The 108,221-nt window shown below is 65.0% G+C and carries 118 protein-coding genes and 2 pseudogenes (2 of these 120 cut by a window edge); 60 read left to right on the top strand and 60 right to left on the bottom strand.

Annotation, left to right across the window (positions count from 1 at the left end):
• The 5 genes in view from ACP97_RS17550 to ACP97_RS17530 are tightly spaced (at most 49 nt apart) and all read right to left on the bottom strand, a layout consistent with a single transcriptional unit that may run on beyond the window.
• Positions 1 to 547, bottom strand: partial view of a DUF655 domain-containing protein gene (locus ACP97_RS17550; RefSeq protein WP_049999133.1) — the 5' portion only. Its footprint begins 26 nt before the window's first position; 547 of the gene's 573 nt are visible here — the first part of the coding sequence; its start codon is at positions 545 to 547; its stop codon lies beyond the left edge, outside the window.
• Between the two features lie 41 nt (positions 548 to 588).
• The gene (locus ACP97_RS17545; protein ID WP_049999132.1) at positions 589 to 945 is read right to left on the bottom strand and encodes an RNA polymerase Rpb4 family protein; all 357 of its coding nucleotides are present in this window, start codon (positions 943 to 945) and stop codon (positions 589 to 591) included.
• Positions 942 to 1,232 carry a 50S ribosomal protein L21e gene (locus ACP97_RS17540; protein WP_049999131.1) on the bottom strand — a complete coding sequence of 97 codons (291 nt, stop codon included), beginning with the start codon at positions 1,230 to 1,232 and terminating at the stop codon, positions 942 to 944. The genes ACP97_RS17545 and ACP97_RS17540 overlap by 4 nt, the downstream gene beginning before the upstream one ends.
• A gap of 49 nt (positions 1,233 to 1,281) precedes the next feature.
• On the bottom strand, positions 1,282 to 1,548 hold the full coding sequence (locus ACP97_RS17535) for an elongation factor 1-beta (protein ID WP_049999130.1): 267 nt from the start codon (positions 1,546 to 1,548) through the stop codon (positions 1,282 to 1,284).
• 2 nt (positions 1,549 to 1,550) lie between these two features.
• On the bottom strand, positions 1,551 to 1,736 hold the full coding sequence (locus ACP97_RS17530; RefSeq protein ID WP_049999129.1) for an HVO_2753 family zinc finger protein: 186 nt from the start codon (positions 1,734 to 1,736) through the stop codon (positions 1,551 to 1,553).
• Between the two features lie 446 nt (positions 1,737 to 2,182).
• Here ACP97_RS17530 and ACP97_RS17525 point away from each other — a divergent pair, with 446 nt between their 5' ends.
• The 3 genes from ACP97_RS17525 (at position 2,183) to ACP97_RS17515 (ending at position 6,103) form a co-directional block, all read left to right on the top strand.
• Positions 2,183 to 3,388 (top strand): glycosyltransferase family 4 protein, encoded by a 1,206-nt coding sequence (locus ACP97_RS17525; RefSeq protein WP_049999128.1) that lies wholly within the window; start codon positions 2,183 to 2,185, stop codon positions 3,386 to 3,388.
• Positions 3,389 to 3,725: 337 nt separating this feature from the next.
• The gene (locus ACP97_RS17520) at positions 3,726 to 4,931 is read left to right on the top strand and encodes a right-handed parallel beta-helix repeat-containing protein (RefSeq protein ID WP_237561230.1); all 1,206 of its coding nucleotides are present in this window, start codon (positions 3,726 to 3,728) and stop codon (positions 4,929 to 4,931) included.
• A 212-nt stretch (positions 4,932 to 5,143) separates the two neighbouring features.
• Positions 5,144 to 6,103, top strand: coding sequence for a hypothetical protein (locus ACP97_RS17515; protein WP_154020064.1), 960 nt, complete (start codon positions 5,144 to 5,146; stop codon positions 6,101 to 6,103).
• 228 nt (positions 6,104 to 6,331) lie between these two features.
• Here the strand turns inward: ACP97_RS17515 and ACP97_RS17510 are convergent, their stop codons facing one another.
• Positions 6,332 to 7,735, bottom strand: coding sequence for a sulfatase-like hydrolase/transferase (locus ACP97_RS17510; protein WP_079977712.1), 1,404 nt, complete (start codon positions 7,733 to 7,735; stop codon positions 6,332 to 6,334).
• A gap of 53 nt (positions 7,736 to 7,788) precedes the next feature.
• A pseudogene (locus tag ACP97_RS19395) lies at positions 7,789 to 8,143 on the bottom strand (IS701 family transposase); the annotation flags it as partial.
• 99 nt (positions 8,144 to 8,242) lie between these two features.
• Between ACP97_RS19395 and ACP97_RS17500 the strand changes: the two are divergent.
• Positions 8,243 to 9,520, top strand: a complete 1,278-nt coding sequence (locus ACP97_RS17500) for a sulfatase-like hydrolase/transferase (RefSeq protein ID WP_049999123.1) — start codon at positions 8,243 to 8,245, stop codon at positions 9,518 to 9,520.
• 193 nt (positions 9,521 to 9,713) lie between these two features.
• Here the strand turns inward: ACP97_RS17500 and ACP97_RS17495 are convergent, their stop codons facing one another.
• Positions 9,714 to 11,867 (bottom strand): DUF2206 domain-containing protein, encoded by a 2,154-nt coding sequence (locus ACP97_RS17495; protein ID WP_049999122.1) that lies wholly within the window; start codon positions 11,865 to 11,867, stop codon positions 9,714 to 9,716.
• Positions 11,868 to 12,015: 148 nt separating this feature from the next.
• Positions 12,016 to 12,567, bottom strand: a complete 552-nt coding sequence (locus ACP97_RS17490) for a DUF1616 domain-containing protein (protein WP_049999121.1) — start codon at positions 12,565 to 12,567, stop codon at positions 12,016 to 12,018.
• Positions 12,568 to 12,861: 294 nt separating this feature from the next.
• On the opposite strand from ACP97_RS17490, the gene ACP97_RS17485 reads away from it, so the two are divergent.
• On the top strand, positions 12,862 to 14,280 hold the full coding sequence (locus ACP97_RS17485) for a lipopolysaccharide biosynthesis protein (RefSeq protein ID WP_049999120.1): 1,419 nt from the start codon (positions 12,862 to 12,864) through the stop codon (positions 14,278 to 14,280).
• A gap of 127 nt (positions 14,281 to 14,407) precedes the next feature.
• A complete protein-coding gene (locus ACP97_RS17480) occupies positions 14,408 to 15,595 on the top strand; it encodes a carboxylate--amine ligase (protein ID WP_202593657.1) in 1,188 nt (395 codons plus the stop codon).
• A 176-nt stretch (positions 15,596 to 15,771) separates the two neighbouring features.
• Here ACP97_RS17480 and ACP97_RS17475 read toward each other — a convergent pair whose 3' ends face one another.
• The 7 genes from ACP97_RS17475 to ACP97_RS17450 form a co-directional block, all read right to left on the bottom strand.
• Positions 15,772 to 17,019: a carboxylate--amine ligase gene (locus tag ACP97_RS17475; RefSeq protein WP_049999119.1), complete on the bottom strand. Its 1,248-nt coding sequence runs from the start codon at positions 17,017 to 17,019 to the stop codon at positions 15,772 to 15,774.
• A gap of 131 nt (positions 17,020 to 17,150) precedes the next feature.
• On the bottom strand, positions 17,151 to 17,993 hold the full coding sequence (locus ACP97_RS17470) for an FkbM family methyltransferase (protein ID WP_237561229.1): 843 nt from the start codon (positions 17,991 to 17,993) through the stop codon (positions 17,151 to 17,153).
• A gap of 46 nt (positions 17,994 to 18,039) precedes the next feature.
• Positions 18,040 to 18,705 carry a DHHA1 domain-containing protein gene (locus tag ACP97_RS17465; protein ID WP_049999118.1) on the bottom strand — a complete coding sequence of 222 codons (666 nt, stop codon included), beginning with the start codon at positions 18,703 to 18,705 and terminating at the stop codon, positions 18,040 to 18,042.
• Positions 18,698 to 19,729, bottom strand: a complete 1,032-nt coding sequence (locus ACP97_RS17460; protein ID WP_049999117.1) for a lipid II:glycine glycyltransferase FemX — start codon at positions 19,727 to 19,729, stop codon at positions 18,698 to 18,700. Before ACP97_RS17460 ends, ACP97_RS17465 begins: the two co-directional genes overlap by 8 nt.
• Positions 19,726 to 19,929, bottom strand: a complete 204-nt coding sequence (locus ACP97_RS20100) for a hypothetical protein (RefSeq protein ID WP_154020063.1) — start codon at positions 19,927 to 19,929, stop codon at positions 19,726 to 19,728. Before ACP97_RS20100 ends, ACP97_RS17460 begins: the two co-directional genes overlap by 4 nt.
• Positions 19,926 to 20,834: a polysaccharide deacetylase family protein gene (locus ACP97_RS17455; RefSeq protein WP_049999116.1), complete on the bottom strand. Its 909-nt coding sequence runs from the start codon at positions 20,832 to 20,834 to the stop codon at positions 19,926 to 19,928. The genes ACP97_RS20100 and ACP97_RS17455 overlap by 4 nt, the downstream gene beginning before the upstream one ends.
• Positions 20,831 to 21,955, bottom strand: a complete 1,125-nt coding sequence (locus ACP97_RS17450; RefSeq protein ID WP_079977699.1) for a glycosyltransferase family 2 protein — start codon at positions 21,953 to 21,955, stop codon at positions 20,831 to 20,833. The genes ACP97_RS17455 and ACP97_RS17450 overlap by 4 nt, the downstream gene beginning before the upstream one ends.
• 292 nt (positions 21,956 to 22,247) lie before the next feature.
• On the opposite strand from ACP97_RS17450, the gene ACP97_RS17445 reads away from it, so the two are divergent.
• The 7 genes from ACP97_RS17445 to ACP97_RS17415 all read left to right on the top strand — a co-directional run bounded on the left by ACP97_RS17445 (position 22,248) and on the right by ACP97_RS17415 (position 29,442).
• The gene (locus ACP97_RS17445; protein ID WP_049999114.1) at positions 22,248 to 22,775 is read left to right on the top strand and encodes a DUF7344 domain-containing protein; all 528 of its coding nucleotides are present in this window, start codon (positions 22,248 to 22,250) and stop codon (positions 22,773 to 22,775) included.
• A 74-nt stretch (positions 22,776 to 22,849) separates the two neighbouring features.
• A complete protein-coding gene (locus ACP97_RS17440; RefSeq protein ID WP_049999113.1) occupies positions 22,850 to 23,956 on the top strand; it encodes a CNNM domain-containing protein in 1,107 nt (368 codons plus the stop codon).
• The gene (locus ACP97_RS17435; protein ID WP_049999112.1) at positions 23,953 to 25,056 is read left to right on the top strand and encodes a CNNM domain-containing protein; all 1,104 of its coding nucleotides are present in this window, start codon (positions 23,953 to 23,955) and stop codon (positions 25,054 to 25,056) included. The genes ACP97_RS17440 and ACP97_RS17435 overlap by 4 nt, the downstream gene beginning before the upstream one ends.
• Positions 25,057 to 25,103: 47 nt before the next feature.
• Positions 25,104 to 26,066 (top strand): sugar phosphate isomerase/epimerase family protein, encoded by a 963-nt coding sequence (locus ACP97_RS17430; protein WP_049999111.1) that lies wholly within the window; start codon positions 25,104 to 25,106, stop codon positions 26,064 to 26,066.
• 39 nt (positions 26,067 to 26,105) lie between these two features.
• Positions 26,106 to 27,218 carry a Gfo/Idh/MocA family protein gene (locus ACP97_RS17425; RefSeq protein ID WP_049999110.1) on the top strand — a complete coding sequence of 371 codons (1,113 nt, stop codon included), beginning with the start codon at positions 26,106 to 26,108 and terminating at the stop codon, positions 27,216 to 27,218.
• A gap of 147 nt (positions 27,219 to 27,365) precedes the next feature.
• Positions 27,366 to 28,370, top strand: a complete 1,005-nt coding sequence (locus ACP97_RS17420; RefSeq protein ID WP_049999260.1) for a Gfo/Idh/MocA family protein — start codon at positions 27,366 to 27,368, stop codon at positions 28,368 to 28,370.
• A 127-nt stretch (positions 28,371 to 28,497) separates the two neighbouring features.
• Entirely contained in the window at positions 28,498 to 29,442 is a 945-nt protein-coding gene (locus tag ACP97_RS17415) for a carbohydrate kinase family protein (RefSeq protein WP_049999109.1), read from the top strand.
• A gap of 236 nt (positions 29,443 to 29,678) precedes the next feature.
• On the opposite strand, the gene ACP97_RS17410 is transcribed toward ACP97_RS17415, so the two are convergent.
• From ACP97_RS17410 to ACP97_RS17390, 5 genes are all read right to left on the bottom strand, one after another.
• Positions 29,679 to 30,152: a hypothetical protein gene (locus ACP97_RS17410; protein WP_049999108.1), complete on the bottom strand. Its 474-nt coding sequence runs from the start codon at positions 30,150 to 30,152 to the stop codon at positions 29,679 to 29,681.
• Positions 30,153 to 30,159: 7 nt separating this feature from the next.
• Positions 30,160 to 30,789: a transcriptional regulator GfcR gene (gene gfcR / locus ACP97_RS17405; protein WP_049999107.1), complete on the bottom strand. Its 630-nt coding sequence runs from the start codon at positions 30,787 to 30,789 to the stop codon at positions 30,160 to 30,162.
• 51 nt (positions 30,790 to 30,840) lie between these two features.
• A complete protein-coding gene (locus ACP97_RS17400; protein ID WP_049999259.1) occupies positions 30,841 to 31,254 on the bottom strand; it encodes a hypothetical protein in 414 nt (137 codons plus the stop codon).
• Between the two features lie 85 nt (positions 31,255 to 31,339).
• Positions 31,340 to 32,281, bottom strand: coding sequence for a DUF368 domain-containing protein (locus ACP97_RS17395; RefSeq protein WP_049999106.1), 942 nt, complete (start codon positions 32,279 to 32,281; stop codon positions 31,340 to 31,342).
• Positions 32,278 to 35,280 (bottom strand): oligosaccharyl transferase, archaeosortase A system-associated, encoded by a 3,003-nt coding sequence (locus tag ACP97_RS17390; protein ID WP_049999105.1) that lies wholly within the window; start codon positions 35,278 to 35,280, stop codon positions 32,278 to 32,280. The genes ACP97_RS17395 and ACP97_RS17390 overlap by 4 nt, the downstream gene beginning before the upstream one ends.
• A 105-nt stretch (positions 35,281 to 35,385) precedes the next feature.
• On the opposite strand from ACP97_RS17390, the gene aglG reads away from it, so the two are divergent.
• The 3 genes from aglG to ACP97_RS17375 are packed head-to-tail and all read left to right on the top strand — an operon-like array spanning position 35,386 to position 38,381.
• Positions 35,386 to 36,333, top strand: coding sequence for a glucosyl-dolichyl phosphate glucuronosyltransferase (aglG, locus tag ACP97_RS17385; protein ID WP_049999104.1), 948 nt, complete (start codon positions 35,386 to 35,388; stop codon positions 36,331 to 36,333).
• Positions 36,330 to 37,355, top strand: a complete 1,026-nt coding sequence (locus tag ACP97_RS17380; RefSeq protein WP_049999103.1) for a rhamnosyltransferase WsaF family glycosyltransferase — start codon at positions 36,330 to 36,332, stop codon at positions 37,353 to 37,355. The genes aglG and ACP97_RS17380 overlap by 4 nt, the downstream gene beginning before the upstream one ends.
• A gap of 57 nt (positions 37,356 to 37,412) precedes the next feature.
• Positions 37,413 to 38,381, top strand: a complete 969-nt coding sequence (locus tag ACP97_RS17375) for a deoxyhypusine synthase (RefSeq protein ID WP_049999102.1) — start codon at positions 37,413 to 37,415, stop codon at positions 38,379 to 38,381.
• 24 nt (positions 38,382 to 38,405) lie between these two features.
• On the opposite strand, the gene ACP97_RS17370 is transcribed toward ACP97_RS17375, so the two are convergent.
• The 3 genes and pseudogenes from ACP97_RS17370 to ACP97_RS17360 form a co-directional block, all read right to left on the bottom strand.
• On the bottom strand, positions 38,406 to 39,458 hold the full coding sequence (locus tag ACP97_RS17370; protein ID WP_049999101.1) for a S66 family peptidase: 1,053 nt from the start codon (positions 39,456 to 39,458) through the stop codon (positions 38,406 to 38,408).
• A 103-nt stretch (positions 39,459 to 39,561) separates the two neighbouring features.
• Positions 39,562 to 40,173: a superoxide dismutase gene (sod, locus tag ACP97_RS17365; protein WP_049999100.1), complete on the bottom strand. Its 612-nt coding sequence runs from the start codon at positions 40,171 to 40,173 to the stop codon at positions 39,562 to 39,564.
• A 99-nt stretch (positions 40,174 to 40,272) separates the two neighbouring features.
• Positions 40,273 to 41,671 (bottom strand): annotated as a pseudogene (locus tag ACP97_RS17360) (cryptochrome/photolyase family protein).
• A gap of 197 nt (positions 41,672 to 41,868) precedes the next feature.
• Here ACP97_RS17360 and ACP97_RS17355 point away from each other — a divergent pair.
• From ACP97_RS17355 to ACP97_RS17325, 7 genes are all read left to right on the top strand, one after another.
• On the top strand, positions 41,869 to 43,317 hold the full coding sequence (locus tag ACP97_RS17355; protein WP_049999099.1) for an ABC transporter substrate-binding protein: 1,449 nt from the start codon (positions 41,869 to 41,871) through the stop codon (positions 43,315 to 43,317).
• Between the two features lie 3 nt (positions 43,318 to 43,320).
• The gene (locus ACP97_RS17350; RefSeq protein WP_049999098.1) at positions 43,321 to 44,181 is read left to right on the top strand and encodes a branched-chain amino acid ABC transporter permease; all 861 of its coding nucleotides are present in this window, start codon (positions 43,321 to 43,323) and stop codon (positions 44,179 to 44,181) included.
• Positions 44,182 to 45,363: a branched-chain amino acid ABC transporter permease gene (locus ACP97_RS17345; protein WP_049999097.1), complete on the top strand. Its 1,182-nt coding sequence runs from the start codon at positions 44,182 to 44,184 to the stop codon at positions 45,361 to 45,363.
• Complete coding sequence (locus ACP97_RS17340) at positions 45,360 to 46,166, top strand: ABC transporter ATP-binding protein (RefSeq protein WP_049999096.1); 807 nt, start codon at positions 45,360 to 45,362, stop codon at positions 46,164 to 46,166. Before ACP97_RS17345 ends, ACP97_RS17340 begins: the two co-directional genes overlap by 4 nt.
• Complete coding sequence (locus ACP97_RS17335) at positions 46,163 to 46,915, top strand: ABC transporter ATP-binding protein (protein WP_049999095.1); 753 nt, start codon at positions 46,163 to 46,165, stop codon at positions 46,913 to 46,915. The genes ACP97_RS17340 and ACP97_RS17335 overlap by 4 nt, the downstream gene beginning before the upstream one ends.
• A 102-nt stretch (positions 46,916 to 47,017) precedes the next feature.
• Positions 47,018 to 48,595 (top strand): long-chain-fatty-acid--CoA ligase, encoded by a 1,578-nt coding sequence (locus tag ACP97_RS17330; protein WP_049999094.1) that lies wholly within the window; start codon positions 47,018 to 47,020, stop codon positions 48,593 to 48,595.
• Complete coding sequence (locus ACP97_RS17325; protein ID WP_049999093.1) at positions 48,592 to 49,389, top strand: enoyl-CoA hydratase/isomerase family protein; 798 nt, start codon at positions 48,592 to 48,594, stop codon at positions 49,387 to 49,389. Before ACP97_RS17330 ends, ACP97_RS17325 begins: the two co-directional genes overlap by 4 nt.
• Positions 49,390 to 49,661: 272 nt before the next feature.
• Here ACP97_RS17325 and ACP97_RS17320 read toward each other — a convergent pair whose 3' ends face one another.
• Together ACP97_RS17320 and ACP97_RS17315 are read right to left on the bottom strand one after the other, a co-directional pair.
• Positions 49,662 to 49,982 (bottom strand): transcription factor S, encoded by a 321-nt coding sequence (locus tag ACP97_RS17320; protein WP_049999092.1) that lies wholly within the window; start codon positions 49,980 to 49,982, stop codon positions 49,662 to 49,664.
• Between the two features lie 65 nt (positions 49,983 to 50,047).
• Positions 50,048 to 50,815 (bottom strand): enoyl-CoA hydratase/isomerase family protein, encoded by a 768-nt coding sequence (locus ACP97_RS17315; RefSeq protein WP_049999258.1) that lies wholly within the window; start codon positions 50,813 to 50,815, stop codon positions 50,048 to 50,050.
• Between the two features lie 90 nt (positions 50,816 to 50,905).
• On the opposite strand from ACP97_RS17315, the gene ACP97_RS17310 reads away from it, so the two are divergent.
• The gene (locus tag ACP97_RS17310; protein ID WP_049999091.1) at positions 50,906 to 51,298 is read left to right on the top strand and encodes a MaoC/PaaZ C-terminal domain-containing protein; all 393 of its coding nucleotides are present in this window, start codon (positions 50,906 to 50,908) and stop codon (positions 51,296 to 51,298) included.
• 30 nt (positions 51,299 to 51,328) lie between these two features.
• On the top strand, positions 51,329 to 51,550 hold the full coding sequence (locus ACP97_RS17305) for a hypothetical protein (protein ID WP_049999090.1): 222 nt from the start codon (positions 51,329 to 51,331) through the stop codon (positions 51,548 to 51,550).
• Here ACP97_RS17305 and ACP97_RS17300 read toward each other — a convergent pair.
• On the bottom strand, positions 51,504 to 52,484 hold the full coding sequence (locus ACP97_RS17300) for a 5,10-methylenetetrahydromethanopterin reductase (RefSeq protein ID WP_049999089.1): 981 nt from the start codon (positions 52,482 to 52,484) through the stop codon (positions 51,504 to 51,506). The genes ACP97_RS17305 and ACP97_RS17300 overlap by 47 nt on opposite strands.
• Positions 52,471 to 53,223: a coenzyme F420-0:L-glutamate ligase gene (locus ACP97_RS17295; protein ID WP_049999088.1), complete on the bottom strand. Its 753-nt coding sequence runs from the start codon at positions 53,221 to 53,223 to the stop codon at positions 52,471 to 52,473. The genes ACP97_RS17300 and ACP97_RS17295 overlap by 14 nt, the downstream gene beginning before the upstream one ends.
• 125 nt (positions 53,224 to 53,348) lie before the next feature.
• Between ACP97_RS17295 and ACP97_RS17290 the strand changes: the two genes are divergently transcribed.
• Positions 53,349 to 54,575 carry an initiation factor 2B gene (locus ACP97_RS17290; protein WP_049999087.1) on the top strand — a complete coding sequence of 409 codons (1,227 nt, stop codon included), beginning with the start codon at positions 53,349 to 53,351 and terminating at the stop codon, positions 54,573 to 54,575.
• Positions 54,576 to 54,596: 21 nt separating this feature from the next.
• Here the strand turns inward: ACP97_RS17290 and ACP97_RS17285 are convergent, their stop codons facing one another.
• From ACP97_RS17285 to ACP97_RS17275, 3 genes are all read right to left on the bottom strand, one after another.
• Positions 54,597 to 55,796, bottom strand: coding sequence for a methionine adenosyltransferase (locus ACP97_RS17285; protein WP_049999086.1), 1,200 nt, complete (start codon positions 55,794 to 55,796; stop codon positions 54,597 to 54,599).
• Positions 55,797 to 55,864: 68 nt separating this feature from the next.
• Entirely contained in the window at positions 55,865 to 56,401 is a 537-nt protein-coding gene (gene cyaB, locus ACP97_RS17280) for a class IV adenylate cyclase (protein ID WP_049999085.1), read from the bottom strand.
• A gap of 29 nt (positions 56,402 to 56,430) precedes the next feature.
• Positions 56,431 to 56,673, bottom strand: a complete 243-nt coding sequence (locus ACP97_RS17275; RefSeq protein ID WP_049999084.1) for an amphi-Trp domain-containing protein — start codon at positions 56,671 to 56,673, stop codon at positions 56,431 to 56,433.
• 94 nt (positions 56,674 to 56,767) lie between these two features.
• Here ACP97_RS17275 and ACP97_RS17270 point away from each other — a divergent pair, with 94 nt between their 5' ends.
• The gene (locus tag ACP97_RS17270) at positions 56,768 to 58,072 is read left to right on the top strand and encodes a DolP-mannose mannosyltransferase (RefSeq protein ID WP_049999083.1); all 1,305 of its coding nucleotides are present in this window, start codon (positions 56,768 to 56,770) and stop codon (positions 58,070 to 58,072) included.
• A gap of 68 nt (positions 58,073 to 58,140) precedes the next feature.
• The gene (locus ACP97_RS17265) at positions 58,141 to 59,100 is read left to right on the top strand and encodes an FKBP-type peptidyl-prolyl cis-trans isomerase (RefSeq protein ID WP_049999082.1); all 960 of its coding nucleotides are present in this window, start codon (positions 58,141 to 58,143) and stop codon (positions 59,098 to 59,100) included.
• Here ACP97_RS17265 and ACP97_RS17260 read toward each other — a convergent pair whose 3' ends face one another.
• Positions 59,101 to 59,451, bottom strand: a complete 351-nt coding sequence (locus tag ACP97_RS17260) for a hypothetical protein (RefSeq protein WP_049999081.1) — start codon at positions 59,449 to 59,451, stop codon at positions 59,101 to 59,103. It lies immediately after the preceding gene.
• Positions 59,452 to 59,510: 59 nt separating this feature from the next.
• Entirely contained in the window at positions 59,511 to 60,137 is a 627-nt protein-coding gene (locus ACP97_RS17255) for an RAD55 family ATPase (protein ID WP_049999080.1), read from the bottom strand.
• 92 nt (positions 60,138 to 60,229) lie between these two features.
• On the opposite strand from ACP97_RS17255, the gene pyrB reads away from it, so the two are divergent.
• Both pyrB and pyrI read left to right on the top strand, forming a co-directional pair.
• Complete coding sequence (gene pyrB / locus ACP97_RS17250) at positions 60,230 to 61,147, top strand: aspartate carbamoyltransferase (RefSeq protein ID WP_049999079.1); 918 nt, start codon at positions 60,230 to 60,232, stop codon at positions 61,145 to 61,147.
• Entirely contained in the window at positions 61,144 to 61,632 is a 489-nt protein-coding gene (pyrI, locus tag ACP97_RS17245; RefSeq protein WP_049999078.1) for an aspartate carbamoyltransferase regulatory subunit, read from the top strand. Before pyrB ends, pyrI begins: the two co-directional genes overlap by 4 nt.
• A gap of 35 nt (positions 61,633 to 61,667) precedes the next feature.
• Here the strand turns inward: pyrI and ACP97_RS17240 are convergent, their stop codons facing one another.
• Positions 61,668 to 62,465 carry an alpha/beta fold hydrolase gene (locus ACP97_RS17240; protein ID WP_049999077.1) on the bottom strand — a complete coding sequence of 266 codons (798 nt, stop codon included), beginning with the start codon at positions 62,463 to 62,465 and terminating at the stop codon, positions 61,668 to 61,670.
• Positions 62,466 to 62,605: 140 nt separating this feature from the next.
• Between ACP97_RS17240 and ACP97_RS17235 the strand changes: the two genes are divergently transcribed.
• The 13 genes from ACP97_RS17235 to hflX all read left to right on the top strand — a co-directional run bounded on the left by ACP97_RS17235 (position 62,606) and on the right by hflX (position 71,166).
• Positions 62,606 to 62,812, top strand: a complete 207-nt coding sequence (locus ACP97_RS17235; protein WP_049999076.1) for a hypothetical protein — start codon at positions 62,606 to 62,608, stop codon at positions 62,810 to 62,812.
• A 57-nt stretch (positions 62,813 to 62,869) separates the two neighbouring features.
• Entirely contained in the window at positions 62,870 to 63,691 is an 822-nt protein-coding gene (locus tag ACP97_RS17230; RefSeq protein WP_049999075.1) for a hypothetical protein, read from the top strand.
• Between the two features lie 48 nt (positions 63,692 to 63,739).
• Entirely contained in the window at positions 63,740 to 64,282 is a 543-nt protein-coding gene (locus ACP97_RS17225; RefSeq protein WP_049999074.1) for a DUF6789 family protein, read from the top strand.
• A 54-nt stretch (positions 64,283 to 64,336) separates the two neighbouring features.
• Complete coding sequence (locus tag ACP97_RS17220) at positions 64,337 to 64,519, top strand: hypothetical protein (RefSeq protein WP_049999073.1); 183 nt, start codon at positions 64,337 to 64,339, stop codon at positions 64,517 to 64,519.
• A gap of 31 nt (positions 64,520 to 64,550) precedes the next feature.
• On the top strand, positions 64,551 to 64,976 hold the full coding sequence (locus ACP97_RS17215; protein ID WP_049999072.1) for an RNA-binding protein: 426 nt from the start codon (positions 64,551 to 64,553) through the stop codon (positions 64,974 to 64,976).
• Between the two features lies 1 nt (position 64,977).
• Positions 64,978 to 65,685: an RNase P subunit p30 family protein gene (locus ACP97_RS17210; protein WP_049999071.1), complete on the top strand. Its 708-nt coding sequence runs from the start codon at positions 64,978 to 64,980 to the stop codon at positions 65,683 to 65,685.
• Complete coding sequence (locus ACP97_RS17205) at positions 65,669 to 66,301, top strand: class I SAM-dependent methyltransferase (protein ID WP_049999070.1); 633 nt, start codon at positions 65,669 to 65,671, stop codon at positions 66,299 to 66,301. Before ACP97_RS17210 ends, ACP97_RS17205 begins: the two co-directional genes overlap by 17 nt.
• The gene (locus tag ACP97_RS17200) at positions 66,298 to 66,774 is read left to right on the top strand and encodes an Rpp14/Pop5 family protein (protein ID WP_049999069.1); all 477 of its coding nucleotides are present in this window, start codon (positions 66,298 to 66,300) and stop codon (positions 66,772 to 66,774) included. The genes ACP97_RS17205 and ACP97_RS17200 overlap by 4 nt, the downstream gene beginning before the upstream one ends.
• A gap of 4 nt (positions 66,775 to 66,778) precedes the next feature.
• A complete protein-coding gene (gene psmA / locus ACP97_RS17195; RefSeq protein WP_049999068.1) occupies positions 66,779 to 67,537 on the top strand; it encodes an archaeal proteasome endopeptidase complex subunit alpha in 759 nt (252 codons plus the stop codon).
• Between the two features lie 66 nt (positions 67,538 to 67,603).
• Positions 67,604 to 68,329 (top strand): ribosome assembly factor SBDS, encoded by a 726-nt coding sequence (locus ACP97_RS17190; RefSeq protein ID WP_049999067.1) that lies wholly within the window; start codon positions 67,604 to 67,606, stop codon positions 68,327 to 68,329.
• A gap of 46 nt (positions 68,330 to 68,375) precedes the next feature.
• The gene (locus ACP97_RS17185; protein WP_237561228.1) at positions 68,376 to 68,840 is read left to right on the top strand and encodes a hypothetical protein; all 465 of its coding nucleotides are present in this window, start codon (positions 68,376 to 68,378) and stop codon (positions 68,838 to 68,840) included.
• A gap of 15 nt (positions 68,841 to 68,855) precedes the next feature.
• Positions 68,856 to 69,773, top strand: a complete 918-nt coding sequence (locus ACP97_RS17180) for a hypothetical protein (RefSeq protein ID WP_049999066.1) — start codon at positions 68,856 to 68,858, stop codon at positions 69,771 to 69,773.
• Between the two features lie 94 nt (positions 69,774 to 69,867).
• Positions 69,868 to 71,166 (top strand): GTPase HflX, encoded by a 1,299-nt coding sequence (hflX, locus tag ACP97_RS17175; protein ID WP_049999065.1) that lies wholly within the window; start codon positions 69,868 to 69,870, stop codon positions 71,164 to 71,166.
• On the opposite strand, the gene moaC is transcribed toward hflX, so the two are convergent.
• From moaC to ACP97_RS17155, 4 genes are read right to left on the bottom strand one after another with little or no spacing between them, the layout of a single operon-like run.
• Positions 71,161 to 71,652, bottom strand: coding sequence for a cyclic pyranopterin monophosphate synthase MoaC (gene moaC / locus ACP97_RS17170; protein ID WP_049999064.1), 492 nt, complete (start codon positions 71,650 to 71,652; stop codon positions 71,161 to 71,163). The two genes, hflX and moaC, sit on opposite strands and share 6 nt — an antisense overlap.
• Positions 71,649 to 73,073: a bifunctional ADP-dependent NAD(P)H-hydrate dehydratase/NAD(P)H-hydrate epimerase gene (locus tag ACP97_RS17165; RefSeq protein ID WP_049999063.1), complete on the bottom strand. Its 1,425-nt coding sequence runs from the start codon at positions 73,071 to 73,073 to the stop codon at positions 71,649 to 71,651. Before ACP97_RS17165 ends, moaC begins: the two co-directional genes overlap by 4 nt.
• A gap of 37 nt (positions 73,074 to 73,110) precedes the next feature.
• Positions 73,111 to 73,386 (bottom strand): acylphosphatase, encoded by a 276-nt coding sequence (locus ACP97_RS17160; protein ID WP_049999062.1) that lies wholly within the window; start codon positions 73,384 to 73,386, stop codon positions 73,111 to 73,113.
• A 58-nt stretch (positions 73,387 to 73,444) separates the two neighbouring features.
• On the bottom strand, positions 73,445 to 74,353 hold the full coding sequence (locus tag ACP97_RS17155; protein ID WP_049999061.1) for a DNA-3-methyladenine glycosylase family protein: 909 nt from the start codon (positions 74,351 to 74,353) through the stop codon (positions 73,445 to 73,447).
• Positions 74,354 to 74,438: 85 nt separating this feature from the next.
• Between ACP97_RS17155 and ACP97_RS17150 the strand changes: the two genes are divergently transcribed.
• Positions 74,439 to 74,876 (top strand): DUF555 domain-containing protein, encoded by a 438-nt coding sequence (locus ACP97_RS17150; RefSeq protein ID WP_049999060.1) that lies wholly within the window; start codon positions 74,439 to 74,441, stop codon positions 74,874 to 74,876.
• A 67-nt stretch (positions 74,877 to 74,943) separates the two neighbouring features.
• Here the strand turns inward: ACP97_RS17150 and ACP97_RS17145 are convergent, their stop codons facing one another.
• The 6 genes from ACP97_RS17145 to ACP97_RS17120 form a co-directional block, all read right to left on the bottom strand.
• On the bottom strand, positions 74,944 to 75,180 hold the full coding sequence (locus ACP97_RS17145; protein WP_049999059.1) for a UPF0058 family protein: 237 nt from the start codon (positions 75,178 to 75,180) through the stop codon (positions 74,944 to 74,946).
• Between the two features lie 134 nt (positions 75,181 to 75,314).
• Entirely contained in the window at positions 75,315 to 75,494 is a 180-nt protein-coding gene (locus ACP97_RS17140; protein ID WP_049999058.1) for a DUF7836 family putative zinc-binding protein, read from the bottom strand.
• 39 nt (positions 75,495 to 75,533) lie between these two features.
• Positions 75,534 to 76,511: a transcription initiation factor IIB gene (locus tag ACP97_RS17135; protein ID WP_049999057.1), complete on the bottom strand. Its 978-nt coding sequence runs from the start codon at positions 76,509 to 76,511 to the stop codon at positions 75,534 to 75,536.
• Positions 76,512 to 76,857: 346 nt separating this feature from the next.
• The gene (locus ACP97_RS17130) at positions 76,858 to 77,169 is read right to left on the bottom strand and encodes a hypothetical protein (protein WP_049999056.1); all 312 of its coding nucleotides are present in this window, start codon (positions 77,167 to 77,169) and stop codon (positions 76,858 to 76,860) included.
• A 55-nt stretch (positions 77,170 to 77,224) separates the two neighbouring features.
• The gene (locus ACP97_RS17125; protein ID WP_049999055.1) at positions 77,225 to 77,500 is read right to left on the bottom strand and encodes an ArsR/SmtB family transcription factor; all 276 of its coding nucleotides are present in this window, start codon (positions 77,498 to 77,500) and stop codon (positions 77,225 to 77,227) included.
• Positions 77,501 to 77,548: 48 nt separating this feature from the next.
• Complete coding sequence (locus ACP97_RS17120; protein ID WP_049999054.1) at positions 77,549 to 77,833, bottom strand: DUF357 domain-containing protein; 285 nt, start codon at positions 77,831 to 77,833, stop codon at positions 77,549 to 77,551.
• A 79-nt stretch (positions 77,834 to 77,912) separates the two neighbouring features.
• Here ACP97_RS17120 and ACP97_RS17115 point away from each other — a divergent pair, with 79 nt between their 5' ends.
• Positions 77,913 to 78,959, top strand: a complete 1,047-nt coding sequence (locus ACP97_RS17115) for an NAD(P)/FAD-dependent oxidoreductase (RefSeq protein WP_049999053.1) — start codon at positions 77,913 to 77,915, stop codon at positions 78,957 to 78,959.
• Between the two features lie 12 nt (positions 78,960 to 78,971).
• Here the strand turns inward: ACP97_RS17115 and ACP97_RS17110 are convergent, their stop codons facing one another.
• Positions 78,972 to 79,634, bottom strand: a complete 663-nt coding sequence (locus ACP97_RS17110) for a 2,5-diamino-6-(ribosylamino)-4(3H)-pyrimidinone 5'-phosphate reductase (RefSeq protein ID WP_049999052.1) — start codon at positions 79,632 to 79,634, stop codon at positions 78,972 to 78,974.
• Between the two features lie 138 nt (positions 79,635 to 79,772).
• Here ACP97_RS17110 and ACP97_RS17105 point away from each other — a divergent pair, with 138 nt between their 5' ends.
• The 8 genes from ACP97_RS17105 (at position 79,773) to ACP97_RS17070 (ending at position 90,511) form a co-directional block, all read left to right on the top strand.
• Positions 79,773 to 81,197, top strand: coding sequence for an LVIVD repeat-containing protein (locus ACP97_RS17105; protein ID WP_049999051.1), 1,425 nt, complete (start codon positions 79,773 to 79,775; stop codon positions 81,195 to 81,197).
• A gap of 45 nt (positions 81,198 to 81,242) precedes the next feature.
• Entirely contained in the window at positions 81,243 to 82,535 is a 1,293-nt protein-coding gene (locus ACP97_RS17100) for a Single-stranded DNA binding protein (RefSeq protein WP_049999050.1), read from the top strand.
• Entirely contained in the window at positions 82,532 to 84,094 is a 1,563-nt protein-coding gene (locus ACP97_RS17095; RefSeq protein WP_049999049.1) for a hypothetical protein, read from the top strand. The genes ACP97_RS17100 and ACP97_RS17095 overlap by 4 nt, the downstream gene beginning before the upstream one ends.
• The gene (locus tag ACP97_RS17090; protein ID WP_049999048.1) at positions 84,094 to 84,849 is read left to right on the top strand and encodes a metallophosphoesterase; all 756 of its coding nucleotides are present in this window, start codon (positions 84,094 to 84,096) and stop codon (positions 84,847 to 84,849) included. Before ACP97_RS17095 ends, ACP97_RS17090 begins: the two co-directional genes overlap by 1 nt.
• 39 nt (positions 84,850 to 84,888) lie before the next feature.
• Positions 84,889 to 87,726, top strand: coding sequence for a DEAD/DEAH box helicase (locus tag ACP97_RS17085; protein WP_049999047.1), 2,838 nt, complete (start codon positions 84,889 to 84,891; stop codon positions 87,724 to 87,726).
• A gap of 90 nt (positions 87,727 to 87,816) precedes the next feature.
• Positions 87,817 to 89,223 (top strand): aryl-sulfate sulfotransferase, encoded by a 1,407-nt coding sequence (locus tag ACP97_RS17080; protein ID WP_049999046.1) that lies wholly within the window; start codon positions 87,817 to 87,819, stop codon positions 89,221 to 89,223.
• Positions 89,224 to 89,291: 68 nt separating this feature from the next.
• Positions 89,292 to 90,173: a winged helix-turn-helix domain-containing protein gene (locus ACP97_RS17075; RefSeq protein ID WP_049999045.1), complete on the top strand. Its 882-nt coding sequence runs from the start codon at positions 89,292 to 89,294 to the stop codon at positions 90,171 to 90,173.
• Positions 90,174 to 90,271: 98 nt separating this feature from the next.
• Positions 90,272 to 90,511 carry a hypothetical protein gene (locus ACP97_RS17070; RefSeq protein ID WP_049999044.1) on the top strand — a complete coding sequence of 80 codons (240 nt, stop codon included), beginning with the start codon at positions 90,272 to 90,274 and terminating at the stop codon, positions 90,509 to 90,511.
• Between the two features lie 12 nt (positions 90,512 to 90,523).
• On the opposite strand, the gene ACP97_RS17065 is transcribed toward ACP97_RS17070, so the two are convergent.
• Complete coding sequence (locus tag ACP97_RS17065) at positions 90,524 to 92,668, bottom strand: CDC48 family AAA ATPase (RefSeq protein WP_049999043.1); 2,145 nt, start codon at positions 92,666 to 92,668, stop codon at positions 90,524 to 90,526.
• Between the two features lie 77 nt (positions 92,669 to 92,745).
• Here ACP97_RS17065 and ACP97_RS21100 point away from each other — a divergent pair, with 77 nt between their 5' ends.
• Entirely contained in the window at positions 92,746 to 92,880 is a 135-nt protein-coding gene (locus ACP97_RS21100) for a DUF7128 family protein (protein ID WP_049999042.1), read from the top strand.
• A 69-nt stretch (positions 92,881 to 92,949) separates the two neighbouring features.
• Here ACP97_RS21100 and ACP97_RS17055 read toward each other — a convergent pair whose 3' ends face one another.
• The 3 genes from ACP97_RS17055 to ACP97_RS17045 all read right to left on the bottom strand — a co-directional run bounded on the left by ACP97_RS17055 (position 92,950) and on the right by ACP97_RS17045 (position 95,858).
• A complete protein-coding gene (locus tag ACP97_RS17055; protein WP_049999041.1) occupies positions 92,950 to 93,636 on the bottom strand; it encodes an SOUL family heme-binding protein in 687 nt (228 codons plus the stop codon).
• 73 nt (positions 93,637 to 93,709) lie between these two features.
• On the bottom strand, positions 93,710 to 94,945 hold the full coding sequence (locus ACP97_RS17050) for an acyl-CoA dehydrogenase family protein (protein ID WP_049999040.1): 1,236 nt from the start codon (positions 94,943 to 94,945) through the stop codon (positions 93,710 to 93,712).
• A 64-nt stretch (positions 94,946 to 95,009) separates the two neighbouring features.
• Positions 95,010 to 95,858 (bottom strand): SDR family oxidoreductase, encoded by an 849-nt coding sequence (locus tag ACP97_RS17045; RefSeq protein ID WP_049999039.1) that lies wholly within the window; start codon positions 95,856 to 95,858, stop codon positions 95,010 to 95,012.
• A gap of 107 nt (positions 95,859 to 95,965) precedes the next feature.
• Between ACP97_RS17045 and ACP97_RS17040 the strand changes: the two genes are divergently transcribed.
• Genes ACP97_RS17040 through ACP97_RS17030 form a run of 3 tightly spaced genes read left to right on the top strand, consistent with a single transcriptional unit; the run spans position 95,966 to position 98,296 of the window.
• Positions 95,966 to 96,733, top strand: a complete 768-nt coding sequence (locus ACP97_RS17040) for an SDR family NAD(P)-dependent oxidoreductase (protein ID WP_049999038.1) — start codon at positions 95,966 to 95,968, stop codon at positions 96,731 to 96,733.
• Positions 96,734 to 96,782: 49 nt separating this feature from the next.
• Positions 96,783 to 97,949: a thiolase C-terminal domain-containing protein gene (locus tag ACP97_RS17035; protein WP_079977698.1), complete on the top strand. Its 1,167-nt coding sequence runs from the start codon at positions 96,783 to 96,785 to the stop codon at positions 97,947 to 97,949.
• Positions 97,946 to 98,296, top strand: coding sequence for a Zn-ribbon domain-containing OB-fold protein (locus ACP97_RS17030; protein WP_049999037.1), 351 nt, complete (start codon positions 97,946 to 97,948; stop codon positions 98,294 to 98,296). Before ACP97_RS17035 ends, ACP97_RS17030 begins: the two co-directional genes overlap by 4 nt.
• Positions 98,297 to 98,349: 53 nt before the next feature.
• Here the strand turns inward: ACP97_RS17030 and ACP97_RS17025 are convergent, their stop codons facing one another.
• From ACP97_RS17025 to paaA, 6 genes are read right to left on the bottom strand one after another with little or no spacing between them, the layout of a single operon-like run.
• On the bottom strand, positions 98,350 to 99,867 hold the full coding sequence (locus ACP97_RS17025) for an aldehyde dehydrogenase family protein (protein ID WP_049999036.1): 1,518 nt from the start codon (positions 99,865 to 99,867) through the stop codon (positions 98,350 to 98,352).
• A gap of 18 nt (positions 99,868 to 99,885) precedes the next feature.
• The gene (gene paaE / locus ACP97_RS20580) at positions 99,886 to 100,056 is read right to left on the bottom strand and encodes a 1,2-phenylacetyl-CoA epoxidase subunit PaaE (RefSeq protein WP_202593656.1); all 171 of its coding nucleotides are present in this window, start codon (positions 100,054 to 100,056) and stop codon (positions 99,886 to 99,888) included.
• Positions 100,056 to 100,484 (bottom strand): 1,2-phenylacetyl-CoA epoxidase subunit PaaD, encoded by a 429-nt coding sequence (gene paaD, locus ACP97_RS17020; RefSeq protein WP_049999035.1) that lies wholly within the window; start codon positions 100,482 to 100,484, stop codon positions 100,056 to 100,058. The genes paaE and paaD overlap by 1 nt, the downstream gene beginning before the upstream one ends.
• Positions 100,477 to 101,337 (bottom strand): 1,2-phenylacetyl-CoA epoxidase subunit PaaC, encoded by an 861-nt coding sequence (gene paaC, locus ACP97_RS17015; protein ID WP_049999034.1) that lies wholly within the window; start codon positions 101,335 to 101,337, stop codon positions 100,477 to 100,479. The genes paaD and paaC overlap by 8 nt, the downstream gene beginning before the upstream one ends.
• A complete protein-coding gene (gene paaB / locus ACP97_RS17010) occupies positions 101,337 to 101,651 on the bottom strand; it encodes a 1,2-phenylacetyl-CoA epoxidase subunit PaaB (protein WP_049999033.1) in 315 nt (104 codons plus the stop codon). The genes paaC and paaB overlap by 1 nt, the downstream gene beginning before the upstream one ends.
• A 13-nt stretch (positions 101,652 to 101,664) precedes the next feature.
• The gene (gene paaA / locus ACP97_RS17005; protein WP_049999032.1) at positions 101,665 to 102,606 is read right to left on the bottom strand and encodes a 1,2-phenylacetyl-CoA epoxidase subunit PaaA; all 942 of its coding nucleotides are present in this window, start codon (positions 102,604 to 102,606) and stop codon (positions 101,665 to 101,667) included.
• Positions 102,607 to 102,693: 87 nt separating this feature from the next.
• Here paaA and ACP97_RS17000 point away from each other — a divergent pair, with 87 nt between their 5' ends.
• Positions 102,694 to 103,332 carry a helix-turn-helix domain-containing protein gene (locus ACP97_RS17000; protein WP_049999031.1) on the top strand — a complete coding sequence of 213 codons (639 nt, stop codon included), beginning with the start codon at positions 102,694 to 102,696 and terminating at the stop codon, positions 103,330 to 103,332.
• Here ACP97_RS17000 and paaK read toward each other — a convergent pair whose 3' ends face one another.
• Positions 103,333 to 104,619: a phenylacetate--CoA ligase PaaK gene (paaK, locus tag ACP97_RS16995; RefSeq protein WP_049999030.1), complete on the bottom strand. Its 1,287-nt coding sequence runs from the start codon at positions 104,617 to 104,619 to the stop codon at positions 103,333 to 103,335.
• A 295-nt stretch (positions 104,620 to 104,914) separates the two neighbouring features.
• Between paaK and ACP97_RS16985 the strand changes: the two genes are divergently transcribed.
• The gene (locus ACP97_RS16985; protein WP_079977697.1) at positions 104,915 to 106,120 is read left to right on the top strand and encodes an MFS transporter; all 1,206 of its coding nucleotides are present in this window, start codon (positions 104,915 to 104,917) and stop codon (positions 106,118 to 106,120) included.
• Positions 106,121 to 106,178: 58 nt separating this feature from the next.
• Here the strand turns inward: ACP97_RS16985 and ndk are convergent, their stop codons facing one another.
• Genes ndk through rpl7ae form a run of 4 tightly spaced genes read right to left on the bottom strand, consistent with a single transcriptional unit; the run spans position 106,179 to position 107,773 of the window.
• Positions 106,179 to 106,643: a nucleoside-diphosphate kinase gene (ndk, locus tag ACP97_RS16980; protein ID WP_079977696.1), complete on the bottom strand. Its 465-nt coding sequence runs from the start codon at positions 106,641 to 106,643 to the stop codon at positions 106,179 to 106,181.
• Positions 106,640 to 107,188 (bottom strand): 50S ribosomal protein L24e, encoded by a 549-nt coding sequence (locus tag ACP97_RS16975; RefSeq protein WP_049999026.1) that lies wholly within the window; start codon positions 107,186 to 107,188, stop codon positions 106,640 to 106,642. Before ACP97_RS16975 ends, ndk begins: the two co-directional genes overlap by 4 nt.
• Entirely contained in the window at positions 107,188 to 107,406 is a 219-nt protein-coding gene (locus ACP97_RS16970; protein ID WP_049999025.1) for a 30S ribosomal protein S28e, read from the bottom strand. Before ACP97_RS16970 ends, ACP97_RS16975 begins: the two co-directional genes overlap by 1 nt.
• Before the next feature lie 4 nt (positions 107,407 to 107,410).
• Positions 107,411 to 107,773, bottom strand: coding sequence for a 50S ribosomal protein L7Ae (gene rpl7ae / locus ACP97_RS16965; RefSeq protein ID WP_049999024.1), 363 nt, complete (start codon positions 107,771 to 107,773; stop codon positions 107,411 to 107,413).
• A gap of 199 nt (positions 107,774 to 107,972) precedes the next feature.
• On the opposite strand from rpl7ae, the gene ACP97_RS16960 reads away from it, so the two are divergent.
• Positions 107,973 to 108,221, top strand: partial view of a hypothetical protein gene (locus ACP97_RS16960; RefSeq protein WP_049999023.1) — the 5' portion only. The gene runs 171 nt beyond the window's last position; 249 of the gene's 420 nt are visible here — the first part of the coding sequence; the start codon lies at positions 107,973 to 107,975; its stop codon lies beyond the right edge, outside the window.

Genomic DNA, 108,221 nt, shown 5'->3' with positions numbered 1-108,221 from the left:
TGCGGTATTTCAGGTCTTCGTCGCGTAGCTCCTCGCGGATACGCTCGATGAGGATCTCTTTGGGTCGATGGAGACCGGCGACGCGCTCTTCGAGGTCGTCGAAGCTCTCGAAGGGCTGTCGTTTGCGCTCGTCGAGGATGGAGTTCCGGAGTTTCTTCCCGATACCGGGGAGGAGGTTGAGCTGGTGGAGCCGGAGGGTGATGGGTTGGGCGTCGTTGTAGAAATCGACGAACCGCTGTTCGTCGCGGTCGATGGTGTCCTCGATGGCGTATTCGAGTTCCGAGCGGGCGGCGTTCGGCAGCGCGTCGAACTCGATCGTGTGCGTCGATTCGACGGTCGAGTCGTCGGGCTGGATGCGGTCGCTGAAACCGATGTCGGCGTCGTCGGCGAGCGTGAGTTCGGCGAGCCGGAAGTCGCTCTCGCCGAGGGTGAACGCGAGCGCCGATTTCTGCTGTGGCGGCCGGTCGTCGTCGGGCCGGCCGGTCGGCAACATATCGAGGACGACGGCGCGGTGCTCGCTGGCGTCGTCGCTTTCGACATCGCTCATAACACTCAGCTACGCCGAGGACGTACTTAAGTTCGTCCCGCTTACTCGTACTTGGCGACCACGTCGAGGACGGCGTCGAGTTCCTCGCCCGACAGGGAGTAGCGCTCCTGTGCGTAGATGGCGCGGAGTTCGTCGCGGTTCGCGGGCCGGAGGTTGGCGATCTTGTACGCCGTCGGTTCGTCGACTTTCTCCAACCCTTCGAGTTCGTCGACGAACTCCTGTGACTCTTCGACCGTGAGCTCGGCAAAGCGGTTGACGTGGTCGATGGCGCGGGCGAGTTCGTAGCGCATCTCGCGCTCCTCGTCGGCGGCGCGATCGGCCTCGATGTCGGCGAGCAGCGTCTTCGTCTCGGCGAGCGTCAGATACTCCTCGTCGAGTTTCTCCTTGAAGATCGTCATTCCTGCCGGCGGAGGTGGGCGGCGGTGACGATGATGATCTTGTCCTTGCCGCCGTCGGTGATCTGCACGCGGTAGGCACGGCCCTGTCGGTCGAGCACTTCGCCGGTGTGACCGTTGAATCGGGGGTGGAATCGTCCGTCTGGTACGCTCGGGTCGATACGGAGATGGACGCGCTCGCCGGCGTCGAAGTCCTCGATGGCACGCTGGGGCGGCGAGGTACCGCGCTCTCGCGGGTCGTTCGAGAGTTTGTTCCGGGTTTTCTTGAGTGGGCCCTTGGAGTTCGGCATATGCCCTGCGTTGCGGAGCGGCCCGTATAAAACGTGTGTTCCGAACCGCTCAGATGCGACCGACGTTCGCCACTTCGACGCTTTCGACGCGCTCGACGCTGCCGAAGGCCTCCTCGACCGATTCGGTCCCGCCCGCGTCGTCCGGGACGATGACCGTCGGTAGGAGTGCGACCAGCCCGAAGGCCACGTCGTCGCGCTCGAAGCCGTTGATCTTCGCCCCTTCGGGCAGCGAGTCTTCGAGTTCTTCCTGGAGGTCGTCGAGGTCGACCTCTGGGCTCTCGGGCATCACCTTGAGCTTCGCGGCGACCTTTCCCATCGTTACGGCCCCGTAAAGCCGCAGTCGGGACACTCGTAGAGGTTGCTCTGCTTGCGGCACTTCGCACAGCGGTAGATCCGCTGTCCACACTCCGGACAGGAGAACGCGGCGGCGTTGGTTCCGGAGATGTCGATGCCACAGGAGACGCAGGTTCGTGACTGCGTCGACGCGGAGTCGCTCTCGCTCATACCGCCACCTGTGTACCCGTGGGTTAAATCCTGTCGAAAGCCGCTCGCAACGCGACGACAGACGGAGCCACGATAAAGCGACCGTCACGCGCGTCGGGCCGTCAGCCCATCGGGAGGCGGAAAACGACCGAAATGGAGAGCCCGAACACGAGCAGATACAAAAGCGCCACGAGCACGTTTCGTTTCACCGCTCGTGGCTTCATGCCCGGCATCAGTAGGAACAGCCAACGAACGTATCTCCAGACGGTTCTCTTTCGAAACATGGTGAGATCGGTCGCGTCGCACGATACGGTATCCGCCGTCCCACGGCGGCATAGGTATTCGCTCGAAGGGGCGGGTTCAATCACGAATTACGCCCCGTTACTCGACGAGCGGCCGTTTCGAACGGGTGGATAGACGGACGTACCGTCGTCTGGGTATAAGTCACTCGAAACGCACTCTCGTGTATGAAGGTCGCGTATGTCCTCTCACAGAACAAAGGCGGATTGCCCCACTACGCCGCCGAACTCGCAAACGCCGTCGCCGAGCGCGCGGAGGTGGTCGTGTTCAAACCGGCCGAGACGAGCGCCGACGAGGTGTTCTCCGAGCGCGTCGAGACGGTCGACGCCTTCGACAGTATGAACATCTCCATCCCCGACATGTACAACCTCGATTTCGACGTCCGGAACAACCTTCGGGGGTTGCTCTCCTATCGAAACCTGAAGCGCCTCCAAGAGTTCGATCCGGACGTAGTCCACGACCCCACCGATTTCTTCCCCCAGGTCAAGTTCTTCACCAAGCGCTACGGGCTCGACGAGCGCTACCCGTTCGTCGTGACCTACCACGAGGTGCCGCCCTCGATTACGACACTATCGAGTCCGCTCTCGGCGTTCGAGGAGCTGTTGAACACGCTGATCCCCGACGCCGCGACCGATCACGTCATCGTTCACAGCGACCAACAGCGCGCGGCGTTCGCAAAACGCCTCGGTGAATCGACGGCCATTGAGGTCATCCCGCACGCGACCTACGAGTTCTTCACCGATTACGACTACGAGCAGCGGCCCGAAGAGGCCCACACGCTGCTCTTTTTCGGCAACATCTTCCCCGGCAAAGGTCTCGACGTGCTGGCCGAGGCGGTGCGACTGGCGAGCGACGAACTCCCGAACCTGACACTCGTCATCGCCGGCGACGGGCCGCTTTCGAGCGAGACCGAGCGGCTCATCGACACCGCCGACGAGGGGCGTTTCGAGGTCCACAACTACTTCGTCCCGAACGAGCGCGTCGGCGAACTCTTCTCGCGGGCGGCGCTGGTCGCGCTGCCGTACCGCAGCACCCACGGCGACGGCACCAAGGGCCACAGCGGCGCACTCTCGACAGCGCACTCGTTCGGCAAGCCGGTGGTGGCGACCCGAACCGGCGACTTCCCCGCGCAAGTCGAGGCGACGGGTGCCGGGGTGGTCGTCCCCGAGGAGGACCCGGCGGCGCTCGCGGAGGCCATCGTCGCGCTGCTCACCGACGACGAGCGCCGGGCCGCGATGGCCGAAGAGAGCCGGCGACAGGGCGAACGGCTCTCGTGGGCGACGATCGCCGAACGACATATGGCGGTCTACGAGGACGCAATCGCCTCCTTTCACGGGCGCGAGCGGGTGATCGAGACGCCCACCGTCGAGTAGTGTTACACCCGTTTGGAGGCGTCGGGCGACAACCGGTCATTGACTCGATGAGGGAAATCGAACGACCCAATAACGAATACCGGAACCGACCAATCGTGACTGGCTGGCGAGACGGGACGGCTGCCGGCGACGGCTAAAACCTTTGAACATGGGACACACCAGCGATGATGAACCATCCACGACACTGTCGGTCCGACGACGGGCGTTCTTAGCGATGGTTAGCGCGAGCGCCACTGCCGCCTGTTCGTCGTCGAATCGACAGCCTTCGGAGCAGCTGACACCCGGCGGGCCGAGCCATCGTGCTCGGAGCGCTGATAGCGACAGAAACGACCAAACAATGCCACTAGAAACCGTCTATCGGATAACGAAGAACTACCACGTCGGACCGAAACGAGAGCGTCCGCCGGCGAACGAGGCGGAGGGCTCGATCTGGGAGGTGACAGATGCGAGCGGGGATGGCACGGTTCGGCGGACGCTCTCGGATGGCGAACGATGGATTTCCCTGAACGTCGAAACCGCTTCGGCTGATTCCGGACAGGCAAACGAGCACTATCTCACGCCCGACGATGGTTTCGGGGCCATCCAGGACGCCATCGATCGGACGGGTGGCGACGCTGTGATTCGGTTGGCACCGGGAACGTACGTCGGCAGCGAACTGACGCTGACCGACGGTATTCTCCTTGAAGGAGCCGGCCGCCATGCGACCACGCTACGACTCGAAGATGGGGCGAACACCGATTTGGTACGGACGCCCGACGCCCCCAGCCAAAACGTCCAGGAGTGTACACTCCGAAACATCACGTTCGAGGGAAACAGGGCGAACAACGACGCAGGCAACGTCGTCTACGGAGCGTTCTGGAACGGCCGGTTTATCGACTGCGAGTTCAGCACCGCCCCCGAGCACGGCTTCTGGCTCGCCGGATCCGACGGCAGCACCGACGACAACTACTTTCGCGGCTGTCGTTTCGTCCACAACGCGGGGGCCGGTCTCCGCGGCGGAGCCAACAAGGAGACGTACCGCGCCGTCGGCGTGGTCCGCATCGACACCAACTGGTTCGGCAACAACGACGGCCCGGGGATAATCGCCCGCGGAAACTCCTGGAAGATCGGTTACTCGAAGTTCTACGGCAATGGGTCCACAAGTGGGGCGACCATCGAACTCGATCGATGCAGCTATTCGAGCGTTACCGGCTGTGACATGTACTCTGAAAGCGAGTCGGGATCGCTCGTCACCGTACTGGCGTACAAGGAGGCCGATAGCGTCGGCAATCGGATAACGAACAACGACCTGAGGGGAAGTTACGGAACGGCAGTGCTGTGTGAGGCTGAGGAGGACGATGTCGTCGCGTTGCAGGTGTGCGACAACGTGTTGCAAAGCGAGGGGGATGCCGTCGATGGGATCGCCGCGAACATCGAAGATGGTGGGGCGTTCGTCAACTGCTCAGTCACGAACAACACGTTTGTAGGGTCGTTCGCCGGTTCGAAACTCGCGCTCCTCGACGGATGGTCCACGAGAGGAAACATCGGCGCGGGCAATTCCTGAGTATCAATCACTTCATCTTCGGATAATTTGATGATTACATATAGTTAGCAGCGAAATCCTACGCTATCGGCGGTTGAACGTCCCAATAGTAGAGTAAGGCGGCGCGTATGAGGAGACATGCAAACGGATTCCACCGGTCTGCACCGACGATTCGTGCCGACGAGCAGAGAGCGACGCCGAGCTGTGGCCGCTATCGCCGAGGCGAACGATCAATGACCCCTTCGTTGAGCGAGATGAGGGAACTTACCGAGCGGGCGGGTGTCCCCGCAGTGGCGAAAGTCGCCGTCGCTCGCGCCGGGTTGCGCGCGAATCAGCGATACACCGGATGGCGAGGGCGACGTGGGACGCCGTTGGTCGAGCGCGACTGGGACAACTGTCTCATCCTCGATGCATGTCGATACGACATGTGCGTAGAGTCCGACCGGCTCGACGACGCCCAGCTCTCGGCCGTTCGGTCGCTCGGCAGCAGTAGTGCCGAATTCATCCGCCACAACTTCGCCGGCCGCCAACTCCACGACACCGTTTACGTCACCGCGAACCCGCACGTCGCCGCACTCGCCGCGGATACGTTTCACGACGTTTGGCATCTCTACGACAGCTGCTGGGACGAGGACGCCGCCACGGTCACGCCGGCGGTCGTTGCCGACGAAACCCGTAAGGCGGCCGAGGAGTTTCCGAACAAGCGTCTCCTCGTTCATTTCATGCAGCCGCACTACCCGTTTCTCGGGGCGACCGGAGAGACGATCGAAGAGAAAGGTATCCTTCAGGGACACACCAACGCTGAGACGAACGGTCTCGCAAAGTACGCCATCTGGACACAGTTACAATTCGGCATTGCGGATGTATCGATCGACGAGCTGTGGCGGGCGTATCGGGAGAATTTCGACATCGTGCTGGACGAGGCGCTGCCACTCGCGGAGTCACTACCGGGGAAGTCGGTTCTCACGTCGGACCACGGGAACATCATCACGGAGCGGATGCGTCCCATTCCAACCCGGTGGTACGGCCATCCCCCTCGTGTCAACGCATCCGTCCTCACGACCGTACCGTGGTACGAAGTCCGCGGAGAAGGGGAGCGGAAAGTCATCGAATCCGAACCGCCCCAGCAAGCGAGCGAGACGGACGAACAGATGCTCGAAAAGCGGCTTGCCGACCTCGGGTATGTCACCTGAGTCGGAACGAACGAAAACGATTCGTGGACACTGAGTTCGACACGGTTCTGGAACACAACTTCTGGCTCGCTTGCCCGCTCCGGTGGTCAGTGCGACGACCGCAGCGCGTCGGTCCCTGACTGTACACTTCGGAACGACTGCACAGTCACGGCGACGCCGATTGCAGCGGTGTCGAGTACGACAGGCAGAAACCAACTCCGAATACAGAACTGGAAATCGCGTACTGACCTACAAATAGCCCAAGTCGGCCAACCGCCGTTGGGTCGCCGCATCAACGGTTTGTTGTCGCTCGTTTTCACGGGCGGATCGTTTGTACCCACCTATCTCCTGATCGAAGAATTCGGCGGCCCACGCCGGCACGCCGTCAGCCTCGTCGCCAGTCACCTGCCAGCATGGTCTGTCCGCGTCGAGATCGTACGCTGAGACATGACCGACGGAGTCCCAGACGACCTTCCGTGACCCGTCGTAGACACAGCGCTGCATCCGATCCCACCACTCCCGGTCACTCGGTGGTTCCGGTCCGCCGCTCATTCCGACGAGTTCCGCGGCAACTCGCTCCGTGCATACGTCCGGAGAGCGATTACGTGCCAGTCCCCCTATCAGCTCCGGGAGTCGGCAATGCGAGACGTATCCCGACTCGATCGCTGCGTACCCGCCAGGTGGATTGATGATCTCTAGCGGAACGTGAAGCAAGGATTCGGAGAGGCTGCTCTTGTGACCGAGGAGATGGTCTTCGTGGGCAAAGACGAGGTTCTCGCCGTGGTCGGCCGTAATGATGACCGTCGTTTCCCGATCGGTTCGTTGCTGGATGGTCGTTACCAACTCCGCAACGATACGGTCGAGGTAGTCCACGTTTGCCACATACAACTCCCGGAGTAATCGAACGTGTTCGGTATAGGCCCCAGGCTGGTTCACGACATCCCAGTAATCATTTGCAGAGTGAACCCACGACAACGGTGCCGAGTGTAGCGACCGGTCCAGCCCACGGAAATGGCTGTACGGTTCGTGAGCCTCCATGAGATTCATGAACATAAATGTTGGGCGGTCCGTGTCCGCGATCAGTTTCGTGGCTGCTCTGCTTGCGGCCTGTGCTCCATCGTCCATCGGGTCGGGAACGCGCCGTCCCATCGAGAACTGCTTAGCCTGTGCCATCACGCCATTGACCAAGCTCTTCGTCGGTTTCTCGTGGCCGAGTGCTGCAGCCAGATAGTCCAAATAAAGAGAGAGATCCGTCGAATCCGCGTTGTGGATGAACTCCGTCGCGTTCAGTCCCTCGGTGAAATACTGATACCGAGGGACGTTGACGAACGTATCGAAGAATCTATCAAAATTGTGCGACGGACCGGCGTATACGTTTGCGCTGATGCCGACCGTCTGATACTCCGCGGGCAACTGTTCGAACAGCGTTTGCTCGCGGTCGATGGTCGAGAAGTCACGGTTGTGGGTGTGGACGCCATGTTGGTGGGGGAGTTGTCCCGTAATCATGCTCGCGTGGCTCGGCACGCTCCACGAACTCGCCGCCCGGCACTGGTCGAAGGACACCTCGGAGAGTGCTTTCAGTCGACTGGCATGCTTCTCGAAGTAATCTTTCCGTACTGCATCGAGACAGACGAGAACGACGTTTCTATGCATCACTACGTCCATACTGAGAGAACGTTATTGGATATTCACTGGTTCCTTATAAACGCATGATCGTAGAAGTGGCCGATGCCGGGGACTTCGTCCCGGTTTTCTCGGCAATCGTGTCGTCGAGGACGATGTAGCCATCCCGTGACCAGCGCGTTCACCGTCTTTCTGGAGTTTCTCTTGTCGTTCGCGGTTGAACTGCTCTTCGTCTCAGACGTACTCGACGAGGAATCCGTTGAGGGTGCGTTTGCTTTCGGCCGGAAGAACTTCGCGTGCGGTGCCCGCTACGGTCTTGGTGCTGGCCGCAACAAGACCGGTAACATAGGTTTTTGCTCGATAGCGCTGCTCTGGCCACAGTGGCTCGAACTCGTCGAAGACGTGCGTGCACGACAGGAAGCCCGTGATCGGCATCATCCGTCTTCGTCGTCACCAACGTTACGCACGCACATCAACGTGCAAAACCGATCTAACCACGCAATAGACTATTGTGAGTGTATTGAACTACGTACGCGAATGAGTTCCACACTACAAGAACGCACTCCGCTGTCGGCGGTCGCGGCGAGTGATACCGTCGAGAACGTGCTCGTCTTTGTCGCCGACTCGATGCGCTACGATTCGCTTCCCGAGAAGATTCGAAAGCGCGGGGTAACGGCGAAGGCGATCGCACCGAGCACCTGCTCGCACAGTTCGTTTCCTGCGATCGTTTCGGGAAGGTATCCCGGCACACATCAATTGTGGCGCGAAACGGATCGACTCCCCTCGAAACCCGAATTGCTGTGCGAGGAGGATGACATTAGTGTCGGGTTCGATACGAAGACCCAGTACATCGAATACGACGAGAAGCCACCGCTGCAGTGGATCCATCTCGACGAGGAGTCGTGGCTTGGAGACCTCGAACCGCCGTTCGTCCACGTCGTCTTCGACATCGGTGCGCACGCACCATATGGATTCCCGAACGGAGTCTACGAGACACGAAAGGAGTTCTTCGCGGACTATCCCGGAAAAGACACTCTCCACGAGCGGTACCGCGCTGACTGTGCCAGTTCCGCCGACCGGTTTCTTTCGCTTGTCGACGACCTCGACGAGCGTGGGCTGTTAGAGCGGACGCTCGTGATGTTCAGTGCGGACCATGGGGAGCATCTCGGCGAAATCGAAAGCGGCGGACGGTTCGGCCATCTGTACCCTCTCGCTCCCAAAGTTGTGGACGTCCCGGCAGTGTTTCTCGGTGCTGGTCTCCCGGAAAACGTGGAGTATCCGGGGTCCGTCTCCGGGACCGACATTGCCCCGACGGCGCTCGCCGCACAGGGACGATCCGTTCCCAGCGCCATCGAAGGCATGGATCTCTGGAACGAGACACCGGCGCGTGGCCGCAGAGTTCGCTCGGAGGTATGGGGCCATCTTAATCTCGCCGTGCGGGGAAAGACAGGCTCGGCCGACGCGTACGCGGCGGCGTCCATCTGGGACTCGAAGGGTGGAATCGTCTTTCACCGACGGTCACCGATTCAGCGGGCAGCCTACGTGTTTCCATGCGAATTCCTCGGGCAATCGTCGGCGGCCACCCGAAAGAACTGGACGCTACAAAAACAAGCGAGATTCTTTCGGAGTTACTTCTCACCGACGGTGACGTACGGACGGCCGATGTTCACTCCGGCCGATGTGTCGGAAAGTCTTCCCGATACGTTCGAAGAGCAACGGGGTCGATTTTCCGAACCCAACGCCGTCGATTACTCGATAACCTTCGAAAATGCGAGGCATGTGTTGAAAGACATACGCACCGATTTGGTCGGCTAAGTGACACAGGCTCGATCAGTCCCGTTTTCGTCCTCTCCCATCCCGTACTCGTCTCGGTGGCCGGACTGGGGCGGTCGTCTACGCCGTGTTCGTTCCGGCATTGATCGGGTGGATACGGATCAGAGCAGTAGGAGTGTTCGTCTCCAGTGTGACGTTCTCTGTTCGAGTCCGAGTTCGAGCGGTGCGATTGCGGTCACGGCGGGACGTGGTAGATCGACGCGTTGTCGCTGCTATAGACCTTATTCGCCCTAGCAAGTGTTTCCCGGTAGAACGGCGTCTGCCGCGCGTCGATATAATTGTAGTCAATGTCGTCATCGGGTCGCTCGACCGGCTTTTCGCTCAGATAGACGTACGTGGAGTCGTCCAGGGCCGTTTTTCCCAACCAGACCCGCTCTATGTGTTCAGTTTCGAGGACTTCCTGTAACAGGAGCCCGTCGCGGCTATTGACGTTTTGCTTCGTGTTGTAGACGGCGACTTCCGGCTCGCCGGGACCGTCGTGTGTCGTCACCCACCGAGTAGCCGTCACCTCGCTATCGCTATATACCGGCCACCCGGCGCTCTCGTTCAGATTGATGCTGTACGGCGGTACCTCCTCACCGGCGAGGGCAAACGCGGTCCCCGAACTGAACACGAAGAGGACAGCGAGAAACACGGCGAAGAGACTCCTGATCGGGACGGCATCGATGCGCGCTCGGAAAGCTGGCGAGAACCGTCTAGCGGACCACGAGCCGACCGAAAGAGAAGTCGTTAGACCGACGACCGTGAACGGCGACAGCACGAACAGTACGATCAGGAGTATCCTGTCGAAACCCATACTGAACGTCATCAGAACCGAGGAGACGAGAAAGGCGAACGCGCCGATCGAGAGCAAGGCGAATTCGCCCGATTGAGGCGTCTCGCGGTCCGCATACAGCGAGTAGACGGCTCGCAGGATGCCGATACCGATAAGCCCGATGAGTATCACGTGCAGGAACTGGTAGATCACCCAGAGCACCGAGTCGAACTCCATCGTCGCATAGCCTGCGCCGCTTCGCCCTGACGCGGATTGAGTCAGCAGCTGTTCGACCGTACTGACGCCCGTATTGAGGACGCGATAGAAGTTCACACCCGAAGCCGTGAGCCAATACCAGAACAGCCAGAACATCCCGACAAACCCTACGAACGCCGGTCTGGTGAGTCTGGCCGTGGGAACCTTGCCCGACGGCAGCGCCCGGAGGGCGTATCGGCCAGCGAGAGCGAACAACAGAAATCCGATGAACAGCAGGCTCGTGGCGTAATGGGACAACACCATACCGACGGCGAACCCACCGGCGAGAACCCACGTTTTGGTGGTCGGGCGTTCGTCATCAAGGAGCACGGCGAACACCAGAGTCACAAACAGTCCCGCGATGATCTGCTTGTCGGGCATGGTCTTGAAGAAGCCGTAGTAGAACACGAGGACGAACGGCGCGAGCACGGCGACCGAGCGATCGGCGAACTGCCGCCGTGCGAAATACCAGATGGCGACCGGCAGTAGCGAGGCCAGCAGCGGATAGACAGCCTTGTAGACCCATGCGAGTTCCTGACCGGTGAGCATTGAGAACATGCTCGCCAGCAGCGTGATCGACAGCAGCGAGTTGGTCGCATCCATCCGGACCGGGTCCCAGTACCCGTTCCGAAGAATGGTGTCGGCGGTGTGGTACTCGTAGTGGATGTCCCACCCCCAGATATGCCCGGAGACCAGCGTCATCCCTAACAGCACCGACACTGCCACCGACCAGATGGCGTAAGGATAGAGCATGGGCGAACCACGCCACCAGAGGAGAAAGAGGGGAACCAACGATAGCGCCGTCGTCAGCGCGATGACCGGGCTTTCGTAGCCGATGGCGTTCACGTAGTCGGTCGCCACTACCGAATAGGCGGGGAGAAGAGTGAACAGACCGACGAATACCCAGTCGCTTGCCGATAGCGAGAGCCGCCGGAGTGGCGATCGACTGCGAGCGCCGTACCGACCGTATCGGACGACGACCAGCCCCATGACGAGCAGCGAGACGGCCGCCGTTAGCGTTCGCGCCGAGAGCGGTCGATCGACGCCGAGTACCGGCAGGGCGAAGTTGACCACGAGAGCCGTCGCGATCACGACAGGCACGCTGAGTCCGACAGAGTAGAGAGCGATCCGGCCGAGTGAGTCGTCGTCGAATCCCAACGATGAAACGAGCAGATAGCCGGGAAGGATGGTCAAGAGGACGACCCCCGCAACCGTCCGGACAACGGCAATGTCGAGCACGTCGGCGCCGAAGACGACAGCGAGCAGGTAGCAAGCGACGGCGAGAACCGCTACCGGCTCCGCTCGTTCTACCCCCACCATGGGAGCGGACGAGCTTTTCGAAACCATCCATGCTGCCAGCGTCGAGCGACGGTCATCAGGATCCATATAGTTAGGTCGTTCTCCGCGTTCTGATACGATAATTAATGTGTCGTTAGCGCCTGATTCATCACTCGCAGCGGGCCGTCGGTCATTCCGAAACCACGTCCACCCACAGGTGGACCTCGTGGTCGGCCGTCCGCATCGAGGGGTCGGCCGGAGCTGGGCCTTTGTAAAGCAAAAACGCCAGCCGAAGGCGTGGTCCGGTCAGCGAGGGCGCGAGCGCGAGGCGCTGCTGGCGGGTCTCGTTTGCCTCGACACGTGCGGTGAACCGACGAAGTTCGCGCTCGGCACTGATGACCGTGGTGTCGTTCGTCCGAGCGACACGCTGGAGTTCGACCACGACGGTGTAGTTCATCGCCCGGTGTTCGTGGTTGCCGATGGCGACCACGAGCGGTGTCTCCTCACCCTGGACCATCCTCGTTGGGTAGTCGTCGCCGACGGCCACCCCGGTCTCGTTCTCGGTCAGCAACGACAGTTCAGTGAACGAATCGCCGCGATCCGAGGCGGCGACCACCCACCCGACGCTCCCCGCAGCGAGGATGAGACTGGCCGCGAGCACGACGTACAGCAGGGTATCAGCGCGACCCTCGGTGTCGGTCGATTCCCGTCCACGACGGAGTGTATCGGTAAGCTTGCCCATTGAACAGCCATATCACGAGAGCGGTATTGGCTATTCGTTGGTTGTTTATAACCCCCTCCCCCGACCCCACCTCCCCAATCGACGGCCGAGTCAGTCAACAGCAGTGCCCGCTCGCCAGTGCACGCGATTGCGCCAACGAGTGTCGCCGTGCCGACCGGTTGAACGGCTCAATAGTTGAGTGGCAAAGGGGAGTGGAGAGAGTATGGAAACAAGCGAGAGGCAGTCATCACCCGCATCCGACAGCGGCGAGATAGCAAAAAAATTCGCCGATTTCGGCTCTCTCGCCTCCACCGGATGAACGGCTCGAAACTCCTCCAGTCCTCGCTCGGGACGTTCGCCACGCGGATCGGGATGTCCATCGCGATCTTTCTTGGTGTATTCTATCTCGCAGCGGCGACGGGACCGGCAGTCCTCGGGATCTATTCGCTGTTCGTCGCGGTCGTTCGGGTTCTCGATTTCCTGACGAACGTCGGCGTCAACGAGGCGACCCAGAAGCGGATCAGCGAGGGAACCGACCGGGACGAGTTCTTCACCGCCGGACTCCTCGTCCGGCTGTCGCTGTTCGTCCCCCTCGGTCTCGTCGTCGTCGGTTTCCAGGAGCCGATCACGTCGTACGTCGGTCACGGGATGGCGGTACCGTTCCTGCTCGTTGGCTCGCTGGCGTATCTCCTGCGACAGGCGCTCGAATCGGGCCTCATCGGCGAGAAAAAGGTCGCTCGGGCCGGCGTGCTTCCGCTCGTCCACGCCGTCGGCCAACTCGTCATGTGGGTCGTCCTCGTCTCACTCGACTACGGGCTGATCGGCGTCCTCGCCGGTTACGTTATCGGTCAACTGCTGGCCGTTGGGGCGGGACTGCTGCTGTTCACACTACGACTCGAGCGACCATCAGTGGAACACTTTCGGAGCCTCTATCACTTCGCCAAGTACAGTTGGGTCGGGACGGTGACGACCGAGGCGTGGGTCTGGACGGACACGCTCGTGCTCGGCGTGTTCGTCATACAGTCACTCATCGGCGTGTACGAACTTGGATGGCGCATCACTGGTATGCTCTTCTTGCTCTCGTCGGCGATCAGCCGGACGCTGTTCGCCACCATCAGCGACCTCGCGGCACAAGGCGACATCGACCGCGTCACCGACCTGCTCGAACGATCGCTCGTCTATACCGGGATTCTGGCGATACCGGGTCTCGTCGGCGGCATCATCCTCGCCGAGCCGTTGCTCGCGATGTTCGGCGAGGAGTACCGGGTCGGAGCCACGGTGGTCACCATCCTGATCCTCGCGCGGCTGCTGCACAGTTATGAAGTGGTCTTCGGAAAAGTCATCGACGCGCTCGACCGACCAGACCTCACCCTCCGGACGAATGCGGCGTTCGTCGTCGTGAACGTGGCGTTGAACGTCGTCGCCATCGCCACGGTGGGTTGGGTCGGTGCCGCTATCGCTACGTCCGTCGCGATGGTTCTCAAGACGGGACTGTCCTACCACTACATCAGATCGCTGATCAGTTTCTCCGTTCCGGTCCGGGAGATCTTGCTTGAAGGCGTCGCCGCGCTCGTCATGGGCGCGTGTCTGCTCGTGTTGCTCCCGGCGTCGACGGCCTCGCTACCCCTGCTCGAAACCGTCCTCCTCATGGCCGTCGGCGCGGTCGTCTACGCCGTCGCGCTGTTGGTGCTGGTCGATAGGGTTCGAGTTGCAACGGCGCGGGTGTTGTTCTGATACCATCGAACGAGCCGAGCGGTGATGCTGTCGATGCGTTGGCCGATAGGGTTGCCACTCCGAACGAAACGGTTGCAACCCGTCTATTCTGTAATTAGCTATATGATACCACGATCAATGCGATAGAATGAACGAGACAGCGATGTCGGATGAAGCCGTTCTCGTGACGACTGGCAGCCAATCCGGAGCGTATCAGTGCATCCGCTCGCTCGGCATGCGCGGGATCCCGACCATCGGCGTCGCTCACGAGCCCAATGCACCGTTCGTCTCGAAATACTGTGGGGAGTTCGTCCGTGTGCCCTCGCCGCTCGACGACTGGGTGGCCTACCGGAACGCACTCCTCGAAATCGTCGCCGAGCGCGCCGTCTCGACGGTCATCCCCTGTCGGGAGACGGATGCCTACCTGCTCTCGAAGTATCGTGACGAGTTCGAAGCGCACGTCTCGCTCGTGGTGCCCGAACTCGAGCGACTCGAACGGGTCCACGACCGACTCCAGCTGGCCGAGGCCGCCACGGAAGCGGGCGTGCCCGTCCCCGAGACGCGGCTGCTCTCCGAGACGGACGACTGGTCGGCGAAGTCCATCGTCAAATCGCGGTACAACCTCCTGACGAACGACTACATCGACTCGTACCCGCCCGAATCGATGGACGTGACAAAGACGGTCGTCCATCCGGAACCCGGTCTCAAGCCGGACAGAGCGGCGATCCGGACGGAGATGGCCCACGATCCAATCGTCCAGGAGTTCGTCGAGAAGGGCGACGAGTACGTCTTCGCCGCGCTGTACGACCACGGCAAACCGCTCGCGACCTTCCAGCACCGACAGATCCGCGGCAACTCCTACACCGGCGGTGGCGGCGTCTATCGGGAGTCGGTGTATATCGACGAGCTCGAGCAGGTGGGACGGGCGCTGCTCGACCACCTCGACTGGCACGGACTGGCGTGTATCGAGTACATCGAGGACGCAAATACCGGGGAGTTCGTTCTCGTCGAGATCAACCCCCGGATGTGGCAGTCGCTGCCCGCGGCCGTTCGGGCCGGCGCGGATTTCCCGTACTACTACTGGCTCGCTGCAACGGGTCAGTTGGAGAAGATCGAACCGGGCTACGAGACCGGTATCGGCTGCCATCGCCTCGACGGCGAGTTGGGCTATCTCGTCAGCCTCTTTCGGGACAGTTCCCCTCACGTCGAGCGCCCGCCACTCCGCGCGACGCTCTGGGCAATGATCCGCTCCGGTATCGAACACCCCCATTTCGATTTTTCACATCTCGACGACCTCCGCCCTCTCTTGTTCGGCGCACAACAGTATCTCCGGTAGGAGTTGCCCTAAACTCTAGTTGGCAATGTCCTTCTTCAACGAGCGTGATCGAGGGGAGTGCGAGTAGGGAGGTGATACGACGAGTGCTTTTCAGGCGGTCGCTGCAAACAACGTCGCGAAAGTAGGAACCCTCACCCTCAAGCGCGGATCGTCAGGCGAGCGGTAGGGGGGGGATGTCACTGTCCAGCGGTCTGCTCCGACCGTCCGCTGACGAGTTGGTTGCGCACGCCGCGGACGAACGGACCAGGGTCGTCGAAGTGGATGTAATCGAAGTGTGGCTGTTCGTAACACGACGAGAGAACATCTCGGAGCGCGCGACCGAACGGGGGACGCTCGATGGACGGATAACGCTCCCGGAGGACACTCGCAAGATACTGTAGTTCGCCGACGAGGAGATGGTTGCCGACGCCGGCCTCGTATTCTCGTTCGATCTGCTCCGACTGGCCGGTCGCAACCAGCCAATGTCCGTAGGGGAAGTCTGCACCCGCCAGCACGTCCATTTCGAGAGAGGCCCAGACACGGGGGTTGATCTCGGTGAAGACGTATCTCTCCCTCTCGTCATCCCAGAGAAACTGCACCGACGCGAGCCCGTGCCAGTCGAGGTGTTCGAGGATCTGCCGTCCCAATCGATCGATGTCGGGATCGGCCATCGTCTCGCGATAGACGCTCGCGCCGCCCGCATACGATTTCCCCCGCAATTGTCGTTTCTGGCAAGTTAGTACGGTCGTGCCGTGCTCGGAGAGTCCGCGAAAGCCGTACTCGTGCTCCGTGCTCCTGACGAGTTCCTGGACGATGGGAATGTGGTCGGGCGCATCGACGCCCGGTTCGTGCATCTCGTCGTGGATCTCATCCAGACTCGGCTCGGTCCCGGCCGGTACGTACACCGGATCCATCTTGCCCTCGCAGTCGCGTTCGGACAGCGAATCGACGTACTCGCCGGTCAGAAACGAGTAGCGTGGCTTGACGATGAGTTCGCGGTCCCAGTCCTCGACCGCGTCGAACGAGTAGGTCTCCGGGATCGGAACGCCGGCGTCCCGCGCAGCATGGGCCAACAGCAGTCGATCGTGGACCGTCCGAACCTGCTCGAAGGAGGGCCAGAGCGTCTCGACATGATCTTCGAACTCTGATTCGTACTTCGCCAGCACGAACGCATCTATCTCACGGTGAGGAACGATGGTCCGGACGTCCGGGCGCTCGGCGAGCGTGCGGAGGGCGTCCTTGTAGGCGATCAGATCGTCGTACGGCGACGGTATGATGATTTTCTCGTCGCAGTAGCGCGAGGCGAACGCCGGTCTGTCTCGACGTTCAGAGGCGGCGATCGTCCGCACGTCCCGACTCCCGAGCGACCGCAAACACGTAAGGCTACTCCCCGAATCGTTGATCGGCAGGAGAACGGACTCGCGCGTGTTCGGTTTCCGTGTCATGGCAGAGCGAATGATTGAGAACGACCTAACTATGCGGACGTTGAACGCCGGAACGAGCGCTCATGACGAATCAATAGCCTCGTTGAATGGTTTGTTATGCGCCCGGAAACGGACGCAGTGGGTGATCGCGGTTATTGCCATGCACGGAGCAGATACACGCCCGACCGTCGATTGGTCGGTTTCCCGAAGGCCGTGAGCGAAAACCCCGCACCACGGAGTGACGCCTCGACCGCCTCGGCGGTAGTCCCGTATCGGGTGCATTTCTCGCGGTGGACTTCGAGATAGATCGATTCCACAGTGTCGAGGAGCGGTCCCATGCCGTCGAGAACGAGTTTTTCGGCCCCTTGGACGTCGATTTTGAGGACGTCCGGCGCGTCGAACCCATCCTCGACCAGCGACGCACCGCGCCTCGTCCGGACCCGCCGGCCGGTCTCGGCCGTCGAGAGGAAGTGGTGACCGCCGCCCGCCTCGACGAACTCCGACGAGAGCGTTCCGGTGCCGTCGCGGTCGGCGAGCGCGACCGGGAGCACCGTCCAACGTTCGTCGAGTGCGTTGTTCGCGAGGTTCGTGCGCAGACGCGCCCGATTGGTCGGCTCGGGTTCGAAGCCGACGACGTGACCGCTCGTCAGCGCGTTTGCAACGAAGCAGGTGTACGTGCCGACGCCCGCGCCGACGTCCCAGACGGTCTCGGTGCCGTCGAGGTCGTCGAGCAGCGCCGCGATGACAGCCCGTTCGCCCCCCAAATCCCGCGCACGCCGGTACTCCATCCGCGTCGACAGCCCGAAAGTGACGGTCTCGTCGCCGACGCGAACATCCATCGTTCCGCCCAAAGCCGCCATCCGTGCCCGACAGTACGCTTGGTCGATGTGCCAGTACGCTGCGGCGACCGCCGGCGGAACGCCGTAGCGGGCGGCCAGCCGAAACGGAACGGCGAGCAGACGGTCTTTCATCCCGCCAAGCTCGATGCGCGTCATGTGTCGTCTACCGGTGAGGGCTGGTCGTGGATCGCTCGCCGGCGACTCATGCAGCGTGCACCGCATCCGATTGGAAGAGTCGCTCCCGCACGCGCCGACAGCCGTCGCCCAGCGCGCCCGTCGCCCCGCCACCGGCGGCCAGTCGATCGGTGCCGCCCGCCCCACCACCGACCTCGTCGGCGAGTTCGTCGGCAATGTCTTCGGCGCTGAACACCTCGGACAGCTCCTCGCCGACCGCGACGGCGAAGGAATCGTCGCCGTGGGCGGCCACGAGCGTGATGGCTTCGTCCTCGATGGCACGCTTTGCGAACGCCCGCGCGTCGGGCAGTTCGCCGTGTTCGAACTCGACGACAAAGACCGATGGGTCGCCCCGCCCGCCATCGTCGGCGTCGCCGGCGTCGGTGTCAGAACGAGCGCGCCACAGCGCGTCGGCCCAGCGCTCCCGGACCGTATCGAGTTCCCGACGCAGGTCGCGCCGTTCCTCGTCGACGGCCCGCACCCGCTCGGGCAGGTCCTCAACGCCTGCGTCGAGGTGGTCGGCCGCCTCCCTCGCTGCCCGCCCGACCGCCCGGTCGGTCTCGCCGGTCGCGTTCGCTTCCCAGTCCCGGGTCGCGGTCAGACTCTTGGTCACTATCCGTTCGCGCCGTCGCCAGTAGAGGCTGGTTCCGGCGAGTGCGATGCCCGATGCGATGGTCAGTAGTTTCTCATTCATGGATTGCCCTCTTGAGTTTCGGGCCGATGGTCGGATGGGTGATCAGCGGTGCCAGCCGTTGCGTCAGCGGTGCCAGCCGCCCGTAGCCGTCGAGCGACGCCCGGGAGGCGTGGTGGGGCGGCGTGACGAAACTCATCAGCGGATACTCGACGCCGCCGAACTGGGCTTTGAACCCGTGAACGCTCGACTCGCGCCGCGACCGGCCGAAATCCACCGTCGAGCGCCCGGCTGCACACGCGCGCTCGATGGCCTCCGCGTAGAGCAGGTGGTTCGGGCGGTGTTCCCAGTGAGCGCGCCGCGAGACGGGCGTCCAGACCATTGTGGTCTCGCCGTGCTCGAACAGCAGTACCCCGGCGATGGTCTCGCCCGCACGCTCGGCGAGACGGATGGTGACCCCCGTGCCGAGTTCGTCCGCGAGCGCGGTGAAGAACCGCTCGGGAAACTGCGGACTGCCGAGCCGGCGCATCGTGGCGAGATACAGCGGGTAGAACTCCTCGACCGTGCCGTCCCGCACCGTGACGCCGTGGTCGCGGGCGGTACGCACGCAACGGCGGACGTCCCTGTCGAACGCCGATTCACGGAGGGTTTCGAAGGGCCTGTCGAGCGCCAGTCGGATGGCCGACCCGGTCGGAACGCCGCCGTAGCCGGTCGACCGGTAGCCGCTCACGCCGCTCCAGCCGGCGTCCTTGACGATTCGCGTCCGTCCGTCGTCGAGCGCGGACAGCACCGCCGCGTCGGAAATGTCCTCGTCGACGAGCGGGAAGCCGTACTCACAGAACGGGTTGAGCACACTGGAGCCGAGGCCCTCGCCGACGGCGAAGCCGGGTATCACCGCACGAACCGCTCCCGAGCGGTCGGCGAGCCACCGATGGGCGGGGTCGTAGCCGAAGGCCGTTTCGACGGCACTCGCCCACCCGGCGGTGTGAAACACCGTCGCGGCCGGGTGGCTCTCGACAAAGGCACTCCACTCGGCGTCACGGGCCGGTGACACCGACCGCACCGTCAGCGCGTCGCCCTCGGTCATGGGTCGGCCCTCGGCGCACTCGCCCGGGACGGTTCGAGCGCATCGAGCGTGGCTTCGAGGCGCTCGACACGCTCTTCGAGCGCCCGAACGTGGTGATCGTGGATGACCAGCCGCCGTTCGTACCGACACGCCGGACAAGGGGGCTGGACTGGCTGCCGCGCGGAGTGTTGCGGGCAGAGCGGCGAGTCCTGAAGGCTCATCGTTGCCCCCCGGCCTTGGGCCGAGTTACCCTGTCGTGACGGTCATCACGGACGTACTCGCGTGCGACGGTTTCGGCCGTCTCGAAGCGGAACTCGTCGAGCAGCGCTTCGAGCGTGGCCCGCAGTCCGTCGATGCCGTGGGCGCTGACGAAGCGTTCGGTCGCCGGGACGGACGTGCGATGGACGGCGGTCCCGACCGCCGGGTTGAACTCCCACGGGTGGAAGTAGATTGTCGCCGGCAGGCCGCGCGCGTTGAGAGTGGCGATGCCGCGCCGGAGCAGCCACGTCGGCAGGAGGCGTGCGTAGAACCCGCCGGCGACCGGCAGCCTGAATCGGGGATGGAACACGGCCAGCGGGAGTTCGACCAGTCGACCACCCTCGGCGCGCTCCTCGAACGGTGCGGTCGCGTCGGGGCGGTAGGGCCGGATCGGCGCGCCGCTCACACCGTACATCGGCGTACGAACGGGGAAGACGCTCGAATCATAGCGATAGCCCGCCGCTTCGAGGATCTCGATCGCCCACCGGGTGCGTCGCGTCACCGAGAAGTTCGGCGCGCGAAACCCGACCGGAGCCGCTCCCGTGACGTCGTGGATGGCCGTCGCGCTGCGCTCGAGTTCGGTCGCGAACGCCTCCCTGTCGAGATCGAACAGCGGGCGGTGGGTGTGGCCGTGTGAGGCGATCTCGTGGCCCGTGTCGGCGATGCGGGCGACGACGTCCGGGTGCTCGCGGGCGAGTTCGCCGACGACGAAAAACGTCGCCTGCACGTCGTGGGCGTCGAGCACGTCGAGGACGATGTCGACCGACCGCTCGATGTGTGATGCCGGTTCGGTCACCGCGTCGCTGAGCAGCGTCGCCGAGTGCCAGTGCTCGACATCGAACGAGAGGACGTTCGCCGGCGCGCTCATCGCAGCGCCCCCTCGCGTCTGGCGCTCTCGAAGTAGGTGCTCAACGAGTGGAGCACGATGGCGGTGAAACACGCGAAGATGCCGATGAGCGTGAGGAAGACGGCCATGAGCGCGAGTCCGAACGGAAAGGTTCCCGACTGGATGTAGTTGACCGTCGCCCAGTAGCCAAAGCCCAGTCCCCCGAAGGTGAGCGAGAACCCCGGGACGGCGAGCGCCGTCAGCGGGCGCTCGCGCTCGATGGTCTTCAGGATGTTCCGCACGAGCGCCACACCATGAGAGACCGGCGCGTGCGTACTCGGGTTCTCGACGTCGTAGCTGACCTCGATGGGGACCTCCGCGATGTCGTAGTCGTACTGGTGGGCGTGATAGAGGATGTCGGTGCTGGCGCTCATCCAGTCACCGATGCTCGCGTCCTCGGCGAGCGTCGCGATCGCCGCGCGGTCGTAGGCCCGAAAGCCGCTCTGGGTGTCGTTCACGCGCGAGTCGGCGCGGACGACACCCATGCTCAGGTTCGTGAGGAGGTTTATCGTCACGAGACCGACGCGACGGTAGAGCGGTACGTCCGAGGCGGCGTCCTCGACGAACCGACTGCCGATGACGAGGGCGGCGGCGGTCTCCCGTTGGGTCTCGACCAGCCGGGGAACGTCATTGGGGTCGTGTTGACCGTCGCCGTCGAGGACGACGAGGTGGGATGCGTCGAGGCGCTGTGCGGTCGTGAACGCGGTCTTCAGGGCAGCTCCGTAGCCCCGATTCCGTCGGTGTTCGCTGACGAGCGCGCCGGCCATCGCCGCGCTGTCGGCGGTGTCGTCGTCGCTGCCGTCGTCGACGACGAGGACGCGGTCGGCGTGCTCGCGTGCCCGCTCGACGACGTCGCCGATGGTCGACGCCTCGTTGTACGCCGGAATCGCGACCAACACCTCACAGGACTGGAAAGGTGGCGGATCGTGCTCGATGTCGATTCGATAATCGTGATCGCGAGCAGCGGCTGCCCCGTTTCGCGCGACGACGTCCGTGGGACGGGACGGACGAACCGACCCGTTCCCGCGGTCGTTGCTGTCGACAGGCGATCGTGTGCGCTCGTCGGCGGAGGCGGTCTCGTCTTCGCGTGTGGTTTCGCTCATCCTCTCGAAGGCCGTGGTCGTATCGAATATTATATATTAATTGATTAGTGAATCCGAACGGCTTGTTGAATCGCGACCCAGTGCTCGAACGACGAATTATTCCACGTGTGCCGTCGATAATTGCTGCGAGCGGCGGACGAACCGAGCCACGGGAGCGGTCGATATCGTGTCGAGAGCGCCGCTCGGCGGTGCGAATCCGGCGGCAAGCCCGGCGCTCGGTCGGCAGGTCGTGTTCCGTGATATACATACCTAGGTATCAAATTGAAATCCAACAGTAGACAACAACTGAGGTATGAGTAGTATCCGAGATACCACACCGCTTACCGAGTACGAGATCCACGACGTGCTGCGAAACGAGCGGCGAACGCAGGTGCTCCGGGCCCTCCAGCGAGAGCAGACCACCCAGACGCTCCGGGAGCTATCCGAGCAGTTGGCCACCCACGAAACCGGCGAGCAGCCGCCGCCGCGCAACATCCGCGAGAGTGTCTACAACTCGCTCCACCAGACACATCTCCCGAAACTCGACAAGATGGGGATCGTCGACTACGAGCGCAATCGAAAGCTCATCACGCTGGCCGACGACTTCGATCAGATTGCCCTCTACATGGAGGCCGTCCCCGAGAACGACGTTCCGTGGGCGACCTACTACTTGGCGCTGGGGGTGATCGCGCTGGCGGTGACCGCCCTTTCGAGTATGGGCGTTCTCGCCTTCGTCCTCGTTCCGGTGTTGGGGTGGATAGCGCTGTTTTTCTCCCTGTTTCTCTTCTCCGCGCTCTATCAGCGGTGGAGCGTCGACCGGATCCGTCTCGACCGACGGTGATCCACGACCGCCCCGACCGGACGGGACCGCAGGCCCTACTCTTTTCAGTCCACTACCCATAACGGCGGCAGTCGATGCAACCGCTCGAAATCACCGCTAGACTTCTCGCCGGTCTGGCACTCATCCTCGCCAACGGCTTCTTCGTCGCCATCGAGTTCGCGCTGACTCGTGCGCGCCAGTATCCCGAATCGGAGTTCGTCGAGGAGGGCGTCACCGGTCTCGAACGCGCGTGGGCGATGACCGAGGAACTCGAGATCTATCTCACGGGGTGTCAGGTCGGCATCACCGCCGCCAGCATCTCGCTGGGTATCGTCGCCGAACCGGCGCTGGCGGCGATCTTCGAACCACTCTTCGGCGGGACGGCGCTCGCGTCGATCGGCGCGGGCGTGTTGCTCGCCTACCTCGTTGTCAACCTCGTTCACGTCGTCTACGGCGAGCAGACCCCCACCTACCTCGGCGTTGAGCGCTCGAAGCAGGTCTGTCGGTACGGCGCGACCCCGCTGTACTGGTTCACGCGCGTCATTCGACCGATCCTCGATCTGGGTGACGCAGTCGCGAAGTGGACGCTCAAGCTCTTCGGCGTGGAGATGACCGGCGCGTGGCTCGAATCGGAGGCCGACGTCATCGAAGGGCGGGCCGACCTCCACCGCCAGCTCGGCTCGGTGCTCGCCGAGGGCGACCTCCCCGACGAGCGCCACGAGGAGGTGATGAACGCGCTCGCGGTCGGCGAGATGCCCATTAGCAATGTCATGGTCGAGAAGGAAGCCATCGCCGGGCTCTCGACGGCGAACACACCCGAGGAAAACCTCGCGGTCGTCGAGGAAAACCCGCATCTGCGCTTCCCGCTGTTCGACGGCGACGGGGATCTTCGAGGGATCGTCTATCTCGCCACGCTCACCAACCGCTTCGAGGAGTTCCGTGACGGCGAGGTCGCAATCGAGGCGCTCGCCACGGAGCCGATGACGCTCCCGATGGACGAAGAGGTCAGCGACGCGATCGACCGCTTCCAAGAGAAGAACCAGGAGCTCGCGCTCGTCACCGAGGGAGAGGAGATCGTCGGCCTGCTCACCGCCACCGACGCCTTTGAAACCGTGATGGGTGACCTCGAAGATCCCCTCGACACCTATCAGCGGGCCAGAGGGCGCGAGGGAACGCCCGGTTCGGACAGTGATCCGGCATGAACGCTCCCGAGATCACGATCCGACTGCTCGCCGGTCTCGCGCTCATCCTCGCTAACGGCTTCTTCGTCACCGTCGAGTTCGCGCTGACGCGCGCCCAGCAGTACACCGAGTCGGAGTTCGTCGAACCGGGAGTGAGCGGTCTCGAACGCGCCTGGGAGATGACCCAGAGCCTCGAGATATATCTGACCGGGTGTCAGATCGGCATCACCGCCTCGTCGATCGCGGTCGGGATCGTCGCCGAACCGGCGCTGGCGGCGATCTTCGAGCCACTGTTCGCCGGCACGGTGCTCGCGTCGGTCGGCGCGGGTGCAGTCGTGGGCTTTCTCATCATCAACCTGCTCCATCTCACCCACGGCGAGCAGGCCCCAACCTACCTCGGCGTCGAGCGCTCACAGCAGGTCTGTCGGTACGGTGCGACCCCGCTGTACTGGTTCACGCGTGCCATCTGGCCGCTGTTGCGGGTCGGCGACGCGTTCGCGAAGCGGACGCTCGAGCTGTTCGGCATCGAGATGACCGGTGCGTGGCTCGAATCCGGAGATGAAGAAGTCAACAGCCGTGCCGACCTGCACAGGCGCTTCGAGGCGGTGCTCGGGAACACCGACGTGCCGAAAGAGCGCCAGCAGGAAGTGTTGGGCGCGCTCGTCGCCGGCGACGTGCCGGTCCGCACCGTCATGGTCGACCGGGAGGATGTCGTGGCGCTCTCGACGGAAAACACGCCCGGCGAAAACCTCGCGGTCATGGACGAGCACTCCCACTCGCGGTATCCGCTGGTGGGCGAGAACCTCGACGATTTCCGGGGCATCGTCTATCTGCCGACGGTCACGAACCGGTACGACGACCTCACGAGCGGCGCTGTGGGTATCGCTGACCTCGCCACGGAGCCGATGACGCTCCCGATGGACGAAGAGGTCAGCGACGCGATCGACCGCTTCCAAGAGGAAAACCAGGAGCTCGCGCTCGTCACCGAGGGAGAGGAGATCGTCGGCCTGCTCACCGCCACCGACGCCTTCGAGGCGGTGATGGGTGAACTCGAAGACCCGTTCGACGAGGGCGTACGCCGCGAACGCCGGTCCGGACGTGGGACGCCGGCCGGGGAGTAGACGAAAACGACCTGAAGGTTTATTCGCCCGCCCGTGGCAAGGTTCGTATGGACGTTGGCGTACTCACCGTACCCCTCGGCGACCGGCCGCTCGACGAAACGCTCGACTATCTCGCCGGTCTCGACGTCGATACCGTCGAACTCGGCTGTGGCGGCAATCCGGGCGACGACCACCTTTCGCGCGAGGAGTACCTCGACGACGAGAGCGCCCAAGACGAACTGCGCGAGCGACTCGACGAGCACGACCTCCGGGTGAGCGCGCTCGCAACCCACAACAACCCGATCCACCCCGACGACGATCATGCTACCGAGGCCGACACGGAACTCCGGGAGGCTATCGAACTGGCGGCCCAATTGGGTGTCGATACCGTCACCACGTTCTCGGGCCTGCCCGCCGGTGGGCCGAACGACGACGTGCCCAACTGGATCACCGCGCCGTGGCCAACCGCCCACAAGGAGGCCCACGACTACCAGTGGGAGGTCGCCGAGGAGTATTGGACCGATCTCGCCGCCTTCGCCGACGAACACGACATAAACGTCGCCATCGAGATGCATCCCAATATGCTCGTCTACGAACCCACCGGGATGGAGCGGTTGCGGGAGGCCACCAATGAACGAATCGGCGCGAACTTCGACCCCTCGCATCTCTACTGGCAGGGCATCGACGTACCGCGGGCGATTCGATACTTGGGAGAGGGCATCCACCACGTCCACGCGAAGGACACTGGACTGTACGAGGCGAACGCCGGCGTGAAGGGCTATCTCGACACGACGCCGTACACCGAGGAGACCGAGCGCTCGTGGCTCTTCCGAACCGTGGGCTACGGCCACGGCGAATCCCACTGGAAGGACGTGGTCTCGACGCTCAGGATGGTCGGCTACGACGGCGCACTCTCCATCGAGCACGAGGACTCGCTGACGAGTTCGCGCGAGGGCCTGGAGAAGGCCGTCGACGTGCTCAACAGGTCAGTGTTCGCCACGACGCCCGGCGACGCGTACTGGGCCGAGTAGTTCCTGAACGACTAAGGACCTCTCGTGAGTAGAGTGGGCATGGCACTCAAAATCGGCGTCCTCGGCTACCGGTTCATGGGGAAAGCCCACTCGAACGCCTTCGCGCGCCTGCCGATGTTCTTCGACGACGCACCCGACATCGAACGCCACACGCTCGTCGGGCGCGACGAGGAAGCACTGGCGGACGCTGCGGATAGGTTGGGATTCGCCCACACCGAAACCGAATGGGAGGACACCATGAACGAGGTGGATGTCTTCTACAACCTCGGACCGAACCACCTCCACCCCGAGCCGTCGATCGCGGCGCTCGAAGCCGATACACCAGTGTTCTGCGAGAAACCGCTCGCGCCCACGGTGGAAGACGCCGAGCGGATGGCCGCCGCAGCAGGAGAAAGCGACGCCATCGCGGGCTGTGCGTTCAACTATCGGTTCGTGCCAGCCATCCAGTACGCGAAGAACCTCATCGACGCGGGCGACCTCGGCACGATTCGCCACGTGCGCGGACACTACCTCCAGGACTGGGGCACCGACCCCGACGACCCGTGGTCGTGGCGTATGGACGCGGACCTCGCGGGAAGCGGCGCGCTCGGCGACCTCGGTGCGCACACGGTGGACCTCGCGCGCTTTCTGGTCGGCGAGCAAGCAGGGGATATCGAGCGCGTCAGCGGCCACACGGAGACCTTTATCGAGGAGCGACCGGTGGAGAACGGCGACGAAACACGCCCCGTGACCGTCGACGACGCCTATTCGGCACAGGCCGCCTTCGAGGGTGACGCGATGGGTACCTTCGAAGCCTCACGGATGGCGAGCGGGCACAAGAACGACCACACCATCGCAGTACACGGCTCGGAGGGCAGTTTGAAGTTCTCGCTCGAACGGCTGAACGAACTCGAGGTGCTTCGGGGAGATAGCCGAGGCTACGAGACCGTTCTGGTGACCGACGAGTCCGACCCCTACGTCGAGCACTGGTGGCCGCCGGGTCACGTGCTCGGCTGGGAGCACACGTTCGTCCACGAGGATTACGAGTTCCTCTCGGCAGTCGCGGCCGGCGAGCACTATGAACCCTCCTTCGAGACTGCCACCGGGGTCCAGCGCGTGCTCGACGCCATCGAGCAAAGCGACGAGCGCGGCGAGTGGGTCACCGTCGAGTGATAGTGTCGGTCGGAGGCCGTTACCACTGCACATCACGGGACCGCTTCACGGTCCCCGATTCTATGCGTCCCGGTACGCAAAGACATTCGACCCACACGATGAAGCCATGACGCCATCCTTATGCGCGACTCGCCGTTGGTTCCGACGATGAACACGGACCAGCCACTCCGCGTGGGCGTCATCGGCACCGGCTACATCGGGACGACCGTCGGCGGCCAGTTCCACCACCACCCGAAATCGACGGTCGAGGCGATCACCGAAATCGACGCCGACCGCCGGGAGACCGCTGCCGAGCGATTCGGGGTTTCCGAGGGCGCGCTGTACGAGGACTACCGGGAGATGATTGCGGGCACGGAGTTGGACGCGATTCTCGTCGGGACGCCCCACACACTCCATCACGAGCAGATCCTCGCGGGTCTCGAGGCGGACCTGCACGTGTTCTGTGACAAGCCGCTGGCCACGGACTTGGACCACGCCAAGGAGATCGCCGAGCGCGTCGAGGGAAGTTCTCGAACGCTGATGGTCGGTTACCAGCGCCACCTCAACCCGGCGTTCATCTCCGCACGCGAGCGATTTCAGGGCTCGAAACCGGAGTGGATGACCGCCGAGATCACGCAGAACTGGCTCCCACGGTTCACCGATACGTGGAGAACCGACCCCGACCTCTCGGGCGGCGGGATGCTCTACGATACGGGTAGTCACCTGCTCGACGGGCTGCTCTGGACCTCGGGACTGGAGCCGACGGCCGTCTTCTCGCGCATGGAGTTCGTCGACGACGAACGGCGCGTCGACAGCGAGGCCACAGTGTTGATAGAGTTCGCGAACGGCGCGACGGCGAACGTCACGGTCTCGGGCGATCTGCCCTGTGTCCGCGAGCACATTCACCTCTGGAACGACGAGGGCGCGGTCTCGCTCGACGGCCGGCAGTGGGAACCACGCAGCGTGACCGATATCGACACCGAGAACACCGAACACGTCCCCTACCTCGACCACGACGAGCAGGTGAACAAGGCCGAGGCGTTCCTCACGGCCATTGAGGAGGACAGCGCGCCGCCCGCGACCGTCCACGACGCGCTGCGCGTCACCGCCGTCACCGAAGCCGCCTACGAGTCCGCGCGCGCCGGCGAGTGGATCGACGTCGATCTCGACTGATACGAATTGAACATTCCGGATAGCGGTGGCGTGCGGGAGGTTAGGTTTTGTGACGAATGGTAGCCGACTGGAGGGAAAATAGCCGAGGAGTAAAAAGGTGGAAGTATCCCCAATGACACGATAGCGTATGCCAACGCCCGACGTTCTCGTCGCCGGCGAGGCGATCGTCGATTTCCTGCCCGACCGGCCGGGACCGCTGCAGGCGGTCGAGGGGTTCTCCCGACGGGCAGGCGGCGCGCCGGCGAACGTCGCCATCGCGCTCGCCCGATTGGGCGAGCGGCCGTGGTTCCTCTCGAACCTCTCGACCGACGCCTTCGGCGACTTTCTCGCCGACACGCTCACATCCGAAGGGGTTCCCGAGCGGTTTCTCACCCGCGACGCCGACCACCGAACGACGCTCGCGTTCGTCGCCCACGACGCGAGCGCCGACCGAAGCTTTTCGTTCTACCGCACCGCAACCGCCGACCAGCACATCGACCCCAGCGTGGTGGGCGACGACGCGCTCGACGGTCTCTCGTGGGTCACCCTCGGCGGCGTCGCGCTCGCAAGCGACCCCGCCCGCTCACGACTGCTCGATTTCGCCGAGCGTGCGCGCGAACACGACTGTACCGTCGTCTTCGACCCGAACAGCCGGCCGGAACTCTGGTCGGACACGGCGACCTACGAGCGGGTGCTCGACGACGCGCTCGCGCTCACGGACGTCTGTAAGGTGTCGGACGAGGACCTCGCCGGCACGCGCTTTGGGGACGAATCACTCGACACGCTGCTCGATGCCGGGCCACACACCGTCCTCTCGACCCGCGGCGCGGACGGCGCGCGTGTCGTCGCCGACGGGCGTGCCCCGTGGGGACCGGCCGAGCACGAACACACGGGTTACGCCGTCGAGCCGACCGACACCACGGGTGCGGGCGACGCCTTCCTCGCGGGCGCGCTGTACGCGCTGGCGAACGGCGAACCGCTCTCCGAGACCCTCGCGTTCGCTAACGCGGTCGCCGCGCTGGCGACCACCGAGTCCGGGGCGATTGCCGCGCTCCCCGACCGCGAGGCAGTAATGGAGTTTCGCACGAACTGAGCGGCGCTCGGGACCGAAACGCGGCGAAAAACGAGTCCGTGTCTATGCGCCGGGGACCGCACCGGCGACGAACCACCAGTTCGTTCCCGAGCGTGGCTCCTCTTTCTTTTCCTCTGCTTTCGTTCGGTTGCGGCGGTGTTGCCATTCCATACCTGTACGAAGGATTTACTCACACTTGTATATTGTGTTTTTCCGATATGTCTGTCGTGGACGTTCACGACAGATCGAGGACGTGCCTACCGGCTCCACTGCCACCACGGCGGCAGTCGCCCGAGCACCTCGACGAGGCGGGGGAACAGCCACACGGCGGCGACCGACACGCCCACTGCGACCACGAGCGAGCCGAGCGCCGAATCGGCGAGCAGATCGACCGCCGCCCCGCCGCCGGCCGCAGCGAGGATGGCGAGGCTGTGATAGGCGATACGGACGGGCACCAGCCGGTAGCTCGTCGTCGGCCAGCCGACCGATCCGTCCCAGCGAACGGTGCCGACTGCGAGCGAGAGCGCTCCGATGGCGACGAGTGCGGCGAACTTCACTTCGGCGCTATACGGCGCGCCAAGCAGCCAGAGCAACGCCGGAAACCCGTAGACGACGATTTCGGCGAGTCCATAGAAGACGTCCTCGATCCAGCGCTCGACGCCGACCTTCCCCGTCGCTCTCGGCCCGGCCTTGCGCCGCTCGGTGGACCCGTCGGTTCCGCGCCGGCTCATCCGATGGCTATTCCTCGCGGCTCACGCGGATGACCTGCAGCAGCGACTCGACTGGCACACCCTCCAGTTCCTCAACGCCCTGTTTGTCCACCAGCACGCCACAGCCGACGGGCGTGCCGCCCTGTTCGGTGATGGCGTCGATGGTCTCGGTCATCGTCGTGCCGCTGGTGATGGTGTCGTCGATCACGTAGCAGTCTCGATCCCGAATCTCGGCGAAGTTCCGCGAGAAACTCCCACTGAGGTCCTCGATGTCGCCTTCCTCCCACTGGTGTTTGCGCGGCGCGTAGGCGGCGAGGTCCGCACCGAGTTCGAGCGCCACGGTGGTCGCGAGCGGCGTGCCGGCCTTCTCGATACCGACCACGAGGTCGATGTCGTCCTCGCCGCCGAGGAGGTCCGCCATCGCGTGACCCACGTCGGCGAGACGGGTGCTGTCCCGGCCGAGCGCGCTCCAGTCGACATGGATGTCGTCGAGCGCGTCGGTCGGTTCGCGGGCGGTCGTAGCGGTCCCCTCGCCGCGCTCGACCAGCCAGCTCGCCGTCTCGCGCGAGACGTTCAGCTCGTCGGCGATTTCGCCGTTCGAGAGGCCCTGCCCAGCCAGCTCGTTCGCGCTCTCGATGAGGTCGTCGACGTTCTTCATCGCCGGGGGTTGCCCCCGGCCGGTAATAGGTGTTGTCCGTCGGTTTCGCGCTCAGTGGCGCAGCATCATCCGCCCGTCCGTATCGTGGTTCGACGGCGATGGCGACGGGATCTCGCCTCGGAGATCGATATCGGTCGCGATCGCCGCGGGCGTGAGACCGGCGGGCGAACCGGCCCGTTCGGCGAGTCGGTTGGCGCGCTCCATACACGACAGGAGCGCCTCGACCGCTGCGGCGCGCGTCGTCACCCGACCGACCGAGTGCTCGCTCGCCGACTCGCCGGCGCGCATGCGACAGGTCACTTTCCAGCCACGCACCAGATCGAACGGCAGTGGCTGTGTCCTGTCGATGGTCGTCGCCTCGACCTCCAACCCACCCGTACTGCGGGCGAAGACGAGTTCGTCCCTCCGGACCCGTTTGCAGACCCACCCCGCCGGTGGCTGTACGTCCTCGGGTAATGGACTCATATGGATCCCCTCCATCGATTCAAACACACGACAGCATCCTCGTGGTTGTGCCTGCAACTGCCGGCGGGCTATACCCCCTCGCTACTCACGCGAACTCGATGTCCTCGGTGAACCGATCGACGAGAACGACGAGCGCGCCGCCCGCGACGGCGACGGCCACCACGCTCCCGACCGCCATCGGCGTCGCCTCGGGCGTGTTCTGTAGCACCTCCGTGGCGGGAAGCCTGAGCGCACCGACCATCAGACTCACGAGAAAGGTGAGAGTAGCGTCGCGGTAGTTCGCAAGCGCCCAGCGGATGGCGTAGGCGATCGAGAAGAGTCCGATGAGTGCGCCGAGACCGAACGCGACGACGACGATGCCGGGTTCGACGAGCGCCGCAAGGCTCCCACCGGCAAACAGTCCGGCGAGCGCGTTCGTGAACTCCGTCAACGTCCCCGTCAGGTACTCGTACTGGCCGAGGACGTAGAGGAAGAAGGCCCCCGAGATACCGGGCAGGATCATCCCCGCGATGGCGATGGAGCCGGCGACGAAGACGAACACCGGCGAGTTCGGCATCGAGCCGCTGACCTCGGGTCCGGAAAGCAAGAACGCGAAGACGAACCCGAAGACGGCGACGGCGATTCGTCGGGGGGTATCGAGCGCGACGTGTTCGGCGAGGACGACCGCCGAGGCGGCGATGAGACCGAAAAACAGCGCGGCGACCAGCCCCGGATACGTCTCGAAGGCGTAGTCCATGACCCGCGCGACGGTGACCAGCGCCGTGAGAATTCCCATCCCGAGCGCGAGCAGGAACGGGATGTCCATCCCGACGAGCGCGGCCCGGAAGGCGGCCCGCTCGCTCCGTCGGTGGAGGCGAGGGAGATGGCGCAGCGCCCGCGGGTCGAGGCTCGTGATAGCTCGAATCAAGCGCTCGTAGATGCCCGTGATGAGCGCGATAGTGCCTCCAGAGACGCCCGGCACCGCGTCCGCGGCGCCCATGAACACGCCCTTGAGGTAGATCGAGAGCCACTCGCGTGCCGCGCTCATCCGCTCACCCGTGTGCGTGCTGCGACAGGCGTACCGATCTCGGGTGTTGCCAGCGTGCTCGCGTTCACCGCCGATGCGTTCTCATCCGTGGCGTTGCCGGCGGGGGCGTCGCCCGACATGTTCCCGCCCGCCCCGTTCGCGCTCGCGGTGGCCGGCATCGAGACCGATTCGCGCTGGAGGTCGACCGAGACAGTCTCGTTCGTGCGGCCGATGACCGCACCCTCCGAAATCTCGGTGGTGGCGTTCCACCGGCTGGTGTTGTCACCCGCTCCCGTCACCGGCGTTCGGAAGGTGTACGGGCCGGTCGCCCGCACCGAGACGTTCGTCGCTCCATCCTCGGTGCCCCACTGCTCGTAGCCGGTCGTCGAGTACGGTAGCGTCATCGTGAACTCGCCCTGCGCGTTCGTCGTAGCCTGCTGGGTGTAGTTGAACGTCGTGTCGTTCGTGGTCGGCATCCGCATCTCGACGGTGGCTTCCACGGTCGAGTTCGGCGGTCCCTGCCCCTCGACGGTCGCCCCATCGACGCGCTCGAACGTCTTGACCCAGTTGGTCGGCGTCCCGAACAGTTCGGTCGCGTTCAGTCCGGTGGTTCGGAGTTGTTGAAGCGCGCTCCGATAGAGCGGCCCCGGACCGCTCGCCCCGCCGATGGCGTTCGCCTGACTGGCGTGTGCCAGCCGGTAGTGTTCGAGCGCCGGCACGCGCTCTTGGGGATAACTGCCGACGCCGCCGAGCTGGGCCGTCCCGTCCTGCTCGACGAACTGGCGCGCGGCGGACACGTTTTCGAAGCGCTTGACGGCGCTCTCGTTGCCCGATGGAGCGAACGCGCTCTGGAGAGTCCCGTCCGCGAGCGGTTGTGGACTCTCGTAATCGACCACCACGGGGCCCGGTTCGGCCGCACTGCCGTGATAGGTGTACAGTCGCGTGCGCATGGTCTCGTAGTGGCGCTGTTCGTAGGCCAAAAACGAGGTGGTGGGCCGCTGTTGGCCGCTCGATTGGGTGGCGATCGGCGTCACGTCCTCGTAGATCGACAGCGGGCCGTCGTTGTACCACGTGAAGGGTGCGCTAAAGAGCGCCCCGCCCGCCGGGTCGGCCATCTTCCAGTCGATCATCACGTAGCGCACGCCCTCGCCGTCCTTGGTGCGTGCGATCTCGTTCGCACGCGAGGCGTTCGGCGCGAGCAAGAAGTTCGCCGCCTCCCCGGCGTTCTGCTGGAAGGGGTTCGCGGTCGGGATTCGCTCGCCGAGCACCGTTATCCAGTGGCCGTAGTCCCACCACGAGAGCACGCCGTAGGCTCCGTCGGGATAGTCGAAGTCGTCGGTGCGCTCGTACTCGCCGTAGTACTCCATCGCGTTGTCGTGACCGCCGTAGGTCCCCTCGGCGGGCGTGTTGTTCGCCATCCATTCGAGGCTGCCGTCCCAGCCGACGACGGTCGAACCGGGGCTGGAACTCTGGTCGGCGTAATTGCCGGCCGCGGTCACACTCGCGCCCCCGCCGGCGGCCAGGGGTGCGGTGATGAGGAAGACGACCGCGAGCACCGTGAGCACCTGATACGCCCGGAGGTTGCGGAGACTGGAGCGCGCATCGGTCGAGCCGACGTATCGCAGCACCTGCCCGACGAAGAAGGCGTTCAGCACGGCGATGGGGACGACGAGATAGTAGTTGAACCGCGACTGGGTGAGTGTCGCGGCGAGCATGAACGCGGTCCAGACGAGGACGAACAGCGCGCCAGCGCGCTCCTCGCTCCGCCCGAGTGCGAGCCGGACGAGCAGCAGCGCCGCGCCGGCGAGAGCCGTCACCAGCCCCAACCCGTAGGCACCGAAGAGGAACTGCCCCGGATTCCGCGGTGGAATCGCCTCGCCCACAGTCAGCGAGGTCGCGCTCGATCCGAACCCGACGACGCGCTCCAACTGACCGACGAAAAAGGAAAAGAGGTCGGGCAGGGCGAGTGCCATCACGAGCGCGCCGAGGGCGAAGAGACCGAAGATCGCGCCCGGATAGGCGAGTTTGGGGAGGTCGCGCGCTTCGAGTTGCCGGGCGAGCCACGCCATGAACACACAGCCGAACGCGCCGGCGAAAGCCATCGCCGGGTGCAGGAGTGAGAAGTTCGTCACGCTCACTTCGAACGTGTCAAACGAGACGAGAAAGCCGAGACCGGCGACCGCGAGCGCGATCGCGCTCACGATGGCGACGTGTTCGGGACTCTCCCCGCGGAGGTGTTCGATGGGGAGGGTGACGAGCAGGAACACGCCGAAGATCCCGACGAGCATGAGACCGGGCGGCCACGCCCAGACGTAGAGGAGGATGGCGATACCAGCAAGGATCCCCCAACCGATCGGGCGGCGTAGGTTGTCGAAATCGCGCCCGACGAACTGTTCGTAGACCGGTTTCTCGCGTTCGGCGACCGCGAGCGCGACGACGATGGCCGCGACCGCGAGCACCTGGAAGAGCACCTCGGCGGTGTGGTGGTCCGAAAAGCCCGCGACCGAACGCCCGAGGAAAGTACTCGGCGAGAGCGCGAGGATGGCGACGCCGACGACACCCCCGAAGCGGCCGCCGAAGCGCTTGCCGAGGAAGTAGGTTGGGACGGCGACGAGCGTGCCCAGTACGGCCGGCGCGAACAGCAGGGTGAGTGCCGTCGTCTGTTCGGAGGGGCTGCCGCCGCCGACGATCAGCGCGACGGTGGCGACGAGCTGGTCGTACAGCGTCCCGAACTGGCCGACGCTCGTTCCGGTCGGAAAGCTCGTCCACGGGTCGAACGGCATCGTCGACGGCCAGTGTCGCACCGTGTAGCTGACCTGTCGGAGGTGATACCACGCGTCGTTGCCGCTGAAGTAGACCTGTCCGTCGACGAGGAAGTTCCGCCAGTTGCGCACGCGGATCCAGAACATGAAGCCGACGAGCGCGAGCAGCAGAGGGATGTGGTACAGCGCCCCGACGCGATCGAGGAGCGGCCCGAAATCCGGGAGCCGTTCGGCGAGTCGCTCCCTACGTTGACTCATTGGCCGTATCCAGTCACAAAGCGCGCATAAGGCTTGTGAAACGTCGGACGGCGGGCGCGACGGCGAACGAAAACAGCTATCCGCCGACCGCCCACAGAGTGCGGTATGCGGGTCTCAGTCGTGCTCTGCACCTACGACGAGGCGTCGTTCGAGCGCTTCCGTGACGCGGCCGACAGCGTGCTCGCCCAGACCTATCCCACGGAACTCGTGGTCGTCGTCGATGGCTCGCCCGCCCTCGCAGAGCGCGTCCGCGAGACCTACGGCAGCCACGACGACGTCCGACTCTTCGTGAACGACGAGAACCGCGGCCTTCTCGAAAGCCGGAACACGGGTGTCGAACTCGCCGCGGGTGACGTCGTGGCCTTCCTCGACGACGACGCACGCGCCCACCCCGCGTGGGTCGAGCGGCTGGTCGCGGCCTACGAAGACGAGGACGCGCTCGCGGTCGGCGGGCGGATGGTTCCCGAGTGGGTCGCCGGCAAGCCCTCCTTCCTGCCCGCGGAGTTCTACTGGCTCGTCGGCGTCACCCACCGCGGGTTCGGTCCCGATGGCGACGAGCAGCGCAAGGGAGAAGTCCGGAACACGTTCGGCTCGAACCTCTCCTTTCGCCGTGAAGTCTTCACGAGCCTCGGCGGGTTCGACCCCGCCATCGGCGGGCGGAAAGGCAGCAAGAATTTACAGGGCGGCGAGACCGAACTCTGTGCCCGCCTCGAAGAAGAGTACGGCGAGGGCGTCCACTACATGCCGGCCGCCGAGGTCGCCCACAAGGTCTTCGATTACCGGACGAAACCACGCTGGCTCGCCGACCGCGCGTTCTGGCAGGGCTACTCCAAGCGCGCGATGGAAGGTCTCGTCCCGGACTCGACCGGCGAGGAGAGCGCCTTTCTCGGCCGACTGCTCACCGACTTCCTCCCTCACCGACTCCGAGAGCTGTACCGCGAACCGACCGGCGGAAAGCTACTCCAACTGCTCTCGCTCGTCGCGTTCACACTCTTGGTCGGACTCGGCTACTGTTACGGTGTCCTCAGTCCGCCCGACGAGTTCGATCGATGATCGGGGACGAAAAGCCCGACGAGCGCGACGATCCGTGTGTGCTCTGGCTCACGCCCGACAAGCCCGCGAACATCAGTGTCGGCCGCCGGCGGATCGCCGACCGACTCGAAGCCAGTGGGTTCGACGTGACGCTTCGGGGAACGACGCCACGAACGGTGTGCCAGTCGCTGCGCAAGCATGAGGAGTACGACGCGGTTCTCGGCACGACTCGATCCGGTGCGTTCGCGGGTTCGCTACTGAAACTCCTCGGAACGCCGTTCGTCGTCGATCACATCGACCCCATCCGGCAGTTCGCCGACACCAATCCACAACCCCTTTCGATCGCGGTACGAGCCGCCGAGAACCTCGCCTTTCGATTAGCTGACCACACCCTCTACGTCTACGACGAAGAACACGAACGGGTCTCGCGCTACGCCCGCGAAACGACGAAAACGGGTCTCGGGGTGAGCTACGAGCGCTTCGCGACCCCCGATCCCGAAATCGTTGCGGCCGCCAACGACCGACTCCACGAGGCGGGTGTCGACGCCGACGAGCGGCTGGCGATCTACGTCGGTGGTCTCGAACCGATCTACCATATCCAAGAGCTGCTCGCGGCGATGGACCGTCTCCAAGAGTGGACGCTGGTCGTGCTCGGCACGGGGTCGCTCGCGCCGGCGGTCGAGCACGCTGCTGGCGAACGCGAGAACGTCGTCTTCCTCGGCACGGTCGCCCACGAGTCGATCCCGGGCTATCTGCACGCCGCCGACGTCGGCGTCTCGCTGGTCGACGATCCCCACACGCTGAAGGTCCTCGAATACGCCGCAGCGGGGCTGTCGGTGGTGCAGGCACGTGGCCGCGCCGAAGCACGATTTGGAGAATACGCCGAGTTCTGTGAGCCTCGCCCGCCGGAAATCGCCGCCGCGATCGAGCACGCCGGCGAGCGCGAGGGTGACGATTCGTTCCGCGAATACGTCGCCCGCTTCGACTACGAGCGGGTGGCCGAAACCTATCGAGCGGTTCTCGACGAAATCGTGAGGAAATAGGAATCGAGAGCGAGTCGATTTCGAGCGATTCAAACGCCGCCTCGGGCTAGTTCGGGCATGGACGAGGATTCCCACGAGCACGTCGTGCCCGGAAGCGACGAGACGCTCGACACGCCCGACGTGCACGGCTACGAGTTCCGCGATGGAGTCGATTTCCGGGAGCTGCTCGCGAGCTACGCGACGACGGGCTTTCAGGCGACGGCGCTCGCCGAGGCCATCGACATCGCCGAACGGATGCAGGAGGCCGACGCGACGACCTACCTCACCTGCACCTCGAACATCGTCTCCTCGGGACTTCGCGAGGTCGTCGCGGCGCTCGTCCGTGAAGGCTACATCGATGTACTCATCACCACCTCGGGCGCACTGACCGAGGACGTCATCAAGACCCAGAAGCCGTTCAAGATGGGGTCCTGGAACGCCGACGAGGCGGCGCTGCGCGAGGAGGGGATCAACCGGCTCGGCAACATCTTCGTCCCCTCGGACAGATACGTGTGGCTCGAAGAGTACCTCTACGACTTCTTCGACGACTTCTTCGCCGAGGAGAAGACCCGGACACCGACCGCGTTCGCCCGCGAACTCGGAGCGACCCTCGACGACGAGAACTCGGTCCTGAAACAGGCCAGCGACAACGACGTTCCCGTGTACTGTCCGGCGCTCACCGACGCCGAGGTGGGCAACTTCCTCTACTACTACCGCCAGAGCTACGACCCGGAGGTGGACATCGCGCTGCTCGACGACTACGAGACGCTCATCGAGGGCGGGATGGACGCCGACACGACCGGTCTCATTGCCGTGGGCGACGGCGTACCGAAACACCACGCGATCATGACGAACCTCTTCCGTGGCGGGGCGGACTACGCGATCTACATCTCGACGGGCATGGAGGGTGACGGCTCGCTATCGGGCGCGCCGCCGACCGAGGCCGTCTCGTGGGGGAAGATCAAGGCCGACGAGCGCAACTACACCCAGATCCAGGCCGAGGCGACGCTCGTCTTTCCGCTGCTGGTCGCCGGCGCGTTCTTTTAGCGAACCGACGGGCGCGTTCGGCCCTCAGAGAAACCGGATCGATTCGGTCGCGGGCGTTATTTCGACTTCGCCACCGATCGGAACGGGACAGGTCGGATACGTATGTCCGAACTCGCAATCGAAGACGACGGGCGCACCCGGGTTGTACGTCTCGAGAACGCCCGCGATCGCGTCGCGCTGACGCTCTCGATATTCCGTGCGCCAGTCCGATGGATTGTCCTCGACGTGCGAGCGCGCGGCGGCGCGCCCGACGAGAACACCGTCGAACCGTTCGAGGACCCCACGCTCGCCGAGTGCCCGGAGGTTCGCACCGACGACAGCCGGGTCTGGGATCAGCTCGCTCGTCTCTAATGCGAGAACGGTGCCGTCCAGCGCGTTGGGCTCGGGCACGTAGCGGTCGGCGAGGAACTGCTCGACGAGGATCGCGCAGCAGCCACCCCAGATCCGCCCCGAAACGGTCCCGTCACCACCACACCAAGTTCGACCGTCGGACTGCTCGATCTCGCGCGTCGTTTCGACTGACTCGGGATTTTCCCAGTCACCGGCCTCGTCGGTGAACACGTCGGCTTCGGTCCACTCGCCGATGGACTCCTCGAAGAGCGCGCGGCGGAGGTATTCTTCAGTATAGTCGAACATCTCGCCGTCCATCGCGTATTCGAGCAGCGTCGAACCGCCGTAATAGGAGACGATCCCCTGATTCCAGAGGAACAGTGCAAGATTCGTGTTGTCGGAGTAGCCGTAGAACCGCGTCGGGTGTTCGCGGAGTACGTCGCCGTCGAGATACGGCAGAATCCTGATCTGGTCGTGGCCGCCGATGTTGGCGATTACAGCCGAAATGTCCGGGTCGCGGAAGGCATCCATCACGTCCTCGGCGCGCGCTTCGGGGTTGTCCGCGAGCCACTCCGGGTCGGCGGTCGCGGTCGGGTATTCGACTGGTTCGAGGTCGAACGTGTCGCGCATCCGTTCGAGACCGAGGTCGTAGACGAACCGGGCGGATGCAGGCACGTTCGATGCCGGCGCGACGACCGCAACCCGATCACCGCGCTCGACGGGCGGTGGAGTGATGAAATCAGGCATGACCGCAGTTCATCGAGGCTTCTGATAACGTTTTGCCGAACGCGCCGCTGTCGAACGGGAGTTGCCACTACCAGGTCGGCGTCAAAAATCGTGAACTGAGGGGTTACTCGTGGTTCGAGGTGGTCTGCTGGTAGTTCTCCTCCGCAGCGTCCCAGTCGACGACCTCGAAGAAGGCGTCGATGAAGCTGCCGCGGTCGGGACCGTAGTCGTAGTAGTACGAGTGTTCCCAGACGTCGAGTGCGAGCACGGGATGAGCACCCCAGAGCGCGCCCTCGTCGTGGTTGTCGACGGCCACGTTGCGCAGTTGCTTTGCGACCGGGTCGTAGATGAGGAGTGCCCAGCCGCTCGCGGCCGAGGCAGCGGCCTCGAACTCGCCCTTCCAGCCCTCGTAGGAGCCGAAGTCCTCCTCGATGCGGTCGGCGAGCTCCCCGGAGGGTTCGCCGCCGCCGTTCGGGTCCATGTTCTCCCAGAACATCGTGTGGAGATAGTGCCCACTGCCGTTGTGAGTCACGTCGCCGAGTGCCCCACCCGTCGAGGAGTAATCGCCCGACGAGCGGTTCTCTGCGAGGGTCTCCTCGGCGCTATTGAGACCGTTCACGTAGCCCTGATGGTGGGTGTCGTGATGCCAGTTGAGCACCTGTTCGGAGATGTGCGGTTCGAGGGCGTCGTAGTCGTACGGAAGCGGTGGTAGCTCCGCGTTGGAATGTTCGGGCATTGGTCTGTCCTCCACCACACACAACGCCCGGATGTCTGTTAAAGGTTGAGGAACGGGTGATAGCACACCTCACGAATCGCGGTTCGAGCGGGGTAGGCTTCAGTCCTCGCCGCGGGCGCGCTCGAACATCGCGATCGCCTGCTCGCGGCGTTCGCCGTGGTCGCAGATCGGGGCCGGATAGTCGGGCGCGGCCGACTCGCGTTCGTCCGCGCCCAGTTTGTTCCATGAGTGAATCGTCTCGGGGTCGGCGTCTTCGAGTTCGGGGACGTATTGTTTGATGTACTCGGCGTCGGGATCGTATTTTTCACCCTGCGTCATCGGGTTGAACACGCGAAAGTACGGCTGGGCATCGGTCCCTGTGGAGGCCGCCCACTGCCAGTTGCCGCTGTCGTTTGCGGTGTCGTGGTCGACGAGCCGTTCGCGGAAGTGGGCGTAGCCTGCGCGCCAGTCGCACATGAGGTCCTTCGTGAGAAACGAGGCGACGGCCATCCGAACCCGGTTGTGCATGGTGGCCTCCTCGCGGAGTTGGCGCATCCCCGCATCGACGATGGGATACCCAGTCCGCCCTTCCTTCCACGCCTGCAACTCCTCGTTATCCTCGCGCCAGTCGATGGCGTTCTCGTAGTCCTTGTGGTTTTCAGTCACGACTTCGGGGTTGTAGAACAGGACGTGGGTGAAGAACTCGCTAAAGGCCAGCTCTCGGCGATAGGCCTCGACCGCTTCGCGCTCCTCGCCGTCGGCATCTTCGAGCGCCGCGCCGACCCGCTCTGTGACCTTCACGCTCGCCGATGATTCCATAGTTGAGATCCTGTGAGAGCCGCGAGGTGCCCGCACGCGCGGGATACTCACGACCCTCGTCGTACTCGAAGATTCGCTCCCCACAGAACGCTTCGAGACGTTCGCGGGCTGCCTCGATACCCGCTTTTGGGATGTCGGCGGTCGGGTCATCGAACCCCAGTTCCCCGATGGTCGGCATCGTCTCGCCCTCGATGGCGGCGAGTGCGTCGCCGTCGGGGACGGGATACGGCTCGGCCTTCTCGCGGTCGAGCCATTTGTCGCCGAAGTAGGAAAACACCGAGTACGGGTCGCCATCGTTGGTCGTGATAGTGCCTGGTTCGTGGTGGACGGCATCGTGAAACTCCTCACGGGCGATGCCGGCGTCGTCGAGTGCTTCGCGCACTCGCTGGTCACGTTCCTGAGCGAGACCCGTGTAGTCGTGATTCCAGAACACTGCGTCGACACCATGTTCGTCGGCGATCCGTGGGAGTTCCTCGGCCGGGTCACCCTCGACGACGACGAGGTCGCCGCCGCGCTCGCGGTAGCACCCTCGCAGGGAATCGAGCGCATCGAGCAGGAACGCCACCCTGGGCGGGCTTGCATACTGGAGCACGTCGGGGTCGAAGACGAAGGCCGGTATCACGGAGTCGTCCTCGACGGCCGCCGCGAGCGCGCGGTTGTCGGCCGCCCGGAGGTCGCGGCGATGCCAGTGGATTCGCATACCCGATTCACGTGCGCTCGGACCCTAAATCATGGGTTTGCCGGCTACACCGGTCGTCGAGTGTCGTTTCGTGCGTGCCGCGTCGCGCCGCTCGTCGAGATCACGCCACGGAGCGCTGTGGACCCCGGCGGGGAGATACCTGTCAGGAATCACACCACCACGTTTATGTAGTGTGTGTCCAACTACCGTTCACGACAATGGCTACCGATGGTAATGAACAGCGGTCGAATTCGACCGATGGAAACGGTTCGTCACGGAAATCGAATACTGGAAGAAACACTGGCGCGAATCGGCGGCGGTTCCTGCGGGCGACCGGCGGTGCGGCGCTCGCGACCACGGTCGCCGGCTGTCTCAGCCTCGGTGGCGGAGGTGGTGGCGACAACGGTTCCGGTGGTGGCGGAAGCGGCGGCGGTGGCGGCAACGGTAGCGGCGGTGGCGGGGGTGGCAACGGCTCCGGCGGCGGTGGCGGAAATGCAAACATCGAGGGTCCCGTCACCATCGGCGCGCTAGCCCCGAATCCCGAGAACGACCCCATTGGTGGTTCCATCGTCAACGGCGCGAAACTCGCGGTCAAGCAACTCAACGCGAACGGCGGCATCGGCGGCGCGGAGGTCAAACTGGAGGTCGGGAACACCGAGGGCGACCCCTCGACCGGCCAGCAGCGCTACCGCGAACTCGTCCTGAACAAGAACGCCGACGTCACGACGGGGATCTTCACGAGCGAGGTTCTCCTCAACATCGTCGAGGACATGGCCCAGCAGAAGACGGTACACATCACCGCCGGCGCGGCCTCCACGGAGATCTCGCGGATGATCGCGGAGAACTACGACAAGTACAAGTATCACTTCCGCGCCGGCCCGCTCAACGACTTCGATCTCGGGCGAAATCTCCTCGATTTCGGCAAGGCCAACTTCGAGACGATGGGCTGGGGGTCGACGTTCTCGATGGTCGAGGACTACAAGTGGACCGAGCCGATTTCGAAGGTGTTCGAAGAGCGCCTCGGCGGCATCGGCGTCGACGTGGCCGGCAGCCAGCGCTACGCCAGCGGGACGACGAACTTCGGGCCGCTGTACGACGACGTGGGGAGTTCGGACGCCGACGGCGTGTTCACCGCGATGGCGCACACGGGAACGGAGGCCATCGTTCAATGGGCCAAACAGCAGCGTCCGTTCGGCTTCGCGGGCATCCACGTCCCGATGCAGCTGCCCTCCTACTACGAGTCGGTCAACGGGGCCTGTCTCTACGGCGTGACCCAGACCTCCGCGACGCCACAGAGCGAGGTCACGAAGAAGACCCAGCCGTTCGTCAAGGCCTACAACAAGGAGTTCGATAGCTATCCCGTCTATACCGGCTATCACGCCTACGACGCCGTCAAACTCTACGCGGCGATGATCGAGCAGACGGGAACGAAAGACGCCGACGAGTTGGTCTCGGCACTTGAGCAGTCGTCCTTTACCGGGACGACCGGCACGCTCAAGTTCTACGGCAAGGACAAGAAGTACCCCCACGACCCGATCTACGGCGAGGACGCCATGTATCCGGTCTTCCTTCAGTGGCAAAAGGATGGCAACGGCGGCGGCGCACAGGAGGTCATCTGGCCAAAGCAGTTCAAGACGTCGAAATACCAACAGCCCGCGTGGATCTAATCGATGGTCGACGTCGTCACCATCCTCATCAACGGGACGGTCATCAGTTCGCTCTACGCGCTCGTCGCCATCGGGTTCACGATGATCTTCGGCGTCGGCGGCACCATCAACCTCGCCCACGGGGCCATCATCACCGTGGGAGCGTTCGCGGCCTACTACGTTACCAGCGCCGGCTTCGGTATCCCCGCGGGCGTGCTCGCGGCGATGGCGATACCGGCGCTGTTCAGCGTCCTTCTCTACAAGGGGTTCGCCGAACGGCGCGACGACATCATCATCGTGATGATCCTCACACTGTTGGCTTCGATCGTCGTCGAGGAGGTCCTTCGCATCGTCGAGGGGAGCCAACCGAGAGCGATTCCGGCGCTCGTGGCGGGCAACACCGAGATTTTGGGCAGTGCAGTCCAGAACAACCTGCTCGTGGTGTTCGTCGTCTCGTGGGTACTCATCGGCGGGCTGTTCGTCTTCATCAACTACACCAATACCGGAAAGGCGATCCTCGCAACCAGCATGAGTCCGCGTGGCGCGGCGCTGGTCGGCATCGAAAGCAGCCGCATCAACCTCTACACGTGGGCCATCGCCGGCGTGCTCGCGGGCATCGCCGGACTGTTCTTGGGATCGTACCAGACCGCCAACTGGGCGATGGGCCGTGAACCGCTCATCCTCTCCTTTTCGATCGTCGTACTCGGCGGTCTCGGCTCCATCCGGGGCAGTCTCGTCGCGGCGTACGTCATCGGTTTTCTGGAGGTGATCACCACTTCGGCCATCGATCCCCGACTGAGCGGCTTGGCCGGCCTCGTGGTTCTCGTGGTCGTGTTGCTCGTGCGTCCAGAAGGACTGTTCGGCCGGGAGCTCGCGGAGGCGTAGATGGCGGACGAAAACCTCTCCCCAGAAACCGTCGAAGGCACGGACACCGGCCGTTCGCTCGCCGGGTCGGTGCTCGCGCCGCGCTACCTGCTCGGCGTGCTCGGCGTCGTGGCCCTCGCGGTGTTGCCGTTCGTCGGCATCTCGACGACGCAGCTGTTGGTGCTCATCGGGGCCTTCTACTTCGGGATGTTCGCGATGAGCTGGGACGCGGTGTCGGGCTACACGGGCGAGATCAGCTTCGGCCACGCCCTCTTCTTCGCCGTCGGCGGCTACACTTCCACCCTCTTGAATCTCGGGTTCGGGCTGTCGCCGTCGCTTTCGATTCCTGCTGGTGTGTTGCTCGCGGCGCTCACCGGCGTGCTCGTCGGCGTGCCGGCGCTCCGAATACGAGGACCGTACCTCTCGCTGATAACGCTCGTCGCGCCGCTCATCCTCCTGCAGGTGTTCATCATCTACGGCGATATCTTCGGCGGCGAGTTGGGACTGAGTTCGCCGGCGGCGCTCGTCACCGCCGACGAGTTCGCCCTCGTCGTCACGGCGAACTACTACATCGCGCTCGGACTCTTTCTCGCCATTTTGCTCCTCCTGTTCGCCATCACGCGCTCGGACGTCGGCTCGGTGCTGACGGCAATCCGGGAGGACGAAGACGCCGTTGCGGCCGCGGGTCTGAACGTGGCGAAGTTCAAGGTGTTCGCGTTCGTGCTGAGCGCGGCCATCGGCGGGCTTGCGGGTGCGATGTTCGTCCACACGCCCGTCGGCAGTCCGCGCCCGAGCCAACTGCTCGCGCTCATCGTGAGCATCGAGGTATTGATAGCAGCGATCCTCGGCGGCATGGGCACCATCGTCGGCGCGGGGCTCGGCGGCGTCTTCTTCTACTTCGTCAACGACCTGCTGAACCAGCAGGAGTTCACCATCCCGCTCGTGAACGTGGGCCTCAACGAGGCGAGCTTGCTGATCTTCGCGCTGCTGACGATGACCCTCATCTACGTCCTCCCACAGGGGGTGTTCCCGTGGGCGATACGCACCGGTCGACGGCTGCTCGGTCGTGCACGTGGCAACCCAGTAGCGACCGACGGCGGCCAGGAATCGGAGGGACTCACGAACCCGATCGAACAGGCCACGGAACGATACCGGTGCGCGCTCGACGATCTCGAAGAGCGAATCCGAGGTGACGAGAGATGAGCACTGACACAGGCACGACTGGCGGGAACGAGGCGGTAGCACAAGGAGAAAGCGACAGCTATGAGCCGGACGATGGCCTGCTCGTCCTCCAGAACGTCACGAAACGTTTCGGAGGACTGACCGCGGTCGACGACCTCTCGTTTGCCGTCGAGGAGGGCGAAATCCTCGGGTTCATCGGACCGAACGGTGCAGGGAAGTCCACCACCTTCAACTGCGTCACGGGGACCTATCCCCCGACGGAGGGAACGGTCTGGTACGACGGGGAAAACATCACCGGCGACGCGGCTCACGTGATGGTCAAACGCGGGCTGGCGCGCACCTTCCAGTCGTTTCGCCCGCTCGAAGACCGATCGGTGCTCGACAACGTCGCGCTCGCGCTCACGCCCGACAAACTGTTCTCGCTGTCGGGACTGCGCGGCGGGACCCACGAGCAGGCACGAGAGATCTGCAAGCGCGTCGGGTTAGGGGACAGAGTGAATCTGACGCCGAGCGAACTGCCACACGCCGGCTTGCTCCGACTCGAGCTCGCGCGGGCGCTCGCGACCGATCCCGATCTCCTCCTGATCGACGAGCCGTTCGCCGGGCTGTCGAGCGGCGAGGTCGAGACCGTTTCCGACCTCCTCGGCGAACTCCGTGACGAGGGGCTGACCCTCGTCGTGGTCGACCACAACATGCGCGGGTTGCTCTCGCTCATCGACCGGGCCATCGTCATCCGGTTCGGGTCGAAACTCGCCGCGGGAACCCCCGAGGAGATCCGAAACAACACGGATGTTCAGGAGGCCTATCTCGGGGGGAGCGCATGAGCACCGAGACGGCGAGCGATAGCGAGGAAACTGTGGCCGGCGGCGGAGGCGATGCGGCGCTCGCCATCGAGGACCTCCGGGTGTCGTACGGCAAAGTGACCGCGCTCCGCGGCGTCGACCTCCGAGTGGGGAGCGGCGAGATCGTCTCGGTCATCGGACCCAACGGCGCGGGCAAAACGACACTCGCCGAGACCGTCACGGGCTTTCACGACTACGAAGGCAGCGTTCAGTATCAGGGAACGGAAGTGAGCACGCGCTCGACGAGCGACCTCGTGAGCGACGGACTCATCCACTGTACCGAAGAGCGCGATCTCTTCGGGCACATGAGTGTCGCGGACAACCTCGGACTCGGGGCGTTTCGACGTGGGAACGCCGACGAGCGCCGCGAGTTCGTCTACGACCTCTTTCCGGCCCTCGAAGAGCGCGAAGACCAGCACGCCCGAACGATGAGCGGCGGCGAACAACAGATGCTCGCCATCGGGCGCGCGCTGATGAGTTCGCCCGAGTTGTTGATCCTCGACGAACCCACACTGGGGCTTGCGCCGGTGATTCTGGAGGACATCAGCGACGGTCTCGACCGCATCCGCGAGGCCGGTGTCACCGTGTTGCTCTGCGAGCAGAACGTCACCTTCGCGATGGACCACGCAGACCGCATCGCGCTGCTCGAAAACGGTGAACTCGTCCGCGAAGGGAGTCCGGAAAGCCTCCGCGACGACGAGTATATCCACGACGTCTATCTCGGCGGCTGAGTTCTGGATTACCGCTGGTAACTGAAACGGCCAAGAACCGAAGTATTGGTTCGGTGAGGGGCAATCCTTTAACCCGTGGCGCGCGTCCTCACACGAGAATCCATGACGAATCTCGTGACAGACGTGTTGTCGACGGTCGATGCCCACCCCGACGCGACGGCGATCCGGTACGACGAAACGGAACTGAGCTACGAGGAATTCTGGCAACAGACTGGAGCGTTCGCGGCCGGCCTCGACAGTGTGGGCATCGAACCGGGCGACCGGGTGGGTATCTATCTCCCGAACCTCCCGCAGTTCGTCGTCGCCTTCCACGGGGCGCTCCGGGCCGGCGCGGTGGTCGTCCCGATGAACCCACAGTACAAATCGCGCGAGATCGGCCACCTCCTCGGCGATAGCGGGGCCGAACTGGTCGTCACCCTCGCGGACCTCGTCCCGGTGGTCGAGTCGGTCCGCGAGGAGACGGCCGTCGAGACGGTCGTGAGCATCGGCGGCGATGCCGAGGGTGCAACCGCCTTCGAGGCGTTCCTCGCCGACGGCGCGCCCGATATCATCGAGCGGGCGGACGACGACGTGGCCTGCCAGCCCTACACGTCGGGAACGACGGGCCAGCCGAAGGGCGTGTTGCTGACTCACCAGAACCTCGCCTCGAACGCGCGCACGGCCGCCGACCTCCTGCCCGGCGGGACGGGCGTCGAGGACCGCTCGCTGGGCGTGCTACCGCTCTTTCATATCTACGGGATGACCGTCACGATGAACACCGCGCTGTTCTCGGGTGCAGCCTACTACCCACTGCCCGCGTGGGATGCCCAAGAGGCCGTCTCGCTCATCGAATCGGAGGATTTGACCGTCATGCAGGGCGTGCCGGCGATGTACAACGACCTCGTGAACCAGCCGAACGCCGACGAGTTCGACCTCTCGTCGCTCCGGTTCGTCAACTCCGGTGGCAGTAGCCTCCCGGTCGAGGTCCTGCGCCGGTTCGAGGACCAGTTCGGTCTCGAACTCTACGAAGGCTATGGGCTGACCGAGACCGCGCCCGTGACCCACTTCAACAGCCCCGAAGCCCGCCGTGTGGGGTCAATCGGGCGCACGCTCGACGGGGTCGATGCGATGATCGTCGACGAGGAGTTCGAGCCGGTCGAACGGGTCGAAGAAGGACCGGTCGACGAGAGCGAGACCGACCTCGATGCCATCACTGGTGAACTCGTGATCGCCGGGCCGAACGTCATGAAGGGCTATCACGACCGGCCGGAGGCGAACGAAGAAGTGTTCACCGAGCAGGACGGACGGCGGTGGTTCCACACGGGCGACATCGGCTACTGGGACGAGGAGGACTTCTTCTACATCGTCGACAGGGAGAAGCACATGATCGTGACGGGCGGCTACAACGTCTATCCGCGCGAGGTCGAGGAGCTACTGTTCGAACATCCCGACGTGGCGGATGCCGCAGTCGTCGGGATTCCCGACGAGCGCCGCGGCGAGACCGTCAAAGCGTTCGTGGTGCCGACGCCCGACGCGGATGTGACCGAAGACGATATTCGGGAGTTCTGTCTCGAACGCCTCGCGGAGTACAAACACCCCCGTGAAGTCGAGTTCGTGGAGGAGCTACCGCGGACGACGACCGGGAAGGTCCAGAAGTTCGAACTCCGTGGACGCGAGGAGAGCGAGGAGGTGGCCCAATGAGCGACGAGGATGCCGTGCTGGTCGACATCGAGGACGGCGTGGCGACGTTGACATTGAATCGTCCATCGGTACGCAACGCGCTCACCGAGGACATCTCGGCGGGCATCATCGACGCGCTCGCGGAGTTGGAGGGCAGCGACGCGCGCTGTCTGGTCGTCACGGGCGCTGGCGGGGCGTTCTCGGCGGGTGGGGACGTCAACGCGATGTCCGAGCGGCTGGCGGGCGGCGTGACGCTCGACGAATCGGTGCGCCACATCAGTCAGGAGACCAGCCGCGCAGTGAAGCGCGTCGCGGAGTTTTCGCTCCCTACCGTGGCGAAAATCGACGGGATCGCCTTCGGCGCGGGCGCGAACCTCGCCATCGCGTGTGACGTGCAGCTAGCGAGCACGGAGTCGAAAATTAGTTTCGGCTTCCGGCAAGTCGGGCTGGCGGTCGATTCGGGGACTTCCTATCTTCTCCCACGAATCGTCGGCGAGAACACGGCCCAAGAACTCGTTCTTACTGGGGAACTCGTCGAGGCCGAGCGCGCCGAGCGACTGGGGCTGTTCAACCACGTCTATCCCGACGAGGAGTTCGACGAGCGCGCCGACGAGTTCGTCGAGACGATCGCCACCGGGCCGACCGTGGCGCTGCGGACCTCGAAGCGGCTCGTTCGGCAGGGCTTCGAGAGTTCGCTCGACCAGGCGATGGAGAACGAGGCCGCCGCGCAGGCCGCCGTCTTCGAGAGCGACGACCACCGCGAGGGTGCCGAGTCGTTCATGGCCGGCGAGAAGCCTGATTTCGAGGGACAGTAGCCGGCGGTCGCCGGCTGCGGCCGGCGGTTGCGGTGCGGTCGCGGCGGTTGCGGTGTGGGCCTTGGCGGATGAAGGGCGAACCGCGCGAGCGAACGGAGTGAGCGAGTAGCGACCGCAGGGAGCGCGCGGTGAGGGCTTCGGCGGTGTTGTGCGGTTGGTGGGTGGTTGATGTCCGCGCGAGCGGGTGTTTTTAGTCCAGGTTTTTGGAGAGGGTTCGACCGAGCGCGAGCGGAGCGAGCGCGCGGGAGGACCCTCTGTAAAAAAGTGGGTGTTTAGTGATCGTCCTCGCGCCAGCGGTGTTCACACTCCGTACAGACGAAGAACCGGGTCTCCGATTCGTCGGCCGAGCGGATCTGTTGCATGTACCAGTAGGCCTCGTCGTTGCCGCACTCGGGGCAGTGGACTTCGGTCGTGGGGAGGCCCCGGTCCTCGGCGTCGCTGACGTCGATGACTTCGGTCTCTTCTTGGCCCTCTGTCGTCGTCATCGCTGCTTCTGCGGCGTCGTCGCGCGGTTTGGTGAAGCCACAGTTGCTGCAGACCCACTCGTCGCCGTCGGTCTTCATCATTGAGCCGCACTCGTCGCAGAACTCCATACTCGATAGGTACACGCGCGGTCGGATTTAAACGCCGGGGTCGACCGCCGTCGGTTCGCCGAAGCTTACTCGAAGTCGGGGTCGCGGTTTTCGACGAACGCCGTCATGCCTTCGCGCTGGTCGTGCGTCCCGAAGAGACCGCTCCAGAGGCGGCGCTCGTAGGTCAGCCCCGCCGAGAGGTGCGATTCGTGGACCTGATTCAGCGACTCTTTAGCGGCTTCGAGGGCGTGCTTGGGCTTCGCCGCGAGGTCGGCGGCCATCTCGGCGACGTGTGCGTCGAGATCGTCGTCGGCGACCACCTCGCCGACCAGTCCGATCTCGTGGGCTTCGGTCGCCCCCACGCGCTCGCCGAAGAAGACCAGTCGGCGGGCGCGCTCGTCGCCGACCAGTTGCGAAAGACGCTGGGTGCCGCCCCAACCGGGGACGATGCCGAGGTCGATCTCGGTCTGGCCGAGCACGGCGCTCTCGGCGGCGACCCGTAGGTCGGCCGCGAGCGCGAGTTCGCAGCCGCCGCCGAAGGCGTAGCCGTTGACGGCGGCGATCACGGGACAGGGGAACGTCTCGATGGTGTCGGCGACGCGATGGCCGAGTTCGGCGTAGGCCTGTGCTTCGGCGACCGAGAGTTCGGCCATGTAACCGATGTCCGCACCAGCGACGAACGCGTCGTCGCCGGCCCCCGTGAGCACGAGTGCGCGGGCGTCGCGGGCCTCGTCGAGCGCTTCGGCGAGCGCTTCGAGGGTTTCGACGTTCATCGCGTTCAGTCTGTCGGGCCGGTCGACGGTGATGGTCGCCACGCCGTCCTCGATGTCGAGGTCGATGGTCTCCCACGTCATGCGCCGGACAACGAGGACCGGGAGCATAGTCGTTCGCTTCTCGTCGCCCGGTCGCCGGGATTTAACCTGCCCGCACCGATATGGGTAGCTATGTCATCGAAACCCGAAGAAGGCGACGTGCACACGTTCGAGCGCACGTTCACCCACGCGGATGTCGAGCGATTCGGTGAGGTCTCGGGCGACCAGCAGGCCATTCATTCGGAGCCCGACGCGGAGGGGCGACTCGTCGTGCAGGGCTTGCTTACGGCGACGCTACCCACGAAGATCGGCGGCGATCTCGGCGTGCTCGCACGCTCGATGGAGTTCGAGTTCCTCGAGCCCGTCTACACCGGCCAGCCCATCACCTGCGAAGTGACGACCGAGAACGTCGACGAGCGAGACGACAGGTACGACGTCGCCTGTGCGGTCGTCTGTCGCCGTCCGAACGGTCGAGTGATGAACGCGCGCTTCGAGGGGATCATCTGGAAGGAAGCGGGACAGTAGGCACAAGTACCCACGCCAGCAAGACGGGATATGGCAAACATCGTCGTCGAACTGTTCGGCAATCTCGTCGAGTTGACGAACATCGTGACCGAGGTCGCCCTCGGCGACCCGGTTTCGGCACTGTTGATACTGTCAAGCACGCTCGTCTGGCTCGTCGCGTTCGGGCTGTTCGCCTATCTCGCGATCGGTGGACTGCTCTCGGGACTCATTCCCGATAATTTCGGTCGCACACCGCCCCAGCAAGGTCGATAGCGCTCTCCACGTCGGGACCGAGCGGCGAACCGACGACGATGCTGTCGGCGTGTTCGAGCACCGCCGACAGTCGTGACTCGACGGTATCGGGCGTGCCGGCCATACAGAACGCAGTGATCATCGCCTCGCTCACACGGTCGACGGCCGTCTCGAACTCGCCGGCCGAGATCGCCTCGCCGATTGCCTCGGCGCGTTCGCCGTCGAGTCCGTGGCGCTCCAGGACTGGTTCGGGCGCACCCGCCGCGATGAACGCCACCGGCGGGCGGGCGGCCTCGCGTGCGGCGTCGCCGTCCTCGGCGATGCTCACGCTCGCGTACGCCGTGAAGTCGAACTCACCATACTCGTCGGGTCGCTCGTCGAGACCCTGCTCGACCTGATCGGCGGCCCACGCGATGTCGTCGGGATGGGATCCATTAAAGAGCAGTCCGTCGGCGTGTTTGGCGGCCATCCGACACATATGGGGTCCCTCGCCGCCGACGTAGACCGGGATTTCCCCGACATCGTAGTTCAGACCGGCGTCGCGTGCGCTGAAGGTTCCATCGTGATCGACGCGCTCGCCGGCCCAGAGTTCTCTAGCGATGTCGAACGATTCGAGCACCGAGCGAAGCCCGCGCCGCTCGCTGAGACCGAGGTTTTCGAGCGTCGAGGGGTCGCCCGGACCGACGCCGAAGACCGCCCGCCCGTCAGAGAGTTCGTCGAGCGTCGCCACCCGCGAGGCGAGCGTCACGGGGTGGGTCTCGTAGGGGTTGGTCACGCCCGGGCCGAGTCGGATGTCGTCGGTGCGCTCTGCGAGCAACGTCAGGGCGGCGAAGGGGTCGCGATTGTTGTAGTGATGGCTCGCGAAGATCGTATCGAAACCCGCCCCTGCGGCCCGTTCGCCGAGTTCGACGGTGCGCTCCGTGGGCCGCTCGGGCGTGAGTTCAATTCCCTGCATACGACCACTCCCGAAGCGCCTGTCGGACGAAATCACCGTCGACGGCGCGAAACAGGTTGTCGCTCCCGGCGAACTCGTCCATGTCGAATCCATCCACGACGGCGACGGGGTTCCCGCCCGCACCCTCGCCGAGCACGAGGTTCGCCGCCGCCGCGAGTTCGTCTACCACGGACTCTACTGTGACGCCGAGTTCGCGGTCGTCGCGGTCGTGTTCGCCGCGCCAGTCGCGGCTGGCGGGCAGGCCGGCCCAGCCGATGGCCACGCCGCGCTGGCCGTGTCGGAACGGTCGCCCACAGGTGTCGGTGACGATCACCGGAACGTCGAGTTGCTCGTTGAGCCGGCGTGCACTCTCGCTCGGGTGCTTCGGGAGCAGGAGGATGTCGTTGTCGGGAACGTTCGAGCGGTCGATACCGGCGTTCACCGAGACGTGTCCGAAGCGCGTCTCGGTCAGGAGGAACGGCTCGTCCATCAGGAGCTCGGTGCTCTCCTCCAAGACGGCCTGTGCGAACCGGGGGTCTTTCTCGTCGCCGGAGAGTTCGGCCAGCCGGTCGGCGATCTCGTGTGCGCGCGGGCCGGCCGGGAAGTCGGCGAGATCGCGCGCCCGGCCTTCGGCTTTCGAGACGACGGTGCTCGCCACGCAGACCACGTCGACGTCGACGTCGACCTGCTCGGCGACGAGTGCCGCGAGGTCGTCGTCGGCACCGATCTCGGGGAGATCCGTGACGGGTGAGACGTTCATACACGGCAATCGCCGGGTGGCCACTTCGGTACTTCGGGTCGCGCCAGCACTCGCCGGCGACACACGTATCTCATCGTCTCACCCTTCCGCACCATCTTGAAGCACCACGAGTAGCTACTCCCGGTATGGACAAGCCCCACATCACCTGTTTCCTCCGAAATCGTGGCGAGATACTCCTCACCGAGCGAGGCGACGGAACCGACGCGGATGCCGATCGGTGGAGTGCACTCGTGAGCCACGCGGATGGGGACCCCGACGAAGCCGCACACGAAGCAGTTCGAGGGTGGACGGACGGTGACGCCGTTTCGTTCGTCCGGCGGGGCGAGCCGTTCGTCGTCGAGGCGGATCGAAAAACACGTCGGCGAATCCATCCGTATCTGTTCGACTATGACTCACGGATGGACGAGATCGGCGGGACCGACACATTCGAGTGGCTCCCGCCGACCGAAATCCACCACCGTGAGACGGTGCCCGGCCTCTGGAACGCCTACGAGCGCGTTGCGCCGACGGTCGAGACCGTACGGGAGGACGGCGACCACGGCTCGGCATACCTGTCGGTGCGCGCACTGGAGGTGCTCCGGGACCGCGCCGGCGTGCTCGCGACGGAAGCGGGCGACGAAACGGACCGGTGGAACGACCTCGCGGCGCTCGCGCACGACCTCCGGGAAGCGCGGCCGAGCATGGTCGTCGTCGAAAACCGCGTCGATCGGGCGATGGACGGGGTAGGTCGAACCCCGGAAGCGGTCGAGGAGTCGGCCCGGGCGGGTATCGAGCGCGCGTTCGATGCGGACGCGAACGCAGCCCACGAGGCTGCCACGCTGCTCGACGGGACCGTCCTGACCCTCTCGCGGTCCGGCACGGTGCTGGACGCGCTTCGACAGGCCGACATCGAGCGAGTTATCGTCACCGAGTCGCGGCCCGCACGCGAGGGCGTCGGTGTCGCCGAAACGCTCGCCAAAGAGTGCCGGGTGACGCTCGTGACCGACGCGGCCGTCGCCCACGTCCTCGCCGAGCACACGGTCGATAGCGTGCTCGTCGGAGCCGATACGATACTGGCCGACGGCAGCGTCGTGAACAAGGTCGGGACACGGGGTATCGCCATCGCCGCCGCTCGGGAGGACGTATCCGTGTACGCCGTCGCCGCGAACGACAAAATCACCACCGGCGACGCGCGCTTCGAGGACGGCGATCCCAGGGACGTCTACGACGGCGACGCCGCCATCGACGTGGTGAATCCGACGTTCGACCGCACGCCGGCGGAGTTGATCACAGTCGTCACCGAGGACGGCCCGCTCGACGCGGCGGCGGTCGAAGAGCGCGCCGCGCGATTGGACGCGCTTGCGTCGTGGTGACGACGGTCCCGCTCCAATCGATCAGAACGTCGAGACGTCGCCCTCGATGACGCGGTCGGTCAGGCCGGTGACGTCGGCGAGTTCGCGGTCGACGATGGTTCGGATCTCCTCCTCGACGTCGCCGACGGCGACGCCCGCCTCGGTGCTGACGTGGATGTCGGCGACGTGGGGCTGGTCGACGGGCCGGCCGATCTGGCTCAGGAGTCGTACCCGGAGGTCGCGGATGCCCGCCACCTCGCTCACGACGCGCTCGGCGATCTCGGTGCTCAGGAGGTTGTAGATCTTGCCGATGTGATTCACGGGATTCTTCCCCGAGGTCGCCTCCATGCTCATCGAGCGATTCGGCGTGATGAGTCCGTTCGCACGGTTGCCCCGTCCCACCGAACCGTCGTCGCCCTGTTCGGCGCTCGTCCCTGTGGTAGTGAGGTATATCGAACCCGCGTCGTAATCGTCGGCGGTGTTCACGTGGATGGAGACCGCCCGGTCGGTGTACTCGTCGGCGACGTCCGCGACGTACTCGCGGACCTCCTCGACCGCTTCGGCATAGGCGTCGGCGTCCACGATGTAGGAGTCGATCATCGCCGCCGCGACAGTGATCTCGATGTCGTCGCCCTCGCGCTTGCCCATCACCTTCACGTCCGGCCCGAGTTCGGGATGGTCGGTGGCGTACTCACCCGTGAGTCGCCGCTCGGCGTTCAGGACGATCTGCTCGGTTTCGGAGAGCGGTGCATGACCCACGCCATAGCTCGTGTCGTTTGCCATCGCCACGCCGCCCTCGCCGAAGACGTCCCGGAGGTCGCCGCTGCCCTCGCCGAGTTTCACGTCGACGACGATGTCAGTCCCGATTTCGAGTTCGGGCACGTGCGCTTCGAGATACTGGCGGGCCGCCCGGAGCGCGATGGGTTCGGTGGGAATGGTGGTGCCCTCGTACTCGCTGGTCGCGCGCCCGACGATGAGCACGTAGATGGGTTCGAGTACCTCGCCGCCGCCGAAGGCGGGTTTGGCGCTGCCGGCGACCAGTTGCGTCTCGTCGGTGTTGTAGTGTAACACTCGACCGACGCGGTCGAGATACGCCGCCGCGAGCGCGCGCGAGACGCTCTCGGCGATGCCGTCACACAGCGAATCGGGATGGCCGATGCCCTTTCGTTCGACGATTTCGACCGGCTCGTCCTCGGCGGCCGGCCGGTCGAGCGCCGCCACGCGAACGTTTCGTTCGGTCATGAAGTGGGTTCGCCGTCGCACGGCCTATAACTTGCGGAAACCTTCCCGTCCCGGGAGATAACCAGTAGTTATTCGTCGGCGGTTGCCAACAGCATTCCGAGATACGACCGCCGGATCTGTTCGTCGGGGTCACAGTCGAGCGCCGCGAGCAGGTCGCGCGCGCCATCGCGGACGCGCTCGATGTCGCCCTCGCTCGCCGCCCCGTCCTCGACCTCGACGAACTCGCCGAGACCCGAAACTGTATCGAGGGCGACGGTGTACCCCCGACAGCGGAACTTCTCGCGCTCCTTCTCGACGGTCGCCGCGGGCGTGAACCCGAGCGCATCGAGAAGTCTCGCCATCGTCTCGCCGTCCTCGACCGCCGTCTCGTGCTCGGCGCGGGTCTTCGAATGGGCATCCACGAGCGGTCCCTTGTAGGTGAGTCGCGTCGTTTCGCCCTCCCGACGGACTCTGAGCGCCTCGTCGGTCTCGGGGAAACTCCGATGGGGGGCGTCGTAGTAGGTATCCGCCTGCTCGACGGTATCGATGGGGTCGGCGTCGAGCGCCGCGAGTCGTTCGCGGACGGGTTCGTGGCGGGCGGCGACCTTGCATTCGACCTCGTACACAGTGACGTCTCGAACCGAAGCCGGAAAAGCTACTCTTCAGCCTTCCAGTGGAGATCGATGCTGACGGACTCGCGCTTGTCGCCGAGCATCGGCTCGCGTTCGCTCACCTCGATATCGTAGTCGACGGTGTCGCGCGGCGTGAGCGCGACCGACTTGTTGCCGACGGCGACGGTGATGTCCTCACTCCCACGCAGTTCGTTCGCAAGTGCCTCCAGTTCGTCGGCGGCTTCCTCGCGCGAGAGGCTCTGACTTGCCTCGGTGGTGTCTGCCATACCTGCTACAGGGCGCTCCGGCTACTAAACGTTCCCCTGCACGAGCGCCGACGACTTCGCTACCTTGAAGCACACGAGCACCCCCGAAAGAGTCGTGCGAGAGGCATCGTTCCTCGACCGGCGCTGGCCGCTCGTCCTCGGAGGACTGGCGCTGCTCGTCCAGGGACTTTCAGTACGTCGAGCGCTTGCGACCACGCCCCCAACGACCAACATCGACGCCGCCTTCTTCCAGCACGCCGGCTGGTACGTCACACAAGGTTCGATACCCTACGCCGACATCTGGGATATCAAGCCCCCGCTGGCCATCGAAACCACGGCCGTGCTCGCCGCGCTCACCGATGGCGACCCACTTTCCCTCCATCTGTTGAGCGTCGCGCTCGTCGCCGGGGCCGCCGTCGGCTGTAGCCTTCTGGTTGGATTGCTCGCCCATCGGCTCACCGGCGACGGATTGGCGGCACTGCTGGCCGGCTGCACCCTGCTGGCAATGCCTGCCTTCTACCGCCTCTCGGCGAACGGCTTCCGACCCAAGTATCTCACCCTGCTCTTCGGACTGGGGGCACTCGTGCTCGCACTCGAAAGACGACCGCTGCTCGCTGGGACGGCCGCCGCCGCGAGCGCGGGCTACTGGCAGTACGGGGCGATATTCGCCATCCTCACCCTCGGCATCGCCGTCGAGCACCGTGACCGGCGCGCGCTCGCCCGCACTGCGCTCGGGATGGCGCTGGTCACGGCCGTGGCGGTGGTCCCCATCGCGCTGTCGGACGCGCTCGCCTCGATGCTCGTCGAGGTGGTGTACGTGCCGCTCACAACGCAGGGTGCGCAACCGATTACCGAACGTCTCGGCAAACTCGTTCTCTATCTCGCCTACGCGCTCGTGCCGCTCGCCGTGGGACTCTCCGGGCTGGCTGCCGGCCGGGGAGAGTTCCGCCGCCACTGGTGGGTGTACGCCGGCGCGGCGTGGGGTGCGTTCCAGATACTGTTCGACCTCGACAGCGCGCCCGATCTCTATTTGCTCGTCACCTTCCTCGCGTTCGGGGTCGCGCTGGCCGTCGCGCGGGCGCAACCGGTTCATCGGCGCTGGCTCGCGGCGGCGTTCGCTGCCATCGTGCTGGTCAACGCGATATGGGTCGGCGGGTTCGTGGCCAACCCCGTTGGGAACGCCGCCAGTGCCGACGGCGGAGCCGCCGGAACACTCAGAGCTGTCTCCGAGTCGGTCGACGTGTCGCGACCCGGCGAGCCGCCCCGCCACGGAATCTCGCCCGTGCGCGACCTCTACTGGGAGCGTCGCGTTCCCGAGTCGTGTCACTACCGGCTGAGCGAGACCGAGCGCGACTGGCTCGCGAAGACCGACCGATCTCACCACGAATCGCGCTGCGGCAGCGCTCGCGGTCTTCCGTGACCGACCGCTTCGCGAGAGGGCCAGACGCGAAGCAACGTTCTTAAACGTCGAACGGGAGTTGAGTGGGTATGAGCGACGAAGCAAGCGAACAGGCCGAATCGGAGACGAGCGAGGAAGCCGCAGGCGGAATCCAGGAGGGCGATTTCGTCCGGCTCGCCTACACCGCCCGCACGGTCGAGAACGACCAGCTCGTCGATACGACCGACGAGGAGGTCGCCGAAGAGGAGGGCGTCGCCGACCAGCAACAGAGCTTCGAACCGCGCGTCATCGCGGTCGGTGCCGGCCACCTCTTCGACGCCGTCGAGGCGGACTTCACCGGCGGCGAGGAGGGCGACTCGGGGACCGTCACGGTGCCCGCCGAGGAAGCGTTCGGCGAGTACGACGAGGGCGAGGTCAAAACCGTGAGCGCAGACCGCATCCCCGAGGACGACCGCTACCCCGGCGGCCACGTCGACATCGACGGCCAGCACGGCCACGTCGAAACGATCATCGGCGGGCGCGCACGCGTCGATTTCAACCACCCGCTCGCCGGCGAGGACGTCGAGTACGACTACGAGGTGCTCGACACGGTCGACGACCGCCTCGAACAGGCCGAAGGCATGCTCGGCATGTACTTCGACGCCGACTTCGACATGCGTATCGAGACGGACGACGTCGAAGAAGAGCGGATGGTCGAACCCGACGAGGACGAAGACGACGAGGAGGCAGAACCCGAGTTCGAGACCGAGATCGTCGAGAAGGAGACGCTCTACATCGAGCAATCACCCCAGCTCCAGTTCGACCAGCAGTGGATGATGGGCAAACAGCAGATTTTGGGAGATCTCATCGACCGCCTCGACCTCGACCGCGTGGTCGTCGAGGAGGTAATCGACGGTTCTGGAGGAATGATGGGCGGCATGGGTGGCATGATGGGCGGCATGGGTGGCGGTGAGGAGGCCGACCTCGAAGCAATCGAGGAGGAGTTGGAGGACGCCGACGTCGATATGGACGAGATCACCGACGAACTCGACGAGGACGCAGACGAGTAATCAGTCGAGCGGCGTGCCGATCGACCCATCGGATTCGTACTGCCGGTAGCCCCACTCGGCGAGATAGGCGAGTCCGCCGAGGAGCAGTACGGCGACGAAAAAGCCGAGACCGTTGATGAGGATGCCGGCGACGCCCGCGAGTACGATGACGACCCCGAACGCGATCGGATAGAGCGGGTGTTCGCGGACCGCATCGACCGCCGCCAGTACGAGCAGAAGACCGCTGAGAAAGCCGACGACGGCGAATACGGGGTTGCCGAAATCGCTGAGCGCCACCATGACGACCAGCCCGACGAGCGTCACCTGCACGGCGAGACGTCGAAGGCTGAACTCCCACTCTTCGGTAGCCATTGTGCGTGGTGTCGACCGGTCTTCGGATAAACGCACCGCCGGATAGACCCGCCGCCTTACTACGCGATGTCGCGACTGGTATCGACCGCGACACCGTCGGTGAGCCTGAGTTTCAGGGTGTCGGTGAGTGCGCGGCCGCCACGGAACTTGGGGACCGCCAGCCGGTTTTCGACCGTCGCGCTCCCGATGTCGGTCGTGAGATCGAATATCACATCCGCCACGTGCTCGGTGCTGTCGCGCAACGACGACACGTCCCGTCCGTCGAGACAGTGCAACACCGCGAGGCTGTCCGTGTCGGCGACGCGCTGGCGCAGGCGAGTCATGAACGCAAGAAATCCCGTGCGACCTTCGCGCTCGATGGCCGAGTGCGGGTCGACGACAACCGTCGAGCGCTCGGGGAGGCCGTCGAGCAGTTCGATGGCGTGGTCGATGCGGTCCTCGTCGGCGACGGCCCGAACGACCGGGTCGCCAGTCTCGACCGCCGTCCGGCGGAGACCGTCCGCAACCGCCGATTTCGGTCTGTCGAGCGTGAGATACAGCGTCTCGCGGGGAGCTACGAACTCGGCGAGCAGGAGTTCGGCCTGACTCGCCGGCGGGGCCGAAAGCGCAGCGATGGTCCCCGGCGGGACGCCACCGCCGAGTCGCTGGTCGAGGACGTCGATGCCGGTCCGCAGTCGCTCGGACATTGGATCATCCTCTCATGGGCGGTGGATAAACCTTGTCGGCACGTCGGTGCGGGTCGGGGGATTCAAGGGAGGTCGGTGCCCGGCTACAGGCGATGGACCATGACCACGTCATCAGCGCCAAGGACCTCTCGCGAGCGGACATCGAGACGGTCCTCGACCGTGCGACGGAGATAAAGCGCGACCCACCCGGTCGTGAGCGCCATGCCGACGACCTGCTCGCGCTCTGCTTTTTCGAACCGAGCACGCGCACGCACATGAGCTTCGAGACCGCCATCAAGCGCTTGGGCGGGGAGGCACTCGACATGGGGCCGGTCGAGGCCTCCAGCGCGACCAAGGGCGAGAGCCTCGCCGACACCGTACGGGTGATCGAGGGCTACGCCGACGCGCTCGTGTTGCGCCATCCCAGTGAAGGCGCGGCCCGGATGGCCAGCGAGTTCGTCGACGTCCCCCTCATCAACGCCGGCGACGGGGCCGGCCAGCATCCCACCCAGACGCTGCTCGACCTTTACACGATGCGCGAGGCGGCCAATGGTCTCACGGACCTCACTGTGGGCATCATGGGCGATCTGAAATACGGGAGGACCGTGCACTCGCTGGCCTACGCGCTCACGAAGTTCGACGCCCGCCAGCACTTCGTGAGTCCCGAGAGTCTGAGTCTCCCGCGCAGTGTTCGCTACGACCTCCACGAGTCCGGCGCACAGGTCAAAGAACACACCGACCTCGATGCCGTACTTCCCGAACTCGACGTGCTCTACGTCACCCGCATCCAGCGCGAGCGCTTCCCCGACGAGAACGAATACCGCCAAGTCGCCGGCGAGTACCGCATCGACGCCGCCACGCTCGAAGCGGCACGGGACGAGTGTGTGGTGATGCACCCGCTGCCCCGCGTGGACGAGATCGCGCCCGACGTCGACGCGACCCAGTACGCGAACTACTTCGAGCAGGCCCACAACGGCGTTCCGGTGCGGATGGCGCTGCTCGACTTGCTCCTCGGGGAGGGTGGACGATGAGCGACCGCGATGATGGTGGCGACGACCACCCGGACCACGAACTCCGCATCAGCAAGATCCGGGACGGCACCGTCATCGACCACATCGCCGGCGGGCACGCGCCCGACGTGCTCGCCATCCTCGGTATCGACAGCCACACCGAGGACGTCGTGAGCGTCGGGATGAACGTTCCCTCCGACAGACTCGGGTACAAGGACGTGGTGAAGATCGAGGGCCGCGAGTTGAGTCAGGAGGAAGTCGACGTCATCTCGCTTATCGCGCCCGCGGCCTCCATCAACATCATCCGTGAGTACGACGTCGTCGAGAAGAACCGCGTCGAGCGGCCCGAAACCGTCGAGGGCGTCCTCTCGTGTCCCAATCGCAACTGCATCACCACCGAGGGCGAACCCGTTGCCTCCCGGTTCACCGTCCTCGACGACGGCGTTCGCTGTGCGTACTGCGAGACCATCGTTCGGCGAAACCTCACCGATCACATCAGCGTCTGACGCTCTCGGCCGAACGAGGGAGGGTTCGCCGGGATTTACAGCGATTCGACGAACTCACCGAGTACCCGATTGAACCGCTCGGGTTCCTCGACGGTGGGACAGTGGCCGCTTTCGGCGAACAGTTCGAACTCGGCGTCCGAAACGAGTTCCGTCACGTACTCGACGGACGCGACGGTTCGCCACTTCTCGTCCGCGCCGGCACACACGAGCATCGGAACGTCGATCTCGGGGAGCACGTCCCGATAGTCACGCAGCAGTTCGAGGAGCATCGCGCCCCGTATCGGCGGCGGACACCGCGATTCCTCGTCGAACAGCAGGTTTCTCAGTTCCCGAGAGGGCGGCTCCTTGAGCAGCGCCGCTATCGACCGGTCGATGAGGTCGAGGGGTCTGGTCTGGACCCCCACGAGCGCTTCTCTCAGTCCGTCCACGTCGTAACTCCCGTGTTCGTAACCTTCCCGTTTCGCCGGCGACGGCTCCATATCGACGTCGACCAGCGCGCGTATCTGGTCCGTGCCGAACTGGTCGACGTACTCCCACGAGGCGATCGCACCCATCGACCAGCCGACGACGATGGCGTCGTCGATATCGAGTCGTTCGAGAAACGTACGCAGATCGCGGGCGTACTGTGGCAGGGTATGGCCGAGTTCGGTCTTCTCGGATCGCCCGTGACCCCTGAAATCGACTGCAAGCGTCCGATACTGTTCGGAGAGACCCATCAACTGCGGCTCGAAGTACCGCAGCCCCGCCGCCGCCCCGTGGAGAAAGACGATCGCCTGGCCCGCTCCGTAGTCCTCGTAGTAGAGGGTCGCCCCGTTGCACTCGACGGTCGGCATAACGCTGGAGGTTCGGGCCAGTAGACCATAAACACGACACCGAGATTCGGCGACGGTGACGACCGTCGACGGCCGGAGTCGGTGGCGATGCTTGCAACCGCCGGCCGAACCCCGAAGGCCGCGACGCGACCGTACGGGACATGGCAGACCCCGGCGCACGCTTCGGCTTCGATTTCGTGACCACGCTCGTCGGTTCGGGACTCACGCTGTTGGTCTCGGCGGGCATCGTGCGCTACGGCAGCCGCTTCCAGTGGACGACCACCGAACTCTACGCCATCGGTGGCGGCGGATTACTCGTCACGGGTCTCGTCCTCGGCATCGTCTTCGCCGCCGCCGGCTGGAAGTGAACTGATCGAGAGTGAACGGAACGAACCGCTTACCCGCGCGCACGTCCCACGTCGGGTATGTTCGGGGTCGTCACGCGCAACGAGAGAGAACTCGACTGGCCGGAGTTCGACCGCGCGTTCTTCGAGGTTAAATCCGTGAGCGGCCGGACGAACGAACCCGTCGAGGACGCGGTGAGCATGATTTCCTGTCACGCCGACAACGCCATCGCCGACGCCAATCCCGACGTCGTCCCCGTCAACGAGGCTGGCGAGCGGGCGACCCGCGAGCGCCGATACTTCGACTGGGCGTACGTCTGTCCCACCCATCCGGGCTACCGTGAGGGACTGCTCGAAACCATCGCCGACGCCGCCGCAGTCAGTGGGGATATTCGCCTCGACGACGTTGGTTTTCCCCGCCCGGAATACTGTTTCTGCGAGCGCTGTATGAGCCAGTTCGCGGAAAGTGACTTCGACGACCGCTTCGCGTGGCGCAGACACGTGATAACCGAATTCGTCGCCGATGCCGCAGAGCGCGTGCCGGGCCGGCTGTATCTCACGGTCCATCCCGACCCGTATCCCGGCCACCTCGTCGAGCGGTCGGGCATCGCGTTCGACGACCTCGCCGAACACGTCGACGAGTTCGTCGTCCCGCTCTACGACATGGCCTACTCGACGACCTACTGGATCGAGATCATCGCCAACGGGTTTCTCGACGCGCTCAGTACGCCGTTTTCGATCGAACTCTACGCGCCCGACATCGACATCGACGACCTGATTCACGCCGCCGAGGTGGCCGACGCCTACGCCAAGGACGTCCTGTTCGGGTACGACGCGAGCACGGCCTGCGGGGCGATTCGGCGGATGAACGCCGAGCGAAACGAGGGGCAGTCGTACGGCTAAGCCGACACGCGCGGTAAGTTTTTACCCCCGGGTCGCCACTCTGTAGGCGTGTCACGTGTCGATTCGGTGGTCGCGGCCATCGCGGGCGAATCCCCGAACGAAGCCGAAAACGACGCCGCCGCCGTGGTCAAGGGCGGCGTCATCGGCGCGATAGCCGGCGGCGTCGGTTTGCTCGCGATGGCACCGATACTCTGGGCCGGGGTGGCTCTCGGCGTCATCGACAGCGCCTCGTTCGCCGAACTCGCCCATCTCGGTCTCGGACGCCCCGAGAGCGCACTGCTCGGCTACGTCATCTTCGCCGGCGGCGGCATGACGACGTGGCCGCTGCTCTTTGCCGTGCTCAACGACTACCTTCCGGGTCGGACGATGGTCCAGAGCGGGTTCGGCTTCGCCACGATCATGTGGACGGGCTTTCTCGTCGCCTTCTACGCCGGCCAGTCCGGGCTGGCACTCGTGCTTTATCTACTCCTGACGCTGTTGGCCCACTGGGCCTACGGGGTCCTGCTCGGACTCGTGTTCGGGCTCGTCTCCCGACGGACGGAGGTCCTGTTCGTCTCGACGGACACGATGAGCGTGAGCAAGGAGACCTGAGACACGAGCGCGGCGAAACACGCCGTTTTTATCCGCCCGTCCGGTAGCGCGTCCATGAGCTTCGAGGAGGACGACGAGGTCGTGCTGCACGACGAACACAGCGAGTACGACGGCGAAACCGGCACCGTGACGCAGGTGATGGAGACAATGTTCGGCGACGCGACCTACACCGTGAACTTCGCCGAGGGCCAGGAGTCGGGCGTCCCCGAGGACTCGCTCGAAGCGAGCGAGGAGTAAGGCGTTTGTCGTCAGAGCGCGTACCGAGCGCATGAGCGGCGTTCCCTTCCACTACGTCGACCTGCGAACCTTCTGTTACGGGACCGAAGACGAGGCGCGCGTCGAGAGTGCATTAGATCACTTCCTGCCCGAGGAGGTCGCCATCGAGCGCGTCGCAAGCGAGGGTCATCACGGCGACCGCATCGTGGTGCTCTCGGCACGGGTCGAAAACGCCGACGACGTTCGTTACGTCCTCGACCGGCTTGCGGACATCGACCTCGGCGGTATCAGGGCGGAACTCGAAGAGCGCGTCGACGAGAACTGTTCGTTGTTCCTCCGCCTCGACAAGCAGGCGGCATTCAGCGGTCGGGTCGAACAGGGAGACGGTCTCGAACTCCGCGCGAAGGTCGAAGCCTATCCCGCGAAGAAGGAGGCGGCCGTCGAGAACGCCGCCGACGCGCTCGAATCGCGGGCGTAAGATGGACGCCTACGAGGCCGTCCGTGCGTATCCCGACGGGGAGAGCACCGCCGCACGGTTCGCGCTGACGGCGGCGGAGTGTGATTTCTCGGGCGTCGTCGTCCGCAACGCGCCCGCCGCGTTCGCCGACGGACCCGACAGGAGCGAGGTCGCCAACGAATACGACGTTGACGTGGTGGATGCGGTCGAAATCGGCGGTCAGAACCCGTCGGCGGCGAGCGCGCAGGTCAAAGAGCGCCGCGAGGAACACACGCTGGTCGTGGTCGAAGGGTCGGATTCGCTGAACCGCTTCGCCTGCGAGGAGCCGCGCGTCGACGTTCTCGCATCCCCGATGGCCGACGGCGACGTCAACCATGTGCTCGCACGCGCGGCGACGCGAAACGGCGTGCGCTTCGAGTTCGATTTCGGGCGTGCGCTTCGACTGAGTGGCGGGCGGCGCGTGCAGGCGCTTTCGGACCTCCGGAAACTCCGCGAGATCGTCACCTACTACGACGCGCCCTACGTGGTCAGCGCCAGCCCCGAAAACCATCTCCAGTTGCGCGCGCCGCGCGAACTGCTCGCGCTCGGCGAAGTCATCGGCTTCGACCGCGAGGCGATCGCGGCGGGTCTCGCCGAGTGGGGCCGTCTCGCCGTGCGGAATCGTGAGCGCCTAAGCGAGTCGTTCATTGAGCCGGGCGTCCACAGGGGAAGACATGAAGAAGACGATTGAGGAACACGCCGCGCGCTTCGACGACCAGTCCGAAAGCTACGACGAGAGCCAGGACAGCCCCGAATATCGGGCGTGTGCGTCGCTGGTCGTCGAGCACGCCGCACCCGACCCCGACGACACCGTGCTCGACCTCGGTACGGGGACTGGGGCCATCGCGCTTGCGCTCGCCCCCGAGGCAAAGCGTGTCGTCGGCCGAGACATCTCGGACGGGATGATGGACGAAGCCCGGACGAAAGCCGAGGAAGCGGGCATCGAGAACGTCGCCTTCGGCGAGGGGAGTTTTCGCGAGCCGGCGGTCGACGATTCGATCGATATCGTGGTCTCGAACTTCGCCATGCACCACCTGAGCGACGAGGAAAAGCGCGCGGCCATCGAAGCCATCGCGACCCTCGAACCACGAAAGCTCGTGCTGGGCGACGTGATGTTCTTCGGCGAACCGAACCCCGACGAGCCGTTCTATTCGCCCGCAGTCGACGACCCCGCTACCGTCGGCACGCTCGCCGACGCGCTGACCGATGCGGGATTCTCGCTGACCTCGGTCGAGCGCGTCCACGAACAGGTCGGCGTGTTGGTCGCGGAGCGTGCCGATGGATCTGTGGCGGACGAGCGGGAATGAAACACCTGCCGAAACACCTCCGCCCGCGCCGGCGGTATCTCGCGGTCGAAATCGAGTCGTGGCCCGATGCGGGTTTTGGAAAACGCGACTTCCAGCGCGAGTGCTGGTACGCCGCCCAAAATCTGCTGGGCGACCCCGGCAGCGCCGACGCCGATCTCAGAATCATCGACTTCGAACTGGACGACGGCGGTGGGATGGCCATCGTCCGAGTGCGGCACGGCGAGGTCGAGCGGGCGCGGGCGGCGCTCGCCTGTATCGACGCCGTTGGGAACGCACCGGTCGGCGTCCGGGTGCTGGGTGTGAGCGGGACGATACGTGCGTGTGAAGAAAGGTATAAAGGTCGCGCGACCCGAGAATCCGTCGAGAGAAACGTCGCGTTCGCGGACGCACGACGGCCCGCGGCCGTGCGGGGCGACCGAGTCGAGATCGACTCAGAGAGTGGGTTCGTGGGGGCGGCAGCACTCGATATCTAAAACTATGCAGGGACAAGCCCAACAGCAGGCCTACGACCGCGGGATAACGATCTTCTCGCCGGACGGGCGGCTCTACCAGGTCGAGTACGCCCGCGAGGCCGTCAAGCGCGGCACCGCGAGCATCGGCGTCAAAACCGACGACGGCGTCGTCTTCGCCGTCGACAAGCGCTTCCGCTCGCCGCTGATGGAGCGCGAGAGCGTCGAGAAGATGCACAAAGCCGACGACCACATCGGCATCGCTTCTGCTGGTCACGTCGCCGACGCCCGCCAGCTCATCGACTTCGCGCGCCGACAGGCCCAAGTCGAACAGCTCCGCTACGGCGAGCCGATCGGTGTCGAGACCATCACGAAAACCGTCACCGACCACATCCAGCAGTACACGCAGGTCGGCGGCGCACGCCCCTTCGGGGTGGCGCTCATCATCGGCGGCATCGAGAACGGCGAACCCCGCCTGTTCGAGACCGATCCGTCGGGGACGTCCTCGGAGTGGCAGGCGCTCGCCATCGGCTCGGGTCGCAGCGAGATGATCGACTACCTCGAAGAGCACTATCAGGATTCGATGGACCTCCAGGGTGGCATCGGTCTCGCCCTCGAAACGCTCGCCGAGTCGGTCGAGGGTGGTCTCACGCCCGAAGGCATCGGCGTCGCCACCATCGACGTCGAGAGCGAGCGCTTCGAAGAGCTCTCGGACGAAGAACTCGACGCGTATCTCGACGAGTACGACCTCTTCGAGGCCGACGACACGGACGAAGGCGACGAGTAAGCGCCCCGCTCGCACGATTTTTCCCCGATGAGAAACGACTTGTAGCTCCGACCCCCAGAAGAGGACATGATATCGCTCGACGAGGCGGTGACGGCACGTCTCGAATCCCACGGGGCGCGCTTCGAGGTGCTCGTCGATCCCGACGCGGCGCTGGCCATCAATCGCGGCGAGTTCGAGGGCGACCTCGAAGACGTGATCGCCGCCGAAGACGTCTTCGAGGACGCCTCTCGTGGGGATCGCCCGGCCGAAGCCGACGTCGAGGAGGTGTTCGGCACGACCGACCCACTCGAAATCATCCCCGAAGTCATCCGCGAAGGCGAGATCCAGATCACCGCCGAGCAGCGCCGCGAGATGCAGGCCCAAAAGCGCAAACAGCTCATCAACACCATCGCGCGCAACGCCGTCAACCCCCAGATGGATGGCGCGCCCCATCCACCGGACCGCATCGAGTCCGCACTGGAGGAGACCGACTTCCGCATCGACGCGATGGATCCCGTCGAGAGCCAGATCGACGACGCGCTCGACGCACTCAGACCGGTGATCCCCATTCGCTTCGAGGAAGTGACGATGGCCGCTCAGATCCCCGCCGATCACGCCGGCAGCGCACAGGCACAGATCCGCCAGTTCGGCGATCTCGTCAGCGAGGAGTGGCAGAACGACGGCTCGTGGATCGGCGTCGTCGAGTTCCCGGCCGGTCTGCAGAACGACTTCTACGAACTCGTCAGCGAACAGTCCGAAGGCGAGGGCGAGACCAAGAAAGTCCGCGACGAAGAGGACATCCGCACCCGGTGAGTCGGGGCCGAAGGCAGCACGTTCTTATCGACGCCGCGTGAGGGAGGTGCATGACGAACGACCCGGCAGCGACGAGCGGTGTCGAACCACCGACCTGCGGCCGAAACGTCGAGTGATGGGCGGATCACGAGTGCGGCTGCTCGCCGCCGTCGCCTTCGGCACGCTGCTCGTGACCAGCGGCTGTCTCGCGACCGGTCCGGCCGTCGAACTGAACACGACGGAATCGACGGTGTTCGAGGGTGCAGCCACGGATGGGGCGGTGGCCGTCGGACAGGTGACCGCGAAACTGCGCCTCGCGTCGAACGCGACGACCGACGAGGGTGTCGATCGAATCGTAGTCATCGCGCCGAACGGCGAGACGTTCCACCGGACCACGCTCGACAGCGGTCAGTCGAGTGCCACCATCCTCCTGCCGCCCGACGGGTCCGCGACCGTCGTGGCCGCCAACACCGTCAACGGTACCGTGGTCGAGACGCGCAACGCGACGGTCACGGGCGATTCACTGCGCTGACTGGAGACGATCATCATGAACAAACTCTCGAAGTGGGTTCTCATCGACGGTAGTCGACTACTCGTTTCCGTTTTGCTCGCCGCCGTGGCCTTCCTGGTCACGTTCGGAGCGACACGGATCGGGCTCGTCACGTTCCAGCCGGCGAGCGCGGTCTCGTCGATGTTCGGTAGTGGCGTCGTCTCCGGAATGTTCTCGCTCATCACGATCACGCTCACCGTGAACCAGCTCGTGCTCTCGCGGGTATTCGGCACGGTCGAGGGGCTCACCGATCGCCTCGACGGCACGCGCGAGTTCCGGCGGTCGGTCGCGGAGCTCACGGATCGGGCCACGAGCCCGAACGACCCGGCGGAGTTCCTGGCGACCATCGGCGAGACGCTCGACGAGCGGGTGGCAGCGTTCGCGGCGGAGCACGACGGGACGACCGACGGGATCGAGGAGTACCGCTCGGCGATGCACGCCTACGCCGAGCGACTCGAAGGGGTCGCGGGCACCGAGGACACGATGGCAATCGTCTCGACGCTTCTCGGACCGGCCTACGCCGAGCGGTTGACCGAGACGGAGGCCATCCGGCGGGCGCACGACGACCGGTCGACCGAGGAGCTCGACACAGTGGCGGAGCTGCTGGAGGCGGTCGCGGTCGCCCGACAGTTCTTCAAGACGATCGCCATCCAGCAGGACCTCGCAGGGCTTTCGCGGCGGCTGGCCGCCCTCGGGATCCCCATCCTGCTCGTTACCTTCTACACCACGACCGTCTACACGTCCGTCCCGAGCGTGACGGTCGCCCAGCCGTTGCTACCGGTCGTCGTCAGCGCCGCCATCGCGATCGTGTTGTTGCCGCTCGCGCTCCTCCTCAGCTACATGCTCAGGCTCGCCACGATCGCGCGCTACACGGTCTCAGTGGGACCGTTCGTTCCGCCCGAGGAGCGGACCTGAGAGGGTCGTTCGCACGTCCTCGCCGTCGGGCCGGGGATTGAAGACGCCCGGCCGCGTAGTCCGAGTCAATCGACGCTCGGGTGTCGAGACTCACATGAAGGTCATCATCGCAAAGCGAGTCGATGCGGGCAGCGCCGACACGGGGGAGATAGCGGACCTCGCTCGGGCGGCCGGCCACGAGGTCGTCGGCACGCTCACCCAGACCAGAACCGAGGACGCCGCGCTCCACCTCGGCGAGGGGAAGGCTGACGAACTCGCCGCGCTCGTCCGCGACCGAGGAGCCGAAGCAGTGATCTTCGACAACCGGCTCGGCCCGTACCAGACCTACAACCTCGGCCAGCGCCTGCCGGACGACGCGATGGTGCTGGACCGGTTCCGACTGATCCTCGAAATCTTCGGCCAGCGCGCCGAGACGAAGAAGGCCCAGCTACAGGTCGAACTCGCCGAACTCAGGTACGAACTCCCGCGCGCGGAGGCGAAGACGAGCCTCGCAAAACGCGAGGAGCGGCCCGGCTTCATGGGGCTCGGCGAGTACGACGAATCGCGCGAACAGGACATCAAAGCCCAGATCAGCGCGATCCGTGACGAACTCGAAACGATCGAGGAAACCGAACAGCACCGCCGCGAGCAGCGCCGCGAATCCGGTTTCGACCTCGTGGCGCTGGCCGGCTACACCAACGCCGGGAAATCCACCCTGTTGCGCCAGCTCGCGACCGACGTCGACGTCGACGAGAACGAGGGTCTCCATCCGGACCTCGACGCGACCGCCGAATCCGAGAATCGGCTGTTCACCACCCTCGGCACGACCACGCGCCGGGCGGCGATGGAGAGGCCAGTGCTCGTGACCGACACCGTAGGATTCATTGCGGATCTCCCGCACTGGCTGGTCGAATCGTTCAAGTCGACGCTCGATTCGGTCTATCGCGCCGACCTCGTTTTGCTAGTCGTGGACGCGAGCGAGTCGGTCGAAGCGATGCGCGAGAAGCTCGTCACCGCCCACGACACGCTCTACGAGCGCAACGAAGCACCCATCGTCACCGTTTTGAACAAAACCGACCGCGTCGAGAGCGACGAGCTGGCCGAAAAGCACGAGGCACTGTCGGCGCTCGCGCCGAACCCCGTCGCCGTGAGCGCCGCCGAGGGCGACGACATCGATGCGTTGCTGGCGCGCATCGAGGACGAACTCCCCGATTACGAAAAGGAACGGCTCGTATTGCCGATGGGCGACGAGACGATGAGCCTCGTGTCGTGGGTTCACGACCACGCCCGCGTCGAGGACGTCACCTATCCCGACGACGGCGAGCAGGTCATCGTGACGTTCGCGGCACGGCCGGCGGTCGTCGAGCAGTCCCGCAATCGGGCCGCGAACCTCGCTCAACCGGTCGAGTCATAGCTCGCGCTTTTCTTTTTCGAGTACCCGAACACTCTCGATTTCGGTATTCGGGTACTGGCCATCGCCGTCCTTTTCGGCGGCTTTCGTCATGTCCCAGACCGTGTTCAGCCCCGTCGTCACGCCCTGCAGCGCCTCCATCTCGCAGCCCGTCTTGCCGGTGGTCTCGACCGCCACGGTGAGCGTCACGCGATCATCCCCGAGATCGAACTCCGTCTCGACGTTCGAAATCGGGATCTGGTGACAGAGTGGAATCGTCTCCCACGTGTGTTTGACGGCACGAATCGCACCGAGGCGGGCGGTCGTGAGGACATCGCCCTTCCCGATTTCGTCTTCCTCGATAGCCGCGACCGTCGACTCCCGCAGGCAAATCGTCCCGCGGGCGGCCGCCCGGCGCACGCTGTCGGGTTTCGCGCCGACGTCGACTATCTGTGCATCACCCTCGGAGGTGGTGTGAGTCAGATCGTCGGCGTCCGGTTCGTCGCTCATTGGTCCCCCTGCATCGCCTGCGGGATGCTATCGAGCAGTTCGGAGGCGAGCAGTCCGCTATCGGGGAGGCGTTCGGCCGCCCGACCATTGACGTAGGGTGCGACGCAGGCGGCATCGAACGGCTCGCGTGCGGCCAGCAGCGCGGCCGTGATTCCTGCAAGCACGTCGCCGGTCCCGCCGACGGTCATGCCGGGCGTCCCGGTACGGGAGACGCGCGTCCGCTCGCCGTCGGTGATGACGTCGTCCTTGGCCTTTGCCAGCACGACGTGCCCCAGTTCGGCGGCGAACGCCTCGATCTCCTCGGTGTGCTCGCGCAGGCGCCGCACGTCGGGACCACCCATCGCCGCGAGTTCCTTTCGGTTCGGCGTACAGACCAGCGTCGCATCCGTTTCGACCTCCGGGACTGCCGCGAGCGCGTCGGCATCGACGACTGCCCGGCCGTCGAAGTCTTCCAGAAACTGCTCGACCGCTTCATGGGTTTCGTCGGCGCTGCCGAGACCCGGCCCGAGCACCACGATATCGTCGTGGTCGGTGGCCGTTGCGACCAGCCCATCGACCTGCTCGGGAGTGAGTCGTTTCGACTCGTAGGGCTGGACGATGAGGTCCTCCGCGTAGCCCGCGATCGGCTCGAACACCCGTTCCGGGACCGAGACGAACGCGAGGTCAGCGCCTGCGCGCAGCGAGGCCTGCGCGGCGAGCGCCGGTGCACCGGTGTAGGGACCACCGCCGACGACGAGTACGCGCCCGGAATCACCCTTTTGGCTATGGGCATCGCGCTCGACGGCAAGGTCGCCCGGCCCGACGAAGCGCTCGGCGGCCCACGGAATCCCGATATCCGCAACCTGTACGTCCGAATCGAGCGCGTCGAGACCCGGCTTCGTGTCGTGGAAGGTGACGACGTGGTCGGCCTCGACCGCTTCCGAACTCCCCTCACCGGTGTCGGCGTCCACACCCGATGGAACGTCGACGGAGAGGACGATCGCCTCGGAGTCGTTCATCGCGCGCGCGGCCGTGGCCTCGGGTTCGCGGAGGTCGCCCGTGATGCCCGTGCCGAGCATCGCATCCACGACCACGTCCGGGTCACCGAGGTCGAGGTCCCGCGAGTCGCGCACCTCCTCGACGTCGTACGCGCCTTCTTCGAGCGCTGCCCAGTTCTCACGGGCGATGTCGGTCGTGATGGTTTCGGCGCGACCGAGGAGGAGCACGCACAAGTCATAACTATCGAGAAATCGGGCGGCAACGAGTGCGTCACCGCCGTTGTTCCCCCGCCCGGCGACGATGGTGACGGACGCACCCGGTTCCGCGAGGTCCCGGACCGCGCCGGCGACGGCGTTGCCGCTCGACTCCATCAACTGTTTTCGCGACACACCGAGCGCCGCGGCGTTCTCGTCGACGGCGGCCATCCGGTCCGCATCTATCATAGGGGTTCATCGACCGCCGACGAATTAAGCGCCCGGACTACCGGCGAACCTCGAACCCGCTCACCCCTTCGGGGTCGCCGTACTCGGCGTCGACGCCATCGACGTCGGCGGCGGGGCTTCCCTCGTGACACCACTCGACCAGGCGCTCGACGCTCGCCTCACTACCCTCGAAGACCGCCTCGACGCGGCCATCGTCGAGATTCTTCACCCAGCCATCGAGGCCGGCATCGCGGGCGGCATCACGAGTGCTCGCGCGGTAGCTGACGCCCTGGACGCGGCCGGAGACGAACACGTGTGCACGAGTGTCGCTCATGGCTGGCTTTTTCGTGCGACCGACAAAAACGGTCGGGCCGTGTGGACGCTCTCGCCGGCTACTCGACTCCGCCCCGCAGGTGGTGAAAGACGTACGTCTGGACGTAGCCCGCGTACTCACCGCCGAAGCGCTCGCGGATGGCCCGTGAGGTTTCGAGATAGGAACCACGATCACAGTCAGGGTAGTGCTCGGCGATCGCCCGTCGAAGCCACGTATCGAGCGGGACGGCTTCGAGATAATCGAGCGCGAACAGCAGTACACAGTCGGCGACCTTGTCGCCGACACCCACGAACTGCTTGAGATACTCGCGGGCGTCCTCGAAATCCCGCCCGCGCGCCGATTCCGGATGGGCGTCGCCGCTCGCGACGAGTTCGGCCGTGCGCTCGACGTAGGGAGCGCGATAGCCGAGCGAGCACTCGCGCAACTGTGCCTCGGCGGCTGCGGCCAACTGTGCGGGCGTCGGGAAGGCGTGATAGGTTTCGCCGTCGAACTCCACGGTCGACCCGAACTCGCGAGCGAGCGTGCGCTGCATCCCGTGGATGCGGGCGACGCGCATCTGCGCCGAGCAGATGAATGAGACGAGCGATACGAAGGGTGGATCACGGACCAATCGCAAGCCGTCGTAGGAGTCGAACGCGCGCTCGATGAGCACCTCGTCCGGCACCGACTCGCGGATGGCGTCGAGATCGTCGTCGAGTCTGAGCAGGTGCGTGAGGAGGTCGGTCGCGTCGGTCGTCGCCTCCCAGTCGAGTCGGCCATCCGTTTGCCGTGTGCGTATCACCTCGCGCTCGCCGGTGAATGCGGGCGGCAGGACCGTGACGTACCACGCCGAGCCACCGGCGACGGAGGACTGTTCGTACATCCGCCCGTCGGCACGGTGCCACGAGTAGGTCTGCCCGCTTTCGAGGGTCGCCTGCAGGTCGAACCCGCCCGCCAACGCATCGACGTCGATGCTGCCGGTCTTCATCGGTGAAAGCGACGGGAGGGCGATGGTTGGCCCTTTCGACTCGGACGGACCCAACGTTGATACTGACAGCCGATGAATGAGTGTCATGGACTGTCGAGTCGTCGTCGAGGCTGCCGTGCCCGTATACGACGTGGAGACGGCCGACGAGGCCGTGCGCATCGCCATCTCGAAGACCGGCGGGATGCTCAACCCCGACCTCAGCTACGTCGAGATCGAGATGGGGTCGCGCACGTCGCCCGAGGGCGAGGAGTTGGAGCCGGCGTTCATCGTCGCCGACGAGGCACTCGTCGCGCTCGAACTCGAAATGACGGTCTTCAGCGTCGAGCGCGAAGAGCACGCCTCCCGCATCGCACGGAAGGAAATCGGCCAGCGACTCGAAAACATCCCGCTCGACGTCCTCGAAATCGAAGTGCTCGAAACCGACGACGAAGGCGACGAGAACGAGGAGGACAACGAGACAGCTGATACTGAAACGGATGAGGACGACCTCCTGCCGGAGTTCGACGAACTGCTCGAGGAGTGAACGGTCGCGGCGCTATCGGAGTGATGGTCGAAAAACGCGGTGATGACGGTGTGTCCGTTCGCTCGTCTCAGTCGGCGGCCGCCGGAACCGTCTCGGTCTCCGTGCGTCGCATATCGGACGTAATACCGTCGGCGAGCGCGAAAACGGCAGCCTTGTGGTCGGTTTTTGACTGATGGATCGAAGTCGGACGGACGCCGAGTGACTCGTACGATTCGTACTCGGCGGACGTCCCTGTCCGCGCTTCGTGATGTTTGCGTACCTCTGCAAGCAGGCCGTGGAGGTGGATAAGCTCCTGCTTTTTCATGGGCACTTGCCCCTAATGACTGGAGTGTATTAGTAGTATCCTGATTCGCGTTAACATACACCAGTTGAGATCGGGCCGTGCAGCCACGCTCGACACGGATTATCACGAACGATCATCGACGGTTCGGTACCGCGCTACTGGAGTTGCTTGAACGCACTGAGGTCGCGGTCGGTTCGCATGAACTCGCTGATGCGATAGCTCGCGTGGCAGTTCGGACAGTGAAACGTCGACCCGCCGTCGGGAAGCTCCCGTGGCGTCTCACGCCAATGTTTCGCACACTCCGGACACAACAGTTGGACGGCTGCTTCGTCCATGTCATCGTTCAACACGTGACGAGTACAAAAAAGTTCGCGTCAGGCGGCCATCACGTCGCCTTCGGCCTCGAGCAGTTCCTTGTAGCGATTGCGGATGGTGACCTCGGAGATGTCCGCGACCTCCGATACCGCGCCCTGCGTGACCTTCTCGTTGGTGAGCAGGGCGGCGGCGTAGACCGCTGCGGCGGCCAGTCCCACAGGACTCTTCCCGCTGATGATGCCCTCGTCCTTTGCGGTTTCGAGGAGCTGTCGGGCACGCCGCTCGGCCTCCTCCGAGAGTTCGAGGTCGGAGGCGAAGCGGGGCACGTAGCTCGCGGGGTCGGCCGGCTGGATCTCGAGGCCGAGTTCGCGGACCACGTAGCGGTAGGTCCGGGTGAGTTCCATCTTGCCGACTCTGGAGACGGTGGCGATCTCGTCGAGACTTCGTGGCGTGCCGGCCTGTCGAGCCGCCGCGTACAGCGCCGAGGTCGAGACGCCCTCGATGGAGCGTCCGGGCAGGAGGTCCTCGTCGAGCGCGCGGCGGTAGATGACCGACGCGGTCTCGCGCACGCTGTCGGGGAGTCCCAAGGCGCTCGCCATGCGGTCGATCTCGCCGAGGGCCTGCTTCAGGTTGCGCTCCTTCGAGTCACGGGTACGGAAGCGCTCGTTCCAGGTGCGCAGGCGCTGCATCTTCTGGCGCTGTCGACTGGAGAGGGCGTTGCCGTAGGCGTCCTTGTTCTGCCAGCCGATGTTCGTCGAGAGGCCCTTGTCGTGCATCATGTTCGTCGTGGGCGCACCGACTCTCGACTTCTGGTCGCGTTCGGCACTATCGAACGCCCGCCACTCCGGCCCGCGGTCGATCTCGTCGGTCTCGACGACGAGACCACAGTCCGTACAGACGGTCTCGCCGTGTTCGGTGTCGGCGGCCAGCCGGCCACCACACTCGGGGCAGACGAGTTCGTCCTCGTCGGCCTCCTCTTCGACCTCGGTCTCTTCGGCTCGTTCGCGCTCGTTGACGCGGGTTGTTGAATCGCTCATTGGTGGAATGGTTCGGATGCGGTCGGCTACTGGGGATTGTTCGCAACGGCTCCCAGAACTCGGTATCTGACCGAACGTTAGCCCGTAAACTACTTAAAACTACCGATTACAGTCCGTCGAAATCAGCCCTCACACGCCCTCTGCCGGCCGTCTGTGTGGAGGGGGTTAAACCACCGCTTATCGAGGTGTTTTTCCGGGTGGAAGCATCCCTCCAGCCCACCATAACCGTTCGTGGTCGACCGACTGAAGCGGTCTGCTTGCTCGTTCCTGCAACCCCCGTTCACTCTACTCGGATCAGTCCCGCGTCGCTCGCTTCGTTCGTTCCTCGTCCTTCGCCTCGCTTCGCTCAGTCCCACGTGACCCACGTGAGGAAGGCGATGCCGCCGAACTCGAAGATCCGGAGTGCGAGCATCGCTTCCTGAGCGATGGGTGGAACGAGTTCGGGGTTCGTCACCCAGAGAGTGAGCGTCTGGTGGAAGACGAAGAAGTATATCGCCAGTGCGTTCTCCGCGAGCAGCAGGACGGCGAAGACCAGTAGCCCGAGCGTGTGCTTCGAGCGGAACTGGAGGAAGTTCCGCCCCCAGACGTAGCCGAGTCCGAGGAGGAGGGCCACGTTCAGCGCGCTGAACACGCGCATCGCGTCTATCAGAACGGCCATCTACCTCCACCTTCCCCACTCGCGTGCATATACTCTTTCCCAAATCGGACCATACTCAGTTCACCTGTTCGATGATCTGCTCTATCGTCCCCCAGTGATGGCGCGCCTGCTCGGTCGGTAGATACACCGCACCGTAGTCGTCGCCGCTGTTTTCGAGGACGTTGTTCTCCTCCAGTACGTCGAGGTGATGGCGGACGGTCTTGTAATCGAGATCCAACTCCTCGGCGAGGCGGTTCGCGTTCCGTGGCCGTTCGTCGAGCGCCCGGAGGATACGAACGCGGTTCGTGCCGCCGCGGGTGCCGGTCAGCACGTACCACAGAACGGCCTCCATCGGAGACAACTGACACACCCGCCCCTTGTAAGCGCACCGACCACACACTCAGACCGTGAAGAGATCACCTTCGTCGGGCACCGCGAACAAACCCATGCGTGCGCCGGCGTCGAGCCACGCATGGCCATACGAAAAGGCCGCGAGCGCGTTCACCGGATCGTCACCGGCACGAAAGTGTCTGCCGTCCTCCAGATACGAGCGGGCCATCTCCTCGTAGTCTGCGGCGGCGTCGGCCAGCGGCGTGTCGGGCGGTACTGTGATGGTCGCCGCGTCGAGCGCCTCGGCAAGTAGGCGTTCGTATCTATCTGTTTTCTCCGCGAGGTCTGCGGGCATGGCCCGACGGACGGGGGCCGAGCCATAAATCCCCCTGCGACAGCACAAGGTAGTTATTCGGGAAGCGTCAACCACGGGTATGACCGAGAGCGCGGAGCCGGTTCATCGCCGGCTCGTCATCACGGGGTCGGGCATCGCGGGGCTGACGGCGGCCATCTACGCCGCGCGCGCGAACAACGACCCGCTGGTACTGGAGGGCGACGAACCGGGCGGCCAGCTCACGCTCACCACCGACGTCGCCAACTATCCGGGTTTTCCCGAGGGAATCGGCGGGACGGAACTCATCAACAACATGAAAGAGCAGGCGAAACGGTTCGGAGCCGAGATCGAACACGGCGTCGTCGAGTCCGTCGACGATTCCGACCGTCCGTTCGAACTCGCCCTTGCGAGCGGGAAGCGCTACACCGCCGACGCCGTCATCGTCGCCAGCGGCGCGAGCGCCCGTACTCTGGGTGTGCCGGGCGAGGACGAACTGATGGGCTACGGCGTCTCGACGTGTGCCACGTGCGATGGAGCATTCTTCCGCGACGAGGAGATGCTGGTCGTCGGCGGCGGCGATGCCGCGATGGAGGAGGCAACCTTCCTCACGAAGTTCGCTTCGACTGTACACCTCGTTCACCGCCGCGAGGAGTTCCGTGCCGAGGACTACTGGATCGACCGCCTCGAAGAGCACGTCGCAGCCGGCGACATCGAAGTCATGAGAAACACCGAACTCCTCGAAATCCACGGCTCGCCCGAGGAGGGTGTCGATGACGTATCGCTCGCAACCCACCCCGAGGGCCACCCGAGCGAGCGACTCGACGACGCCGACACCGAGCAGTTCGATTTCGACGTCGGGGCCGTCTTTCTCGCCATCGGCCACACGCCGAACACCGACTACCTGCGCGAGACGGGCGTCGGGATGGACGACGCCGGTTATCTCGCCACCGAGGGCGGCGCGGGCGGCGGCCAGACCGAGACGGGAGTTCCCGGACTGTTCGGCGCGGGCGACGTCGTGGATTATCACTACCAGCAGGCCGTCACGGCGGGCGGGATGGGCAGCAAGGCCGCTCTCGACGCCGATACGTACCTCGAAACCCACGCGGACGACGAGCGGACGGCACCGCTCGCCGAATCGGACGACTGATCGCCTCCCTGTTCACTCGACGGTATAACGACAGAGCACGCCGTCGTCGACGCGCTCGACGGCTTCAAGGGCGAGTTCGGGAAACTCCTCGACGAAGCCCGCGCCGTCGGCGAGCGTCGGCGCGTCGCGGCCGCCGATGAGAATCGAACCGATGAATACCGATAGTTCGTCGACGAGCCCTGCCTCGAATACCGAAAACAGTATCTCGCCACCGCCTTCGACGAGCAGCCGCTCGATGCCCTCGTCTTCGAGCGCGGCGAACCCTTTTTCAATATCGACTCGCTCGTCGCCGGCCGTAACGAGGGTTGCACCGGTCTCACGGAGCGCCGCATGCCTGTCGTCTGGCGCTGCGTTGCCGACCAACACGTAGCTTGCGGCCACATCGTCCAGCACCCGGCTGTCGGGCGGCGTACGGGCACGCGTGTCGACGACCACCCGTGCGGGATGGGGTGGTTTCCCCTCCGCGCGGCGCTCGGCGCGCAGGTCCGGGTCCTCGACGGTGAGATGTGGGTCGTCGGCGAGTACCGTCCCGCTCCCCACACACACCGCGTCGCAGGACGCCCGGAGCGCATCGAGGCGCGCGAAGTCCTCCGGACCGCTGATGACCACCTGCTCGCGCCGGCGCGAGGAGAGTTTGCCGTCGGCGCTCATCGCCGCGTTGACCACGACGTCCATATTGGCGGTAGTCGGAGGCTGCGAAAGCCGCTTTCGGTGCGGCGGTGGTGTGTCCCGACGATAATTGCCGGGTGAAGTGAAAGTTGACAAACGGTGAGAAATAAGTACGCGCGCGGTGTCGAGTCGAACGGGACAGTAATGCCAGGGACGACTCGACGGGCGGTGCTCAAGGCACTCGGGGTTGTGGGTGTCGGCTCCGGCGTGGCCTACGGCGCGCTCAGGATGGAGGATGGGGGCGAGACGGCGGGCGGAGCGAACGAAACGTCGACGGCCACCGCCGCGCCGACCCGAACGACGCAGGCCGAAACGCCGACCGCGACGCCGACGCCATCGACGTGGCGACTCGAAAACCTGAGTCAGTCACAGCTCTCCTCGTCGGCGGGTGGCTTCTCGGAGGGCGTCATCCGCTCCGACGGGCGTTACGCCGCCATCGGTACCCGATTTTCGGGCACCGGCAGCTATCTCGTGGACCTACGCGACCCAAACTCCCCCGAACTCGTTCATCACTTTCCGGCCGACGACGGCGTGACGTGTCTTGACGTCAAGTTCGGCCCGAAGAAGGGGCTGTACTGCCGGAGCAACCATCCAGCCGGCGACTCCGGTGTCCAGATCGTCGACTACGGGTTCGCCGAGGGAACGCCCGAATCACCACGAATCATCGGCGAACTCAACTCCGGGGGGACACACAACCTGTTCGTCCGCTCGAACGCATCCGTGGTCTACACCGTGAACTACAGCGACGATCCGGATACCGGCGGCATCGACATCTGGGACGTTTCGAAACTGCGCTCGCCACGACAGCACGGCACCGCCGGCCCGCCGGGTTTGGCACACGACGTGGTCTACGACGCCAAACGCGACCTGCTCCACTGTGCATACATGGGCGACATGACCGACGGCTACGTGCTGCTCGACGCGAGCGACCCGCTGAACACCGCGGAAGTCGGCCGGTTCGACTACGCCGACCAGCCCTCGTATTCGGACCACGATGTCGGCGAGGAGGCGTTCGGGAACTGCCATTATGCCCTCCCCGACCCGCGCCGCGACCTCGTGGTCGTCGGTGACGAGCGCTCGTACGGGACTCCGGGCGGCAAACACGTCTTCGACATCGGCTGGCGCGACGGTTCGCCCGAAAATCCCGTCCCGATCGGGTTCACGCACTCACCGAACGCGAAGCGCATGAGTTCGGGCGGCGAGGGCGAGAGCGACCAGACCGAGCGCTTCGACTGGACCGGCCACCAGTTCGACATCGTACCCCTCCCGGACGCCACGCTGGTCGTGAGCGGTGACTGGCACGAGGGCACAGTTCTCTACGACGTCACCGACCCGACGGACCTGCATCCGATCGACACGCACGAGACGAACGCGCCGGCGGTCGAAAATCCGAACGAGCAGTTACAGGTGTTCGGCGACCCGCCGATGGCCTACAGCGCCGATTACAACGAAGAGCGCGAGATCGCCCTGACGAGCGACCTCTTCACCGGCATCTACACCTACCGCATCGACGGAGCATCCGGCACTGAGGAGACGCCGGAGACGACGAACGCGACCGAAAACGCCTGACAGGGGCGCGAACCCTTTTAGTTCGTTCCGCTTCAAGTACGGGTGATGACACTCGACGACCATGCCGAGGCTCTCGCCTCCGACCTCGGCGTCGACAAAGAGGAGGTCAAAGCGGACCTAGAGAACTTGGTCGAGTACAGCGTGCCGGTAGAGGAAGCCAAGAGCAGCCTCCGCCGGAAGTACGGCGACAGCACTGCCACCGGGGAACCCACGGCGAAGGACCTCGCGGACGTTTCAACGAGCGACTCGGCGGTGACGGTCCGGGGGCGAGTGCTCACCGTCGGCAAGCGCTCGATCCGCTATCAGGGCGACGACCTCGTGATCTTCGAGGGCGAACTCGGCGACGAGTCGGGCACGATCTCCTACACCGCGTGGGAGGACTTCGACCTCGCGCCGGGCGACACGGTCGAGGCGCTCGGCGCTGGCGTCCGCGAGTGGGACGGCGACCCCGAACTCAACCTCGGCTCGGAGACGACCATCGAGTTCGCCGACGAGTCCATGACTATTCCCCACGACATCGGCGGCGAGCGCTCGCTGTCCGAGCTCGCGCCGGGCGACCGCGGGCGCACCGTCGAGGTGCGCGTCGCCGAGGTCGAGGAGAAGGTCATCGACGGGCGCGACGGCGAAACGGCGATCCTGAGCGGGGTGTTCGCCGACGAGACTGGCAGACTGCCCTTCACCGACTGGAACCCACACGACGAAATCGAGGAGGGAGGTTCGATACGTATCGAGAACGCCTACGTCCGCGAGTTTCGGGGCGTGCCGTCGGTGAACGTCGCCGAGTTCTCGACCATCGAACCGCTCGACAGGGAGGTCGAAGGCGGCGAGAGCGCACCACGGATGAGCGTCCGCGAGGCGGTTTCGACTGGTGGGCTGTTCGACGTCGAACTCACCGGGAACCTGCTCGCGGTGCGGGACGGCTCGGGACTCATCCAACGCTGTCCCGACTGCGGGCGCGTCATCCAGAAGGGCCAGTGTCGTGCCCACGGCGACGTCGACGGCGAGGACGATCTGCGGGTGAAGGCCATCGTGGACGACGGCACGGCGTCGCTCACCGCCGTTCTCGACGCCGACCTCACCGAAGAGATCTACGGCGGCGACGTCGAAGACGCACGCGAGGCCGCCCGCGACGCGATGGACCAGGAAGTGGTAGCCGAGTCCATCCACGAGGAACTCGTCGGCCACGAGTTCCGGGTGCGGGGGACGCTCTCGGTCGACGACTACGGCGCGAACCTCGAAGCGACCGAGTTCGCGGCGTGTGCCGACGATCCCGCCGAGCGCGCACGAACGCTGCTCACCGAAGCGGATGAAGCGGGCGAGACCGAGGTGGCCGAATGAGCACACGTCCGAACCGCGAGACGGCTTATCGCGTGTTCGCCGCCGAGTTCGACGACGCGAGCCTCTCGTACGCCGAAAGCGACGAGGAGCGCGCACCGAACTACGTCGTGACGCCGACCGGCGCGCGGCTCAACCGTCTCTTCGCGGTGGGCGTGCTCACCGAAATCGAATCAGTAAATGAAGAACAGTTGCGCGCACGGGTGGTCGATCCGACGGGCGCGTTCGTCGTCTACGCCGGCCAGTACCAGCCCGAGGCGCTCTCGGCGCTCGAACGCATCGGGACGCCCGCGTTCGTCGCCGTCACGGGTAAGGCGCGCACGTTCCAGCCCGACGACTCGAATCGGGTGTTCACCTCGATTCGTCCCGAGAACCTCAGCGAGGTCGATGCCGCCACGCGCGACCGCTTCGCCGTTGAGACCGCGAAACTGACCCTCGAACGGGTGCGGACGATGCGAGACGCGCTCGCCCGCGACGAGCGCGGCGACGTACTCGGTGAGGCGCTCGAAGCGGAGGGCGTCGAGGCGGGGCTCGCCGCCGGGATACCGCGCGCGCTGGAGCACTACGGCACGACGCCGGCGTATCTCGACGCCATCGAGGGGATGGCGCTCGACGCGGCGCGGGTGGTCGCCGGCGAACGCGAGGAGGTCCGTGCGCTCGACGTCGCACCCGACAAGGGCTCGACGGGGCCGGCCGAACCGGTCGACGAGAGAGCAGGTGACGAACCCCAGTCGGCGGACGCGACCGAAGAATCGGAAACCGAAACGGCTGTCGAGACGGGCCGAGCAGTGGTTTCGGGTGACGGCGAGTCAGTTGTCGAGACCGAACCGACGGATGATTCACCGGTCGATACTCAAGCCGAACCGAGTGACAAGACCGATTCCACACTCGAAACCGGCGACTCGGAACCCACGGAAACGGCGGTGGAACCGTCGCAGTCGGACGCCGAAGCTGGCGAATCCGTCGAGGATTCGTTTGACGAATCTGCCGAACCCAATGAGGAGGGCGCCGCGGAGGGCGACGAGGAAGCCGCCGAGGCGGACCTCGACGACCCCGAGGAGTTCGAACTCGACGCCGACGAGCGCGAGCGCATCGAGGAGGAGTTTGGCACCGACTTCGAGAGCGCGAGCGAGGTCGATGGACCGGGCGAAGCCGACATCGAGACGCCCGTGCCGGACGACGCAACCGACCCAGATGACGAAACCGAATCGACCGCGAGTGACGCCGGGACGACGGACGCCGGCGAAACCGTCGGGACAGAGGCGACCGACGACGCCGAACCGACGGCGGCCACGGAGGACACCGACGACGAATTCGACGAGGACACCGAGTCAGCGGCGGACGACGCGGCGGGCGAAGCCGCAACCACCGACCCCGAGGAGGCGGTCGTCGCGGCGATGGCGGCACTCGACGACGGCGACGGCGTGGCCCGTGAGGCGGTCGTCGGGCACGTCGTCGAGGAGCACGATCTCACGCGCGAGCAAGCGACCGACGGAATCCAGTCGGCGCTAATGAGCGGCGAGTGTTACGAACCCGACGACGACACACTCAAGCCCATCTGATGACACGGGTCGAGCCGGTGCCGGACGAACCGGCGGCCGTCGTCGAGTGTAGCGAGCGCGTCCTCTGTGTCGCCGATTACCATGCTGGACTCGAAGCCGCGCTCCGCTGGGAGGGCGTCTCGCTGCCGAGTCAGGCCGCCGAACGCCGCGAGCATCTGCTCACGCTGGTCGAGAGGACGGATGTCGAGCGCGTGGTCTTCCTCGGCGATCTCGCCCACGCAATCGGCGATTCGCGGGGCGACGAACGCGACGAACTCGAATCGCTGTTGGAATCAGTCACCGAGCGCGTACCCGTCACCCTCGTCAAGGGCAACCACGACGGCGATATCGAGTCACTGACAATCGAACTGGACGACGAAATAGCGGTGACGCCGACGGGCGGTATTCGAGTGGGAGAGGTGGGCTTCGCCCACGGCCACACGTGGCCGAGCAGGCGAGTCCTCGAAGCCGAGGTGGTCTGTGTCGGCCACGAGCATCCGACCGTGCGGCTCGAAGACGAGGTGGGCGGGAGTCGGGCCGAGCGCGCGTGGCTCCGCGGGTCGCTCGCGTCGGAGCCGTTCGTCGAGCATTACGGTGAGGAACTGGATATCGACGGCGAGCTCGTCGTCTTCCCGGCGTTCAACCGGCTTTCGGGTGGTACATGGGTGAACGTCGAGGGACAGGAGTTCCTCTCGCCGTTTCTGCCCGACGGACTCGCCGATGGCGAGGCGTATCTGCTCGATGGGACGCGGCTGGGCGCGTATCAGCGGGTCTGACCCGGAGTTCTTAATCGGCTCGCGCTCGAATGAGATCCAATGGCAGACAGCGAGGCCGCCGCCGATTTGGCGGCCTTCACGCATCTCGGCGAGCGAGTCAGGGCGGCGCTCTCCGAACGTGGATTCACGACGCCGACCGAGCCACAGCGCAAGGCGATTCCGCCGCTCGCGGCCGGCGATGACGGACTCGTGATCGCCCCCACGGGAACGGGAAAGACCGAGACCGCAATGCTCCCGGTATTCGACACGCTCGCGGGCGAGGAGCGATTCGGGATTTCAGCGCTCTACATCACCCCACTCAGGGCGCTCAACCGCGACATGCGCGACCGACTGGAGTGGTGGGGCGAACAGTTGGAACTCGATATCGACGTGCGCCACGGCGACACCACCCAGTATCAGCGCGGAAAGCAGGCGAACGACCCGCCGGACGTGCTCGTGACGACGCCCGAGACGCTCCAGGCGATGCTCACAGGTGAAAAACTCCGCAAAGCACTGTCGGATGTCTCGCACGTCGTGGTCGACGAGGTGCACGAACTCGCGGCGTCGAAACGCGGCGCGCAGTTGACGATCGGACTCGAACGCCTCCGCGAACTCGCGGGGGAGTTCCAGCGCATCGGCCTCTCGGCGACGGTCGGCGACCCCGGCGAAGTGGGGAAGTTCCTCACCGGCGACCGAGGCTGTGCACTCATCGAAGTCGACGTCGGCAGCCGGCTCGACGTGCAAGTGCGAAAACCGCGAATCACCGACGAGGACGAGACTCTGGCGGCGGAGCTCGCGAGCGATCCCGACCTCGCGAGCCATGTCCGGGCGATCCGCGATCTCGTTGCCGACAACGAATCCACCCTCATCTTCGTGAACACGCGCCAGACGGCCGAAGCGCTCGGCTCGCGCTGCAACGCGCTCGATTTGCCAATTGGAGTGCATCACGGTTCGCTCTCGAAGGAGGCCCGCATCGAGGTCGAAGACGGATTCAAAGCCGGCGAGTTGGATGGATTGCTCTGTACCTCCTCGATGGAACTCGGCATCGACGTGGGCCGCGTCGATCACGTGATCCAGTACCAGAGCCCGCGCGAGGTCGCGCGCCTCCTCCAGCGGGTGGGCCGGGCGGGCCATCGCTCGGACCGGCTCTCGTCGGGTACCGTGCTGACCACCCGACCCGACGACACGCTCGAAGCGCTCGCCATCTGCCGGCGCGCCCACGAGGGACTGGTCGAACCGGCCGAAATCCACCACGGCAGCCTGGACACGGTCGCCAACCAGATCGTCGGGTTCGTCATGGATTTCGGCGAGATCGGTGCGCGCCGAGCCTACGAGATCGTCACGCGCGCCTACCCGTTCCGCGATCTCGGCGAGGAGGCGTTCCGCGAGATCGTCCGCGAACTGTCGGGCAACCGGATCCTCTGGCTCGACGAGGAACAGGACAGACTCGAGAAGTCGGGCGGGTCGTGGCAGTATTTCTACGCCAACCTCTCGATGATCCCCGACGAGGAGACCTATACTGTCTCCGATGTGGCCTCTGGACGAACGATTGGTACGCTCGACGAACGGTTCGTCGTCAACTTCGCCGGCCCGGGTGAGACCTTCATCCAGCGCGGCGAGATGTGGCGCATCGCGGAGGTCAACGACGAGGAGAGCGAGGTGAAGGTCAGTCCGATCGAGGACCCCGCTGGCGAAGTACCGTCGTGGACCGGCCAGGAGATTCCGGTGCCCCAAGCCGTCGCGGGCGAGGTCGGCACGATTCGTGGAAAAGTCGGTGAATCGTTCGAGAGCGGCGCGTCGCGGACAGCGGTCGCAGCCGACCTCACGGAGCGCTATCCGACCGACGAGTACACCGCGAGCGAGGCGCTCGACCCGCTCGAAAAACAGGTCGAATCGGAAAGTCCGATGCCGACCGAGAACCGGATGGTCGTCGAATCCGAACCTCGATCGGTGGTGGTGAATGCGTGTTTCGGTCACACGACCAACGAGACCCTGGGGAGAGTCCTGTCGGCGCTGCTCGGCCAGCAGACGGGTTCGTCGGTCGGGATGGAGATCGACCCCTATCGCATCGAACTCGACGTGCCGCGTGGGATGCGCGGAAGCGACGTCGTGGAGATTCTGGAAGAGACAGCACCGGAGCACGTCGCGGGCATCATCGAACTCAGTCTGAAGAACTCGGACGCGCTGAAGTTCAAGCTCGCGCAGGTCGCGGCGACGTTCGGCGCACTCAAATCGTGGCAGGGCAACGAGCGATTCGGGCGCGGACGGCTGCTCGCGGCGCTTCAGGACACCCCGATATACGACGAGGCAGTTCGTGAGGTGTTCCACGAGGACCTCGCGGTCGAAGATGCTGGTATGGTGCTCTCGGGAATCGAATCCGGCGATATCGAACTCGTCACTCACAATGGGCACACGCCGGTGGGCATCGACGGACGCTCGTCGGGCAAGGAACTGCTCGCGCCCGAGAACGCCGACGCGAGCGTCATCGACACGGTGAGAGAACGGATTCGGGGGGATAGAATGCGACTGTTCTGTCTGCACTGTCGGGAGTGGGAGCGCACACAGGAAGTGCGACGAATCCCCGACCAGCCCGAGTGTCCGCTCTGTGGCTCGACGCGCATCGCGGCGCTCAACCCGTGGGCCGAGGAGGTCGTCGAGGCGATCAAAGCCAACGAGAAGGACGACGAGCAGGAGAAGCAGACCCGGCGGGCGTATCAGGCCGCGACGCTCGTCCAGAGCCACGGGAAGCAGGCGGTCATCGCGCTCGCCGCCCGCGGCGTCGGCCCGCACAACGCCGCGCGCATCATCGCTAAACTCCGCGAGAACGAGGACGACTTCTATCGAGACATCCTCTCCCAAGAACGCCAGTACGCCCGCACACAGTCGTTTTGGGGCTGATTTCCATGAGGGCGCGGCAGGGCGGGTCCACGAGGCGTATCGCGTCCCGATTTCCGTAACGGCTATGCGAGGCTCGTGACTGTATCGCTCATGGTCGGCCTGCCGTCGCGTCGCTGGCTCGTCCGCGGGGTGCTGGGAGCCGTCGTGCTCTCGTTGCTCCTCACTAGCGGCGTGTTGACGCTCTCCTACGAAGAGCCGACGCTCAAACGTGGCGTCACGAGCACCACACCCGACAGCGAGACGGTCATTTCCAGTCAGGGCTGGCACGCCCGCGGCGTGTCGCTGCCGAGCCGTCCCGCACGGCTCGTCTCGGTCGCCGAGGACGGCTCGGTGAACTGGACCCACGACGGACCGGAAAACCGCACGAACTGGTTTTACGACGTCGACCCGTTGGCGAACGGCAACCTGCTCGTCGTCAACCCCGTCGGAGGGACGACCGTCGTCTACGAGTTCGACCCCGAGAGCCGTGAGCGGGTCTGGACCGAACGGTTCGACAGTCCGGACATCCACGACGTCGACTTGATCAACGGCGACGAACTGCTCGTCGCGGGCATCAACTACGACACGGGCCAACCGAGCAACGACAGCGTGTTCGTCTACGATCGGACGACCGACGAGGTGACGTGGGAGTGGGAGTTCAAAGACCACTATCCGGCCGATGCGGCCGACGGTATCGAGACCAAAGACTGGACGCACGTCAACGACGTCGACGAGATTCGTGACGGCGAGTTCCTCGTCTCGGTGCGCAACATGGACCAGGTCATCGTCGTGAATCGCTCGACGAAGGCCATCGAGATGCGCCTCGGGCGCGACGACGACCACTCCACTCTGTTCGAACAGCACAACCCAACCTACCTCGACGGCGCGAACGGCACGCCCACAGTACTGGTAGCGGATTCGGAAAACGACCGCATCGTCGAGTACGCACGGACGGGCGGCCCGCCCGGCAACGGGAGTTGGGAGCGCACGTGGACGCTCTCTGGAGGGATGAACTGGCCACGCGACGCCGACCGCCTGCCCAACGGCAACACCCTCGTCGTGGATTCGATGAATCATCGAGTGATCGAGGTCACGCCGGCGGGCGAAATCGTCTGGGAGATGCACGCACCGTGGGCGACTTACGACGCGGAGCGAGTGGCCCACGGCGACGAACCCGGCGGGCCGACCATCCGCGAGCAGAACGCCACCGGGAACGCGACGCTCCACGGCGGAAGTCACCCCGAGGAGGGGTTTCCGACGGTCCCGAACGCGGTGGGGAGCGTCGTCGCGGCGACGCCGTTGCCGACCGGGATCACCGACCTCGCCACGCGCTGGCAACACGTCGCGCCGTGGCTCAAACCGACGTGGCTGCCGACGTGGGCCTTCTCGATCCTCGTCGTGAGCCTGCTCCTCACGTTCGTCTGGGCCGTCGGCGAGGGCGTCTATCAGCGCCAGCGCATCCGTCGGCGGCTCGCACGGATGGTCGGGGGCGTTCGGGACGGCTTGAAACGCCGGTGACTCGGGCAGACGAGCCGTGCTCGGTTCACCGAAAGAACACTTATTTCCCCGGTCGTGGTAGATCACCCATGAGCAAACCGGACATCCAGGAGTGCGTCGAGTGCGTCGCGCCGGCGGATGCGTTCGCGCTCATCGGGAACGAAACCCGACTGAGTATTCTCGAAGCGCTCTGGCGGGCCGATGAGGAACCCGTCCGTTTCTCGGCACTCAACGAGATGGTAGGAATGCGCGACAGCGCACAGTTCAACTATCACCTCGGAAAGCTCACCGACCAGTACGTCCGAAAAGCGGAGGCTGGCTACGAACTCCGCACCGCCGGCGCGAAGGTCGTCCGCGCGGTGCTCGCGGGGTCGTTCACCGAACACCCACGGCTCGAACCGTTCACGACCGACGACGGCTGCACCCGGTGTGGCGAAGCGCTCGTGGCGAGTTACGACGAGGAGATGCTCGCACTCGACTGTCCCGACTGTGGGCGCGCCCACGGCGAATACTCCTTCCCGCCGGGCGGACTCAACGACCGCACGAACGAGGAGGTCCTCGACGCGTTCGACCAGCGCGTGCGCCACCTCCACTGTCTCGCCAAAGATGGAGTGTGTCCCGAGTGCAGCGGGCGGATGCAAACGACGATATCGCAGGAGGGTGAGTGCTGTCTCGGGGTCGGGCTTCGCGCCGACCACGTCTGCGAGCAGTGCAACCACAGCCTCTGTTCGGCGGTCGGTCTGAGCCTGCTCGACCGCTCGCCCGTCGTCGCCTTCCACCGCGACCACGGCATCGACCTCGGCGTGACGCCCTATTGGAAACTCGACTGGTGTGTGAGCGACGACCACACGACTGTCCAATCGACCGACCCGTGGGAACTCGAACTCGCCATCGACCTCGACGACGAACGCTTCCACGCGACCCTCGACGGCGACCTGTCGCTGGTCGAGACCCGCCGCAGCGAGACCTGAACGCCGTGGGTCGCTACTGAAATCGAATTCAGTAAGGCTCGTTACAAAAATGTATTTCAGATTATATTTTTGGTGGCGTGGCCCTTCTCATCACATGTATGAGGGGACGAACGACGCGACACGGACGGACCGAGCGGAACCGGTGGCTGAACGCAGAGGTTGGTCCGCGGGATGTGGCGGTCGTCTACGGTGCGGTGGTGCTCGTGCCCGTGCTCTTGTGGGCCGTCACCAACCCGATGGTTGCGGTGGGTGTCGGCGTGCTCGTGACTATGACGTACACGCTGGTGCGGGTCGGGACGAGGGTCGTGCGGGAACTGCTGCGAGTGCGGGCGGCCTGAGCGCGCGACTCCCTATTCGAAGGTCGGGCTAATCGATTCGCGGGCGTCCGCGAAGTGTGCCGCGGTGAGGAGCACCTCGTCGGCGTGGGCCGCGGCTTCCTCGGGGTCGTGTTCGCTTGCGACCGCGCGGATGGCAGCCATCGAGGCCGCCCGACAGAGCGCCTCGATGTCCGCCCCGGAGTAGCCCGCCGAACTGGCGGCGAGCGCGTCGAGATCCACGTCCTCGGCGATGGGTTTGTCCTCGGTGTGCACGTCGAAAATCGCTTTTCGAGCCTCCTCGTCCGGGGCGGGCACCTCGATGTGTGATTCGATGCGGCCCGGTCTGAGGAGCGCGGGGTCGATAGCGTCCTTCCGGTTGGTCGCGGCGAGCACCATCAGATTGGGGTTCTCGGCCAGTCCGTCGATCTCGGTCAGGAGTTGGGAGACGACCCGCTCGGTGACCTCGTGACTCTCGCCGCGCCCGCCCGCCACGGCGTCGATCTCGTCGAAGAAGACGATGGCCGGCGCGGCCTGTCGGGCGCGGGCGAACACCTCCCGGACGGCTTTCTCGGACTCCCCGACGTACCGGTCGAGTAGCTCGGGACCAGCAACAGATATGAAATTCACGTCGCTCTCGCCGGCGAGCGCGCGGGCGAGTAGCGTTTTGCCCGTGCCGGGCGGTCCGTGAAGCAGGACACCGGCGGGCGGGTCGGTCGCGCTCGCCTCGAACAGCGCGCCGTAGGAGAGCGGCCACTCGACGGCCTCGGTGAGCGTGGCTTTCGCCTCGTCCAACCCCCCGACGTCGTCGAAACTCGTATTTGGGGTTTCGGCGACGTACTCGCGCATCGCGCTCGGGTCGACGGCAGCCATCGCGGTCTCGAAATCCCCACGGGTGACTTCGAGCGAATCGCGTTCCTCACGATTTCGGAGTGCGGCCATCGCCGCCTCGACGGCGAGCGATTCGAGGTCGGCCCCGACGAAACCGTGCGTGCGGGCGGCCAACCGGTCGAGGTCTACATCCGGGGCGAGCGGCATCGAGCGGGTGTGTACATCCAAAACTTCGCGGCGGCCCGCCTCGCCGGGCGCGCCGATCTCGATCTCGCGGTCGAAGCGCCCGCCCCGGCGGAGCGCGGGGTCGATGGCGTCCACCCGATTCGTCGCACCGATGACGACGACCTGCCCGCGGCTTTCGAGACCGTCCATCAGGGTGAGTAGCTGGGCGACGACGCGGGTCTCCATGTCCGCGTCGTCGCCGCGCGCGGCCGCGATGGAATCGATCTCGTCGATGAACACGATGGCGGGTGCGTTCGCCGCCGCCCGCTCGAACGCTTCGCGGAGCTTCTCCTCGGATTCGCCCTTGTACTTCGAGACGATTTCGGGCCCCGAGATGGTCGTGAAGAAGGCGTCGACCTCGCCGGCGACTGCCCGCGCGATGAGTGTCTTTCCGGTGCCGGGCGGTCCGTAGAGCAACACGCCGGAGGGCGGGTCGATGCCGAGTTCCTGAAACAGTTCGGGTTCCGAGAGCGGCAACTCGATCATCTCCCGCACTTGGTTGAGTTCGTCGTCCAGCCCGCCGATGTCCTCGTAAGTCACGCGCGACCCGCCGCTCGTGCCGGTTTTGCCGGCTTCACCCGTCGTGGTCGCCGTCTGTGTCGTAGGCGGTGCACGGGTCTCGGTATCGGCTCCGCCGCTGAGCGTTACGGTCGTGTCCTGCGTGATGCGAACGGTCCCCTCCGGCGTGGTCGAGGCGATGGCGAGCGGGTCAGCGCCGAGGCGCTCGATGCGCACCTGTTCGCCCGTTTTGATGGGGCGGTCGAGCAGCGCGCGCTTGAGAAGCGCCGTGAGTTTCTCGGTCGCGTCGAGTGTCGCGGGGACGTCGATGGTCACTCGATCCGCCTCGGCGACCGAGACGGGCGACACGGTAACGGAGTCGCCGACGTTCACGCCGGCGTTCGTCCGCGTGTCGGCGTCGATGCGTACCCGGTCGCCCGCGAGGTCGCCACTCGCGGGCCAGACCTTCGCCACCGTGGCGCGCTCGCCGTCGATGACCACCGTGTCGCCGCTCAGTACGCCGAGCGCGTGGCGGGCCGTTTCGGGGAGACGGGCGACTCCTCGGCCCGCGTCCCGCTTCTGTGCACCCTCGACGACGAGGTCGACGCCCTCGTTCCGACCGGCCATACGATACACTACGAACCGACGGCCTTCAGCGTTCTCATGGGGGTAACGCCTTTAGGCTCCGATGGCCCACCACCGGTATGGTGCGCGAAACCGAGCGCGACGGCATAACGTGGTACGAATGCGAACACTGCGGCCTCATGTTCGACGCCGCCGACGAGGCCGAACAGCACGAGGAGACCTGCGACGCCGAGGAACCGAGCTACCTCCAGTAATCGCCGGTTTCGGTCCCTTGTCGGGGCCGTTCGACACACCGACCATCCACGTCCCGCGCGGCGCGTCGCCTACCACTCGACGTCGACGGCGGCCTCGTGGGTCCGCAGGAACGGCGGCGTCGACGGGTCGTCGTAACCGAGGACGAACGGCTCGCCGGTCGGCTGTACCTCGGTATCAGCGAGCGTATCGAGCAGTTTCGACTGCTGGCGACTCGTCCGCCAGTCGGTCGCCCACCACGAGAAGCGGCGCGTGGCGACCGACCGCGGCGGCTCGACGGCGAGCGAGACGTCGGGGTCGGTCGGTTGCGGGGCCGTGTTCGGCGTGTACTTCTCGGGGAGATAGAATCCCATCCGTACCCCGTTCTCCTCGTCCTTGTCGGTGCGGACGGGCGCAGTCATCGACACCGATTCGCCAGTGTCGGTGTGAACGGGTGCAGTCATCGGGACCTTCTCGCTGGTCTCGCCGTCCTCGCCGGTGCGGACCGGTGCGGTCATCGCCACCTCCGAGCGGGATGCGTTCGCGCCCTGGAGGTACTCGAACAGCCGTCTGAACGCCTCACGGTTCGAGGAACCGGTGGTTTCGACGCGGGTCAGTTCTGGATAGCGTCGAATCTCCGTCCGGTCGTCGATGGTTCGCTCCACCGTGTATCCGACGCGCTCGACCGAGCGCGAGCGCAGCAGTCCGAACGCACTCCAGACGCCGACCACACCGCCGACAGCGGCCACACCGACGATACCGAGGCGTTTGCGGTTCACGCCGACAAAAGGTGGCGGGCGCTCAAGGACCTGTCGTCGTGACGACGGTGCGAGCGGCGCGTTCGCGTCGATGTTACCCGAGACCGAGCTGGCTGGCGATGGTGTTGAGCTGGATCTCGTCGGTGCCCTCGACGATGCGGAAGATGCGCGCCTCGTGCAGCCGGTCCATGAACGGGTTCTCCTCCGCGAGGCCGCTGCTGCCGTGGACCTGCACCACGTCGTCGGCGACCTCCCAGAAGGTGTTCGTGGCGAGCCACTTCAGCATCGACGATTCGGCGATTGCGCTTTCCCCCTCGTCGAGCAGCCACGCACACCGCAGGCCGGCGGCATCCGCGGCGTAGTTGTTCGCCCGCCCGCGGGCAATCTTGTGCGAAATCGACTGGAAATCCCCGATCGAACGGCCGAACGCCTCGCGGTCGTTGGCGAACTCGGTCGCTTGGTCGAGCAGCCACTCGGTGCGCCCGACCGCCTGCGCGCCGATTTCGAGCCGGCCGAGACCGAGAAAGCCCATCGCGTCGTAGAAGGCCGCATCGACCGTGCCGAGTATCCTGTCCTCGGGCACCCACACGTCGTCGAAGCGGAGTTCGGCCTGTCGGCCCACCGAGCCGACGGCGTTGTTGAGCGCGCCGACCTCGTACTCGCCCGCTTCGACGATGAAACACGTGACGCCGCCGTGACGGCCCGCCTCCTCCTGTGGCGTGGTCCGGGCGAACACCTGCACGAAATCGGCGTACGGCGCGTTCGTTATCCACTGTTTCGTCCCATTGAGAATCCAGCCGTCGCCTGCGTGCCCGCTGGTACGCTCGGCGCTGGTGGTCATGTTCGGCGAGTCAGACCCCACACCGGGTTCGGTCTGGGCGAACGCGGTCGTCTTTTCGGCGGCTATCGCCGGCTTCAGGTATTTCTCGACCTGCTCGCCCTCGGCGGCCGCGAGCAGCGGTTTCGGGCCTTCGGGACCGGCGAGCACCTCGTTCGCGAGCGGCACGCCCGACCCTGCGAGATACCTGTTCGCGCGATACCACATCACGGCCGGGACGCCCTCGCCACCGACCTCCTCGGGGAGGTTCATCGCGTAGTAGCCCGCTTCGGCGCTTTTTCTCCGAATCTCGCCGATGGCGTCGAGCACCTCGTCCGTGAGTCGTCCATCCGGCTCGTGGCCGAGCCGTGGGTTCGTGAGCGTCTCGCCCAACTCCTCGGCGATCGGCTCGACTTCCCGCTCGAGGAACTCGTCGAGGCTCTGGAGAACGAGACGGGTTTCCTCGTCGGTGTTGAACGAAACCCCCACGTCGCTCGCTGCGTTCCGTGCCATGTGTGTCCGCATCGTTCGGGGAGCACCCACATAGTTCCTCGTCCCGGCGGTGACTCGACGGAAGTCAGGCGGGGCGCTCGTAGTCGGGGTCGAACAGTTGTGCCGACATCGGAGCCGGGTCGCCCTCGGTGAGATTGTACTTCGAGAAGTCGGTGACGCCGGCCTCGCGGAGCACGTCCTCGTCGTAGACGGCGTTGCCCGTGAAGTCGGCGTCGCGCGCGAGCAGTTCGAGCACGGTGTCCGCAACGATGTCGGGCGAGCGCCAGTCGTCCTCGGTTCCCATCCCGAAATAGCGCGTCGCGCGCGTGTCGATGGCGGTCACGGGCCAGAAACTGTTCGCCGCAATTCCAGTCCCCGACAGTTCGCTCGCAAGCGAGAGCGTGACGAAGGTCATCCCCATCTTCGACCACGCGTAGGCGGCCTCACCGGGCGCGCGGTCGACCATCACAGGGGGTGCGTTCGTCAAAATCCGCCCGCCGCCGATCTCCTTGAGATGGGGGATGAACGCCCGGGACGTGAGATACGTGCCTCGGATATTCACGTCGGTCAGCAGGTCGAAGCGGTTGGCCGGCAACTCCTCGACAGGAGCCATCTGGATGGCACTCGCGTTGTTGATGACGATGTCTACCTCGCCGAAGACGTCGATGGCCTCGGCGACGGCCGCCTCGATCTGGCCTTCGTCGCGCAGGTTCAACTGGATGGCGTGTGCGTCGACACCCTTCTCCTCGCACTCCGTGGCAGTCTCGTGAATCGTCCCGTCGAGGTCGCTATCGCGGTCGTCGACGGTCTTCCCTGTCGAGACGATATTGCAGCTGGCCTCGGCGAGTGCGAGCGCGACCTGCTTGCCGATGCCCCTCGTGGTGCCGGTGATGAACGCGGTCCGCCCGCTCAAATCGGGTTCTTCGAGCGCCATGTCCCGACTCCGCAGGGATGTGGCATAACGCTGGCTATGGATGATGGTTCGTGAAGGTTCGGGCGAGCCATCTCGACGCTTATTGCACTCGGCGGCGGAGAGGCGGTATGGGACTCGAACGCTTCTCGCTCGACGGTCGCGTAGCGCTCGTGACGGGGGCTAGCAGAGGTATCGGCGAAGCAATCGCCCTCGAAATGGCCGAGGCGGGCGCGAGCGTGGTGGCGCTCGCCCGCTCAGAGGGCGACCTCGAAGCGACCGTCGAACGCATCGATGCGGGTGGGGGTGTGGCCATCGCCTGCACGGCCGACGTGACGGACGGCCCGGCGATCGCGGCGGCGTTCGACCGCGCCGAGGAAGCGTTCGATTCGGTGGACGTCCTCGTGAACAACGCGGGCACGAACCCCTACTTCGGCGACGCGAAGAACCTCGACATCGAGACGTGGGAGCACATTATTAGCGTGAACGCGACCGGGGCCTTCCGGTGTGCGCGCGAGTTCGCCCGCCGGGTCGACGAGCGCGACGGAGAGGGGGCCATCGTGAACGTCGCCAGCGTCGGCGGCGTCGTTGGACTCCCCTACCAAGCACCCTACACGGCATCGAAACACGCGATAGTGGGACTGACGCGGACCCTCGCGGTCGAATGGGCACCCGACATCCGTGTCAACGCGCTCGCGCCCGGCTACGTGAAAACCGAGTTCACCGAGGGCGTTCGGGACAACGAGGCCATCCACGAGGAACTTCTCGACGAGATTCCACAGGACCGCTTCGCCGACCCGGAGGAGATCGCCGGCACGGCGGTCTATCTCGCGGGCGACGCGGCCTCGTACGCGACCGGCGAGGTTCACGTCGTCGACGGCGGCTACGCGGCACACTGACTCGTCCGGCCTCGGTAGGTCTTTGTGCGTCCATCCCCAATCATCGTCGATGACACGAGCAAGCGTCGTGGGTGCCGACATGACGACGTTCGGCGTCCACGAGGGCACTCTCTCCGAACTGTTCGCCGAGGCGGCACTCGGCGCGTACGACGACGCCAACGTCGGTTCGGACGACATCGATGCCCTCTACTTCGGCAACGCGATGGGCGGCCAGACCGAAAACGACACGCACCTCGCGCCGGCGGTCGCCTCGCAGATCGGTCTCGCGGGCGTTCCCTGCCAGCGCTACGAGGACGCCTGTGCGACCTCCTCGAACGCGTTCAAAAACGCCGTCGAGGCCGTCGAGACGGGCGTGCACGACACGGTGTTGGTGGGTGGCGTCGAGCGCTGTACCCCAGAGACGGGGCTTGGAACCGGCGAGATGACGCGCATCTTCGCCTCCGCCTCGGACCGCCACTACGAACAGCCCACGGGCCTCACCTTCCCGGGCGTGTTCGCGCTGCTCACGAAACGGCACATGCACGAACACGGCACGACCGAGGAGCAGCTCGCCCACGTCGCCGTGAAAAATCACGACAACGGCACCCGCAACCCGAACGCCCACTTCGGCAAAGAGGTCACGGTGGAGGAAGTGCTCGACTCGCCCGTCGTCGCCGACCCGTTCCACCTCATGGACTGCTGTCCGTTTTCGGACGGTGCGAGCGCCGTGATCGTCACGAGCGACGACCGCGCCGACTCGTTCGACGACCCTGTGGACGTGAGCGGCGTCGGCCACGCGACGGACGTCGTGCCGCTGAGCGCCAAACCCGTCCCGCACGCGACGCAGGCCGCCCGCGACGCCGCCACGCAGGCCTACGAGCAGGCCGAGGCGAGCGCCGACGAGATGGCCTTCGCCGAGGTCCACGACTGCTTCACCGGAGCCGAGGTGATGGCGAGCGAGGCCATCGGCTTCTTCGAGGACGGCGAGGGTGGGCCTGCCGCCGCCGAGGGCCGCTCTTCGATGGACGGCGACCGACCCATCAATCCCTCGGGCGGGTTGAAGGCGAAGGGCCACCCCATCGGGGCCACAGGCACAGGACAAATCGTCGAACTCACCGAGCAGTTGCGGGGGAACGCGGACGAACGCCAGATCGACGGTGCCGAGAAAGCCGTCGCGCACAATCTGGGTGGCGACGCCGCCACTACCGTCGTGTCGGTGCTGGAGGTGCGCGGATGAGCCTCACCCACGACGAGTGGACCGCGGCGCTTGAAGACGGCGATCTGTTGGGGATGCGCTGTCAGGACTGCGGCGCGACCTACGGCACGCCGTTCGTGGTCTGTAACGACTGTGGCGGCCGCGACATGGAGACGACCGAACTCCCCGAAGAAGGTGAAGTCTACACCGAAACGACGATTCAGGTCCCGCCGACGGGCTTCGAGGGACCCTATCAAGTCGGCACCGTCCAACTCGACGGCGCGCGCGTGACCGCTCGGCTGGAGGGCGACGTCGACATCGGCGACCGGGTGGTCTTCGACGGTGTGCTCGAAAGCGGAGAGACCGCACCGATCTTCCGCGCCGAATAGCGCCGCCCCGCTTCGATTCTCGAAAACAGTTCTGCCGGCGGAGTGTGTCGGCGCTACAGGTTCATGTTGATCGTCTTGGTCTGTGAGTAGTGATCGAGGGTCTCCTCGGCCTGCTCACGGCCGATGCCCGACTGTTTGAACCCGCCGAAGGGCTGGCCGGCCGGGAAGTCGTTGTATTGATTGACCCAGATGTTGCCCGCCTCGATGTCGCGCGCGGCACGATTCGCCTTCGGGAGGTCGTTCGTGATGACGCCCGCCGCGAGCCCGTAATCGACATCGTTGGCTTTCTCCATCATCTCGTCGTAGTCCGACCACGCGAAGACCTCCTCCACAGGTCCAAATATCTCCTCCTGAACGGGCTTGGAGTCGTGGTCGATATCGTCGATCACCGTGGGAACCACGAAACAGCCGTCCGCGAGCGCGTCGTCGTCGGGCTGACCCCCACCAGTAACGATGCGCGCGCCGTCCTCTCTGGCCTGCTCGACGTACGAGAGCGTGCGCTCGACCTGCTCTTCGGAGACCTTGGGACCCAATCGGGTGTCCTTCGAGAGCGGATCGCCCATCTGTAGGCTCTCGGCGCTCTCGACGAAGGCATCCATGAACTCCTCGTAGATGTCTTCGTGGACGAACAGGCGCGTGCCCGCAGTGCAGCACTCGCCGGTGTTGTAGAACATGGCGAGCATCATGACTCGGACGGCCTGCTGGACGTCGGCGTCCGGGAACACCACCACGGGACTCTTCCCGCCGAGTTCGAGGGTGACATCCGAAACGTTCTCGGCGGCGGCCTTCATGACCTCCTTGCCGACCGCGGTCGAGCCAGTGAACGAAACCTTGCGGACGTCCTCGTGCCCCGTCAGCGGCGCACCGGCCTCCTCGCCGTAGCCCGTCACGACGTTGACGACGCCATCGGGAAGCACGTCGTCGATCTCCTCCATAACCTTGAGAACCGACAGCGGCGTCTGTTCGGCGGGTTTGAGAACCACACAGTTGCCGGCAGCCAGCGCCGGCGCGAGTTTCCACGAGGCGATCAGCAGCGGGAAGTTCCACGGCACGACCGCGCCGATGACTCCATATGGCTCGCGGAGCGTCTGAATCGACTTCCCACTACCGGAGGGAACGGTCTCGCCCCCGTGGGTGCGGGCCGCGCCCGCGAAGTAGCGGAACTGGTCGGCGACGAGCGCGACGTCGGCGCGCGCCTCGCGGATGGGTTTGCCGTTGTCGAGCGTTTCGATTTTCGCTATCTCGTTACGCTTCTCCTCGATGCGGTCGGCGATCTCGGTGAGCAGGCGCTGGCGCTTCGTTCCATCCGTGTCGGCCCACTCGCTCTCGTAGGCTTCCCACGCCGCCTCGACCGCACGGTCGACGTCCTCGCTATTTCCTGCCTGTGCTTCCGCGAGCACCTCTCCCGTGGTGGGGTCGCGCGTCTCGAAGGTCTCGCCCGAGACGCTTTCGACCCACTCGCCGCCGATGTAGTGGTCGTACGAGTCGGCGAGCAGTTCCTCGCGCGCCTCGCTGTGGCGTTCTCTGATCTCGTCGCGGCTATCGTCGATCTGCTGTGTTTCTGAAGACATTTGTTGGGTAGGAATGGGTTATTCGAACTTCTCGAACGGTTGGTTGCAGTCGTGACAGTAGTGCATCGACCGACAGAGCGATGGTCCTTTCGGATGCTCGCGCTCCGTGTTCGTCGACTCGCAGTACGGGCACGCGGCCCGGTCGTCCTGTCCGGTGGTCTCGACGCTCGGGTCCGTAATCCTATTCATCAGATGCTCAGCCCGAATTCCCGGAGGTCCTCTCTGCCCTGTTCGGTCACCATCTCGACGGTCCACTCGGGCGACCACACGAGTCTGAGATCGGCGTCGTCGATACCCTCGACCGCGGCGACCCGACTGCGAACGGTCTCCTGGAGCATGTCGCGGGCCGGACACCCAGTATACGTGAGCGTCATGTCGACCCGTGCGTGGCCGTTCTCGATGGCGACGCCGTAGATGAGACCCAGATCCACAATGGAGATGGGCATCTCGGGGTCGTCGATGTCGTAGAGGGCGTCCCAGACCGCGCGCTCGATTCCCGTACTTTCCGCGCCGGTCGCGGGCAGTTCTTCGACGTTCTCGCCCGACTCGTAGTTGGGGTACGCGCAGTATTTCGCCTCCGGGTCGATGTCGGGGCCGGTACCGAGTTCGCTACTCATCGTCGGGATCCTCCATCAGCCGGGCGGCGTGATCCCGGCCGAGTTCGTCGTAGGTGTTCGTGATGTCGTCGTAGAGGCTCGCCCAGTGGTCGGTGTGGTCGCCGTCTCGCCCGACGTGGTCTGGCAGTTCGTCGGCTACTACCTGCCCGTCTTCGTCGGTCTCGGGCGCGCGGGCATCGATGCCGACGTCGGTCAGCGTCCCGGTGACGGTTTCGACCCACTCGGCGCGCATGTCGGCAAGCGAGCGGGTGCGGATTCCGAGGTCGTCGATGGCCGCGTCCTCTTCCGTTTCCTCGAACAGCGTCAGCGCGTAGGGGAAGAGTTCGTCGACGGCCTCCTGCACGCGCTCTCTCCCTTCGTCGCCGCCCACGAGTCGGCGCAGCCAGTTCTCGGCGTGCTCGCGGTGATAATCCTCCTCGCCCAGGACCTTGCCGACGCGGTCGCGGATGCGCGGGTACGAGGAGTCTTCGAGCGCCCGCAATCGGAGATGTTCGGCCTCGTCGTAGAAGTAACTCCGTACGATCGCGTCGGCCCAATCGCCTTCCGCAAAGGGCAGTTCACAGAGCGTGCTGTGCCGGAAGGTTTCGGGGTCCCGTTCCCAGATCAGGTCGGGTTCGGAATACCCGAAGTCCTCCAGCAGGTCGTACCAGAGCCGCGCGTGACCGAGTTCGTCCTGTGCGATGTTGGCGATCGCGATGTCCGATTCGACGGTCGGCGCGCGCACCTGCCAGTCGGTGTAGCGGTCGGCGAGCACGAACTCGTCGTCGGCCAGCCGGTAGAGCAGCGCCTCGACGGCTTCTCGCTCGCGCTCTCCGAGTTCGTTCGGGCCCGAGAGGCTCTCGCTGGCGGCCATCAGCGCCGCCCCCGTTCCTTCTCGGCTTCGGCCTGTTCGCTCTCGGAGTCGGCGACCTCCTCGGCAGCGGCCGTGATGTTGTACTGGGTCGCCCAGCGGTAGCCCTTGTTCGTGGTGCCGCCGAATTTCGCGCCGTCTTCGTTCACTTCGCCGATCTCGTCTTTCGGGACGACCCAGATGCTGTGGGTTGGCTTGCGCCGGCCGTGTTGAATCTGGGCGAACATGAGCGCCATCTCGCGGTCGGGCGCGTGGACGTTTCCGCAGTGGGTGTGATACTTGCCGGCTCCCTCCTGGCGGAAGACTTCCCAGATCATGCTTGCACCCCCATCAGTCGGCCGCCTGCGGCGCGCGGCCGCTCGTCGTGGCTTCGTATTCGTCGAGCGTCTCGCGGACCCACTCGACCGCGTCGTGGGCGCGCTTGCGCGAGTCGATCTGGCCGACACCGGGTTCGTAGTCGTTTTTGGCGATCTGGAAGAACTCCCCCCAGTCGAGTTCGTCCTCGTCGACCTGATAGTTCCCGTCCGCGTCCTGCTCGATGGTCGGGGTGTCGGGAATCTCCAGCCCGTATTTCTCGGCTTTCGGGATGTACTGGTTGAGGAACGACTCCCGGAGTTCGTCGTTGGTCATCTGTTTCAGTCCGACCTCGGCGGCGAAGCCGTGGTGGGTAGATTTGTCGTCGGTCGGCCCGAAGAACTGGATGATGCGCGGCCACCACGTCTCGAAGGCGTCCTGCACCAGTTCCTGTTCTTTCTTCGACCCGGTGGCGAGCTCCTTCAGGATGGACTCGCCGTGTTTGATGTGGAACCCCTCTTCGAAGACGACTTTGTCCATCGCGTGGGCGTACGGCTCCCAGCTCGTCCGTTTGAGGGTTGCCTGCCGGCGCATCGCCGCGCCGTCGACGAAGAAGGCGACCATCGGCGTCTCGACCCACGACTCCATCGGGTAGTGGAAACAATTCAGGAACTTGCCCTCGCCATTGGCGAGTTCGTCGAGCATCTGGTCGCGTGTCTTGATGCCGAGCGATTCGGCCGCCCGGTAGAGCAACTGGCCGTGGCCGAGTTCGTCCTGCGTCTTCGCCGAGTAGGCTAATTTCCTATCTAGACTCGGGGCCTCGCGGATGAACGGGCGTTCGAGGTACGCACCCATGATCTCCGAGTTCGCGTGGAACTGGATCATCCGCGTCGCCGCCTCGCGGTACTCTCTGGGCATGTCGTCGTCCGGGCTGAACTGGCGCGGCCCGGCGCGCTCTTTGACTGTTTCGAGGTCCATGATACACCGTCACGTTGGCTTCCCAACGTCATAGTCCTTCACACGTCCATGAACGGGGTTTATATACTGGCGGCGGCAACGTCGCTCGTGATAGACGAGTGTCTCGTCGTCGAGTTCCGCGTGCGCGACGACGACTGTCCGCTGGCCGACTCCACGCGGACGGCAGGCGTCGAAATCGACGCCCAGCCGCCACAGCTACGCGCCGACGGATATACCCTATTGAGCTTCACCGCACCCGAATCCGAGCGCTTCGCCGCGGCGCTCGACGGCGACGAGCGCATCCGCTATCTCCACCTCACGCGCGTCGACGGCCGACAGAACGGGCGCTGTCTCTCGAAACAGCCCTGTGTGGTCCACGACCTCGTGAGCGCGGGTCTCATCGTCGAGTCGCTGCGCTATCGCGATGGCAGCGCGACCGTCACCGGCGCGGTCGTCGGCCACGAGGTCCTTAGAGGTGTGTTGAACACCGCCGGTGAGACCGTCGGCGTCACGCTCGAACGCGCCTATCCGCTTCAGACAGAGGATGAAGAAGCCATCGCCCAGCGCTGGAACGTGACGCCCCGACAGGAGGAGGCGCTCAGGGCGGCCGTCGCCCGTGGCTACTTCACCGTCCCGCGGGAAGCGACCGCCGCCGAGGTCGCCGCCGACCTCGAAATCAGCAAATCGGCGTTCATCGAGCGCCTTCATCGGGGTCAGCACGCGCTCTTCTCGCAACTGTTCGCCTGACTATCGGTGGTCGAACACGCGCTTGACCTTCCCGACCTCGGTGCGGTCGATGGTACCGGGGTCGACCACCTCGATGCTGTCGGGCGAGACGTCCAATTCGTCGTTGAGTCGCTCGTCGATCGCCGCACGAAGCTCTTCGGGAGCGGTCCCGGACTGTTCGTGCGGTTCGACGGTGATTTCCATCGTGTCGAGAGTGTCCTCGCGGCGCAGGTCGAGGCGGTAGTGGGGAGCCACCTCGTCGATGTCGAGCATGGTCTCCTCGATCTGGCTCGCATAGACGTTGACGCCGCGAACGATGAGCAGATCGTCGGTCCGTCCGGTAATATTGCCCATCCGTCGCTCGGTCCGTCCACAGTCACACTCTTCTTCGTAGAGATGGGTGATGTCGCCCGTTCGGTAGCGGAGTATCGGCTGCGCTTCTTTGGTGAGCGTCGTCAACACCAGTTCGCCCGTCTCGCCGGGTGGGAGAGTCTCGCCGGTGTCGGGATCGATGATCTCCGGATAGAAGTGGTCCTCCCAGACGTGCAGGCCGTCCTGTGCCTCGGCGCACTCCATCGCCACGCCCGGCCCAATGATCTCGGAGAGCCCGTAGATGTCGATGGCGGTCACGTCGAGTGCCGCCTCGATCTCCTCGCGCATCGGGTCAGTGAACGGCTCCGCGCCGATGATCACGGTCGAGAGCGGAAGGTCGCGCGGATCGAGACCCTGCTGTTCGGCACATTCGGCGAGATAGAGGCAGTACGAGGGCGTACACGAGAGTGCGTCGCTCCCCATGTCCTGTAACATGGTGAGCTGACGGGCCGTGTTCCCGCCGCCCATCGGCACGACCGTCGCGCCGAGCCGTTCGATGCCGTAGTGGAATCCGAGACCACCAGTAAAGAGTCCGTAGCCGTAGGCGTTTTGCACCGTGTCGCCCGGTTCGACCCCGGCGGCCGCAAGCGAGCGCGCCACGACCGCCGCCCAGCGCTCGATGTCGTCGGCGGTGTAGCCGACAACCTTCGGCTTTCCCGTCGTTCCCGAGGAGGCGTGAATTCGGGTGACCTCCTCGTCGTCGACCGCGAACAACCCGTCAGGATACTCCTCGCGGAAGGCGTCTTTGGTCGTCGTCGGCAGCTGGTCGATGTCGTCGATACCGCCGATGTCGGCGGGCGAGACGCCGCGGTCGTCGAGCCGCTCCCGATAGAAGGGAACGTTCTCGTAGGCGCGTTCGACCGTCTCGACGAGCCGTTCGTCCTGTCGCTCGGCGAGTTCCTCGCGACTCAACTCCGGGGTGATCTGGACCGTCATCGCCCGCCGACCCGCCCGGAAGGCCGGTCGTCCATCATGTGTGTCGTGTCGATCAGTAGCACGCTCGTCGGTGGGCAGCGTGAGCGCATATAGATTTCCCCGCACATGGGGCGGGTTTATCAGTAATCCGCCGTGCCATCGCGACCAGTACTGTGGCTGCCATCACGGTACGTAAACTTCAAACGCCGGATGGCCGAATCGTGGCCAACGCGCGACGTGCACGGCGGTTCGTTCGATTTCCGCGATGTCGTGATGGATCCGTTTACTATCGACCGAGCGCCGCGCGGGTGTCTCCATGAAAGGACTGCTATCGACGCGGCTCGGAACCGAACGGTCGCCGACGGTGCTCGTCATCTTCGCGAGCACGCTCGTGAGCGTGATGGGCGTCTCGCTCATCAGCCCGGCGCTACCGACGATTCAGGCGGCGTGGGACGTCTCGGCCGGTCAGGCGAGCCTGCTCATCTCGGCGTTCACCTTCCCCGGCATCGTCCTCACACCCTTCGTGGGACTCGTCTCCGACCGCATCGGACGCAAGCGCGTGCTCGTCCCCTCGCTGTTCCTGTTCGGCGTCAGCGGCTTTGCGGTCGTCTTCGTCGGCGACTTCACGACCGTTCTCGCCCTCCGAGTCGTACAGGGCACCGCCGGTAGCGCCATCATGAGCCTCACCGTCACCCTGCTGGGCGACATCTTCGCCGGCGAGCAACGCAGTCGGTTCATCGGGCTGAACGCCGCCATCCTCGCCATCGGTGCGGCCGGCTACCCTCTGATCGGTGGGGGACTCGCACTCATCTCGTGGACCGTCCCGTTCGTCTGCTTCGCGCTCGCGGTCGTCGTCGCGGTCGCCGGTTCGGCGATCCTACCCGACCCCGAGGGCGAATCGGGGTCGTCCGGTCTCTCCTACTTCGTCGAGGCGGCGCGGGCGGTGCCAACACGAACGGCGCTCGCGCTCTATACGGCGATCTTCGGCATCTTCATCATCCTCTACGGCGCACAGCTCACGGTCGTCCCGTTCGTCCTCAACGAATCATATGGGCTCTCCTCGGGCGCTATCGGACTTCTCCTCGGACTGCCGGCGGTGGCGATGGGGATGACCTCCTCGCAGTCCTCGCGCCTGCTCGGCTATCTCTCGCCGTTACGGCTCATCGCGCTCGGCTTCCTCACGTATGGGGTGGGCCTCAGCGTCGCCGCACTCACCGACTCGGTGCTCGTGCTCGCCGGCGCGCTCTTCCTGTTCGGCTTCGGCCAGGGCTTCGCCGAACCCATCACCGACACGGCGCTGAACGCGCTCACGCCGGACGCCTTTCGCGGGGGTATCATGAGCATCCGGACGAGCATCCTCCAACTCGGCACGACCGTCGGTCCGCCGCTGTTCGTCGCCGTCGCCTCGCTGGTCGGTTACAGCGAGACACTCCTGATTGCGGGCGTGGCCGCCTTCGCCATCGGCGTCGCCAGCATCGGCTTCCTCACACTGTTCGGCGGCGAGCGGGCCACGAACGTCTGAAGCAGCCGAAAAACGATTGCTCGCTACGTGTCCGATGCGAGAAACCGGGCGAAGCGGGTTATTCGTAGACCCAGGACGAGGCGTCGCGATCCCAGTCGAGGAGTTCCTCGTCGTCGAAGAAGAGATCGATCTCGCGCTCGTTCGCGCCCTCGTCCTCGTGGTCGGAGCCGTGGATCAGGTTGTGTCCGAGGTCGTTGCCGAGGTCGCCCCGGATCGTGCCCGGTTGGGCGTCGCGCGCGTCGGTCGCGCCCATCAGTCGGCGGACCTGCCGGGTGGCGTCGTCGCCCTCCCAGACCATCGCGAAGACGGGTCCGGACGTAATGAACTCCACGAGTCCGTCGAAGAACGGTTTGCCCTCGTGTTCGCCGTAGTGGTCGTGGGCGAGTTCCTCGTCGATGTGCATGAACTTCCCGGCGATCATCTTCAGCCCCTTGCTTTCGAGTCGGGAGACGATCTCGCCGATCAGCCCCCGCTGGACGGCATCGGGTTTGGCCATCACGAAGGTTCGCTCGTCGTTACTCACTGGTCGTCCTCGCCTTCGTCGTCGGTCTCGCGGACTGTCTCCTCGCCGACGTTCGCCTCGGCCTCGCTCTCGTCGACGTTCGCCGTGTCCTGGTCCTCCTCGATGTCGGGGTCCGAGCCACCGGCGCTCCGACCCTCGACCTCGTCGAGTTCGTCGGTGTCGGCCGTGGCGTCGCCGTCGACCCGCTCGTCAGTCGCACCGGCGGGTTCGCCGGAGCGTGAGCCGGCGTCGCCGGCTGCTGCAGCGACCGCCTCGGCCTCGCTTTCACCCTCGACGGTGTCCATCTCGTCGGCGACGGTCTCGTCCTCGCTCGGCGGTTCGGCAGCGACCTGTTCGGCTTCGTCGGGGGTGCCCGCACGGCTGGCCCCGATGCGCTGGCCCTCGGCGGTCCATTCGAGGTCGCGCGAGGCCCGGCCGAGATCGGCATTGTTCTCGCATTTCGACGAGCAGTAGTGGATGACCTGCCCGTCGACGCGGACGAACATCGTCCCCGTGCCGGGTTCGATGTCCGATCCGCAGTAGTCACACGACCGCGAGTCGACCATCAACGACCCCCTATCGAGTCGGCCTCGCGGGCGGTCTCCCTGAGTTGGATGATGTCGCCCTCGCGGACCGGCCCGAGGCAGTTGCGCGTGATGATCCGTCCTCTGTTCTCGCCCTCCTGAATCCGACAGTTGACCTGCATCGCCTCGCCGTGCATCCCGGTCTTGCCGACGACCTCGATGACCTCGGCGGGCGTGGAGTCAGTTCCTTCTGCGCTCATCGTCCTAGCGGAGGTCCTCGACGGTGCTGGTGATGTCTGCCACGTCCTCGTCGGCGTCGCCGGCGTCGACGATGGCCGCGGCGGCCGAGCCGACTTCGAGACCCGCCGCGTGGCCGACGTCGTCCTGCGTCTCGACGAACACGAAGGGAATCTCCTTCTCGTCGGCGAGTTCGGGCAGATGCATCACGATCTCTTCGGGACTGACGTCCTCGGCGATGTAGACGAGTTCGGCGTTGCCGCGCTCGACGGCCTTGGTCGTCTCGTTGGTGCCTTTCTTGACGGTGCCTGTGTCCCGGGCGACTTCGAGCGCCTCGATGGCGTCGTCTTCTAAGTCCGCCGGAACGTCATAGGTGACATAAACTGACATTGTGTGGTCCTTCCCGTGCGCAGGCTCTTCCTCCCCCGCCGACCGAGTCCCTGAGGCTGGGAGCTTCACAACCCCGCACAGGCTGTAGCCAGCGGTAGCGTAGCCCGGCATAAAAGCGCTTTCAAACCGCCCACGGCGTGCGAGGCGAGCGCACGGCCAGTCGGCACGGATTTTTGTTACTAACCAGTATAGCGTGTATATGGCTACTCAGACGAACGACGTCCCCGACCACCTCTTCGAACAGGGGGCGCTATGGGCCGTCGGATTCGTCGTACTGTGGATTTTCTGGTCCATATTTTTCATCTACGAGTACGTCGGTGACTCCATCCGACTGTCCGCCTTTCTGATTGCACTCACCGTCGGGGCGTTCATCGGGGTTGGCTTCGGTTACTGGCATCGGCAAACCGAAACGGGACTACGCGCCAATCGGCTGTATCGAGACGCTCCA

The organism is Halococcus sediminicola (assembly GCF_000755245.1).
Classification (GTDB): Archaea; Halobacteriota; Halobacteria; order Halobacteriales; family Halococcaceae; genus Halococcus; species Halococcus sediminicola.
The sequence above is the reverse complement of the archived record's forward strand: the minus strand, read 5'-3'. Positions and strand labels throughout refer to the sequence as shown.

What these genes read in the sequence shown, in the direction of transcription:
- ACP97_RS17545 (WP_049999132.1), bottom strand. Translation starts at nt 945, where the DNA reads ATGACGATCTTCAAGGAGAAACTCGACGAGGAGTATCTGACGCTCGCC.
- ACP97_RS17540 (WP_049999131.1), bottom strand. Translation starts at nt 1,232, where the DNA reads ATGCCGAACTCCAAGGGCCCACTCAAGAAAACCCGGAACAAACTCTCG.
- ACP97_RS17535 (WP_049999130.1), bottom strand. Translation starts at nt 1,548, where the DNA reads ATGGGAAAGGTCGCCGCGAAGCTCAAGGTGATGCCCGAGAGCCCAGAG.
- ACP97_RS17530 (WP_049999129.1), bottom strand. Translation starts at nt 1,736, where the DNA reads ATGAGCGAGAGCGACTCCGCGTCGACGCAGTCACGAACCTGCGTCTCC.
- ACP97_RS17525 (WP_049999128.1), top strand. Translation starts at nt 2,183, where the DNA reads ATGAAGGTCGCGTATGTCCTCTCACAGAACAAAGGCGGATTGCCCCAC.
- ACP97_RS17520 (WP_237561230.1), top strand. Translation starts at nt 3,726, where the DNA reads ATGCCACTAGAAACCGTCTATCGGATAACGAAGAACTACCACGTCGGA.
- ACP97_RS17515 (WP_154020064.1), top strand. Translation starts at nt 5,144, where the DNA reads ATGACCCCTTCGTTGAGCGAGATGAGGGAACTTACCGAGCGGGCGGGT.
- ACP97_RS17510 (WP_079977712.1), bottom strand. Translation starts at nt 7,735, where the DNA reads ATGCATAGAAACGTCGTTCTCGTCTGTCTCGATGCAGTACGGAAAGAT.
- ACP97_RS17500 (WP_049999123.1), top strand. Translation starts at nt 8,243, where the DNA reads ATGAGTTCCACACTACAAGAACGCACTCCGCTGTCGGCGGTCGCGGCG.
- ACP97_RS17495 (WP_049999122.1), bottom strand. Translation starts at nt 11,867, where the DNA reads ATGGTGGGGGTAGAACGAGCGGAGCCGGTAGCGGTTCTCGCCGTCGCT.
- ACP97_RS17490 (WP_049999121.1), bottom strand. Translation starts at nt 12,567, where the DNA reads ATGGGCAAGCTTACCGATACACTCCGTCGTGGACGGGAATCGACCGAC.
- ACP97_RS17485 (WP_049999120.1), top strand. Translation starts at nt 12,862, where the DNA reads ATGAACGGCTCGAAACTCCTCCAGTCCTCGCTCGGGACGTTCGCCACG.
- ACP97_RS17480 (WP_202593657.1), top strand. Translation starts at nt 14,408, where the DNA reads ATGAACGAGACAGCGATGTCGGATGAAGCCGTTCTCGTGACGACTGGC.
- ACP97_RS17475 (WP_049999119.1), bottom strand. Translation starts at nt 17,019, where the DNA reads ATGACACGGAAACCGAACACGCGCGAGTCCGTTCTCCTGCCGATCAAC.
- ACP97_RS17470 (WP_237561229.1), bottom strand. Translation starts at nt 17,993, where the DNA reads ATGACGCGCATCGAGCTTGGCGGGATGAAAGACCGTCTGCTCGCCGTT.
- ACP97_RS17465 (WP_049999118.1), bottom strand. Translation starts at nt 18,705, where the DNA reads ATGAATGAGAAACTACTGACCATCGCATCGGGCATCGCACTCGCCGGA.
- ACP97_RS17460 (WP_049999117.1), bottom strand. Translation starts at nt 19,729, where the DNA reads ATGACCGAGGGCGACGCGCTGACGGTGCGGTCGGTGTCACCGGCCCGT.
- ACP97_RS20100 (WP_154020063.1), bottom strand. Translation starts at nt 19,929, where the DNA reads ATGAGCCTTCAGGACTCGCCGCTCTGCCCGCAACACTCCGCGCGGCAG.
- ACP97_RS17455 (WP_049999116.1), bottom strand. Translation starts at nt 20,834, where the DNA reads ATGAGCGCGCCGGCGAACGTCCTCTCGTTCGATGTCGAGCACTGGCAC.
- ACP97_RS17450 (WP_079977699.1), bottom strand. Translation starts at nt 21,955, where the DNA reads ATGAGCGAAACCACACGCGAAGACGAGACCGCCTCCGCCGACGAGCGC.
- ACP97_RS17445 (WP_049999114.1), top strand. Translation starts at nt 22,248, where the DNA reads ATGAGTAGTATCCGAGATACCACACCGCTTACCGAGTACGAGATCCAC.
- ACP97_RS17440 (WP_049999113.1), top strand. Translation starts at nt 22,850, where the DNA reads ATGCAACCGCTCGAAATCACCGCTAGACTTCTCGCCGGTCTGGCACTC.
- ACP97_RS17435 (WP_049999112.1), top strand. Translation starts at nt 23,953, where the DNA reads ATGAACGCTCCCGAGATCACGATCCGACTGCTCGCCGGTCTCGCGCTC.
- ACP97_RS17430 (WP_049999111.1), top strand. Translation starts at nt 25,104, where the DNA reads ATGGACGTTGGCGTACTCACCGTACCCCTCGGCGACCGGCCGCTCGAC.
- ACP97_RS17425 (WP_049999110.1), top strand. Translation starts at nt 26,106, where the DNA reads ATGGCACTCAAAATCGGCGTCCTCGGCTACCGGTTCATGGGGAAAGCC.
- ACP97_RS17420 (WP_049999260.1), top strand. Translation starts at nt 27,366, where the DNA reads ATGAACACGGACCAGCCACTCCGCGTGGGCGTCATCGGCACCGGCTAC.
- ACP97_RS17415 (WP_049999109.1), top strand. Translation starts at nt 28,498, where the DNA reads ATGCCAACGCCCGACGTTCTCGTCGCCGGCGAGGCGATCGTCGATTTC.
- ACP97_RS17410 (WP_049999108.1), bottom strand. Translation starts at nt 30,152, where the DNA reads ATGAGCCGGCGCGGAACCGACGGGTCCACCGAGCGGCGCAAGGCCGGG.
- gfcR (WP_049999107.1), bottom strand. Translation starts at nt 30,789, where the DNA reads ATGAAGAACGTCGACGACCTCATCGAGAGCGCGAACGAGCTGGCTGGG.
- ACP97_RS17400 (WP_049999259.1), bottom strand. Translation starts at nt 31,254, where the DNA reads ATGAGTCCATTACCCGAGGACGTACAGCCACCGGCGGGGTGGGTCTGC.
- ACP97_RS17395 (WP_049999106.1), bottom strand. Translation starts at nt 32,281, where the DNA reads ATGAGCGCGGCACGCGAGTGGCTCTCGATCTACCTCAAGGGCGTGTTC.
- ACP97_RS17390 (WP_049999105.1), bottom strand. Translation starts at nt 35,280, where the DNA reads ATGAGTCAACGTAGGGAGCGACTCGCCGAACGGCTCCCGGATTTCGGG.
- aglG (WP_049999104.1), top strand. Translation starts at nt 35,386, where the DNA reads ATGCGGGTCTCAGTCGTGCTCTGCACCTACGACGAGGCGTCGTTCGAG.
- ACP97_RS17380 (WP_049999103.1), top strand. Translation starts at nt 36,330, where the DNA reads ATGATCGGGGACGAAAAGCCCGACGAGCGCGACGATCCGTGTGTGCTC.
- ACP97_RS17375 (WP_049999102.1), top strand. Translation starts at nt 37,413, where the DNA reads ATGGACGAGGATTCCCACGAGCACGTCGTGCCCGGAAGCGACGAGACG.
- ACP97_RS17370 (WP_049999101.1), bottom strand. Translation starts at nt 39,458, where the DNA reads ATGCCTGATTTCATCACTCCACCGCCCGTCGAGCGCGGTGATCGGGTT.
- sod (WP_049999100.1), bottom strand. Translation starts at nt 40,173, where the DNA reads ATGCCCGAACATTCCAACGCGGAGCTACCACCGCTTCCGTACGACTAC.
- ACP97_RS17355 (WP_049999099.1), top strand. Translation starts at nt 41,869, where the DNA reads ATGGCTACCGATGGTAATGAACAGCGGTCGAATTCGACCGATGGAAAC.
- ACP97_RS17350 (WP_049999098.1), top strand. Translation starts at nt 43,321, where the DNA reads ATGGTCGACGTCGTCACCATCCTCATCAACGGGACGGTCATCAGTTCG.
- ACP97_RS17345 (WP_049999097.1), top strand. Translation starts at nt 44,182, where the DNA reads ATGGCGGACGAAAACCTCTCCCCAGAAACCGTCGAAGGCACGGACACC.
- ACP97_RS17340 (WP_049999096.1), top strand. Translation starts at nt 45,360, where the DNA reads ATGAGCACTGACACAGGCACGACTGGCGGGAACGAGGCGGTAGCACAA.
- ACP97_RS17335 (WP_049999095.1), top strand. Translation starts at nt 46,163, where the DNA reads ATGAGCACCGAGACGGCGAGCGATAGCGAGGAAACTGTGGCCGGCGGC.
- ACP97_RS17330 (WP_049999094.1), top strand. Translation starts at nt 47,018, where the DNA reads ATGACGAATCTCGTGACAGACGTGTTGTCGACGGTCGATGCCCACCCC.
- ACP97_RS17325 (WP_049999093.1), top strand. Translation starts at nt 48,592, where the DNA reads ATGAGCGACGAGGATGCCGTGCTGGTCGACATCGAGGACGGCGTGGCG.
- ACP97_RS17320 (WP_049999092.1), bottom strand. Translation starts at nt 49,982, where the DNA reads ATGGAGTTCTGCGACGAGTGCGGCTCAATGATGAAGACCGACGGCGAC.
- ACP97_RS17315 (WP_049999258.1), bottom strand. Translation starts at nt 50,815, where the DNA reads ATGACGTGGGAGACCATCGACCTCGACATCGAGGACGGCGTGGCGACC.
- ACP97_RS17310 (WP_049999091.1), top strand. Translation starts at nt 50,906, where the DNA reads ATGTCATCGAAACCCGAAGAAGGCGACGTGCACACGTTCGAGCGCACG.
- ACP97_RS17305 (WP_049999090.1), top strand. Translation starts at nt 51,329, where the DNA reads ATGGCAAACATCGTCGTCGAACTGTTCGGCAATCTCGTCGAGTTGACG.
- ACP97_RS17300 (WP_049999089.1), bottom strand. Translation starts at nt 52,484, where the DNA reads ATGCAGGGAATTGAACTCACGCCCGAGCGGCCCACGGAGCGCACCGTC.
- ACP97_RS17295 (WP_049999088.1), bottom strand. Translation starts at nt 53,223, where the DNA reads ATGAACGTCTCACCCGTCACGGATCTCCCCGAGATCGGTGCCGACGAC.
- ACP97_RS17290 (WP_049999087.1), top strand. Translation starts at nt 53,349, where the DNA reads ATGGACAAGCCCCACATCACCTGTTTCCTCCGAAATCGTGGCGAGATA.
- ACP97_RS17285 (WP_049999086.1), bottom strand. Translation starts at nt 55,796, where the DNA reads ATGACCGAACGAAACGTTCGCGTGGCGGCGCTCGACCGGCCGGCCGCC.
- ACP97_RS17275 (WP_049999084.1), bottom strand. Translation starts at nt 56,673, where the DNA reads ATGGCAGACACCACCGAGGCAAGTCAGAGCCTCTCGCGCGAGGAAGCC.
- ACP97_RS17265 (WP_049999082.1), top strand. Translation starts at nt 58,141, where the DNA reads ATGAGCGACGAAGCAAGCGAACAGGCCGAATCGGAGACGAGCGAGGAA.
- ACP97_RS17260 (WP_049999081.1), bottom strand. Translation starts at nt 59,451, where the DNA reads ATGGCTACCGAAGAGTGGGAGTTCAGCCTTCGACGTCTCGCCGTGCAG.
- ACP97_RS17255 (WP_049999080.1), bottom strand. Translation starts at nt 60,137, where the DNA reads ATGTCCGAGCGACTGCGGACCGGCATCGACGTCCTCGACCAGCGACTC.
- pyrB (WP_049999079.1), top strand. Translation starts at nt 60,230, where the DNA reads ATGGACCATGACCACGTCATCAGCGCCAAGGACCTCTCGCGAGCGGAC.
- pyrI (WP_049999078.1), top strand. Translation starts at nt 61,144, where the DNA reads ATGAGCGACCGCGATGATGGTGGCGACGACCACCCGGACCACGAACTC.
- ACP97_RS17240 (WP_049999077.1), bottom strand. Translation starts at nt 62,465, where the DNA reads ATGCCGACCGTCGAGTGCAACGGGGCGACCCTCTACTACGAGGACTAC.
- ACP97_RS17235 (WP_049999076.1), top strand. Translation starts at nt 62,606, where the DNA reads ATGGCAGACCCCGGCGCACGCTTCGGCTTCGATTTCGTGACCACGCTC.
- ACP97_RS17230 (WP_049999075.1), top strand. Translation starts at nt 62,870, where the DNA reads ATGTTCGGGGTCGTCACGCGCAACGAGAGAGAACTCGACTGGCCGGAG.
- ACP97_RS17220 (WP_049999073.1), top strand. Translation starts at nt 64,337, where the DNA reads ATGAGCTTCGAGGAGGACGACGAGGTCGTGCTGCACGACGAACACAGC.
- ACP97_RS17215 (WP_049999072.1), top strand. Translation starts at nt 64,551, where the DNA reads ATGAGCGGCGTTCCCTTCCACTACGTCGACCTGCGAACCTTCTGTTAC.
- ACP97_RS17210 (WP_049999071.1), top strand. Translation starts at nt 64,978, where the DNA reads ATGGACGCCTACGAGGCCGTCCGTGCGTATCCCGACGGGGAGAGCACC.
- ACP97_RS17205 (WP_049999070.1), top strand. Translation starts at nt 65,669, where the DNA reads ATGAAGAAGACGATTGAGGAACACGCCGCGCGCTTCGACGACCAGTCC.
- ACP97_RS17200 (WP_049999069.1), top strand. Translation starts at nt 66,298, where the DNA reads ATGAAACACCTGCCGAAACACCTCCGCCCGCGCCGGCGGTATCTCGCG.
- psmA (WP_049999068.1), top strand. Translation starts at nt 66,779, where the DNA reads ATGCAGGGACAAGCCCAACAGCAGGCCTACGACCGCGGGATAACGATC.
- ACP97_RS17190 (WP_049999067.1), top strand. Translation starts at nt 67,604, where the DNA reads ATGATATCGCTCGACGAGGCGGTGACGGCACGTCTCGAATCCCACGGG.
- ACP97_RS17180 (WP_049999066.1), top strand. Translation starts at nt 68,856, where the DNA reads ATGAACAAACTCTCGAAGTGGGTTCTCATCGACGGTAGTCGACTACTC.
- hflX (WP_049999065.1), top strand. Translation starts at nt 69,868, where the DNA reads ATGAAGGTCATCATCGCAAAGCGAGTCGATGCGGGCAGCGCCGACACG.
- moaC (WP_049999064.1), bottom strand. Translation starts at nt 71,652, where the DNA reads ATGAGCGACGAACCGGACGCCGACGATCTGACTCACACCACCTCCGAG.
- ACP97_RS17165 (WP_049999063.1), bottom strand. Translation starts at nt 73,073, where the DNA reads ATGATAGATGCGGACCGGATGGCCGCCGTCGACGAGAACGCCGCGGCG.
- ACP97_RS17160 (WP_049999062.1), bottom strand. Translation starts at nt 73,386, where the DNA reads ATGAGCGACACTCGTGCACACGTGTTCGTCTCCGGCCGCGTCCAGGGC.
- ACP97_RS17155 (WP_049999061.1), bottom strand. Translation starts at nt 74,353, where the DNA reads ATGAAGACCGGCAGCATCGACGTCGATGCGTTGGCGGGCGGGTTCGAC.
- ACP97_RS17150 (WP_049999060.1), top strand. Translation starts at nt 74,439, where the DNA reads ATGGACTGTCGAGTCGTCGTCGAGGCTGCCGTGCCCGTATACGACGTG.
- ACP97_RS17145 (WP_049999059.1), bottom strand. Translation starts at nt 75,180, where the DNA reads ATGAAAAAGCAGGAGCTTATCCACCTCCACGGCCTGCTTGCAGAGGTA.
- ACP97_RS17140 (WP_049999058.1), bottom strand. Translation starts at nt 75,494, where the DNA reads ATGGACGAAGCAGCCGTCCAACTGTTGTGTCCGGAGTGTGCGAAACAT.
- ACP97_RS17135 (WP_049999057.1), bottom strand. Translation starts at nt 76,511, where the DNA reads ATGAGCGATTCAACAACCCGCGTCAACGAGCGCGAACGAGCCGAAGAG.
- ACP97_RS17130 (WP_049999056.1), bottom strand. Translation starts at nt 77,169, where the DNA reads ATGGCCGTTCTGATAGACGCGATGCGCGTGTTCAGCGCGCTGAACGTG.
- ACP97_RS17125 (WP_049999055.1), bottom strand. Translation starts at nt 77,500, where the DNA reads ATGGAGGCCGTTCTGTGGTACGTGCTGACCGGCACCCGCGGCGGCACG.
- ACP97_RS17120 (WP_049999054.1), bottom strand. Translation starts at nt 77,833, where the DNA reads ATGCCCGCAGACCTCGCGGAGAAAACAGATAGATACGAACGCCTACTT.
- ACP97_RS17115 (WP_049999053.1), top strand. Translation starts at nt 77,913, where the DNA reads ATGACCGAGAGCGCGGAGCCGGTTCATCGCCGGCTCGTCATCACGGGG.
- ACP97_RS17110 (WP_049999052.1), bottom strand. Translation starts at nt 79,634, where the DNA reads ATGGACGTCGTGGTCAACGCGGCGATGAGCGCCGACGGCAAACTCTCC.
- ACP97_RS17105 (WP_049999051.1), top strand. Translation starts at nt 79,773, where the DNA reads ATGCCAGGGACGACTCGACGGGCGGTGCTCAAGGCACTCGGGGTTGTG.
- ACP97_RS17100 (WP_049999050.1), top strand. Translation starts at nt 81,243, where the DNA reads ATGACACTCGACGACCATGCCGAGGCTCTCGCCTCCGACCTCGGCGTC.
- ACP97_RS17095 (WP_049999049.1), top strand. Translation starts at nt 82,532, where the DNA reads ATGAGCACACGTCCGAACCGCGAGACGGCTTATCGCGTGTTCGCCGCC.
- ACP97_RS17090 (WP_049999048.1), top strand. Translation starts at nt 84,094, where the DNA reads ATGACACGGGTCGAGCCGGTGCCGGACGAACCGGCGGCCGTCGTCGAG.
- ACP97_RS17085 (WP_049999047.1), top strand. Translation starts at nt 84,889, where the DNA reads ATGGCAGACAGCGAGGCCGCCGCCGATTTGGCGGCCTTCACGCATCTC.
- ACP97_RS17080 (WP_049999046.1), top strand. Translation starts at nt 87,817, where the DNA reads ATGGTCGGCCTGCCGTCGCGTCGCTGGCTCGTCCGCGGGGTGCTGGGA.
- ACP97_RS17075 (WP_049999045.1), top strand. Translation starts at nt 89,292, where the DNA reads ATGAGCAAACCGGACATCCAGGAGTGCGTCGAGTGCGTCGCGCCGGCG.
- ACP97_RS17070 (WP_049999044.1), top strand. Translation starts at nt 90,272, where the DNA reads ATGAGGGGACGAACGACGCGACACGGACGGACCGAGCGGAACCGGTGG.
- ACP97_RS17065 (WP_049999043.1), bottom strand. Translation starts at nt 92,668, where the DNA reads ATGGCCGGTCGGAACGAGGGCGTCGACCTCGTCGTCGAGGGTGCACAG.
- ACP97_RS21100 (WP_049999042.1), top strand. Translation starts at nt 92,746, where the DNA reads ATGGTGCGCGAAACCGAGCGCGACGGCATAACGTGGTACGAATGCGAA.
- ACP97_RS17050 (WP_049999040.1), bottom strand. Translation starts at nt 94,945, where the DNA reads ATGGCACGGAACGCAGCGAGCGACGTGGGGGTTTCGTTCAACACCGAC.
- ACP97_RS17045 (WP_049999039.1), bottom strand. Translation starts at nt 95,858, where the DNA reads ATGGCGCTCGAAGAACCCGATTTGAGCGGGCGGACCGCGTTCATCACC.
- ACP97_RS17040 (WP_049999038.1), top strand. Translation starts at nt 95,966, where the DNA reads ATGGGACTCGAACGCTTCTCGCTCGACGGTCGCGTAGCGCTCGTGACG.
- ACP97_RS17035 (WP_079977698.1), top strand. Translation starts at nt 96,783, where the DNA reads ATGACACGAGCAAGCGTCGTGGGTGCCGACATGACGACGTTCGGCGTC.
- ACP97_RS17030 (WP_049999037.1), top strand. Translation starts at nt 97,946, where the DNA reads ATGAGCCTCACCCACGACGAGTGGACCGCGGCGCTTGAAGACGGCGAT.
- ACP97_RS17025 (WP_049999036.1), bottom strand. Translation starts at nt 99,867, where the DNA reads ATGTCTTCAGAAACACAGCAGATCGACGATAGCCGCGACGAGATCAGA.
- paaE (WP_202593656.1), bottom strand. Translation starts at nt 100,056, where the DNA reads ATGAATAGGATTACGGACCCGAGCGTCGAGACCACCGGACAGGACGAC.
- paaD (WP_049999035.1), bottom strand. Translation starts at nt 100,484, where the DNA reads ATGAGTAGCGAACTCGGTACCGGCCCCGACATCGACCCGGAGGCGAAA.
- paaC (WP_049999034.1), bottom strand. Translation starts at nt 101,337, where the DNA reads ATGGCCGCCAGCGAGAGCCTCTCGGGCCCGAACGAACTCGGAGAGCGC.
- paaB (WP_049999033.1), bottom strand. Translation starts at nt 101,651, where the DNA reads ATGATCTGGGAAGTCTTCCGCCAGGAGGGAGCCGGCAAGTATCACACC.
- paaA (WP_049999032.1), bottom strand. Translation starts at nt 102,606, where the DNA reads ATGGACCTCGAAACAGTCAAAGAGCGCGCCGGGCCGCGCCAGTTCAGC.
- paaK (WP_049999030.1), bottom strand. Translation starts at nt 104,619, where the DNA reads ATGACGGTCCAGATCACCCCGGAGTTGAGTCGCGAGGAACTCGCCGAG.
- ACP97_RS16985 (WP_079977697.1), top strand. Translation starts at nt 104,915, where the DNA reads ATGAAAGGACTGCTATCGACGCGGCTCGGAACCGAACGGTCGCCGACG.
- ACP97_RS16975 (WP_049999026.1), bottom strand. Translation starts at nt 107,188, where the DNA reads ATGGTCGACTCGCGGTCGTGTGACTACTGCGGATCGGACATCGAACCC.
- ACP97_RS16970 (WP_049999025.1), bottom strand. Translation starts at nt 107,406, where the DNA reads ATGAGCGCAGAAGGAACTGACTCCACGCCCGCCGAGGTCATCGAGGTC.
- rpl7ae (WP_049999024.1), bottom strand. Translation starts at nt 107,773, where the DNA reads ATGTCAGTTTATGTCACCTATGACGTTCCGGCGGACTTAGAAGACGAC.